General features: G+C 41.1%; 104 protein-coding genes, 3 tRNA genes and 5 pseudogenes (1 of these 112 running past the window's edge). 75 read left to right on the forward strand and 37 right to left on the reverse strand.

All coding sequences use genetic code 11. The features are described from left to right. The 4 genes from AC5JL8_RS18975 to AC5JL8_RS18990 all read right to left on the reverse strand — a co-directional run. Positions 1 to 252 (reverse strand): hypothetical protein (locus AC5JL8_RS18975; RefSeq protein ID WP_495881241.1); only part of this gene is annotated, 252 nt, incomplete at its 3' end. A 137-nt stretch (positions 253 to 389) separates the two neighbouring features. Further along, positions 390 to 1,448: an RNA 3'-terminal phosphate cyclase gene (gene rtcA, locus AC5JL8_RS18980; RefSeq protein WP_495881242.1), complete on the reverse strand. Its 1,059-nt coding sequence runs from the start codon at positions 1,446 to 1,448 to the stop codon at positions 390 to 392. Positions 1,449 to 1,579: 131 nt separating this feature from the next. Beyond that, the gene (locus AC5JL8_RS18985; protein WP_495881243.1) at positions 1,580 to 2,929 is read right to left on the reverse strand and encodes an FAD-binding oxidoreductase; all 1,350 of its coding nucleotides are present in this window, start codon (positions 2,927 to 2,929) and stop codon (positions 1,580 to 1,582) included. Positions 2,930 to 3,179: 250 nt separating this feature from the next. Continuing rightward, the gene (locus AC5JL8_RS18990) at positions 3,180 to 3,398 is read right to left on the reverse strand and encodes a bromodomain-containing protein (RefSeq protein ID WP_495881244.1); all 219 of its coding nucleotides are present in this window, start codon (positions 3,396 to 3,398) and stop codon (positions 3,180 to 3,182) included. A 466-nt stretch (positions 3,399 to 3,864) separates the two neighbouring features. Here AC5JL8_RS18990 and AC5JL8_RS18995 point away from each other — a divergent pair, with 466 nt between their 5' ends. The 17 genes from AC5JL8_RS18995 (at position 3,865) to AC5JL8_RS19075 (ending at position 18,151) form a co-directional block, all read left to right on the forward strand. Further along, entirely contained in the window at positions 3,865 to 4,137 is a 273-nt protein-coding gene (locus tag AC5JL8_RS18995; protein WP_495881245.1) for a GlsB/YeaQ/YmgE family stress response membrane protein, read from the forward strand. Positions 4,138 to 4,279: 142 nt separating this feature from the next. Beyond that, the gene (locus AC5JL8_RS19000; protein WP_495881246.1) at positions 4,280 to 4,459 is read left to right on the forward strand and encodes a hypothetical protein; all 180 of its coding nucleotides are present in this window, start codon (positions 4,280 to 4,282) and stop codon (positions 4,457 to 4,459) included. Between the two features lie 468 nt (positions 4,460 to 4,927). Next, complete coding sequence (locus tag AC5JL8_RS19005) at positions 4,928 to 5,803, forward strand: polysaccharide deacetylase family protein (RefSeq protein WP_495881247.1); 876 nt, start codon at positions 4,928 to 4,930, stop codon at positions 5,801 to 5,803. A gap of 61 nt (positions 5,804 to 5,864) precedes the next feature. Then, complete coding sequence (locus AC5JL8_RS19010; RefSeq protein WP_495881248.1) at positions 5,865 to 6,437, forward strand: ureidoglycolate lyase; 573 nt, start codon at positions 5,865 to 5,867, stop codon at positions 6,435 to 6,437. Positions 6,438 to 6,461: 24 nt separating this feature from the next. After that, positions 6,462 to 7,280, forward strand: coding sequence for an FAD binding domain-containing protein (locus AC5JL8_RS19015; RefSeq protein ID WP_495881249.1), 819 nt, complete (start codon positions 6,462 to 6,464; stop codon positions 7,278 to 7,280). Next, positions 7,259 to 9,895 (forward strand): molybdopterin-dependent oxidoreductase, encoded by a 2,637-nt coding sequence (locus AC5JL8_RS19020; RefSeq protein WP_495881250.1) that lies wholly within the window; start codon positions 7,259 to 7,261, stop codon positions 9,893 to 9,895. Before AC5JL8_RS19015 ends, AC5JL8_RS19020 begins: the two co-directional genes overlap by 22 nt. Positions 9,896 to 10,060: 165 nt before the next feature. Continuing rightward, positions 10,061 to 10,528 (forward strand): type I restriction-modification system subunit M N-terminal domain-containing protein, encoded by a 468-nt coding sequence (locus tag AC5JL8_RS19025; protein ID WP_495881251.1) that lies wholly within the window; start codon positions 10,061 to 10,063, stop codon positions 10,526 to 10,528. 3 nt (positions 10,529 to 10,531) lie between these two features. After that, a complete protein-coding gene (locus tag AC5JL8_RS19030; RefSeq protein ID WP_495881252.1) occupies positions 10,532 to 11,671 on the forward strand; it encodes a type I restriction-modification system subunit M in 1,140 nt (379 codons plus the stop codon). A 24-nt stretch (positions 11,672 to 11,695) separates the two neighbouring features. Then, positions 11,696 to 12,862 carry a restriction endonuclease subunit S gene (locus AC5JL8_RS19035; protein ID WP_495881253.1) on the forward strand — a complete coding sequence of 389 codons (1,167 nt, stop codon included), beginning with the start codon at positions 11,696 to 11,698 and terminating at the stop codon, positions 12,860 to 12,862. 68 nt (positions 12,863 to 12,930) lie between these two features. Continuing rightward, positions 12,931 to 13,191, forward strand: a complete 261-nt coding sequence (locus AC5JL8_RS19040; protein ID WP_495881254.1) for a hypothetical protein — start codon at positions 12,931 to 12,933, stop codon at positions 13,189 to 13,191. Beyond that, positions 13,169 to 13,450, forward strand: coding sequence for a PIN domain-containing protein (locus AC5JL8_RS19045; protein ID WP_495881255.1), 282 nt, complete (start codon positions 13,169 to 13,171; stop codon positions 13,448 to 13,450). The genes AC5JL8_RS19040 and AC5JL8_RS19045 overlap by 23 nt, the downstream gene beginning before the upstream one ends. Positions 13,451 to 13,593: 143 nt before the next feature. Continuing rightward, complete coding sequence (locus tag AC5JL8_RS19050; protein ID WP_495881256.1) at positions 13,594 to 14,193, forward strand: Uma2 family endonuclease; 600 nt, start codon at positions 13,594 to 13,596, stop codon at positions 14,191 to 14,193. A 68-nt stretch (positions 14,194 to 14,261) separates the two neighbouring features. Beyond that, positions 14,262 to 14,522: a hypothetical protein gene (locus tag AC5JL8_RS19055; RefSeq protein ID WP_495881257.1), complete on the forward strand. Its 261-nt coding sequence runs from the start codon at positions 14,262 to 14,264 to the stop codon at positions 14,520 to 14,522. Next, positions 14,519 to 14,704 (forward strand): PIN domain nuclease, encoded by a 186-nt coding sequence (locus AC5JL8_RS19060; protein ID WP_495881258.1) that lies wholly within the window; start codon positions 14,519 to 14,521, stop codon positions 14,702 to 14,704. The genes AC5JL8_RS19055 and AC5JL8_RS19060 overlap by 4 nt, the downstream gene beginning before the upstream one ends. A gap of 71 nt (positions 14,705 to 14,775) precedes the next feature. Beyond that, entirely contained in the window at positions 14,776 to 14,940 is a 165-nt protein-coding gene (locus AC5JL8_RS19065) for a hypothetical protein (RefSeq protein WP_495881259.1), read from the forward strand. A 3-nt stretch (positions 14,941 to 14,943) separates the two neighbouring features. After that, positions 14,944 to 17,835 (forward strand): type I restriction endonuclease subunit R, encoded by a 2,892-nt coding sequence (locus AC5JL8_RS19070; protein ID WP_495881260.1) that lies wholly within the window; start codon positions 14,944 to 14,946, stop codon positions 17,833 to 17,835. 88 nt (positions 17,836 to 17,923) lie between these two features. Next, positions 17,924 to 18,151 (forward strand): hypothetical protein, encoded by a 228-nt coding sequence (locus AC5JL8_RS19075; protein ID WP_495881261.1) that lies wholly within the window; start codon positions 17,924 to 17,926, stop codon positions 18,149 to 18,151. A gap of 109 nt (positions 18,152 to 18,260) precedes the next feature. On the opposite strand, the gene AC5JL8_RS19080 is transcribed toward AC5JL8_RS19075, so the two are convergent. Then, positions 18,261 to 18,333 (reverse strand) — tRNA-Val (locus AC5JL8_RS19080). 110 nt (positions 18,334 to 18,443) lie between these two features. On the opposite strand from AC5JL8_RS19080, the gene AC5JL8_RS19085 reads away from it, so the two are divergent. Further along, the gene (locus tag AC5JL8_RS19085; protein WP_495881262.1) at positions 18,444 to 19,103 is read left to right on the forward strand and encodes a metal-binding protein; all 660 of its coding nucleotides are present in this window, start codon (positions 18,444 to 18,446) and stop codon (positions 19,101 to 19,103) included. A gap of 17 nt (positions 19,104 to 19,120) precedes the next feature. Beyond that, on the forward strand, positions 19,121 to 19,927 hold the full coding sequence (gene mazG, locus AC5JL8_RS19090) for a nucleoside triphosphate pyrophosphohydrolase (RefSeq protein ID WP_495881263.1): 807 nt from the start codon (positions 19,121 to 19,123) through the stop codon (positions 19,925 to 19,927). Between the two features lie 64 nt (positions 19,928 to 19,991). On the opposite strand, the gene AC5JL8_RS19095 is transcribed toward mazG, so the two are convergent. The 3 genes from AC5JL8_RS19095 to AC5JL8_RS19105 form a co-directional block, all read right to left on the reverse strand. Beyond that, a complete protein-coding gene (locus AC5JL8_RS19095; RefSeq protein WP_495881264.1) occupies positions 19,992 to 21,323 on the reverse strand; it encodes an ATP-binding protein in 1,332 nt (443 codons plus the stop codon). Positions 21,324 to 21,444: 121 nt separating this feature from the next. Further along, positions 21,445 to 22,767: a tellurite resistance TerB C-terminal domain-containing protein gene (locus tag AC5JL8_RS19100; RefSeq protein WP_495881265.1), complete on the reverse strand. Its 1,323-nt coding sequence runs from the start codon at positions 22,765 to 22,767 to the stop codon at positions 21,445 to 21,447. Positions 22,768 to 22,865: 98 nt separating this feature from the next. Then, positions 22,866 to 24,242, reverse strand: coding sequence for an ATP-binding protein (locus AC5JL8_RS19105; RefSeq protein ID WP_495881266.1), 1,377 nt, complete (start codon positions 24,240 to 24,242; stop codon positions 22,866 to 22,868). A gap of 96 nt (positions 24,243 to 24,338) precedes the next feature. Between AC5JL8_RS19105 and AC5JL8_RS19110 the strand changes: the two genes are divergently transcribed. Then, a complete protein-coding gene (locus AC5JL8_RS19110; protein ID WP_495881267.1) occupies positions 24,339 to 24,659 on the forward strand; it encodes a TMEM14 family protein in 321 nt (106 codons plus the stop codon). A 28-nt stretch (positions 24,660 to 24,687) separates the two neighbouring features. Here AC5JL8_RS19110 and AC5JL8_RS19115 read toward each other — a convergent pair whose 3' ends face one another. Further along, a complete protein-coding gene (locus tag AC5JL8_RS19115) occupies positions 24,688 to 24,828 on the reverse strand; it encodes a hypothetical protein (RefSeq protein WP_495881268.1) in 141 nt (46 codons plus the stop codon). Positions 24,829 to 25,903: 1,075 nt separating this feature from the next. On the opposite strand from AC5JL8_RS19115, the gene AC5JL8_RS19120 reads away from it, so the two are divergent. From AC5JL8_RS19120 to AC5JL8_RS19130, 3 genes are all read left to right on the forward strand, one after another. Further along, on the forward strand, positions 25,904 to 27,139 hold the full coding sequence (locus tag AC5JL8_RS19120) for an aminoglycoside phosphotransferase family protein (RefSeq protein WP_495881269.1): 1,236 nt from the start codon (positions 25,904 to 25,906) through the stop codon (positions 27,137 to 27,139). 188 nt (positions 27,140 to 27,327) lie between these two features. Beyond that, positions 27,328 to 28,416 carry a T3SS effector HopA1 family protein gene (locus tag AC5JL8_RS19125; RefSeq protein WP_495881270.1) on the forward strand — a complete coding sequence of 363 codons (1,089 nt, stop codon included), beginning with the start codon at positions 27,328 to 27,330 and terminating at the stop codon, positions 28,414 to 28,416. An 81-nt stretch (positions 28,417 to 28,497) separates the two neighbouring features. Then, positions 28,498 to 28,947 carry an acyl-CoA thioesterase gene (locus AC5JL8_RS19130; protein ID WP_495881271.1) on the forward strand — a complete coding sequence of 150 codons (450 nt, stop codon included), beginning with the start codon at positions 28,498 to 28,500 and terminating at the stop codon, positions 28,945 to 28,947. Here the strand turns inward: AC5JL8_RS19130 and AC5JL8_RS19135 are convergent. From AC5JL8_RS19135 to menA, 3 genes are all read right to left on the reverse strand, one after another. After that, positions 28,937 to 30,367, reverse strand: a complete 1,431-nt coding sequence (locus tag AC5JL8_RS19135; protein WP_495881674.1) for a 2-succinylbenzoate--CoA ligase — start codon at positions 30,365 to 30,367, stop codon at positions 28,937 to 28,939. The two genes, AC5JL8_RS19130 and AC5JL8_RS19135, sit on opposite strands and share 11 nt — an antisense overlap. Beyond that, a complete protein-coding gene (locus tag AC5JL8_RS19140; protein WP_495881272.1) occupies positions 30,352 to 31,344 on the reverse strand; it encodes an o-succinylbenzoate synthase in 993 nt (330 codons plus the stop codon). Before AC5JL8_RS19140 ends, AC5JL8_RS19135 begins: the two co-directional genes overlap by 16 nt. A gap of 97 nt (positions 31,345 to 31,441) precedes the next feature. Beyond that, on the reverse strand, positions 31,442 to 32,344 hold the full coding sequence (gene menA / locus AC5JL8_RS19145) for a 2-carboxy-1,4-naphthoquinone phytyltransferase (RefSeq protein WP_495881273.1): 903 nt from the start codon (positions 32,342 to 32,344) through the stop codon (positions 31,442 to 31,444). A gap of 288 nt (positions 32,345 to 32,632) precedes the next feature. On the opposite strand from menA, the gene AC5JL8_RS19150 reads away from it, so the two are divergent. After that, a complete protein-coding gene (locus AC5JL8_RS19150) occupies positions 32,633 to 34,048 on the forward strand; it encodes an isochorismate synthase (protein WP_495881274.1) in 1,416 nt (471 codons plus the stop codon). A 168-nt stretch (positions 34,049 to 34,216) separates the two neighbouring features. On the opposite strand, the gene AC5JL8_RS19155 is transcribed toward AC5JL8_RS19150, so the two are convergent. Beyond that, positions 34,217 to 34,519, reverse strand: a complete 303-nt coding sequence (locus tag AC5JL8_RS19155; protein WP_495881275.1) for a type II toxin-antitoxin system Phd/YefM family antitoxin — start codon at positions 34,517 to 34,519, stop codon at positions 34,217 to 34,219. Between the two features lie 141 nt (positions 34,520 to 34,660). Then, on the reverse strand, positions 34,661 to 35,968 hold the full coding sequence (locus AC5JL8_RS19160) for a glutamate-5-semialdehyde dehydrogenase (RefSeq protein ID WP_495881276.1): 1,308 nt from the start codon (positions 35,966 to 35,968) through the stop codon (positions 34,661 to 34,663). Positions 35,969 to 36,330: 362 nt separating this feature from the next. Here AC5JL8_RS19160 and AC5JL8_RS19165 point away from each other — a divergent pair, with 362 nt between their 5' ends. The 4 genes from AC5JL8_RS19165 to AC5JL8_RS19180 all read left to right on the forward strand — a co-directional run bounded on the left by AC5JL8_RS19165 (position 36,331) and on the right by AC5JL8_RS19180 (position 43,841). After that, positions 36,331 to 38,328: a M48 family metalloprotease gene (locus AC5JL8_RS19165; protein WP_495881277.1), complete on the forward strand. Its 1,998-nt coding sequence runs from the start codon at positions 36,331 to 36,333 to the stop codon at positions 38,326 to 38,328. Positions 38,329 to 38,526: 198 nt separating this feature from the next. Then, the gene (locus tag AC5JL8_RS19170) at positions 38,527 to 39,996 is read left to right on the forward strand and encodes an aldehyde dehydrogenase family protein (RefSeq protein ID WP_495881278.1); all 1,470 of its coding nucleotides are present in this window, start codon (positions 38,527 to 38,529) and stop codon (positions 39,994 to 39,996) included. Positions 39,997 to 40,176: 180 nt separating this feature from the next. Continuing rightward, the gene (locus tag AC5JL8_RS19175; RefSeq protein ID WP_495881279.1) at positions 40,177 to 42,345 is read left to right on the forward strand and encodes a DEAD/DEAH box helicase; all 2,169 of its coding nucleotides are present in this window, start codon (positions 40,177 to 40,179) and stop codon (positions 42,343 to 42,345) included. A 305-nt stretch (positions 42,346 to 42,650) separates the two neighbouring features. Further along, positions 42,651 to 43,841, forward strand: coding sequence for an MFS transporter (locus AC5JL8_RS19180; protein WP_495881280.1), 1,191 nt, complete (start codon positions 42,651 to 42,653; stop codon positions 43,839 to 43,841). A 109-nt stretch (positions 43,842 to 43,950) separates the two neighbouring features. Here the strand turns inward: AC5JL8_RS19180 and AC5JL8_RS19185 are convergent, their stop codons facing one another. After that, positions 43,951 to 45,018 (reverse strand): MAE_28990/MAE_18760 family HEPN-like nuclease, encoded by a 1,068-nt coding sequence (locus AC5JL8_RS19185; RefSeq protein ID WP_495881281.1) that lies wholly within the window; start codon positions 45,016 to 45,018, stop codon positions 43,951 to 43,953. A gap of 6 nt (positions 45,019 to 45,024) precedes the next feature. After that, positions 45,025 to 46,194 (reverse strand): GmrSD restriction endonuclease domain-containing protein, encoded by a 1,170-nt coding sequence (locus tag AC5JL8_RS19190; protein WP_495881282.1) that lies wholly within the window; start codon positions 46,192 to 46,194, stop codon positions 45,025 to 45,027. 321 nt (positions 46,195 to 46,515) lie between these two features. Here AC5JL8_RS19190 and AC5JL8_RS19195 point away from each other — a divergent pair. Then, positions 46,516 to 47,345 (forward strand): annotated as a pseudogene (locus tag AC5JL8_RS19195) (metallophosphoesterase). A 134-nt stretch (positions 47,346 to 47,479) separates the two neighbouring features. Then, a complete protein-coding gene (locus AC5JL8_RS19200; protein ID WP_495881283.1) occupies positions 47,480 to 48,313 on the forward strand; it encodes a metallophosphoesterase in 834 nt (277 codons plus the stop codon). A 180-nt stretch (positions 48,314 to 48,493) separates the two neighbouring features. Here AC5JL8_RS19200 and AC5JL8_RS19205 read toward each other — a convergent pair whose 3' ends face one another. Then, positions 48,494 to 48,640: a hypothetical protein gene (locus AC5JL8_RS19205; protein WP_495881284.1), complete on the reverse strand. Its 147-nt coding sequence runs from the start codon at positions 48,638 to 48,640 to the stop codon at positions 48,494 to 48,496. A gap of 367 nt (positions 48,641 to 49,007) precedes the next feature. Continuing rightward, on the reverse strand, positions 49,008 to 49,724 hold the full coding sequence (locus AC5JL8_RS19210; protein WP_495881285.1) for a hypothetical protein: 717 nt from the start codon (positions 49,722 to 49,724) through the stop codon (positions 49,008 to 49,010). Positions 49,725 to 50,305: 581 nt separating this feature from the next. On the opposite strand from AC5JL8_RS19210, the gene AC5JL8_RS19215 reads away from it, so the two are divergent. Further along, entirely contained in the window at positions 50,306 to 50,476 is a 171-nt protein-coding gene (locus tag AC5JL8_RS19215; protein ID WP_495881286.1) for a hypothetical protein, read from the forward strand. 18 nt (positions 50,477 to 50,494) lie between these two features. Here the strand turns inward: AC5JL8_RS19215 and AC5JL8_RS19220 are convergent, their stop codons facing one another. From AC5JL8_RS19220 to AC5JL8_RS19235, 4 genes are all read right to left on the reverse strand, one after another. Continuing rightward, complete coding sequence (locus AC5JL8_RS19220; protein WP_495881287.1) at positions 50,495 to 51,025, reverse strand: YdcF family protein; 531 nt, start codon at positions 51,023 to 51,025, stop codon at positions 50,495 to 50,497. 456 nt (positions 51,026 to 51,481) lie between these two features. Further along, complete coding sequence (locus tag AC5JL8_RS19225) at positions 51,482 to 51,655, reverse strand: hypothetical protein (RefSeq protein ID WP_495881288.1); 174 nt, start codon at positions 51,653 to 51,655, stop codon at positions 51,482 to 51,484. Between the two features lie 50 nt (positions 51,656 to 51,705). Further along, positions 51,706 to 51,779, reverse strand: a tRNA-Arg gene (locus AC5JL8_RS19230). A 33-nt stretch (positions 51,780 to 51,812) separates the two neighbouring features. After that, the gene (locus AC5JL8_RS19235; RefSeq protein WP_495881289.1) at positions 51,813 to 52,910 is read right to left on the reverse strand and encodes a tocopherol cyclase family protein; all 1,098 of its coding nucleotides are present in this window, start codon (positions 52,908 to 52,910) and stop codon (positions 51,813 to 51,815) included. Between the two features lie 145 nt (positions 52,911 to 53,055). Here AC5JL8_RS19235 and AC5JL8_RS19240 point away from each other — a divergent pair, with 145 nt between their 5' ends. Beyond that, positions 53,056 to 53,967, forward strand: coding sequence for a WD40 repeat domain-containing protein (locus tag AC5JL8_RS19240; protein WP_495881290.1), 912 nt, complete (start codon positions 53,056 to 53,058; stop codon positions 53,965 to 53,967). A gap of 103 nt (positions 53,968 to 54,070) precedes the next feature. Here AC5JL8_RS19240 and AC5JL8_RS19245 read toward each other — a convergent pair whose 3' ends face one another. Continuing rightward, positions 54,071 to 54,691 carry a Uma2 family endonuclease gene (locus tag AC5JL8_RS19245; protein ID WP_495881291.1) on the reverse strand — a complete coding sequence of 207 codons (621 nt, stop codon included), beginning with the start codon at positions 54,689 to 54,691 and terminating at the stop codon, positions 54,071 to 54,073. Between the two features lie 172 nt (positions 54,692 to 54,863). Between AC5JL8_RS19245 and AC5JL8_RS19250 the strand changes: the two genes are divergently transcribed. Further along, a complete protein-coding gene (locus AC5JL8_RS19250) occupies positions 54,864 to 55,502 on the forward strand; it encodes a J domain-containing protein (RefSeq protein ID WP_495881292.1) in 639 nt (212 codons plus the stop codon). 48 nt (positions 55,503 to 55,550) lie between these two features. On the opposite strand, the gene AC5JL8_RS19255 is transcribed toward AC5JL8_RS19250, so the two are convergent. Both AC5JL8_RS19255 and AC5JL8_RS19260 read right to left on the reverse strand, forming a co-directional pair. Further along, on the reverse strand, positions 55,551 to 56,045 hold the full coding sequence (locus AC5JL8_RS19255; RefSeq protein WP_495881293.1) for an ureidoglycolate lyase: 495 nt from the start codon (positions 56,043 to 56,045) through the stop codon (positions 55,551 to 55,553). A 15-nt stretch (positions 56,046 to 56,060) separates the two neighbouring features. Then, positions 56,061 to 56,498, reverse strand: a complete 438-nt coding sequence (locus AC5JL8_RS19260; RefSeq protein WP_495881294.1) for a DoxX family protein — start codon at positions 56,496 to 56,498, stop codon at positions 56,061 to 56,063. A gap of 162 nt (positions 56,499 to 56,660) precedes the next feature. Here AC5JL8_RS19260 and AC5JL8_RS19265 point away from each other — a divergent pair, with 162 nt between their 5' ends. Beyond that, a complete protein-coding gene (locus AC5JL8_RS19265; protein WP_495881295.1) occupies positions 56,661 to 57,668 on the forward strand; it encodes a BMP family protein in 1,008 nt (335 codons plus the stop codon). A 166-nt stretch (positions 57,669 to 57,834) separates the two neighbouring features. Continuing rightward, positions 57,835 to 59,301, forward strand: a complete 1,467-nt coding sequence (locus AC5JL8_RS19270; RefSeq protein ID WP_495881296.1) for an ABC transporter ATP-binding protein — start codon at positions 57,835 to 57,837, stop codon at positions 59,299 to 59,301. Positions 59,302 to 59,338: 37 nt separating this feature from the next. Here the strand turns inward: AC5JL8_RS19270 and AC5JL8_RS19275 are convergent, their stop codons facing one another. Next, positions 59,339 to 61,609 carry a RelA/SpoT family protein gene (locus tag AC5JL8_RS19275; protein WP_495881297.1) on the reverse strand — a complete coding sequence of 757 codons (2,271 nt, stop codon included), beginning with the start codon at positions 61,607 to 61,609 and terminating at the stop codon, positions 59,339 to 59,341. A 298-nt stretch (positions 61,610 to 61,907) separates the two neighbouring features. Here AC5JL8_RS19275 and patD point away from each other — a divergent pair, with 298 nt between their 5' ends. The 6 genes from patD (at position 61,908) to AC5JL8_RS19305 (ending at position 65,811) form a co-directional block, all read left to right on the forward strand. Then, positions 61,908 to 62,261, forward strand: coding sequence for a heterocyst frequency control protein PatD (gene patD, locus AC5JL8_RS19280; RefSeq protein WP_495881298.1), 354 nt, complete (start codon positions 61,908 to 61,910; stop codon positions 62,259 to 62,261). A gap of 225 nt (positions 62,262 to 62,486) precedes the next feature. Further along, positions 62,487 to 62,783 (forward strand): DEAD/DEAH box helicase family protein, encoded by a 297-nt coding sequence (locus AC5JL8_RS19285; protein ID WP_495881299.1) that lies wholly within the window; start codon positions 62,487 to 62,489, stop codon positions 62,781 to 62,783. Next, positions 62,753 to 63,241 (forward strand): HNH endonuclease signature motif containing protein, encoded by a 489-nt coding sequence (locus tag AC5JL8_RS19290; RefSeq protein WP_495881300.1) that lies wholly within the window; start codon positions 62,753 to 62,755, stop codon positions 63,239 to 63,241. Before AC5JL8_RS19285 ends, AC5JL8_RS19290 begins: the two co-directional genes overlap by 31 nt. Positions 63,242 to 63,430: 189 nt before the next feature. Beyond that, entirely contained in the window at positions 63,431 to 63,658 is a 228-nt protein-coding gene (locus tag AC5JL8_RS19295) for a hypothetical protein (protein WP_495881301.1), read from the forward strand. After that, positions 63,648 to 63,965, forward strand: coding sequence for a type II toxin-antitoxin system VapC family toxin (locus AC5JL8_RS19300; RefSeq protein WP_495881302.1), 318 nt, complete (start codon positions 63,648 to 63,650; stop codon positions 63,963 to 63,965). The genes AC5JL8_RS19295 and AC5JL8_RS19300 overlap by 11 nt, the downstream gene beginning before the upstream one ends. 187 nt (positions 63,966 to 64,152) lie before the next feature. After that, positions 64,153 to 65,811 carry a dipeptide ABC transporter ATP-binding protein gene (locus tag AC5JL8_RS19305; protein WP_495881303.1) on the forward strand — a complete coding sequence of 553 codons (1,659 nt, stop codon included), beginning with the start codon at positions 64,153 to 64,155 and terminating at the stop codon, positions 65,809 to 65,811. A gap of 109 nt (positions 65,812 to 65,920) precedes the next feature. On the opposite strand, the pseudogene AC5JL8_RS19310 reads toward AC5JL8_RS19305, so the two are convergent. Next, positions 65,921 to 66,301: pseudogene (locus tag AC5JL8_RS19310) on the reverse strand (efflux RND transporter permease subunit); the annotation flags it as partial. 194 nt (positions 66,302 to 66,495) lie between these two features. Then, positions 66,496 to 67,437 (reverse strand): hypothetical protein, encoded by a 942-nt coding sequence (locus AC5JL8_RS19315; protein ID WP_495881304.1) that lies wholly within the window; start codon positions 67,435 to 67,437, stop codon positions 66,496 to 66,498. 576 nt (positions 67,438 to 68,013) lie between these two features. Here AC5JL8_RS19315 and AC5JL8_RS19320 point away from each other — a divergent pair. The 3 genes from AC5JL8_RS19320 (at position 68,014) to AC5JL8_RS19330 (ending at position 70,066) form a co-directional block, all read left to right on the forward strand. After that, positions 68,014 to 68,508, forward strand: a complete 495-nt coding sequence (locus AC5JL8_RS19320; RefSeq protein ID WP_495881675.1) for a GNAT family N-acetyltransferase — start codon at positions 68,014 to 68,016, stop codon at positions 68,506 to 68,508. A gap of 119 nt (positions 68,509 to 68,627) precedes the next feature. Then, positions 68,628 to 69,605, forward strand: a complete 978-nt coding sequence (locus tag AC5JL8_RS19325) for a 50S ribosomal protein L11 methyltransferase (protein WP_495881676.1) — start codon at positions 68,628 to 68,630, stop codon at positions 69,603 to 69,605. A gap of 119 nt (positions 69,606 to 69,724) precedes the next feature. Further along, positions 69,725 to 70,066 carry a hypothetical protein gene (locus tag AC5JL8_RS19330; protein WP_495881305.1) on the forward strand — a complete coding sequence of 114 codons (342 nt, stop codon included), beginning with the start codon at positions 69,725 to 69,727 and terminating at the stop codon, positions 70,064 to 70,066. An 81-nt stretch (positions 70,067 to 70,147) separates the two neighbouring features. Here the strand turns inward: AC5JL8_RS19330 and AC5JL8_RS19335 are convergent, their stop codons facing one another. Continuing rightward, the gene (locus AC5JL8_RS19335) at positions 70,148 to 71,038 is read right to left on the reverse strand and encodes a LysR substrate-binding domain-containing protein (RefSeq protein ID WP_495881306.1); all 891 of its coding nucleotides are present in this window, start codon (positions 71,036 to 71,038) and stop codon (positions 70,148 to 70,150) included. Between the two features lie 118 nt (positions 71,039 to 71,156). Here AC5JL8_RS19335 and AC5JL8_RS19340 point away from each other — a divergent pair, with 118 nt between their 5' ends. The 6 genes and pseudogenes from AC5JL8_RS19340 to AC5JL8_RS19365 form a co-directional block, all read left to right on the forward strand. Then, complete coding sequence (locus AC5JL8_RS19340; protein WP_495881307.1) at positions 71,157 to 71,675, forward strand: SDR family NAD(P)-dependent oxidoreductase; 519 nt, start codon at positions 71,157 to 71,159, stop codon at positions 71,673 to 71,675. Positions 71,676 to 71,802: 127 nt separating this feature from the next. Then, the gene (locus tag AC5JL8_RS19345) at positions 71,803 to 72,660 is read left to right on the forward strand and encodes an SDR family NAD(P)-dependent oxidoreductase (protein WP_495881308.1); all 858 of its coding nucleotides are present in this window, start codon (positions 71,803 to 71,805) and stop codon (positions 72,658 to 72,660) included. 127 nt (positions 72,661 to 72,787) lie between these two features. Then, positions 72,788 to 72,967: pseudogene (locus tag AC5JL8_RS19350) on the forward strand (TetR/AcrR family transcriptional regulator); the annotation flags it as partial. Between the two features lie 126 nt (positions 72,968 to 73,093). After that, positions 73,094 to 73,324 (forward strand): transposase, encoded by a 231-nt coding sequence (locus AC5JL8_RS19355; RefSeq protein WP_495881309.1) that lies wholly within the window; start codon positions 73,094 to 73,096, stop codon positions 73,322 to 73,324. A 9-nt stretch (positions 73,325 to 73,333) separates the two neighbouring features. Next, positions 73,334 to 73,528 (forward strand): annotated as a pseudogene (locus AC5JL8_RS19360) (ISKra4 family transposase); the annotation flags it as partial. A gap of 282 nt (positions 73,529 to 73,810) precedes the next feature. Further along, positions 73,811 to 73,999 (forward strand): annotated as a pseudogene (locus AC5JL8_RS19365) (ISKra4 family transposase); the annotation flags it as partial. On the opposite strand, the gene ilvA reads toward AC5JL8_RS19365, so the two are convergent. Next, a complete protein-coding gene (gene ilvA, locus AC5JL8_RS19370) occupies positions 73,997 to 75,508 on the reverse strand; it encodes a threonine ammonia-lyase, biosynthetic (RefSeq protein WP_495881310.1) in 1,512 nt (503 codons plus the stop codon). The pseudogene AC5JL8_RS19365 and the gene ilvA sit on opposite strands and share 3 nt — an antisense overlap. Positions 75,509 to 75,624: 116 nt before the next feature. On the opposite strand from ilvA, the gene AC5JL8_RS19375 reads away from it, so the two are divergent. From AC5JL8_RS19375 to sbcD, 3 genes are all read left to right on the forward strand, one after another. Beyond that, on the forward strand, positions 75,625 to 76,449 hold the full coding sequence (locus AC5JL8_RS19375) for a M90 family metallopeptidase (protein ID WP_495881311.1): 825 nt from the start codon (positions 75,625 to 75,627) through the stop codon (positions 76,447 to 76,449). A gap of 869 nt (positions 76,450 to 77,318) precedes the next feature. Beyond that, positions 77,319 to 78,044: a phosphoadenosine phosphosulfate reductase gene (cysH, locus tag AC5JL8_RS19380; RefSeq protein ID WP_495881312.1), complete on the forward strand. Its 726-nt coding sequence runs from the start codon at positions 77,319 to 77,321 to the stop codon at positions 78,042 to 78,044. A gap of 62 nt (positions 78,045 to 78,106) precedes the next feature. Beyond that, a complete protein-coding gene (gene sbcD / locus AC5JL8_RS19385) occupies positions 78,107 to 79,360 on the forward strand; it encodes an exonuclease subunit SbcD (RefSeq protein ID WP_495881677.1) in 1,254 nt (417 codons plus the stop codon). Positions 79,361 to 80,127: 767 nt separating this feature from the next. On the opposite strand, the gene AC5JL8_RS19390 is transcribed toward sbcD, so the two are convergent. Then, positions 80,128 to 82,875 (reverse strand): DUF3536 domain-containing protein, encoded by a 2,748-nt coding sequence (locus tag AC5JL8_RS19390; RefSeq protein ID WP_495881313.1) that lies wholly within the window; start codon positions 82,873 to 82,875, stop codon positions 80,128 to 80,130. A 966-nt stretch (positions 82,876 to 83,841) separates the two neighbouring features. Here AC5JL8_RS19390 and cax point away from each other — a divergent pair. From cax to AC5JL8_RS19410, 4 genes are all read left to right on the forward strand, one after another. Beyond that, complete coding sequence (gene cax, locus AC5JL8_RS19395) at positions 83,842 to 84,933, forward strand: calcium/proton exchanger (protein WP_495881314.1); 1,092 nt, start codon at positions 83,842 to 83,844, stop codon at positions 84,931 to 84,933. After that, on the forward strand, positions 84,920 to 85,066 hold the full coding sequence (locus AC5JL8_RS19400; protein ID WP_495881315.1) for a hypothetical protein: 147 nt from the start codon (positions 84,920 to 84,922) through the stop codon (positions 85,064 to 85,066). Before cax ends, AC5JL8_RS19400 begins: the two co-directional genes overlap by 14 nt. A 109-nt stretch (positions 85,067 to 85,175) precedes the next feature. Further along, positions 85,176 to 85,433, forward strand: a complete 258-nt coding sequence (locus tag AC5JL8_RS19405) for a peptidoglycan-binding domain-containing protein (protein WP_495881316.1) — start codon at positions 85,176 to 85,178, stop codon at positions 85,431 to 85,433. A 252-nt stretch (positions 85,434 to 85,685) separates the two neighbouring features. Next, positions 85,686 to 86,243 (forward strand): peptidoglycan-binding domain-containing protein, encoded by a 558-nt coding sequence (locus AC5JL8_RS19410; protein ID WP_495881317.1) that lies wholly within the window; start codon positions 85,686 to 85,688, stop codon positions 86,241 to 86,243. A gap of 432 nt (positions 86,244 to 86,675) precedes the next feature. Here AC5JL8_RS19410 and AC5JL8_RS19415 read toward each other — a convergent pair whose 3' ends face one another. Both AC5JL8_RS19415 and AC5JL8_RS19420 read right to left on the reverse strand, forming a co-directional pair. Then, positions 86,676 to 89,096: a sucrose synthase gene (locus AC5JL8_RS19415; RefSeq protein ID WP_495881318.1), complete on the reverse strand. Its 2,421-nt coding sequence runs from the start codon at positions 89,094 to 89,096 to the stop codon at positions 86,676 to 86,678. 1,226 nt (positions 89,097 to 90,322) lie between these two features. Then, positions 90,323 to 90,395: transfer RNA gene (locus tag AC5JL8_RS19420), tRNA-His, on the reverse strand. A gap of 117 nt (positions 90,396 to 90,512) precedes the next feature. Between AC5JL8_RS19420 and AC5JL8_RS19425 the strand changes: the two genes are divergently transcribed. The 4 genes from AC5JL8_RS19425 to cobA all read left to right on the forward strand — a co-directional run bounded on the left by AC5JL8_RS19425 (position 90,513) and on the right by cobA (position 93,903). Then, on the forward strand, positions 90,513 to 90,893 hold the full coding sequence (locus AC5JL8_RS19425; protein ID WP_495881678.1) for a DUF4359 domain-containing protein: 381 nt from the start codon (positions 90,513 to 90,515) through the stop codon (positions 90,891 to 90,893). A 75-nt stretch (positions 90,894 to 90,968) separates the two neighbouring features. After that, positions 90,969 to 92,351 (forward strand): protein kinase domain-containing protein, encoded by a 1,383-nt coding sequence (locus AC5JL8_RS19430; protein ID WP_495881319.1) that lies wholly within the window; start codon positions 90,969 to 90,971, stop codon positions 92,349 to 92,351. A gap of 53 nt (positions 92,352 to 92,404) precedes the next feature. After that, positions 92,405 to 93,127, forward strand: a complete 723-nt coding sequence (locus AC5JL8_RS19435) for a sirohydrochlorin chelatase (RefSeq protein ID WP_495881320.1) — start codon at positions 92,405 to 92,407, stop codon at positions 93,125 to 93,127. Then, on the forward strand, positions 93,124 to 93,903 hold the full coding sequence (gene cobA, locus AC5JL8_RS19440) for a uroporphyrinogen-III C-methyltransferase (RefSeq protein ID WP_495881321.1): 780 nt from the start codon (positions 93,124 to 93,126) through the stop codon (positions 93,901 to 93,903). The genes AC5JL8_RS19435 and cobA overlap by 4 nt, the downstream gene beginning before the upstream one ends. A 33-nt stretch (positions 93,904 to 93,936) precedes the next feature. Here cobA and AC5JL8_RS19445 read toward each other — a convergent pair whose 3' ends face one another. Beyond that, on the reverse strand, positions 93,937 to 95,064 hold the full coding sequence (locus AC5JL8_RS19445; RefSeq protein ID WP_495881322.1) for a response regulator: 1,128 nt from the start codon (positions 95,062 to 95,064) through the stop codon (positions 93,937 to 93,939). A 1,464-nt stretch (positions 95,065 to 96,528) separates the two neighbouring features. Between AC5JL8_RS19445 and AC5JL8_RS19450 the strand changes: the two genes are divergently transcribed. The 11 genes from AC5JL8_RS19450 (at position 96,529) to cpcG4 (ending at position 105,861) form a co-directional block, all read left to right on the forward strand. Beyond that, positions 96,529 to 97,224, forward strand: a complete 696-nt coding sequence (locus AC5JL8_RS19450) for a Uma2 family endonuclease (RefSeq protein WP_495881323.1) — start codon at positions 96,529 to 96,531, stop codon at positions 97,222 to 97,224. Positions 97,225 to 97,231: 7 nt separating this feature from the next. Beyond that, positions 97,232 to 98,170 (forward strand): RluA family pseudouridine synthase, encoded by a 939-nt coding sequence (locus AC5JL8_RS19455; protein WP_495881324.1) that lies wholly within the window; start codon positions 97,232 to 97,234, stop codon positions 98,168 to 98,170. Between the two features lie 1,129 nt (positions 98,171 to 99,299). Next, complete coding sequence (cpcB, locus tag AC5JL8_RS19460) at positions 99,300 to 99,821, forward strand: C-phycocyanin subunit beta (RefSeq protein WP_495881325.1); 522 nt, start codon at positions 99,300 to 99,302, stop codon at positions 99,819 to 99,821. Between the two features lie 78 nt (positions 99,822 to 99,899). Further along, the gene (gene cpcA, locus AC5JL8_RS19465; protein WP_495881326.1) at positions 99,900 to 100,388 is read left to right on the forward strand and encodes a C-phycocyanin subunit alpha; all 489 of its coding nucleotides are present in this window, start codon (positions 99,900 to 99,902) and stop codon (positions 100,386 to 100,388) included. Positions 100,389 to 100,545: 157 nt separating this feature from the next. Next, positions 100,546 to 101,406 carry a phycobilisome rod-core linker polypeptide gene (locus tag AC5JL8_RS19470; RefSeq protein ID WP_495881327.1) on the forward strand — a complete coding sequence of 287 codons (861 nt, stop codon included), beginning with the start codon at positions 100,546 to 100,548 and terminating at the stop codon, positions 101,404 to 101,406. Between the two features lie 99 nt (positions 101,407 to 101,505). Further along, positions 101,506 to 101,751 carry a rod-capping linker protein CpcD gene (cpcD, locus tag AC5JL8_RS19475; protein ID WP_495881328.1) on the forward strand — a complete coding sequence of 82 codons (246 nt, stop codon included), beginning with the start codon at positions 101,506 to 101,508 and terminating at the stop codon, positions 101,749 to 101,751. Positions 101,752 to 101,761: 10 nt separating this feature from the next. After that, positions 101,762 to 102,592, forward strand: coding sequence for a C-phycocyanin alpha-cysteine-84 phycocyanobilin lyase subunit CpcE (gene cpcE / locus AC5JL8_RS19480; RefSeq protein WP_495881329.1), 831 nt, complete (start codon positions 101,762 to 101,764; stop codon positions 102,590 to 102,592). Between the two features lie 80 nt (positions 102,593 to 102,672). Then, positions 102,673 to 103,272: a C-phycocyanin alpha-cysteine-84 phycocyanobilin lyase subunit CpcF gene (gene cpcF / locus AC5JL8_RS19485; protein WP_495881330.1), complete on the forward strand. Its 600-nt coding sequence runs from the start codon at positions 102,673 to 102,675 to the stop codon at positions 103,270 to 103,272. Between the two features lie 40 nt (positions 103,273 to 103,312). After that, on the forward strand, positions 103,313 to 104,152 hold the full coding sequence (gene cpcG1, locus AC5JL8_RS19490; RefSeq protein ID WP_495881331.1) for a phycobilisome rod-core linker protein CpcG1: 840 nt from the start codon (positions 103,313 to 103,315) through the stop codon (positions 104,150 to 104,152). Between the two features lie 82 nt (positions 104,153 to 104,234). Next, entirely contained in the window at positions 104,235 to 104,978 is a 744-nt protein-coding gene (gene cpcG2 / locus AC5JL8_RS19495) for a phycobilisome rod-core linker protein CpcG2 (RefSeq protein ID WP_495881332.1), read from the forward strand. Between the two features lie 115 nt (positions 104,979 to 105,093). Next, complete coding sequence (gene cpcG4 / locus AC5JL8_RS19500; RefSeq protein WP_495881333.1) at positions 105,094 to 105,861, forward strand: phycobilisome rod-core linker protein CpcG4; 768 nt, start codon at positions 105,094 to 105,096, stop codon at positions 105,859 to 105,861. Positions 105,862 to 105,990: 129 nt separating this feature from the next. Here cpcG4 and AC5JL8_RS19505 read toward each other — a convergent pair whose 3' ends face one another. Further along, entirely contained in the window at positions 105,991 to 106,803 is an 813-nt protein-coding gene (locus AC5JL8_RS19505; protein ID WP_495881334.1) for a class I SAM-dependent methyltransferase, read from the reverse strand. 7 nt (positions 106,804 to 106,810) lie between these two features. Beyond that, entirely contained in the window at positions 106,811 to 107,440 is a 630-nt protein-coding gene (locus tag AC5JL8_RS19510) for an HD domain-containing protein (RefSeq protein ID WP_495881335.1), read from the reverse strand. A 441-nt stretch (positions 107,441 to 107,881) separates the two neighbouring features. On the opposite strand from AC5JL8_RS19510, the gene pruA reads away from it, so the two are divergent. Both pruA and AC5JL8_RS19520 read left to right on the forward strand, forming a co-directional pair. Continuing rightward, a complete protein-coding gene (gene pruA / locus AC5JL8_RS19515; RefSeq protein WP_495881336.1) occupies positions 107,882 to 110,914 on the forward strand; it encodes an L-glutamate gamma-semialdehyde dehydrogenase in 3,033 nt (1,010 codons plus the stop codon). A gap of 74 nt (positions 110,915 to 110,988) precedes the next feature. After that, the gene (locus tag AC5JL8_RS19520; RefSeq protein ID WP_495881679.1) at positions 110,989 to 111,423 is read left to right on the forward strand and encodes a GNAT family N-acetyltransferase; all 435 of its coding nucleotides are present in this window, start codon (positions 110,989 to 110,991) and stop codon (positions 111,421 to 111,423) included. Positions 111,424 to 111,537: 114 nt separating this feature from the next. Here AC5JL8_RS19520 and AC5JL8_RS19525 read toward each other — a convergent pair whose 3' ends face one another. Further along, positions 111,538 to 114,135, reverse strand: a complete 2,598-nt coding sequence (locus tag AC5JL8_RS19525) for a PAS domain S-box protein (RefSeq protein WP_495881337.1) — start codon at positions 114,133 to 114,135, stop codon at positions 111,538 to 111,540. A gap of 402 nt (positions 114,136 to 114,537) precedes the next feature. Here AC5JL8_RS19525 and AC5JL8_RS19530 point away from each other — a divergent pair, with 402 nt between their 5' ends. Then, positions 114,538 to 115,343, forward strand: the 5' portion of a protein-coding gene (locus AC5JL8_RS19530; RefSeq protein WP_495881338.1) for a cobalamin-binding protein. The gene runs 154 nt beyond the window's last position; 806 of the gene's 960 nt are visible here — the first part of the coding sequence; it begins with the start codon at positions 114,538 to 114,540; its stop codon lies beyond the right edge, outside the window.

The following is a 115,343-nucleotide window of genomic DNA, read 5'->3' on the forward strand; positions in this document are numbered from 1 at the left end:
AACGAGTCTTTGAACTGGATGAACGAGTATCAGAACTCCGTTAACGAGTCTTTGAGCTAGATGAATGAGTCTTTGAACTGGATGAATGAGTCTTTGAGCTAGATGAACGAGTCTTTGAGCTAGATGAACGAGTCTTTGAGCCTCATCAACGAGTATCAGAACTCCGTTAATGAGTCTTTGATTCTCCTTTCTAGGTATGATACAGGTAAATATTAGACCTGTTGCACGAATAGGTTCACGCAGAGACGCCATGAACACGGTGAGCGCAAAGCGCACGCTACGCGAGCACAACGAAGGAATAAAAATATTTCTTCCCCAGCCCCCAGTCGCCAATCCCCAGTCCCTATTTTCAAGGCAGGTCTATTGAATAAGCGACAGAATTGGTTAATTTAAGGAGTATTTTCGCCGACACGAGGCATTACCATCACCATATTTTCAGATTCATCTACAGTTACCCGTGCTAGCCCAAACTGCTCAATGATTGCAGCATTTGTTGTTAAATGCCTAGTAATCTCAGCTGTCCGATACCGACTTTCTTGTGAAGCTAAAGCCGCTGGCAATAATAATTGATCTGCCAAATGTTCATCTATCGGTGCGCCTGTATGATGAAACTCTATCAGTTGTCGGCAAGCAATGTCTGCAACTTTCTCAGCTGGTAATCGCAAACGCCCAAACCCACCAAATCCAGTCAAGCTGTGCTGATACTCAGCAGTTAAAAAAATACCCGCCCCTGGTGCTACACCTTTTTCTCGTAATGCCTGTACATTAGCTTTCAATCCCGCTTCGCGCAATAAATTCTCGGCACGATTAGCCATCCGTTGGGGAATATGCGAAGCCAATTCCGTCACAACTGCTAGTCCCCGTACCTGCTGCAACTTACCCCGTTCCAGCAAGGTGATCCCATTAATTTTGTCACCACCACTTACCTGTATCTGCATCTCTCCCCCACCTTGGGGATACCATCCCCAAGCGCGTAACTTTGCTGTTGTCTCTACCCCCATACGTCGTAGCATTGGCAAATAAACTTGCTCAATGTATGTCATGGTTGGGCTAAAGGGAACATGAGTTCCGCCTTTTAAAGTCAGTTGGGAGCCAGCACAGGCCATTGCCAGAGGCAAAAGAATAGTCTGTAAAACGAGTGTCATTGCACCAGCCGATCCACCTTGCTGTGCTTCTGTAACATCAAAAGTATAATGTCCTGGCTGTACAGAAGTACCGGGAATGAATTCCAACATCATAGAACCCAAGGCATCACCCCGCAGTTTGGCTTGACAAATTTTTGCCGCCGCGCGAACTGCTGTTAAGTGTTGTGCTGCTAGTCCTGGCCTTTTGCGCCCGGCGCGAATACCTGCAATGGTGATAGGTTGACCAGTGATAGCAGCTAAACTCAATGAGGTGCGGAGAACTTGTCCGCCTCCTTCTCCGTAGGAACCGTCAATTTCAATCATGCTTGAGTGACTTTAGATTTTAAATGTTGAATTCTTTCCACGGTTCTTAAAATCAAACCACAGATTGTAGATACTCAGCATCTAACTTCCCAAAAGTTACACAGATATACACACAAGCAAATTATCTGTGTTTATCTGTCAGTTTTGAATTCTAATACTTTGCTTTTACCAGGATTCATCAACCCATGAGGATCAACCATTTCCTTAAACTTTAACTGCTCAGGATCAATTACTTTTCTGCCACCGTCTTCAATAATATATGTATGGGGATTGGCAATCATCACACCTTGCGCCTCGTGGTAGCGGATAATTTCGTTGAGTCGTTCCTCGGTGGTGTAGCGTACTAGTTGCAAAGCGCCGGGAATGACCGCCCCCTTCACCCGAAAAAATTCTAAATGCATCATCACCTCATCACCAAAGTAATGATACAAATGTTCGACTAATTGCAAGTTAGGATCAGCAGGAAAAATACTTTGCAAATAAGTAATTGAGGTATCTACAGTCCGGGCGTGTAAGGTGGTATGGTTCCAGGTAAATTCTGCTAAATGTGTGCCTTTACCTGTATCCTGTGCAGATTTTTGATAGGTAATTTGTCCGCCAAATTGTTGTACTAATCCAGGTAATAATTCTAAGCTGGGTTCGGCAATCATTAAAAATGCTGGGTGAGTACCTGCGGGGATGTACTCTTGCAAGGCGTGAAAGTATTGGGGAATTGGTGATGCAAAGACACTTATTAACTTCTTAATCATGCCATCGGCATTGCCAAGGGTATTACCAAACTTGGCGGCTGTCATGAAGTCGTTAAAGGTGACAATAACTTCTGCCCAAGGATAAGCTGGCCCCAAGGGAATTTCTAGTTCAGTGATGATGCCGTTAATCCCCCAAGCATGGTTAACTTTTTGCACATCATCGCCGCGTAACTCGATAACACGGGGTTCATCTTCTAAAGTTACCACTCGCAGTCCTAAAAGATTGCCGCGATCGCCTAATAAGCCATATTGTATCGACCCAATACCTCCACTCCCACCAGCAATAAATCCGCCAATTGTCGCTGTGCGGTAGGTTGAGGGGGCCATTCGCATTTCCCAGCCGATTTCTCTAGCTTGTTTATCTAAGGCTGCTAATTTTACCCCAGCTTCTACCCGCGCTACTCCTGGTTTTACCCAAAGAATTTCGTGCATTTTGGTCATGTCGAGAATTACGCCACCATGTAGGGGTACGCATTGTCCATAATTTCCTGTTCCTGCACCTCGGACGGTTATAGGTATGCGGTGTTTTGCACAAGTTGCGGCTACTTTGATTACTTCTGCTTCGTTGGCGGGACGGACTACGATATCTCCAACTTTTTCTGCTAATTTGGGTACGAGAATGGGGCTAAAGGTGTGATAGTCCTGGGATAATTTGGCTACTTGGGTGGGGTCGGTGATGGTTTCTATGCCTTCTAAGGAAGCGATGAGGGTCTCTAAGTTGGTAGCTTTCATTAGTATTTGCGCCAAGCTAGTAAATTTCTTTTTATTTTCACGCAAAGGCGCATTCGCCGGAGGCGTTCCCGCAGGGTAGGCGCAAAGGAAGGCGCACAAGAATTTCAAAGCTAGTACAGTGCAACGGAAATAACTATGCAGTTAAAAATAATGCAAAGGCTTCTATCTTCTCAGCTTTCTTACCTTCTGCCTCCTACCATCTGCCTTCTGACCCCAATCCCCAGTCCCCAATCCCTATTACCTTCTACAGCTACTTCTGTTGCTGATCGGGTGGTGCAGCTTTCGGCAGTATAGAACGTTCTTCATCTAAGGTTGGAGCAGGTACGCCTAGTTGTTTCCGGGCCATTTCTTCTGCTAGTGTCCGATCTTGCTCATTATTGAACTGGCTTTCATCCAATAAATGCTGATTCCGTGCTGCTTCATCTCGACTTGGCGGTGCGCCATTTTTCCATCTGTACTTGAAGTCCATAACTTAAAAAGCAATAAACTGCTGTTCTGTTTTTACGGTCTTCATGGTAGGTATGAATAAACAATTGTACCTCTACCAATAAGTTGATAAAACTCTCGCAATGCTGCTTGCGGCGTAGTCAATAGTTACAGCAATTGCCGATTAAATCTCGCATCAGCGGTTATCTGGTAATTAGTTTACATTTCTTTAGAGACAGCCTTAAACACCTTAGCTTAATTCTTCTAGTAGAAGAGGTAGGTCATGATAAATGCCTATACTGCAATTACCAAGCAATAGTTTAATAAGCTTCTAGCTAAATAACTGCTAGGAGCTTTTTCTTAATCTATATAGATGAATATCAAATAATGTGGTAGTAATTTAAGTATTCCTTAAGGCTGCCAATAATTATTTCTGTTGGCAGATCGGTCAACAATATTGCGACTGTTACTATTACTTTCATCAAAAAACGTTTAATAAATTCAGAACAATGAACATTATTGCTTGGCTTGTTTTAGGTCTAATTGCTGGTGCTATTGCTAAGGCTATCTACCCTGGTCATCAAGGTGGCGGCATTCTGGGAACCATTTTATTAGGAATTATCGGTGCTTTTATCGGCGGTAGTTTGGGTGTGTTCTTCACCACAGGAAACTTTGCGCTAGCCGCTCCTAGTTTGAGTATTCCTGGTATTTTATTAGCAGTTCTTGGTGCAATTATTGCTGTCTTTTTGTGGAACTTGCTGAACCATCGCAGCACTGTATAAACAATTCAATTTTGTCCCAGTTATTAGTAATCATCAAAGAATGGATTTAAGCATTTTTTAGTGTCGGGCTAAACTAAAACAATAGCGCTTACCTAACTATATAGGTAGGCGCTATTATTTTTTGATTAACAACAAAATTAAGATGGGCATCAAATCTAACACAGTGCGATCGCCGTTGGTAGTTTCTGGTAATCTGAAAACTTATGCTGGGATAGAAAGCGATCGCATCATCAAGTACAAGTGTGCGAAGTCCCTGGTTTTATTGGACTACGCCCCAGCATTTCTCCAGGTTAGGGCCATACTGCCATTATCGCCGCCTTGATTGGTCGGTTAAACCCACTGGGCATAATTTTATCTCTTTTGCTGATGGTACTTTTGTGCGTAGGCAGCGAATTATTACAAATTAAACTGGGGTTACCCTTAGCCAAGGCTAGTATATTTCAAGGTATTTTATTCTTTTGTCTTCTAGCCGCGGATATATTAATCTACAAGCAAGCGCAAATTAAGTAACTGGTCTGCGATTTCCGTCTTAATCATTAAGATGTAATTAGAGATACTATAGGACTCATATTTGATTTTTGAACAAAATTCAGTACACCTTTATTCCTTCTTCCCAGTCCCCAGTCCCCAATCCCCAGTCCCTTACCTCTACGAGCGATTCAGAAATCAAATCGGATTGCTATATACCCTTAAATGAAGTTGTGTAGAATACAACCAACTAAGAATGCTCCAAGGTTTTGCATTAATAATTAAAATAATTGAAAAATTTTGAAATTTTGAATTATTAATAATGCTGCCTCCATCTTTTCAACCGATTACTCAACGTCCGGCATTAAAATTACCGAATAACGCTAGAGTTGCCGTCTGGGTGGTGATGAATGTCGAACACTTCACCTTTGGCAAACCGGGAACGGCAATTCAACCTCATTTAAATAGTTATCCAGAAATTGCAAACTATGGTTGGCGGGACTACGGTAATCGTGTGGGAATTTGGCGATTATTTGAACTATTTGCTGAGTTAGAAATTCCGGTTACAGCAGCAGTTAACGGTGAAATTTGTACACTTTATCCTGAAATTATGGCAGCCATGCAGCAATATGGTTGGGAAATCATGGCGCATGGGATTAATAATTCCACTGGGCATAGTGGTATGAATCGGGAAACTGAAATTGAGATAATTAATCAAACCATAGATTTACTCCGACAAGCTACTGGCAAAACTCCTAAAGGCTGGTTAACTCCAGGATTTTCAATTACAGAATCAACCTTTGAACTATTACATAATGCCAGAATTGTTTATACTGCGGACTGGGTAAATGATGACCAACCTTATTGGTATCCCATACCTAATGGTCGCTTGTTAGCAATTCCTTATACTATAGAAGCAAATGATATTAGCTTATGTTTAAGTAATCGCTTTTCGGGTGTAGAATTCGCCCAAGCTATTGAAGACCAATTTGATCAACTGTGGCAGGATGGGGAATCACAAGGGCGAATCATGGCAATTGGTTTACATCCATTTATTGTCGGGCAACCCCTACGCTTAAAATATTTAAAACAATGTTTGTTACACATTAAAAATAAGTCTGATACCTGGATAACGACAGGTGAAGGTATTTATGAATGGATGAATAAATCACATAATAACGCCGAGAAACCGAGATAATTATCAAAATTTCTCGGTGGTTCAAAACTCTTAATAAATTTAAATGCAAAAGTGTTAATTTATGAATCTTTCCTCAACCAAAGTTTTAAAAATACCTGTAATTGATGTCGATGCAGAAAACATCAAACTCTATGGGCATTTATTAGGTGATGATGTCAGCAAACCCGGCTTAGGAATTCCCTTTTATCAAGAACGGGTACTAGAAGGCGAAAATATTGACTTTAGCTATCGCGGAACAGCAACTTTTAGAACTGCAAAAATTCTACCAGGGTATCCACCAATTATTTGGCTAGAACGTCATATACACATGACCCAAATGTTTATTGGTTTGGGACAAGCACCATTTATTATGGTGATGGCACCACCAAATCATGCACAAGATGAAAGCTTACCTGATTTAAATCAAGTGAAAGCGCTAAGATTTCCCCCTGGTTTCGGACTATTGCTGCATCTTGGCACTTGGCATGATTTTCCCATAGCCTGCGATCGCCCGGTTGTGATCCTGACAGCAAATTCTGATGAAGTTGTCACCGCCTTAAGCCAAATGAAATCACCAGATGAGATGAACCAAGGCGATGTTTATAAAATTTCACTACCAAAACGTTTGGGGTATGAAATACAATTAGATATTTAATATAAATCTACGTTTCAATAAAAAATGGATTTACCAAACGTAGAAGGTTATTTAAGTCCTGATGACGTTCAAAGTATTACCAACTGGGGTAATGGTTGGGCTTGGTTAGCTGGGGGAACTTGGCTTTTTTCTGAACCACAACCATATCTGAAAGTGTTAGTAGATACACAGCATTTGGGATGGTCAGAAATTGAAATTCAAAAAAATTATTTAATTATTGGGGCAACTTGTCCATTAATTAAATTATTGGAATATTCCTGGTCATCAGAATGGATAGCAGTTGAGGGATTAAAAAGTGCTGTTTCTGCGCTAGCAGCATCATTAAAAGTAATTAATGTAGCAACTGTAGGAGGCAATATTTGTCTAGCTTTATCGGTAGGAACCTTAGCACCGATAATGGTGGCTTTAGATGCAAGTTACGAGATTTGGAACTTAAAAGGAGAGTCGCGTCAAGTTGCAGCAAAAGACTTTCAAATTGGTTCTCGCCAGACAATTTTGCACCCAGGAGAAATATTGAGGCGGGTTATAATTCCGTTGTCTAATTTAACTTGGCAAATCAATTATCAACGCTTTAGTATTGCAGTAACTGATCCCGCTTTAGCAATTGTGGTTAGTGCCAGAAATAATCAAAAATTACGGTGTGTAATTGCTGCTAGTGTCGCTGCACCCCGCCTGCTGGAATTTGACAAGATAGAACTTAGCGAAACGCAATTTACTGCATTATTAACCAACGAGAATTTTATTGAAGATGCTAGGGCAAGTGCAAATTATCGTAGAGAAATAATTATAGTTCTTTTCAGGCGATGTCTGCAACAATTAAAATGTCAAAATTACAATTTTTAGTCAATAACCAACCTTATACAGAAAAATTTGCCCCTGGAACTAGCCTGTTAACTTTATTACGCAAATTAGGCTATTTTGGTGTCCATCGTGTTTGCGATTCTGGTGATTGTGGTGCTTGCACTGTTTGGGTAAATGATAAACCAATTCATAGTTGCATTTACCCGGCAATGCGAATTGCTAATGATTCAGTAACGACAATTGAAGGACTTTTTCAGAATGGGGAACTTGCACCAATACAGCAAGCATTTTTGGCTGCACAAGGTTTTCAATGTGGTTTCTGCACTCCTGGGATGATTATGAGTGCGGCAAAGTTACCGGAGTTATCAGAAGATGAATTACGTTTAGCTTTAAAAGGTAATCTTTGTCGATGTACAGGTTATCAAGCAATTATTGAAAGTATTCTGCAATATCATCAACCGCAGATAAACACTGATAAACACAGATGTAATATCGGTACGGCGGTTCCAAATTCTTTAGAGTCTGTAGGAAAAAGCATTCCCAAACAAGACGGCACAGCAATTGTTACGGGGAAAGCATCCTACACAGCAGATATTGCACCACCAGGATTACTACATCTTAAGGTACTGCGATCGCCTCATCCTCATGCCCGTATCCGCAACATCGATACCGCAAAGGCGAAAGCACTCCCTGGTGTAGTTGCCATTTTCACCCACGAAGATGTCCCCAGAATACCCTATACCACAGCCGGTCACGCTGAACCAGTACCCGATCCGCTAGATCATTACTTATTAGATAATAAAGTAAGATTTGTAGGCGATCGCGTGGCAGCTGTAGTTGCAGAATCACCCAGTATTGCCGAACAAGCCTGTGAATTAATTAGCGTTGATTACGAAATTTTACCCTATGTTCTCGACCCTCACCAAGCAATGAACGATTGTGGTGTTGTAATTCACGATGAGCCAGAATCAACCCAAATACCTGATAAAAATCGCAACATTTCTGGCAAAATATTTCTCGAATCTGGTGATGTAGAACAGGGATTTAAAGAAGCAGATTTAATTGTCGAAAATACTTATAATTTACCAGCAGTTCAACACGTCCACCTGGAACCTCATGTAACTGTTAGTTGGCTAGAAGCAGATGGTAATTTAGTTGTCCGTTCGAGTACCCAAGTACCATTTCATTGTCAAAGGTTAGTTTCACAAATCTTCAATTTACCTAAAGATAAAGTTCGAGTTTATAAAGCACAGCTTGGTGGTGGCTTTGGTAATAAACAAGAGATTTTATCAGAAGATTTATGTGTTTTAGCAACGTTGCGGATAGGCAAACCCGTGCAGTGGGAATTTACTAGAAAAGAAGAATTTACTGCCACAAATAGCCGCCATGCAATGAAAATTAAAATTAAAACTGGCGTGAAAGCAAATGGTACAATTGTTGCCCAAGATATGGAAGTTATTGGCAATACAGGAGCCTATGGCAATCATGGACAGACAGTGGTATTTTTATCAGGTTATATACCTTTAGGTTTGTATCGTTGCCCAAATAAAAGATTTCAAGGTTTCGCCGTTTATACAAATACAATGCCTGCGGGTGCATTTCGCGGTTATGGTGCAACTCAAGGCACTTTTGTAATGGAAATTCAAATCGATGAAATTGCTCAAAAATTAAATATTGACCCTGTAGAAATGCGTTGTAAAAACTTAATTTGTGCGGGAGATGTAATTAATTTAGGCAACGCTGATAGCCACTTTAACTTAATTGGTAGCTACGCCGTTCAAGAATGCTGGGAAAAAGTTATCCAGTCTCTAAATTATGTTCCTAATACAGCACCAATTATAGAAGGTTCTTGCCGTCGTGGTGTCGGGTTTGCCGTTTCCATGCAAGGAAGTGGTTTATGTAAAATCCACGTTGCTAGCGTCAAATTATCTTTGTTACCTGATGGCAAATATGAATTAAGAACAGGTTCAGTAGATGTTGGCACAGGTTCAGATACAACACTGCGACAAATAGCAGCAGAAGTTTTAAATGTCAGCGTTGCGGATATTAATATCATTTCCGGCGATACCCAAAAGACACCTTTTGATGCAGGTTCTTATGCTTCTGCAACAGTTTATATTTCTGGACAAGCTGTGAAACTAGCAGCCGAAAAACTACTTTCTACAGGTGAAACTAGCGTCGAAGTCACCTATACAGCAGATGAATCAACTTTAACTTTCGCCGTGCAAGGAGTAGAAGTAGAAGTTGATACAGAAACAGGTAAAGTTCAAGTTTTACGATGCGTACAAGCAATTGATTTAGGTAAAGCAATAAATCCGCGTATGTGCCACGGACAAGCAACCGGTGGAATTGCAATGGGAATTGGCTATGCTTTAACCGAAGAATTATTATTTGATGAACAAGGACAAATTCTTAACCCCACATTGCGCCAGTATCGCATCCCCACAGCCGCAGATATGCCACCAATGGAAGTAATTTTAGTAGAAGCAGCCGATCCTTACGGCCCATTCGGTGCTAAAGGCGTAGGAGAAATTACAACCAATTGTACAGCCCCTGCCATCGCCAATGCGATCGCCCAAGCCACAGGATGTAGACTCCGCCAACTCCCCATGACACCTGAAAGAGTTTGGCAACAACTCAACAACTCTCAAACCTAACTTCTTTCCCTGCGTCCTCCGCGCCTCTGCGGTTATGGAGCGATCGGGTATCACATCGAAATAAGCTATAGCCATCCTCATTTTTGCCAGCCTTGCCGCCAGTGGCATAGAAGGATTTTTCCAGAGCATTAATATAGGACTTACGCACTGTACAAACGAATCACCTTGTGTGTTAGTCTATGCTTTAAGAAAAAGCTAGAAACCCAGCTTTGGAATATTGCCGATTCGCTGCGGGGCAAAATGAATGCTGATGAGTTTCGGGATTATTGCTTAGGGTTTATTTTCTATAAGTACCTCTCTGAGCGTCAGCATCTTTACGCCAATGAGATTTTGGCTGAGGATCGGATTGATTTTCTAGAGCTTGATGAATCTTCGCAGGAAGGGCAGGAATATTTAGAGGCAATTAAGGAGGAGTCCATTGCCTCGCTAGGGTATTTCCTCAAGCCGTCGGAGTTGTTCAGTTCTTTAGCGGAACGGGCGTTAGGGGCGAAAAAAGCCCATGAGGAAAATCTGGCAGACGAGGATTTTGAGTCGTCTAATTTTATCTTGGATGATCTCGCCCAGGTGCTTAACAGTATTGAACGCTCGACAATGGGCAAGGACAGCGAAGAGGATTTTGATCACTTGTTTTAGGATTTGGATCTGACTTCGACGAAGTTGGGGCGGACTCCCAAGGCAAAGAATGCGCTGATTGCCAAGATTTTGGTGCATTTGAACAAGATCGATTTTCGGCTAGAGGAAACCGAGAGCGATGTTCTGGGGGATGCCTATGAATATTTGATTGGGCAGTTTGCCAGTGGTGCGGGGAAAAAGGCGGGAGAGTTTTACACGCCGCAGCAGGTGTCTAAGGTGTTGGCGAAGATTGTGACGACGGGGAAGAGCCGTCTGAAGTCGGTGTATGACCCCACTTGTGGATCGGGTTCGTTGCTGTTGCGGGTGGCGCGGGAGGTGGAGTCAGTCGGAGATTTCTACGGGCAGGAGATGAACCGCACGACCTACAACCTGGCGCGAATGAACATGATTTTGCATGGGGTGCATTATCGCAATTTTGATCTGCGGCAAGAGGATACGCTAGAGCATCCACAGCATGAGGGAATGCGGTTTGAGGCGGTGGTGGCGAATCCGCCATTTTCAGCCAATTGGAGCGCCAATAAGCTGTTTGAGTCAGATGATCGCTTTAGTCAGTATGGGGCATTAGCTCCCAGTTCTAAGGCAGATTTTGCCTTTGTGCAGCATATGCTGCATCACCTGGATGAGAACGGCATTATGGCGGTGGTGTTGCCCCACGGGGTTTTGTTTCGCGGCGCGGCAGAGGGGCGAATTCGCCAATATGTGATCAAGGAACGCAATTGGTTGGATGCGGTGATTGGGTTGCCTGCGAATATTTTTTATGGGACGAGTATCCCGACTTGTATTTTGGTGTTTAAGAAGTGTCGGGAAAATCCTGAAGATATTTTGTTTATTGATGCGAGTGCCTATTTTGAAAAGGCAAAGAACCAGAATTATTTGCGGGATGAGGATGTTAACAAAATTGTCTCTACCTATCGCCAACGGTTGCAGGAGGAGAAGTACAGTTATCGCGCCCCGCTAACGGAAATTGAAGAGAATGATTTTAATTTAAATATTCCGCGTTATGTGGATACGTTTGAGGAAGAGGAGGAGATTGATTTAGATGCGGTGGCGCAGGAGATCCGAAAGGTTGATCAGGATATGGTGGAGACGGATCGGCTGATTCGGGGGTTTTGTGAGGAGTTGGGGATTGAGGCACCGTTTTAGGGAATGGGGAATGGGGAATAGGTAATGGGTAAGAAGTTAAAGAAAAATGTGCCTGTGTTGCGCTTTCCTGAGTTTGAGGGAGATTGGGAGACGACAACTTTAGAGAAAGTTAGTGTTTTTCATGATAAGAAAAGGATACCTTTAAGCTCTGAAGAAAGACAGATAAGGCAGGGTGAGTATCCTTACTATGGTGCATCGGGAATAATAGATTATATTGACAATTATATTTTTGATGGAACTTACGTTTTATTGGCTGAAGATGGTGCAAATATTATTAACAGAAGCACGCCTATAGCTTTTATTGCCGAAGGAAAATTCTGGGTAAATAATCATGCCCATATTCTCAAGGCAAAAGGTTCTAATCATTTCTTAGTAGCATACTTAGAAAACTTGAGCTACGACAGATATAACACGGGTACAGCACAACCCAAGCTAAATGCGGATGTTTGCAAAAAAATCATTATTAAAATTCCCTCGATCGCAGAACAAGAGAAGATCGCTAGTTTTTTGGGGGCAGTGGATACGCGCCTAAACCAACTCCGCCGCAAACGGGAACTGCTGCAAACCTACAAACGCGGCGTAATGCAGAAAATATTTTCTCAGAAAATTCGGTTTAAAGATGCGATCGGCTCAGAGTTTGCTGATTGGGAAGAGAGGAAGTTAGGAGATTTTTTAATAGAACATCAGGAACGAGTCAATGCCAATACTCATTTACCTATTTACAGCTCTTCTCGTGAAGGTCTAAAACCGCAAAAAGAATATTTTTCAGATAGGGAACTTAAAAATGAAGGTGAATACGGAGTTGTTCCCAAGAACTTTTTTGTTTATCGTCACATGAGTGATGATCTTACATTTAAATTTAATATTAACGATACAGGTGAGGATATAGCCGTTAGTAAAGAGTATCCAATATTTACCACTAAAAATATCAACTCAAAGTTTATACTCTTAAAATTGAATTACAGTGATGAATTTAAAATATTTGCTGTAATGCAAAAACGTGGAGGTACTAGAACCAGACTTTACTATAAAAATTTAGCTTCATGGAAAACTTTTCTTCCAGAAATTCGAGAGCAAGAAAAAATAGCCAACTTCATAACCGCAATTGATCGCAAACTCGAAATCCTGTCCCGCCAAATCGACCAAACCGAAAAATTCAAAAAAGGCTTACTGCAAAAACTGTTTATTTGAAAAAAGGGAACAAGAAATAAAATAAAAGTATTACCAATTACCTAATAGAAAATATGGAGATTTAAGCAATGCTGAACTTGAAAATTACAAAGGAACAAGTATTTAGTTTACTTGAACAATTATCTTGGACAGAACAACAGGAGATTTTGCAATATCTGAGTCAAAAACTCCATAGTCAACCAGTTGATAGTCAATCTAATCCTGATTATGCTTCAGAGCATCCCATTAACCAACTCTCAGGGAAAATTACAGCTTTTCAAGGGGTTAATGCTTTAGCTTGGCAAGAGAAAATTCGGAGTGAGTGGGATGAAACTGGATTATCTCATTGATACTAATATTTTGATCTCATTGTTCAATCAAGAATTAACCCAACCAATACCCAATGGTAACATAGGTTATTCTGTCATCACAAGTATTGAGATTTTATCTTTTAAGGGTTTATCTTCGCAAGAAGATAATTTAATTCGCTCAACTCTAAAAACTCTTATCGAAGTATCTCTAGATACGACTATTGCCGAAAAAACAATTCAATTAAGGCGAAAATATAGCTTAAAGATGCCTGATGCTGTTATTCTTGCGAGTGCTTAGGAGTGTGCAGCAGTGTTGATTACCAATGATAAGCAGTTGTCCAAAATCAGCGAAGTACAGGTTCTTTCTTTGCCAACGAAAAGTTAGGGGATAGCGAATAAAATCAAAGTATTACCAATTACCAATCACCCATTACCAAAAAAATGCTCGCAGCCAAAGACAAACCTACAAACTTCACCCCTGAAGAATACTTTGCTTGGGAAGAACAGCAACTAGAAAAACACGAACTGATCAACGGTCAAGTTTATCCTATGGGTATCTATGCCATGACCGATGGTAGCAAAAACCATAGCTTACTTGCTGCCAGATTGATCACATTGTTTAGTAATCATTTAGAAGGGAGTGGCTGCGAAACTGCAACTTCAGACCTACGAATTAATATTGTCGGCACAAATAACTACACCTACCCAGATGTCAGCGTCACCTGCGATGATCGCGATAAAACCACAACCCAATATATTACCTACCCCTGCTTAATTGTTGAGGTTTTGTCAAGCAGCACTGAAGCCTACGATCGCGGTGGCAAATTCAGAATGTATCGCAACAATCCCGCCTTACAAGATTACCTATTAGTCAGTTCCACCAGCATCGAAATCGACTTATATCATAAAAACGAAGCAGGCGACTGGTTGATTATTAACTACAAAGAAGGCGACACAATTGAACTCAAAAGCATTAACCTCAATTTCCCAATTGAGCAAGTCTATCGCGGTTTAACCCTTGAACCAGGGAATGGAGAGTAAAACAAAAGCATTACCCATTACCCATTCCCTAAAAAGCATTACCCATTCCCCATTCCCCATTCCCCAATATGCTAACCCTCGAAATGGCAATCCAAAAAATCCAACAACTCCCCCCCGAACAACAAAAAAAAGTGATCGAATTTGTAGAATTCCTAGAATTTCAAGCCGATCGCCAACAACAAGATAAACAACCCGAAACACCTGCTGTGCTAGAAACCGCCGAAACATCATTCACCGCAGCGACTAAAGAATTTATCGGTTGCCTCGATAGCAATCTCGAAGACCTCTCCCATAATCCTAGATATCTAGAAGAATTTGGTAGATCATGACTAGAACCACCATCCTAGATACAGGAGTCTTAATTGCCTACCTCATGCCCAAAGATAAATTTCACGCTTGGGCAGTGTCCCAACTCTCTCAAATCAGCACCCCTGTCTTAACTAATGAAGCTGTAATTACAGAAGCCGCTTCCTCGCCCAAAGGATTCACAACGGACAAGAAACGATTCTAAACCTGATTAAGCAAGGTCATATTATTATCCCTTTCATCCTCAGCCAAAACATTGAAGCCATAGAAAAGCTGATGCAACGCTATGCTTCAGTTCCAATGTCTCTCGCCGATGCTTGTTTAGTCAGAATGAGCGAAGTGTACGAAAATAGCCAAATTATAACCCTGGATAGCGACTTTACAATTTATCGAAAGCAGCGCAACCAAACGATTCCCGTCATTATGCCTAACGAGAATTAAGCTATGCCCCAAACTGAAGCCGAACTCGAACAAAAGCTGATTGATCGCCTAACGGGGCTAGGCTACGAACCTGTCACCCTTCGCAATGCCGAAGACCTCAAAGCCAACCTCAAAACCCAACTAGAAAAACATAACGGTATCACTCTCAGCAACACCGAGTTTAAAAGCATCCTCAACCACCTCGACAAAGGCAACGTCTTCGATCGCGCCAAACGCCTCCGCGATAAAATGGAACTCAGCCGCGACGACGGCACCACCTTTTACCTAGAATTCCTCAACACCGAACATTGGTGTCAAAACCAATACCAAGTCACAAACCAGATCGCCCAGCAAGGCAACTACAAAAACCGCTACGACGTAACCCTGCTGATCAACGGCTTGCCCCTCGTCCAAATTGAACTCAAACGCCGAGGACTGGAACTTAAAGAGGCATTCAACCAAATCAACCGCTACCAACGCCATTCCTACGGCGCAGACAATGGGCTATTTCAATACGTCCAAATTTTCGTCATCTCCAACGGTGTCAATACCCGCTACTACGCCAACAACCGCAAACAAGAATACAAACAAACTTTCTACTGGGCAGACCAAGATAATAACCTAATTACCCAACTCGAAGACTTCGCGGATAGCTTTCTGGAGAAATGCCACGTCTCCAAAATGATCTGTAAATACATCGTCCTGCACGAATCCGATAAAGTGCTGATGGTGCTGCGTCCCTATCAATACTACGCAGTAGAAGCCATCATCGAGCGAGTGAAGGATACTGATAAAAACGGCTATATCTGGCATACTACTGGCTCAGGCAAAACCCTCACCAGCTTCAAAGCCGCCCAAATTCTCACCCAATTTCCCAAGGTGCATAAAGTGCTGTTCGTTGTCGATCGCGCTGACCTCGACTACCAAACCAGCAAGGAATTTAATTATTTCAGCCCTAATTGTGTAGACACTACTGACAACACTCGGCAACTGGTAGAGCAAATGGCTGGTGATAACCCCCTCATTGTCACCACTATCCAAAAACTCAACACCGCCATCAAAAAGCCTCGCCATGAAGCCGCTATGGAGAGTTTGAGAGATAAGCGCATTGTATTCATCTTTGATGAATGCCATCGTTCCCAGTTTGGCGAAACTCACAAAAATATCGTCAAATTCTTTACCCAAGCGCAAATGTTTGGCTTTACGGGGACTCCCATCTTTGCCGATAACGCTGCCAGTAATCAACACGGTAAACGCACCACTAGAGACTTATTCGAGGAATGTCTGCATAAATATGTAATCACCAATGCGATCGCTGATGAAAACGTTCTTAAATTTTCCGTCGAGTATTGGGGCGCTGTCAAAGATTCGGGCAAACGCAAAGATGACACCCTGATTACAGAGCCAAAGGGCGATCGCCACTTCTTTGAAAATCCCGACCGAATTTCTCTAATTGTTGATTGGATTATTGCCAACCATAACCGTAAAACCCACGGCAGAAAGTTCTCCGCGATGCTCTGCGTCAGTAACGTAGATACCCTAATCACTTATTACGAAACATTCAAAAATAAACAGAAACAGGGATTACATGACCTACGAGTGATCGCAATTTTTACCCCCAGCGATAACGAAGAAGACGAAGACGCAAACGGCTTAATTGGAGAACCTGATTTCAATATCAGCACAGATACGAGCAGCCGCAGCCATAGCCGCGACAAATTGAATGAATTTATCGCGGACTATAACCAGATGTACCAAACCCAACATTCAGCTAAAGATAGTCAGGCTTTTTATGCTTACTACAAAGATATTTCCAAACGAATGAAGGATAGGGATCGGGAAAACTTTCAGGAGCATGAACGTGCTGATATTCTGTTAGTCATTAATATGTTTCTTACGGGTTTCGATGTTAAGAAACTCAATACGCTCTATGTTGATAAAAATCTGAAGTACCACGGGTTAATTCAAGCATACTCCCGTACTAATCGCATATTGGGCGAACTTAAATCTCAGGGAAATATTGTTTGCTTTCGCAATCTTAAGGAGAATACCGATCAAGCCGTTGCCCTCTTTTCCGATCCCAACGCTAATGAAGAAATTTTCATTGAACCCTACGAATACTACACTGAGCAATTTAATGAAGGTGTGCAAGAATTGAGAGCGATCGCCACTATTCCCAACGATGTTAATAAACTTATTATTGAAGACGACCAAGTTGAGTTTGTTAAAGCCTTTCGTAATCTCATCCGCTTATTGAATGTTAGTAAATCATTTACTGAGTTTAGTTTTTCCGACTTAAATCTGGATGAACAAACCTTTGAAGATTACAAAAGCAAATATCTGGACATCTATGACAGAACGCGATCAAAACCCGATGAAGAGAAAGAATCTTTGGTCGAGGAAGTCGATTTTGAACTAGAACTGATCCAGCGAGACGAAATCAATGTCACCTATATTCTCAAGCTTTTGGGCAACCTCCAGCGCGATCGGCAAGTAGATGTCACCTCAGAAGAGTACCAGAGCCAAAAAGCCTCTATCCTTGAACTCATTGGTAAAGAAGCCCAATTACGAAGTAAACGGGATCTGCTGGAGAAATTTATCGAAGAGCGGCTACCCACCCTTGAACCCGAAGAAAAAGTCGAAACCGTCTTTCAAGACTTCTGGACTCAAGAACGTATTGAAGCAATTGGGCAACTCTGTATAGAGGAAAATCTCAAGGTCGAAGCTGTTAATCAAATGATAGCCGACTATAAATTTTCTGGGAAAGAGCCATTAAGAGAAACTGTGCTGAGTGCTTGTAACGAAAAACCCAAATTATTAGATCGTAAAAAAATCTTTGCGCGAGTTGTATCAAAATTACTCGACATCATCAACAAATTTGATGACGCTCTTGGTGAGCTTGGAGAGGAAGAATAAAACAGTTCTCAAAGCAGGCGATCGTTAAATCACTGTTGCAAAGCATTTAGGTCATCACAACAGAACTATTTCTAGACACTTTCCAGATTTGTGTAGTGCTATTTCTGCTAAATGTCGTGATTACAATAAAGCTTGTCGTCTCAAAAGCATAGAAAAATTGTGCAATGACGTTAGAGAGATTGTCCTTAGCCTTAATGCTCAGGATGTCTATCCAACAGAAGTTCGCGTTTGTGAATTAATTACAAATCCAGGGTGTTTTAGATATAAACAAGTCCGCGATGCTTTTAATGATGCACGACGTGAGTTTGGTTTGTAAGCTGTTATAGTTTTACCTATGAGCTTCAAAAGCTGGAACCATAACCTTATCGTTGAGGCAAAGTTATGGGTAAAGTCACATTTCTGCCCTTTATCTTCTGTCTTTAGTATGGGTAGTACTGGACTCGAACCAGTGACATCCTGCTTGTAAGGCAGGCGCTCTACCAACTGAGCTAACCACCCGTTTGACCCACAATTAAATAATATAGCGAACTATCTCGCATCGCGCAAGTGTTTTTGGAAAAATATTTTTTATCTTATAATCACTCAGTATTCAGCACTAAGGACTCAGGATGCCCTCTGGTCGAACGCACGATCGCATTACATTATGGGCTTTGCCGTTCGTGGCGGGTGTCACTTTTTGGCAGACTCGCAATAGCAATATAACTTTATTGGTTGCAGGCGGGTTTATGTTTGGCGGACTGATGTTTGGCCCGGATTTAGATATTTACTCTCGCCAATATCAACGCTGGGGTTTCTTGCGCTGGATTTGGCTACCTTATCAAAAAAGCCTGCGCCATCGTTCTTTTTTATCCCACGGCCCAATTATTGGCACAACGTTACGGGTGCTTTATCTGAGTTGCTTGCTAGCTATCTTGGCAATTTTTGCTTTAGCAGTTGCCGAAAAGCTGTGGAATATTGCTTTAAGTTGGCAAGATATGGGTGGAACAGTCGGGCGATCGCTAACTAGTTACAGCACTGAATTCCTCGCCTTACTCTTGGGCTTAGAACTGGGCGCTATGAGCCATTCTTTAAGCGATTGGGGTGGTTCAGCATATAAGCGTGTGAAAAAGCAAGGTGTTCGTGCTTTGCTTCCTAGTGGCAAAATTAAGAAACGTAAATCATCAAAGACCGCTCGTCGAATTACAGGGGCGAAGACGCGGAAGGGGACAAGGGGAGTTAAAGGGCAGAGGGGCAGAGGGGCAGGGGAGCAGGGGAGAAAGGCAGAATAACTTAATGAATAATAACTATGAATAATACTTTGGCGGCGTTGCAGGAATTAATTGAGGTGGTGGCAAAATTGCGATCGCCTGATGGTGGTTGTCCGTGGGATTTGGCGCAAACTCCACAGACTTTGACACCTTATGTAATTGAAGAAGCGTATGAAGTAGTGGACGCGATCAAGAGTGGCGATCAAAAGGCGATCGCAGAAGAATTAGGAGATTTACTATTACAAGTAGTGCTACAAGCTCAAATTGCTAGCGAATCAGGACAATTTTCTCTCAAAGAAATTGCTGAAGGTATTTCCCAAAAGTTGATTCGCCGTCATCCCCATGTATTTGGTGATGTTTCGGTAGCTAGTGTAGATGAAGTCCGCCAAAATTGGGAGCAAATCAAAGCCGAGGAAAAAGGAGAAGCATCCCAAGAGGCGCAAAAACTCAGTGATAAACTCAGTCGTTATGGGCGTACCCTTCCCCCTCTAATGGCGGCGATGAAAATTTCCCAAAAGGCTGCTGCTGTAGGCTTTGAGTGGGAAAATATTGATGGAGTGTGGGCAAAGTTTCATGAAGAGTTGGGAGAGTTTCAACAGGCTTTAGCCGAAGAAACACCAGAAGCACAAGAAGCAGAATTAGGTGATTTACTGTTTTCAGTGTTGCAACTTGCCCGTTGGCATAACCTCGACCCTAGCGCCGCTTTACAAGGCACAAATCAGCGATTTATTCAACGTCTACAAAAAATGGAAACGTTTGCTAACCGCCCCCTATCTGATTACAGCTTGGAGGAGTTAGAAACACTTTGGCAACAGGCAAAAGCGCAAATTGCTCAAGAAGGTTAGTCGTGAAAGGCAGAGGGCAAAAGCGAAGAAATAACACCAAGTCTAATTAATCAGCTTATATGGCTTACAAACTAAATTCTGCTGCATTATCTTCTGCTTCTGCATCTTGGGCTTTACCTGCCGCAGTGGGTTTAAATTTAGAACCATGAATTAATTCAGCAAAAGAGATTTTGGGATTTTGGTAAAGAATATTCAACACGCTAATAAAATCTCGCACAATTTCCCCTGGTGTTAGCAATGCTTCTGCACCCAAGCGATTGACAATTTCTTGTACAAATTCCAACAGTTCCCGATTTGTTAAAGTTTTTTCATAACCGAAGTTAACAGCATGAATTTCCGTTAAGCGTTGCAAAAGTGTCAAAATTTCTTCTTGACTCAACGGATTTAATCGAATTACTGGCCCTGAATATTCTTGAACACCTGCTTGGGTAACAAAACGGCTTTCTTTGGTACGTCTTCGCCAAGCCTGATCTGCAAATAACCCACGATTTGGATCTTCTAAAAATTTTGTAGTACCGCCAATAACAATACCGAGATGTTCAGCTTTGCATTGCATGGTATCGTTAAACATTGCCAGCAGTCGATTATAGTTTTTTTCCCGGCTAACTGTAGTAGATATTTGGTATAAATGTACAGATTCATCAAGTAGAATTAACAGCCCTTTATAACCAATCTCAGCTATAAACTTGGCGAATAGTTTAATGTAGTCATACCAACTATCATCATCAATGATGACACGCACTCCCAAGGCGGCTTTTGCCTCAATCTTTGTACTAAATTCTCCGCGCAACCAGCGCATAGCGGCATTTTTTAATTTATCATCATCCAAGCGGTAACCGCGCCAATAAGCAATAATTACGCTGCCAAAATCAAACCCGTGGACTAAATCTTCAATATACTGAACGACTTCCCTAATTTTCGCTTCAACTTGGTCATCAAAACCATCATCATTAGGGCGTAATCCTGCTTCTTTTACTACTTCTTGTTGGATTTTATTAATCCATCCTTCTAAAATTGAGACTAAAGCGCCACCATCAGGACGAGTTTTTGTAGCTAGGCGACTTATCAATTCTCTATAGGTGGCTAAACCTTCATTGTTTGTTCCTGCTAGCCGGCGTTCAGAAGATAAATCAGCATCAGCGACAACAAAACCTTGCTCCATAGCATGGTTGCGAATCAGTTGCAGCATGAAGCTTTTTCCCGATCCATAGTTGCCAATAATAAATCGAAATGCGGCGACCCCTTCTGCAATATCATCGAGATTTTGTAAAAGGCTTTTTAGTTCTTGTTCTCGACCAACTGCTATATGTTCAATTCCTAGCCTTGGTACTACTCCTGCACCAAGGGAATTAATCAAAGCAGTAGATATTTTTTTCGAGATTTTGAGCTTTGCCATGTATGTAATCTCACTTGATTTTGAACGCAGAGGCTCGCAGCCAGTAAGTTAAGTAAAGTATATGCCATACTAACCTAATGATTTTACAACGGCATGAATGATTTAATTAATTTTATGAAAATTAATTAGATATATGATTTTCATGTATTTCAATCATTTTTTTGACGTTGCTTGTATGCTCATGGTAAATTTCTGGAGTTTCCGCGTCAGGATTAATTATTAGTTCTCCCAGAATAGAATGTGCGCGTTCATTTATAGAATCAATTAATAAATTTGGCATTGTAATATTTGCTTCAGCAATCTTTTTAATAGCAGAATTTGGATTTTCTTGCTCAAGGATAGATTTTAATACCTGAATTTCATAGCTTGGTAGCTGCTCCATAAAATTACTCCATTCTTGGGGTAATTTTTCAGTTGCATCGGCTTTTGTATCTATTATTTCTAAAGGTTCAAGTAATTCAGAGAAAGGAAACAGTTCCAGAACATCTTCCTGTTCTTCAGGTAAAGAATCTGGGCTAAGTGTTTCCATTTGTTGGAGTAAATCCCAAACTTGGTTTTGCAACAGGTCGCGTTCTTCTTGTAATAATACGACTTGCTCTTGTATTTGGTGTAATTCTGTTTGTTTTTCGAGTATTTGGGTTTGGAAAAAATTCAGGCTATATTCTATATTTTCTCTTTGATTTATGGTATCTACAAGTAATTTATTTTTCTGAGCAACTTCAATTTCTAACTCTTGAAGTTGAATTCGCAACTCATATAGCTTTTCCTCTATTTGAGGTTTAAGTCTGCCTAAGAGGGTTAAATTACTTTCGATATCTTGCTTTTCTTGCTGGAGGTCACGAATTTGGGCTTGCAACTGATTGCTTTCAGAACGCGATATATTGTAATTTAATTCTAGACGGCGTTTTTCTGCTGTCAGATTAGACAAGGCATTATTTAGTTCTACTTTATTTTTATCTAGGTTATCAATTTCAATTTTAAGGGTAGTTATTTCAGTTTCTAGCTGTTTTTTTTGTCCTGCAAAACTACTTAACTCTCTATGAAGATTATCTCTTTGATTGCGACATTCTGATACCTGATTTTGCAGTTGTTTTGACTCTGCATATAATAAACTATGATGCTCTTCTATTTTGTTGATTTCTCTAAATAACCGTAACTTCAGTCCTTCAAGTTCTCTAATTCGCTTTTGCTGCGAAATTAAAACCAGCATTTCATGATTTTTACGCCGCTTATCTACACAAAATGCTGCTGCATAGCTTGATATTACAGTAATTGAACCTGTGAGAAAGGCTTTAGTAAAATCCCAATTGGGAACGAGGCTAAGACCAAAGCTCACACTAAAAGCAACTATTCCTAAAAAAAATCGATTGCTTACTACTGTTGAGTGCGTATTGCTTGTCTTTAGCCGATTCGAGTTGTCAGAAGAAGTATTTCTTAAGACCATTACCCCTCACATTTTTGCTCGAAATTCCCCGGTTCTAAATATTTGTGCATAAGTTTATTCTGTAATTAAAAAATTGCAATAAGTAAGTAATTCCGCCACTAATTGTCAGATATAGTTTTACTGGCGCTAAGAAGTGCCAAATCTGCTTTTAGGAAATCAACAAATTGCCGTGCTGTACGTCCAGAACGACCATTATGGCGTGTTGCCCATTGTAATGCTTGAAATTCTAAATCTTCTTGGCTAAGATTAATTTCAGCTTGTGCTGCTAGATGCCGAACAATTTTTAAGTAAGTTTTCTGATCTGCCCCCTCAAAGGTCAAAGTTAACCCGAAGCGATCGCTAAACGAAAGCTTCTCTTGCATCGTATCCCACGCATGGATTTCTTCGTTATCCTTGGGCGTTGGTCTATCTGTAAAAAACTCTCGAATCAAGTGACGGCGGTTGGACGTAGCATAGACTACTACGTTCTGCGATCGCGCCGTTAAATTCCCTTCTAAAACCACTTTTAATGCTTTAAAGGCATCGTCATCTTCTTCAAAGGACAAGTCATCGACAAAGATAATAAATTTCTGTGGCACCCCCCGCAATTGTTCCACGATTTTTGGTAAGTCTTGTAATTCAGATTTTGCCACCTCCACCAAGCGTAGGTTGCGATGACCATACTCATTCAACAAAGCTTTCACTAAAGAAGATTTGCCCGAACCACGGCTACCATAAAGTAATACATGCAGTGCTGCCTCACCTGACAATAAAAACTCTGTATTTTTTAACAAAGCGTCCCGTTGAGACTCGTAACCTACTAATACATTCATTTGAACTGGATCAGGATGCTGGATACCAACAAACTGTCCACCTTGCCAGCGTAAAGCGCGATACTCTGCAAATAAACCTGTGCCAAATTGCTGATAATAAGCCGCTAAATCTTCTACCGCATCAGGCCAATTTTCCCAACTTTGTAGACAGGCCATAGCAGTTACTTGACGGTGCTGCTGCATCAATTCTGTCTCCAGATTTATCTTATCTGGCTCTCTATACCACACAATTGGTGAAACAGGTAGATGAGCTACTGTTTGTACCCACTCGCTCAAACAAGCGCTGCTACATTCAGATAAACTCTGCAACACTTGTAAATCATGCTGAACTGCTGCTACTAATGCAAGGGGCATATTCTCCAATTCTTCCTGTTGAGCAAGCCTTGTAAAGGGATTTTCACAAATCAGAATTTGAGTAATTAGGTAATCTTCCCAATTTTGATTTTTAGCAGCTAAGGCGTGAAAGTAACTGCCGTAGGCTTGGAGGCAACCCCGCGCATCGGCATCAGTGTAGCGTATAGCTTGCAACAGATCAAGAAATGCGATCGCTACTTCGTTCTGGAGAACAGATTGGTAAAGTAAGAGTGATGCTGCTTGGCGCTGGAGGAATTGAATCTTTGCATAGAATGAAGTGGTTCCTGTAGACATCGCTTGATTATCCATCAATCAACTCAATCAATTTAGTGATGTAGCTAGACAGCTATCGTAAATTGTCTGCCGACCCTTGCCGTAAAATCAAAATCTACATAGGTTTTAACAATGGAATTAAGTATAATTGCCACCTTTGCCTACGGAATTTTGTCGATAATTGGCGGCATAATAGGCTCTATTCAGGCTAATAGTAAGATTTCTCTATTAAGTGGTAGTATTAGCGGTTTATTACTAATTTTTGCCGCTTTTTGGCAATTACAAGGACAAACTTGGGGTTTGTTGATGGCAACTTTTATTACTGCCGTTTTAATAGTCTTCTTTGCTATGAGGCTAGCTAAAACGCGGAAGTTTATGCCCGCAGGATTAATGTTTATTTTGGGTATGCTGGCATTAGTGCTGATGTTGAATCAATTAGTTGCCGGAAGGTAGCGCCAGCCTGCTGCTAAGATTATCTGCTTTATTTGGCATAGATGACTATCCCTGCGTAAGTAATTATATATAGTACATTTATATTACTATGAAGTTGATTTTGCGACATCACATAAAAAAGCGGCAAAGAGTAGGCGATCGCCGTTGTTACTCTTAGATGAATAGTCACTATATAAAATACCTTAGATTATTGTTGGTTACATAACAAAATAAAAGACACAAATCAGCTATTGCGATCGCACCTGCCTCTAAACCTTAAAAAAATTTTAATCAAAAATTTTAATTTGGACGTTTATAAATTACTTGGGTGCTTGGTTACAAAAACCACTGACTACCGTGCATTCAAGCATTAATGATTAAAAATTAACTAAAAAAAATAATTTTTACTTACCTAAAATATCCGGTTTTCCTGGCTTTGGGATGATAAATAAAAATAAGAATGCTGAATGTTATGTTTCATCAGTCAATAGCAAATTAAGATTTTGGGCTGTATCAAAGATGAACAAAATGTTATTACTACTACATTTTTCCCATTATCTCCATAACAGCAAACATTCTCATTTATAAGTTAACGCTTAACATCAAGCAGCATTAGCTAATAATTGTTTTCTTGTGCGTTACTCAGTTGCTCAAAAATGATTTTTTAGTCTAAAAGACAGCAAAAACCTTGATTTCTGCCGTAACTTTTGCCAGGAAATTAAAAATGTTGCACAAACTACGAAGAACTGATTTTAATGACAAGCACAATTTTCCTTGGCTAGAGAGCAAAAAAGAGCTTGAGGCTCAGAATATCAGCTATTACCTCAAGGAAGGTGAAAAAACTATAAATACATCCTTCTCCTTCCCCATCCCCCCTACCACTTGTCCTCTTCTGCTCAGTCCTATACGTACTTGGTTACAGCAGGGTTGCAGTATGAATAAGCTCATTAATTCTTTTTGAAGCTGCCAAAACCTGGAAACTGGGCTAGCTCAAAAGACACAACTAAAAAAATTGATGTGTACCTACGTAAATATCTTCATAAGAGTAAAGATTAGGCCTGTAATCGATTAGAATTTAAAGGAATAGTGAAGAGCAAATTGGCATTTTGGCAGGTTTTTATCAAATAGATGGGGTATTAATAGATTGTACCAATCGTTATTGATATTTACGCATTAGTTGCTATCTACCGAAAACTGCTATAGCTCAGTCATTCCTGACATAGGCGATTCTCTAAGCAATTTTACGTACTAGGAAATAATAATACATGGTATTCTCACTGTCTTCTCACAACGTTATCCAGTATCTGCAAGATGCAGGTCTGTGTAGCTCAGAAGATGGAGCATCAGACGAATCTGAGCCGCCAAACAGTAGTAAAAATTTAAATTTACTGGTGAAGCTGATAGATAATCGCAAACTCCTGGTTAAACAAGAACGTAGCAATCACAATCATGAAACTCCCCATGAATTTTTCAATGAGTGGCTGTTTCACCAATTGCTCCAGCAGTTTCCGGTTATAGGCAACATTTCTGCGATCGCATCATTAGTACTGCATTATGATGAGGAAAATTCTATCCTCGTTCGTAATTACTTAAGTGAATATCTAGAACTGGGAAGTTTTTACCAAAATAACGATATTTTTCCACAGGAAATTGCCACTGCTATTGGCACTACGTTGGCGGGGCTACACCGTGCCACGTTCAACCGCAAAGAATATCGTAATTTTATGGCAACTGCTCCTGAAGGACAGTTTCGTTATAACTTTTATAATCCAGCCCAAGGGATAGAATCGATTCAACCAGAAATTTTTGGTATGATTTCCACCGAGGCGCTGCAATTTTATATTTTCTCCCAGCGTTATGAGAGTTTAGAATCAGCAATTGCAGACTTGGCATATGAATGGAATCCTTGCTGCTTAACTCATAACGACCTGAAGTTAAACAATATTTTGGTTCATTCTCGGTGGGAGCAGCTAGACAATTGCTTGGTAAGAGTGATTGACTGGGAAGCTTGCGCTTGGGGCGATCCAGCTTTCGATTTAGGAACTTTAATCGCAAGCTATTTAGAAATTTGGCTTTCGAGCCTGGTAGTAGATCCTACTCTCGATTTAGAAGAATCTCTGCGTCTGGCGGCAACACCGCTAGAGGTTCTGCAACCTTCGATACTTGCTTTAATTCGAGCTTATCTTAATGCTTTCCCAATAATTTTGGAGTACCGTAGTGACTTTCTGTTGCGGGTTATCCAATTCGCTGGATTGGCGCTAATTCATGAAGTTCAGGAAATGATTAAGTGTCGCAAACATTTTGATAATGCCAATATCTGTATGTTGCAAGTGGCTAAAAACTTATTGACTATGCCTGAGCAAGCTGTACTAACAGTTTTCGGCATCTCACAGTCAGAAATTTTAAAACCTATGGCAAAAGTCCATCAACTTCCTCAGCCAGAAAAGGAAAAGCAGTTGGTTCCTCTTTATTACGAAAAAACCCGCCTCCGTGGTTGTTAAGACGAGTAAGCCAACGATTAAAATGCAAAATAGCAAATTTTGTATTTTGAGTTTTTAACCATCTCTCTATAACTAATTCTCGATAAATCGTTATATCGGTTATATCGATGAATTTGCCATGACGAGACAAAATTACTGCTACGTAGTAGTTGCCTAATTCCAAATTCTAAAATTTGAGATTTAATTAAATGCTAAATTCTGCTGTTCAACAACCCCTAACCTCTTTATTTGATATCGCTAGCAACATCCAGATCGAGCCTAACTTCTGTATTCATCATCCCAATTATCAACCCTTTGCTCTGCCGACTAAAATAGCAGACAGATTTCAACAAAATTCCGCAGATTTGCAGCGTAAGTATCTTAATTTACTACTGCGTAATTTCCTTTACGGAATCTATTACAATGGCTCTCTGCAAAACGTTTTGGCAGTAAATGCTAAAAACGCTAATCATCTACCCCACCAAAATATAGAAAACAACTCCACTTTGGGAATTGATGGGGAATTTTACGAACGACTGCACAATTGCAATCACGGCACAGGTTATTTTGACCCTAGTTGGGAAGTGTTACGGCGAGAACCTGATGGTACGATGGCAGTCACCAAAGGTGGTTTGACATTGTATATTGAGCCAGAATGCCATCTCAAACCCAAGTCTCAAACTGCCAAGGCTGGTGAGTTGGTTGCAATCTGGATGCCCAAAAATCGACTGCAAAACGGCTGTTACTTGGCAGTTAGTAATTTTGGACAAGAACGCCAAGGTAACCCAGACGCTGATTTGGGTATAGGACGAATCTTCTTTAATATCACACCATTTGGTGCGATCGCCCTCATGGATAGTCTTACATTAGAACTAAACGCAGCAGCGATTCCCTTTAGCTTTCAGGTACTTTACAATCCCTCTGCCTACGGACGCTATGACTCAGGGGTACTTTATTTTGAACGTAGCGATTATCCAGCAATTCGTAAAATCCTTCAAGCTGCGTATGCAGACCATGAATCGCATTTTAACTCTGAAATACCATTGTTCACCAAGTTTTTAGCACCAGGGCTGAGTTTAGCTGAAGAACCAATCAAAAAATTTGCGGCACAAGAAAGTTTTGGCATGAATCGTTGCCAAATTGTTGCTAATGCTTTACTAGAAGCTTGGCAGAAAGGTAGAAATGCCCTCGATGAACGGATGAAGACAATTGATCGGCACTTTGCACGGCACTTAATTGATGTGCAACGTCCTTATCTCAATCCTAATTCTGAGGATATCTACTATCCCTTAAACTAATCACTGCGATCGTTGCGGTAAAATTACTTTGTAGAGCAGGCTTCTAACCTGCTCTTTTTTTTGAATTGGGAATTTGAAAAAATGCCATTCACTTATAACCGTAGCGTTCGCTTTCAAGATACAGATGCTGCTGGTGTAGTTTACTTTGCCAATGTTTTGGCTATTTGTCATGAAGCCTACGAAGAATCTCTAGCGGCATCAGGTATTAATCTCAAAGTATTTTTTAGCAATCCAACAGTAGCTTTTCCGATTGTTCATGCAAATGTAGATTTTTTACGCCCAATATTCTGTGGAGATAAGTTAATAGTTAGCTTAATGCCTCAAAAATTAGGTCTAGATAAGTTTGAAATTGCTTACGAAATTACAGTTTCTGATGTGTTGGTTGCTAAGGCAATTACTAGGCACGTTTGTATTGATGCGATTAGTAGAAGTAAGCAGGAATTTCCGAGTGAGATCAACCAGTGGTTGGAAACGAACCGCAGAGACACGGAGGAAGCAGAAAGAAGAAAGTCTAGAGAGATTACGGTATAGAATTTTGCAGTAATTCTGTAGCTATTTGATGTAGCTGTTGGCGGTTAATTTTACCTTGAGAATTGCGGGGTAAGCTATTCTGTGAAATCCAATGTTTAGGAATTTTGAATTTGCTGAGTTTATCTTGGAGTGCAACTTTCACATCTAAGCTAGTTATCTTAAAGTTTTGAGGAATATAAATCGCTGTTAATGCTTGCCCCCATTGTTTATCTGGTATACCAATTACACAAACATCAGCAACTATTTTAGTTGATAAAATAGCTGATTCAATTTCTGCTGGATAGATATTTTCTCCCCCAGTAATTATTTTGTCACTACTACGACCAACAATACTTAGATAGCCTTGGGCATCTATAAAACCTAAATCATCAACTTGAAAGTAATCTTGAGTTTGCCAGATATTTGGATAGTAACCAAGGGCTAAAGATTCAGCTTTGATAGTTATATTTCCTATTTCATTTATATTTAATATCTCGCCTTGCTGGTTGCAAATTGTGACTTGGGCATGAGGTAAAATCTGGCCGGAGCTAACTTTACCATTCAGAAAATCATTAGGTTTGAGGGTAGCAATTTGAGAGGCGGTTTCTGTCATTCCATAGGTAGGCGCTAATTGAATGCGGTGAAATCTAGCTTGTTCTAGCAGTTCATTCCACGCAGGCGCACCTCCCAAAAGCACAGTTTTAAATTGCGACAGCCAATCGGTTAATGCTGGGTTTTGGAGAAGACGCTGTAACTGAGTTGGTACTAAAGATATAAAAAACTTTGAGATTTCAATATTATCTAATAGTCTAGATTCTAGTGTTTTAAAGTGAAGAATAGCTAGTTGACCGCCAGTGGTGAAAGAACGCATAAATTGCATCAAACCACTTACATGATAAAACGGCAAGACGCAAAAAGAATTAACACTATTTAACTCGAAATATGCTGTAAAACCTTGCACCGATGCCATCAGAGTTTCCCAAGTATGGATGGCAAACTTAATTTCTCCCGATGACCCCCCAGTGGGAATCATAATCAGTGATGAGTGCTGAGTGATAAGTTCTGAGTGATAAGTTCTGAGTGATAAGTTCTGAGTAACAATTTGTCCCCGCGTCCCCGCGTCCCCGTGTCCCCATGTCTCCCCATATCTCCAAACTATATCTGGCTGCACTAAATCAAAAACTTGCTGCCATTCTTGTGTCCCCCAATCGGGGTTACATAGAAATACTGGACAGTTAGCTGCACAAGCTGCAATAAAGCCTGCTAAAAACTTCTCTGGTTGGCGTTCAGCTAAGATGATTTTCGGTGAGATTCCTGATGCAGTTAACTGGATGAGTTCTAAATATAATTCTTCTGCTATTTGTTGAAATTGACGAATATTACAACCGATTAGCCAATCGCGATCGCCTAAATTTCTCAGATAAGCTAAGGGTTTTTCCATAGACTTTGAGGACATATATCTTCTTCAAAAAAATGACTAATACCAAAACCAACTGCCCGATTGTGTCGAGATAATTCTGCTGCTAGTTGGAGTGCTGCTTGTCTTGCGATCGCAGTCTCAAAGACTGATGAAAACACGGCATCAATTTGATGTTGTTGGCAAAACTGCCGCAGACGTGATGGCGATCCCGCTATCCCCGGTTTAATCACAAAAATTTCTCGCCACCCTTGTTCATAGGCTGCGGTAAGTTGCTGGAGTGTGGCGACAGACTCATCTAGGGCGATCGCTGTTGTATAACGCTTAGTTAGTTGCAACATCACTTCTAACTGCCCAACGGGTAGCGGTTGTTCGATAAATTCGATATTTGCCGAAAGATTATCGCAAGTTTCCAGCCATAAGTTCGCTTCTTCATAGCTGAGTCCACCGTTTGCATCTAACCGCAGTTTTGTCGAGGCGGGTAAGCTGTGAATTAGTAAGTTAAAAATTTCCAATTCTTTGGCGATCGCATCGACACCAATTTTCCATTTAAACGTGCGATATCCTTGCTGCCATAGAGTTTGCCATTGATTTAATGCCGCCTCTCCTGTGGGTAATAAGCCGCTGTAGCTAAGGGATTGGGGATTGGATGAACAGGACAAGGAGCAAGAGTTATTCATAGTTCTTTCCCCTTGTCCCCCAGTTCTTAGCCCCTCTAGTGCTGATTCAAAACCAAATTGACAGGCGGGTAAATTATCTGGAATGGAGAAAATTGTCTTGTCTGTAATTTCCGGCGGTAGTTGGCGACAAAAATCTAAAGCTTGTTCGAGGGTTTCAGAACCAAACCAGCTGATCGGGGCAATTTCTCCCCAACTAAATCTACCTGCTTCATCAATCAGACGAATAATAATGCTTTCGCGGATATCCCAATTGCCATGACTAGTAACAAGCGATCGCACAAATTTCCGCGCTATCGAACGAAATTCAAATCTATAAGCCACGCTGTGAAAATCAAGCTAACTAATTTGAAAGATTACTGAGTTGTGAACAATAAGAATTTTTCTCCTTATCGCCAACCCTCAGTCCCCAGTCCCCTTCTCAAAGCATGAATCCCACACCCAACATTAAGCAACACCAAAAATGTACAGCTACGGCAATAAATTTACAATTTTTAACTTTATCTGGCTGGTTGTGATTGTCCTGGACATGACGGCATAATTTAAAAGCAAAAGGTAAACTTACCCAACTTAACAACGTCCAAATGGGGAAAATGCCCCACAGTACAAACCCTAAGGTGAGAGGATAAATACTGGCAGTAAACCAATTGAGGACTTGGGAACCTTTTCGAGTTCCTAGACGGACAATAGGCGATCGCTTGCCTGCGGCTATGTCATCTTTAACTTGGTGAAAGTGGGAGCAAAATAAAATTAAACTTGTAACAATGCCGACTATTACTGAAGCGAGTAAACTTGTCATTGACCAAGTTTGGGTTTGGCTGTAATATGCTGCCGCCACTGCCAACGGGCCAAAAGCAAAAAAGCAAATAATCTCCCCTAAACCCTGGTATCCTAAACGAAAAGGAGGCCCTTGGTACATATAGCCCAAAGCACAACAAAGCAGAATTATTGCTACTATAGTTAGGTCTTTTTGCAAAGTTGCGATCGCTATTATTCCTAGCAAACCCGAACCCAAGCAAAAATTTCCTAACCAAAATATTAATAATTTTTTGCCCGTGAGGTTTACCAAAGAATGATGTTTATTTTGATCAATCCCCGTTTCTGAATCAAAGACATCATTACTGATATTTTCCCACGCCAAAATTAAAATTGCAGCAGCTATAAAAATTAAAAATACTACTCCATTAAAAATTTTGGTTTCTGCAAATGCTACCGCTGTTCCTACCCAAATAGGCATAATGGCAACGCTGTACATGGGCGGTTTAATCGCTGCCATCCATAACTTAAACTTAGTCTTAGGATATAAAATCTGCTTTGTAGTCATCAGTCGTGATTAACTAAATTGCCAGAAACTTACTCATCTTTAGATTTTATAGTTTTGAGAGACACCTCATGTTGGCGCTATACAAAAAACTACTACTTTTGTTGTAGCTAGTTGAGCTTAAATTGCAGCACAAATCTGAGTATGGCTTGTAATGGTATTGCAACACCAAAAACAAGGCAAACCATACTCTGGTGAAATGGCGACTGAATATGTTACCTGTAGAAATACGACCACGTTTAATTGCACTTTAGGAAGTTAACTTAAAAAAAATTTACTATTACTAGATCCATGACAGTTTCACCATGTCGCAACAACTTCTTGGTAGAGCACAAAGACTTATACCAATTTCTTTCGACAGTTCAGGAAAATTGCCTCAAAAATAATTGCAGGCAAATAGTGAGCATTTCGCTAGAAATTGACTTAGTTGATCCCTTAGTTGTGTTAGATAAACTGGCCCAACCAAATGAGATAAATTTTTATTTTGAGAATAAGGGCAAAGGTGAAGCGATCGCTGCCATTGATGCTGTATCAAAATTACATATTGATGGTATGGAGCGATTTAGTAAAGCTGAATATTTTATCAAAAATTCTCTGAAAAATATAATTAGTTTTGATAAGAAAAACCAACCTTTTGCTGGGCCCCACTTTTTTTGTTACTTCAGCTTTTTTCATCAAAATTCTCAAGCAGATTATCCATTTCCATCGGCTACAATTTTTCTTCCGCGTTGGCAAATAGCTGTAAAAAATCAGCGCTGCATATTAGTAATGAACACAATTATTAATTCTAGCGCCAATATTTCAAGAGTATGGCAAACATTGTGGGGCAAAATCGAAACGATTAATTCGTTAAAATATGATTCTCCACATATTGATTATTTCCCTGCAAAAATCAGCAAAAACTCTGTTACAAATTCTAACAAATTTAAAAGTTCAGTTTTGTCAGTTTTAGAAAAAATCCACTCTAGTCATTTAAGTAAAATTGTTCTAGCAGATGCCTTAGATGTTATTTCAACAAATCATTTTAATTTATTTAAATCTTTAAACAATCTCCGCAGAATACATCCTAATTGCTATATATTCTCTACAAGTAATGGCAAAGGACAAAATTTTATTGGGGCTAGTCCAGAACGCTTAATTAGTATTCACCAGCAACAGTTAATTACTGATGCTTTAGCAGGTTCTGCACCACGAGGTAGAACACCTTCTGAAGATGCTGTCCATGCCAATCGTTTACTCAGTAGTGTAAAAGAAAGGCACGAACATTTGCTGGTAATTGATTTCATTACCCAACGTTTATCTCAGATCGGTTTGTTACCCCAAGTATTACCACCACGCTTGCGGCAATTATCTAATATCCAACATTTATGGACACCCATTAGCGCGTTAGTTCCTGCTAACGTCCATCCTTTAAAGATTGTCGCTCAACTGCATCCTACGCCAGCGGTTGCTGGTGCAGCTAGAGATGTTGCTTGTGCCGAAATTCGTCGTTACGAAAATTTTGAGAGGGGTTTATATGCTGCGCCACTGGGTTGGGTAGACTCTGAAGGTAACTGCGAGTTTATTGTCGGCATTCGTTCAGCATTGATAGATGGCGATCGCGCTAGACTTTATGCAGGTGCTGGTATTGTCGCTGGTTCCGATCCTGAAAAAGAGTTTGCAGAGGTGCAGTTAAAACTTCAAGCTTTATTGAAAGCTTTAGTGTGAAATTATAAATAAGACTTTGCTGAATTGAGGTATGAATGGCGAAAGTTTCATCTTTCAAGCTCTTACTCTCTGCGTCTCTGCGCCTCTGCGTGAGATAAATTCATATTTTTACTCAGCAACACCCTAAATACAGTTCAGAGATAACATTGGTATCAAGTAAAAACCGACTCAAAAGTTTACCTCACGTCCAGTAAACTCGTTGCGTACATCCTTCCAAACCTCATCAGGGTCAATTTCGATTCCTTCTTCTATAATTTCTTGACGGAATTGCTCTAAAGATTCTCGAAAACTTGTTTTTCCATGTGTTAGCCGCGCATATTCCGCCATAGGCAAAATAACAGCAACTTGTTGTCCATGCCGCGTAATTTTTACCGATTCTCGTTGTTCCACTTCCTGAAAAATTTTGTCCAGGTTCGTGGGAAGCTGTTCAATGGAATACTGCTGAGACACTGCGCTTTTACCTTCGTCCATTATTACAGGTTAAAACCTAACGCGCTTACAACTATTTTCAGGTAAATCAGCCATGTTTTTTGCCCTATGCATAGACGCAAAGAAGAAAATAAGAGTTTACCACTGTGCGTTTTTGCATAAGACAAAATAATGGTAATTTTTTTATATCAAATCCTGATGAGTAAATGATTTAGCATTTGCCCCTGTATAATTGGCAACAATATGTCCATCACCAGTCATTTGATATTTATATGTTACTAATCCTTCTAAACCAACAGGGCCTCTAGGTGGCATTTGTTGAGTACTAATTCCTACTTCAGCACCAAAACCATAACGAAAACCATCAGCAAAACGAGTAGAACAGTTGTGGTAAACACCAGCTGCATTCACTAATCCTAAGAAAGTTTCAGCCGCCGCTAAATCTTCAGTGACTATTGCTTCTGTATGGCGAGAACCATAATTATTAATATGTGCGATCGCCTCTTCTAGCGAATCTACAATTTTAATCGCCAAAATCAAATCGCTGTATTCGGTTTGCCAATCTTTTTCTGTGGCACTGATGATATTAGGCAAAATTTTAGCAGTGCGTTCATCGCCTCGGATCTCTACATGATTTGCTTGTAAAGCTGCGGCAACTTTGGGGAGAAATTCTGAAGCTATGCTTGCATGAACTAGTAAAGTTTCAATCGCATTACAAGCAGCAGGATATTGAACTTTAGCATCAACGGTAATGGTTACTGCTTTGGCAATATCAGCGGCTTGATCTACATAAAGATGACAAATGCCATCAGCATGGCCAAGTACAGGAATGCGGGTATTTTCTTGCACGAACCGCACAAAAGAATTAGAACCTCTGGGAATAATTAAATCTACATATTTATCTAACTGCAAAAGTTCTAATATTTCTTCTCTAGTTGTTAGCAACTGCACCGCATCAGGGTTAACAGTAGTTTGCGATAAGCCTTGCTTAATTGCCTTAACAATAGCTTCGCAAGAACGTATCGCTTCTTTGCCACCTTTGAGAATCACGCCATTACCCGACTTGATAGCTAAAGAGACAATTTGAATTGCCGCCTCTGGACGGGCTTCAAAAATAATGCCCAAAACCCCTAAAGGGCAAGTAATTCGCTTGAGAATTAAACCAGTATCAATTTCGCGGTGAATTTGCACTTGACCGACTGGATCAGCTAGTTTACCTACATCTCTGACTCCAGCGATCGCATCTTTTAACTTATATTCATCCAACTGCAAACGCTTATACAGTGGTTTGGCAATGCCATCAGCAGCAGCCGCTTGACAATCAGCAATATTTGCCTGCAAGATTTCATCTTTTGCCGATTCTAAAGCTTGAGCGATCGCTTCAATAGCTTGATTTCTCGCATCAGTGGAAAGAAGTGCCAGCGAACTCGCAGCTTGGCGGGTTTTTTGGGCGATCGCAATCAGGGGAGAAGTACTTTGGGCAATAGTCATAGCACAAAAAAACTTTCAAATATGGCACAAATCTTTGGCTTTTCCCCATCCTATCAACCTTAGTTAGTCAGTTATCAGTTGTTTACTGTTTCCTTTTTTCAGATAAAAAGTTAACTAGATTTATTGCTTAAAATTTAGTTATTTGTTAAATAAAAACTACTTTTATCACAGTGTTAATACTGAAACAAAATACTTACTTTATGAGTAAAACCCTATCAGGCAGTGATTAAAACCTCTATCTCATCTGCTATTAACAATACAATTTATACCTTTTTATTTAAAGATTTGCGAAATGACGATGACGAGGGCTGGATCTATTGAGTATTGATGGATCAATTACTACTCCTTTTCAAGGAGATTTTATGTCATTGCAATCTGGATTAGATGCCTTTCAACAAGGACGTTATCAAGAAGCAGTTCAATTACTAGAACAATTCTGCCGGAATGCTGTAGATTATGATTCCCCGGATTATCTTACAGCAAATATGTGGCTGATGAAATCCTATCAAGGCGCAGGTGAAATCGAAAAAGCCACAATCCTGTGTCAAAAGCTAATGGTGAGTGAAAACCCCCAGGTGCGGAGTTGGGCAGAAAAAGCCCGCCAATCCCTACCGCAAACCCCAGCAAACCATGCTAGCGCCATGGAAAAAGCTGGACGTGCTGCTAGTGCTGGTGTCAAATTAGCAATGAAAGGCGTGGGCGGAAGTCTAGCATTAGCTTCTGGTGTCACCATGACCTTGTTGTTTGGGATGGTGTTCGCTTTAGGTTTGAGCTTAGTATTTATTTTAGGTAGCGATAATCCACTCCAAGGATTAGCGATCGCCATTAGTATCAGTTTAGTTTTTAATCTTGCTGCCTTTTTCCTGTCTCCCTTCCTCATGGACTTAACCCAACGCTGGCTTTACCAGACGCGGTGGGTAGAGTTGGCAGATGTTGAAATTCTCAGTCCAGAGACAGCAAGAGTTATTCAGCAAGTCTGTCAACAGAAGAAACTTAAAACTCCTCGACTGGGCATTATTAACGACCAAAACCCCACAGCTTTTACTTATGGCTCATTGCCTAATAGCGCCCGGTTAATCGTCAGTCAGGGACTTTTTACTTACCTAGATGATGATGAAATTGCCACTGTGTATGCTCACGAACTAGGGCACATCGTCCATTGGGACTTTGCTGTAATGACAGTGGCTTCTACCTTAGTGCAAATTTGCTACTTAATTTACAGCACAGCTAACAGGTTGGGTCGTCGTGGCGGCGATAGCAAAATTAAAGACGCCATGCAAACTGCGTCCCTCATTGCCTATATTTTCTATATTGTCGGTACTTACTTATTACTTTATCTTTCCCGCACACGAGAATACTTTGCTGACCACTTTGCAGCGGAAACTACGGGGAATCCTAACGCCCTATCCCGCGCTTTAGTGAAAATTGCCTACGGTATTTTAGAAGAAGGTTCCCGGACACAAGAACCTAGCCGTTTGATTGAAGGTACTCGCGCCTTGGGTATTTATGACCCGAAAGCCGCAGCTTCTACTGGTACTGCTTACCGCATTGCTTCCGATCCGCAAAAAATTGGTCGCGTCTTTTTGTGGGATATGTTTAATCCGTGGGGCTGGTGGATGGAGTTAAATTCTACCCACCCTCTAACTGGCAAACGAGTTCGTGCCCTCAGTACATACGCTGAACAGTTGGGTTTACCCACTGAGTTCGACATGGGACGAGTGATGGGTGAAGGCAAAAATCTCAATAAGAGTAAGCTATACGGTAATTTCTTTTTAGATGTAGTGCTTTACGGCGCTGAAACTATCGGTTTCTTCGCTGGTTTGGCAATTGGCTTGATTTTGTGGTCTAGTTCTCCAAATTCTGGGTTGATATTGGGCGCACCATTCATTGGCTTAGGTATCGGAATTTTAATCAAAGCCTTTGTGATGTTCCCCGACTACAAGCAAGCACCAGCTACCGACATTCTTACCCTGATGTCAGACCCCTATGCCAGCCCGTTACGCGGACAACCTGCAAAATTAGAAGGGCAACTTATTGGTCGTGGCGACGCAGGCTATAAATTTGGTTCTGACTTAAAAATCCAAGACAGCAGTGGAATGCTTTATTTACACTACGCCTCACGCTTTGGCCCTATCGGTAACTTCTTGTTTGGCATGAAACGAGTCAACAGCTTAATTGGTGAACAGGTAGGGGCTGTCGGTTGGTTCCGTCGCGGTGTTGCTCCTTGGATGGATCTGATCCAATTCGTAAGTGAAAATGGCACAGTTGTTAATAGTTATCATCGCTTCTGGTCATTTATCCTTGGTGGTGGAGCAATTATCTTGGGATTGGCCTTGACGATACTTACAAGTGGCAGTTAACTTGTTGCCAGAGCATTTCTAATTTATCCAAGCTGTAATTTATAAGGGGGCGGTTTGTAACTGCCTCCATTTTTTTGGATATGTGTATTTTATGTAAAGCAAAGCCTAAAAATATATAAAGAAATTAGCAACAGTGCGGTATACGAGAAAACATAATTAATAGATTTAAGCAAATTTTTCATCGCTTAAGGAGGCCTGATGGTTACAGCAACAGTACCAGAACAACAGGTCAAAATCGGCCCCAACCAACTGCTGATTAATAACGAGTGGGTAGAAAGTGTCAGCGGTCGCCGATTTGAAACAATTAACCCAGCGACAGGCGAAACAATCTGCGAAGTAGCAGAAGCAGATGCCCCAGATGTAGATAAAGCTGTACAAGCAGCTCGCAAGGCTTTCATTAGTGGGGAATGGCCTAAGATGTCTGCCACCCAGCGCGGTGAGCTACTCTACAAGTTAGCCGACTTAATTGAACAGAATATTGATGAGTTGGCGCGGTTAGAAACCCTCGATAATGGTAAGCCCCTGAACGATTCTTTGGGTGACTTGGGGCTAGTTATTGCTTGCTACCGCTACTATGCAGGCTGGGCTGACAAGGTGCAAGGTAAAACAATCCCGATTAATGGGCCTTACTTCTGCTATACCCGTCATGAGCCTGTGGGTGTGGTTGGTCAAATTATCCCTTGGAACTTCCCACTGTTGATGCAGGCGTGGAAGCTAGCACCAGCTTTGGCTACAGGTAATACTGTAGTCATGAAAACAGCCGAGCAAACACCTTTATCTGCACTGCGGGTGGGTGAGTTGATTGTTGAGGCTGGCTTCCCTCCTGGTGTGGTGAATCTCTTATCAGGGTATGGGCCAACAGCCGGAGCAGCAATTTCTCGCCACATGGATATTGACAAAGTGGCATTTACTGGTTCCACTGAAGTCGGGCATCTGATTATGGAAGCAGCTGCCAAGAGTAACCTCAAGCGTGTGACTTTGGAGTTAGGTGGTAAGAGTCCCAATATTGTCTTTGCCGATGCTGACATGAGCAAAGCACTTGAAGGCGCTCATCAAGCTTTATTCTTCAACCAAGGTCAGTGCTGCTGTGCTGGTTCACGGTTGTTCGTTGAAGAAAAATGCTACGACGATTTTGTGGCAATGGCTGTCGAAAGAGCTAAACAGCGAGTTGTCGGTAATCCCTTCGACACCAACACAGAACAAGGCCCCCAAGTAGACAAAGAGCAATTTGACAAAGTGATGGGTTACATCGAAGCGGGAATGCGCGAAGGGGCCCAAATGCTTTGTGGTGGTAATCGCGTAGGAGAACAAGGTTTCTTCATCGCACCGACAGTGTTTACTGATGTCCGTGATGATATGAAGATTGCCCAAGAGGAAATCTTTGGCCCAGTGATGAGCATCATCAAGTTTAAAGACATTGATGAGGTAATTAAACGGGCAAATAATACAATGTACGGACTTGCCGCCGCAGTTTGGACTCAGGATATCACTAAAGCCCATGCGATCGCTAACAATGTTCGTGCTGGTACAGTCTGGGTAAATTGCTACGATGTATTCGACGCTGCTGCACCCTTTGGCGGATTCAAGCAATCTGGTATTGGTCGTGAACTGGGCGAATATGGCTTGCAGCAATATACGGAAGTGAAAACCGTTACCATCAAATTGTAAACTTGATAAATTAATGCTCTTGGGCAATTTGGGCTTTTACCTGTTGCCAAATATTTTCTAACTCCTCCAAGCTCTAATTAGATAGGAGGCGGTTTTGAACCGCCTCCATTTTTTTAGTTTCTTTCACCACCCTTACTTCCTTGTCGGTATAAAATTACTTATCTTCTTCCTAAGCAAGAAATGAGCGATATCTTCAGTCGGCTTGCACCCTTTATCCAAGAGTACATTTATGAAAACAACTGGACTGAATTACGTCCAGCTCAGATTGCGGCTTGTCAGGTGATATTTGAGACTGATGCTCACCTACTAATTGCCGCTGCAACTGCTGCGGGCAAAACAGAAGCAGCATTTTTACCAATAGTGACTCGATTATTTGAAAACCCCCCTACTACCATAGGCGCATTATATATAGGCCCTATTAAAGCTTTAATTAATGACCAATTTGAGCGACTCAACGGCTTGCTAAAAGCAGCAGATATCCCAGTGTGGCACTGGCACGGTGATGTTTCTCAAAGCCATAAACACAAGCTTTTAAAAAACCCCAGAGGTATTCTACAAATCACACCAGAATCTTTAGAAAGCTTGTTAGTTAACAAACATAATGACTTAATTCGCTTATTTGGTGATTTACGTTTTGTCGTAATTGATGAAATTCACGCCTTTATGGGTTCAGAACGTGGTTGCCAAATTATTTGTCAATTGCAGCGTTTGGCGAATTTAACACAAACCCAACCCCGTCGCATTGGTTTGTCAGCAACTCTTGGTGATTACTTAATGGCAGAAGAATGGTTACGTTCTGGAACTAAACAGCCAGTAATTACTCCCAAAATTGAGGCAGGAAAACGCCAAATTAAACTTGCTGTAGAACATTTTTATCTGAAAGATGAGGTTGACGAATTAGAAACAACTGTATATGACAAATATATTTTCACTCTGAGCAAATCTCGTAAATGCTTAATTTTTGCTAATAATCGCACGCAAACAGAATCTGTAATTAGTTCTTTGCGAAGAATTGCCGCAGAAGAAGCATTACCAGACATATATCATGTACATCATGGCAGTATCTCTGCTAGCTTGCGACAAGCAGCCGAAAATGCTATGCGCGAACCAAATAATCCGGCGGTTACTGCTGCTACCCTAACTCTAGAGTTAGGTATAGATATCGGTCATTTAGAAAGAATAATTCAGCTAGAATCACCCCTCTCTGTAGCCAGCTTTTTACAGCGTTTAGGACGCACTGGTAGAAGAGGTGAAGCTGCTGATATGCGTTTTGTTTGCGCTGAAAATGAACCATCGCCAGAAGCATCACTACCAGAACAAATTCCCTGGCAACTTTTGCAGTGTATTGCCATTATTCAACTTTATTTAGAGGAGCGTTGGATTGAGCCAATCAAGCCGATTCAATATCCTTTAAGTTTGCTATATCACCAGACAATGAGCATTTTAGTAGCAGAAGGTGAACTGTCTCCTTCTGCCTTGGCTAAAAAAGTTTTAAGCCTGCCACCCTTTGCAGCTATTACTCAAGAAGATTTTCGATTATTGTTACGCTATTTAATTGATATCGACCACGTCCAGCTAACTGAAAAAGGCAAATTAATATTGGGTTTAACTGGAGAAAAAGTGGTGCGGAAATTTCAATTTTATGCTGTATTTGCCGATAATCAAGAATATGTTGTAAAGCATGGTGCAACAGAAATTGGTAGTATCCTGATGCCCCATCCCGTTGGAAATCAATTTGCTTTGGCAGGTAAAACTTGGGAGGTGGTAGAAATTGACTTTAAAAAGAGAGCTATTTCTGTTAAGCAGGTAGAGGGCAAAGCTACTATTTATTGGCGTGGTGGCAGTGGAATAATCCATACGAAAGTTTTACAAAGAATGCGGCGAGTTTTGCTAGAAAATATAGAATATAGCTATTTACAAAGTAATGCTTTTCAAAATTTGCAAATAGCTCGACGAACTATTCAAGATGCTGGTTTAGATAAACAAAATATATTGCGTCTAGAAAAAGGTAAATGCTGCATTTTTCCTTGGATGGGTACTTTGGCCTATCGTACTTTAGAAAGATTGCTTAATTCTTGCTGTAGAGAAATTTTAGAAATTAAAAGTATTAGTGGGATAAATCCTTATTATTTGACATTAAAATTAGGCAAAGATAAATTTAAACACCTGAAAAATGAAATAGTTTCATTATGTGAACAAAAAATTACGCCAGAATATTTAGTAAGCGAAGCAGAAGCACCGGAACTCCAAAAATATGATGAATTTATTCCTCACCCACTTTTACGGAAAGCTTTTGTCAGCGATTATTTAGATATTGATGAACTAAAGCAGCAAGTGATACAGTGGTAGTCTAAAATTGCGGGTTTTGATTAAACAGCACAAATGGCAAAGTCGGGTTTTAACCAACAGGCAGCTTAAATATAAGTATAAAATATTACATTAAATAAATAGTATTCTGTTCTGGTAGCTGTTTGTAACTTATGAGCAGACACTGAGAAGTTTTTGATCTAGTCAGGGAACATTTACTTAGAGAAAAATTTCAATATGAAGTAACTTACTTTTTTGCGGCATAAGATTATGCAATTTATAATGCCATTTTTCCTATCGAACTTGTCCTAGAATCGCACCACCGACGAAGAGAACAAGGCAAAATCATGGTTAAATCTTTTGATTCCCGCCCTGAGATTTTATGGCGACAAGTTTGGGGATTAGCTGCTTTACTGGGAGCAATCGTCTTCAGTTGGATGGCATACGGTTTTTATCAGCCAAAAATTCTACAAAAACTGCAATTTGTAGAATTAGCAGGTTGGTTGGGGATAATGCAAGGCTTACTCGCTACAGTTATAGAACCTTTTGCGGGCAGATTCTCCGATCGCATCCAGTACCGCTTGGGCAATCGCTTACCGATAATTAGTGTGGGAGTAACACTAGCAAGCATGATTTTTGTGGCTGTCTCGCTGTTAGTAGAACAAAATCTGCAAGGAGGTATACGTTGGCTAGTACCTTTGCTGATGAGTGTTTGGGTAATAGCTATAATTTGTCTTCGGAGTTCGGCGATCGCACTGTTAACTCAGTTTGCACCTATGACCGAATTACCTCAAGCTAATGCAGTTCTAGTGTTAATATTTGGCTTATTAGCAGCCATTGAGCCACTATTGTATGCCTTTCTCAACACAACAGGCGCATCGATTACTTTTTTGTTAGGCGCGATCGCTTTAGTTATGGGAGCATACGTTTTGCGATCGCTAACTCCCACAAATATTTTGAATAATTATTCCTATAAAGAAGACGTAGCATCTACTCCAACTGCATTATTAATTTTGATGTTTGTGATTGGTTTGGGCGTAGGATTGGAAGTAAATCTGCTCATGTTGATATTTCCTCAAGAATTACAAAATCAACTGCCCAGCATCAAGAGAGAATTTATTACCTCTGGCATACTTTTAATATCTGCGATCGCCTCAGTTCCTTTGGGAGAATGGACGTCTCAATTAGGCGCTAATAAAGCAATTTTATTGGGTTTAGGAGCCATGACAGGTTTAATGGGACTGGCACTGTTAAATGATAGCGACATCTTAGTAGTAGCATTCATAGTTGCTTTTGGTGTTAGTTTCGGACTAATTTTTGTCAGTATGATTCCCTTTTGCTTAAGTAAATTTCCTCTTCTTCAGTCCGGTTTAGCCATTGGTTTATACTTTAGTGGTAACGCTGGAGCTACTGCTTTAGTATTAATTTTGAGCAAACTTGGAATGCTCACATCCTTAGCAGCATTTTTGTTGGCTGAACTTGCTTTTTTCGTAGTAGCTGGATGTATTGTAATCACCAAGAGAATACAACTTGGTTAAACCCCTGTTACTTATGAATTTATTCCTAGCGTCAGTTAAATTACAACCAAGCGAGCGGCTTTAGTTTGGGCTACTGGCTCTGGTATAATTACCAGATTTTAGCCACCCTTTAAGCTTTTAATTGATATAGGCGTAACTCTTTTCTCGCGTCAACATCAAACTTTAATCCAACCTCACTTTCACTAATTATTTCCACCTGTTCTTTATCAACTTCTTTTGCGTCCTCGATCATCCTAATACTCTCAATTTTGGCTAACTGGCAGCAAGAACGTGCCTCGTTAACAAGAAAAAGGCTTCCTCCGACTGATAGGGTAGTTTTCTCAACCTTTGCTACTCCAGCTTTAGGCCCCTTAAACCATTCTGTAATCCGGCCTATTTCTCTAGCGTCACCTATTGATTTCTTCCGCTCAATAACCTGATAAGTTACCAACTCAGCAAGGGCTTGACACAAAGTCTCAATAAAGTCACACAATTCTAACAAAGCATTGGAACCTAGGAAGTTGTCTATGGGTGCTCCATGTGCAGCTTCATTACGATAGCTAATCAGTTCATTGAGTTCTCCTTCCGCAGTATTTTCACTTGCTCTAATTTCTTGGACGAAATACTGGATATCTCTATGCTTTTCCACCCAGTTCCATGCGTCCGCTATACCAGCATCTGCCAACAATTTTACTAATGTTTCCTTGCGTAAGTTTTGTTCATGTAAGAGAAATGCATCTGGCAATAGCTCATATTCTGCTTCACCAGTAGTTCCATGAAATAATCCACGAATTACTTCCTCAATAGATAAGTGTTCATATCTATTTTTCTTCAGTTCAAGTAACAATCTTCCCACCCCTGTTTGGTGAGTATTTCGGATTTTTTCTTCTAAAGTTAGATAACGTGGAAATAATCTTGGCAGAAGTACTAACCAATCACTAACTAAATCTTCCACAAAACGCTCATAAATGGCGTATAAACGCGTGACAGCAGCACAGTGATCATAAACTCGCCACTCTCTTGCTCTAGGGATATCCTGCATTAGCGTGTCGAGGATTAATTCCGTTTCTTCATACGATTCTTTCTGTATTAGAGTATTTGCTCCAAACGAAATTTGTCTCAGTCGTTCATTGGTCTTGATGATCGAACGTACAGTAGAAATATTTACTCTTACTGTCGTTAGGATATTCTGAAACATCGCTCTTTACTCTGCGATGATTTGGGAAAGCATATCATCGAACAATCTGATTCTTTCCTGGATATCAGTCTTGGTTCTTCCACCACCTGTAAAAAGTTTTGATTTGTCTTTTATAAACAGCCTTTTTGTTTCTTCAATTACTCTTAGCTTCCGCTCAATTAAAATATCTGCTTCTTTCAAATGTCTGCTAAATCCAACCATAACGGCATCGTAATAGGCTTTGTAAGCGCTATCTTTCCAGTTGTCAATCTTAGGATCAAAGGGCTTGAATAAATTCTCTGCGTAGATTTGGTGCGCTAAATCTATAGTTTTGATAAAAATATTTTTGAGAATCTCGATATCCTCATCAGAAAATTTCAAACTCTTAATCATGTAAAGGTCAAGAAATCCCTCCATTCCTCTACGGAAGTCGTTTACATGGCGTAAAGCAAAAAAACGAAGAACTAATTCAGCATCTTCCATTTTTTTGTATAGATTATTTTGAACGAGTTCTTCACGGCTGTTTAGGGGAATTCCCCAAGCCTCTGCAAAGATAGAATGAGCTGCTAGTTCAAGTAATAGTTGATTGAACTTGCCATAATACAAACAGTTACGTACCTCTTGCTGACTGAGTGCGATCCCACCAGTATTCAAACGCTCAAAAGCAAGCTGTTTTAAAAGCATTGCTTCTTCAGGATTAGATGCTGACTCTGTAATTAGAACTATAGATGATATGGAGCGACGATCAATCCCTGCTCTAATTTTTGTAGGAAGAGTGGCATAAGTACGTTTATTAAGTTCTGGCCAAAGTTCTAGTCCAGTCAATATGAGGCGGTTTTCATAAAAATCCCGAAGAGCTGTAATTCTTTGTTGACCATCCATTACCTCATAAAAGTTAAACTCTTTCTCATAAAGAACAATTGGAGGAACAGGAATGTTGATCAAAAACGACTCGATCAACCGTGATTGCATTTTTTCATCCCATCGATCCCTTCTTTGATAAAAAGGTCGCACATCCATATAACCAGGCTTTTTTAGTGCTTCGACAAAACTCGGAAGTTTTTCACGGTTCATTTCGGTGAGTATTCTTTGTTCACCAGACTCATACTTATCGTTAATTTGACTATCAGACATTTGGATGCGGCTATGGGAGGCTGATGCTTCCCACATCTGTTCTTCAGTTGGTGCAAGTTGCATTGATTACATCCTTCCCTAGAGCGGTATAGTGAATCGTTAAATATGCTGAATATAGCCTAGCGCTTCCTAATCCGGTAAAGTCGTCTGATGTTACGTGTTCGTAACACTGTGTTAATAACCAGCTTCAGAAGTGCTATATCTAGAAAATTTACTCCACTTTGACAGCAAATAGCCTAGCCACAGTTGAATTGCTTAAGTATAAATACAGTAGCAAGTTACATACTTGATGAATTTTTCAAGAAGTTGTTTGGGTTGCCACAGGCAATCAAATGATTTTTGGTTAAGCTGTAAGCGCTATTATCGAGAATAATTGAGCGCCTTATGCACTGGTTGTTATCTGGGCCGTTGAGTGTACAGAAATTGACGGTTAAGATTGCAGATTTGCCTGCATCGTTACAAGGTAAAAAGCTGGTGCAGTTGTCAGATTTTCATTATGATGGCTTGCGGCTGTCGGAAGCAATGCTAGAAAAGGCGATCGCAGTTAGCAACCAAGCTGAACCAGATTTAGTTTTATTGACAGGTGACTATGTAACTGCAAGCCCAGAACCGATTCACACGCTGCGCAACGGCTTAAAAACCTCCAAAGTCGTGCTGGTATTTATGCTGTACTCGGTAACCATGACATCTGTTACAGACACTCAAAAGTAGAAATTACCGTCGCCCTCAATAATATTGGGGTTCACGTCCTGTGGAATGAAATCGCCTATCCACTTGGGAAAGAATTACCACTAGTAGGATTAGCGGATCGTTACTCACGAGAATTTGATCCTGGATTAGTGATGAACCAACTAGACCCTACTTCGCCCAGAATTGTTTTATCCCACAATCCTGATACTGCGGAGATATTGCAAGCATGAAGAGTAGATTTGTAATTATCTGGCCATACTCACGGTGGTCAAATCGTGATTCCTGGGTTAGGCGCTGTAATACTTTATTACAAAAGAATTGTGCGAAAAATACCGCTAAAACTCCGACGTCAGATTCCATGTTTGCAACAAGATTACGTTGTAATGCGCCATTGGGAATGGGCACAGGGTTTACATCGGGTCGGAAAAAATCAAATATATGTCAATCGCGGGTTAGGAACCTATCTCCCAAGACGTTTATTTTGTCCACCTGAAGTTACTATAATTACGCTACAAAATGAGTAGTTTAACAATAAAAATGAAATTGATTTTCTAATTACTTGAGAAATTTATAACATAACTTATTGTAGTTACTCAAGATACATTTTGTTTTTTGGTAAGCTGTAATCGCTGCTGCTATGAGGAGTGTCTGTTGCTCTATGCATTGGTTATTAACAGGACATTTAAGAGTAGATAAACTAACGGTTAAGATTGCAAATTTACCTGCATCTTTACAAGGTACAACACTAGTACAGCTATCAGATTTTCATTATGATGGCTTGCGGCTATCGGAAGAAATGTTGGAGGAGGCGATCGCACTTAGCAATGAAGCTGAACCCGATTTAGTTCTATTAACTGGTGATTATGTAACCGATGATCCCAGCCCAATTCATAAATTAGCGCACCGACTCAAACATTTGGAAAGTCGCTGTGGTATTTATGCAATTCTCGGAAACCATGATATACATTACAGCTACTCCAAAGCAGAAGTGACAGACGCCTTTACTAGCATAGGAGTTCATGTCTTGTGGAATGAGATTGCTTACCCACTGGGAAAAGAGTTGCCATTAGTAGGATTAGCTGATTATTGGTCACCAGAGTTTAAACCTGTACCAATAATGAATCAATTAGACTCCACCATACCGCGCATAGTTTTATCTCACAACCCAGACACTGCCAAGATATTACAGCAATGGCGAGTAGATTTGCAGTTATCTGGTCATACTCATGGAGGTCACATTGTATTACCAGGCATTGGCCCTCTAGTCTTTTATTATAAAAAGTTCTTGAAAAAATTACCCAAAAAATTGCGGCGTTGGATACTTTTATTATTAGGAGACTCTTTTAAAGTAGTGCGATATTGGGAGTGGGCCCAGGGTTTCCATCAAGTGGGAAACAATCAGTTATACGTCAATCGTGGCTTAGGAACTTATCGACCAGGACGCCTATTTTGTCCACCAGAAGTTACTGTAATTACCTTAGTTAGCCAATAAAGATTAGTTCAGAAAAACTCGCTTACTCTAGTACTCTAGAGTTTTGAGCATAGACTTTTAACTTACACAAAACTTAAACCGCCTCAAGCTACGAAGGATAAATATCAGCAGCTTAGGGCGGTTAACGCAACATGCAATTGTTTGAGAAAACTTTTAAAATTTTGAGACAATCTAACTAAACTAACGTGGATAAACTTCGCAACCTTTCTCTATAACTACTTGTACATCTTCGATTCCAATTAGGCAGGCATTTCTGGCTGTGCGTTCAATCACCTCCACAACATTTATTGAGGAACTTAAGGCGAAAACACGTTCAACAGATGCCACAAGTGAGTAGTGATTGCGAGGGTATTAGAGCAGGAGGCACAGGCTCTAATTTCAAGATTTAGGTTAACTTTTAACCTTTTTGTACCTTGTTCTTAATTTAGCATTATCCTTTGAGGATTAATAGTATATTTACTAAACTTGATCACCATTAATTTCTCGCAATAATACGGAAACATTTCTTAAAAACTTTGCCGCTTGACTTCTGTGGCTGTAAGTGTAGTCAATACCAAACTGCTTGAGAGCAAAACAGTTGAGTTAGCAGCTAGCTAAAAAGATTCAACTATCTAAAATTAGTTACACAAATGTAGTAGCCCCTTCCGAAGATGGAAAGGTCTACCAAAGAAATCACACAAAGATACAGTAATTATTACTGGACAGAAGCACCTGTATCAGCATCTTCAGGGGCTGTAGAACCGTTACTAGTCGTACTGTTTGGCTGGTCTAACCCTTGAATGGGACTGTTTACAGAAGTGTCGCCTTTATTTTGTTGAGTAGGAGTGTTACTAGTTGAATTTTGTGGGCTGGGGTTTGCCTGCGATGGAGACGAGGTTTTTTCAGATGTAGGTCGCTGAGGCGGAAGAGTAATATTAATATTCGGTTGGGAAGGTGCAGACACTGATGGAACCTGCTGTGGAATCGGAATAGGTATCTCCTTAGTTCTTTCAATGATCGTAGTTTGTGGTTGCGGAGATTGAGTAGGTGTGGGAGAGGGACTAGCATTAGTTGGTACAGGAACCACTAGTGGTACAGCATTGTCAACGGCTTCGTTGTTGCCTTGATTGAAGTACCAGAGTGCTCCTACGAGCAAACTAACTAGGGAAGTAAGGATAACGCCTAACAGTAAACCATTAGCAGTATTACTGTTATCACGCTCTGCTAAATTAGCTTGCTGATAACTACGCTCAGTATTTCGACCTTGTACATAGCCGCTACCGTAAGAATTAGAATTACTTGTGCTGCTATTTACTGTTTCAGTAGTTCGCTTTATGTGGGTATCGCCGTTAGCATCTGTGTAAGATTCTTGCCTATTTTCACTGTGATAGATTTCGCGATCGCTTGGACTAGTCATAGCTGTTGATTTCACTCCTCAATTTGAAAATGTTGACAAATTAAACTTTGCAATCACCAAAGATTTTAAGAATATTGAAATCTTTTTATGTGAGTGTTGTTTTATTTATTACCCAACCTTAGATATGATTCAGAATAACCTTTGTAATTATGTAGTTGGCTCTATCTCAAGTAGGGAGTTTTTCCTCAATCTCAAGGAGGAATATTGTCCAGTTTTTGTGACTTATTAGCTTATTAATAGGTTAATAAGCTAATAGTCAACTTTGGCGTCATAAAATTTGAGTAAGAAGAATTATCCACAAGGTTGCTGTAAATATTAGGCGATAGCCCTAACAAACAAATAATCTTTTACTGTAGAGAAATCAAAAAAAGGACATAGCCCAAAATGCTTACCTCTGACTTCAATAATCGTCAAAAAAAGGTTAGAAAAGCCACGTAAAAATTGTTGTTTAACAATAGGTTTGTCAGTCCGTTTACAGCTGCCAACCAACAACAACCTGTGTAGCAGAACAACATCGTCGATTCGCTTGTTCGATTATTTTTTGAGGTAAATAAGCCATTTTTCGCACTTACCAACAAATTTTTTCGTGGGATTTGATGACTAAAAGCGATCGCCCATATGAAGACACGCCTGTTTTTACAGAACAGGCTCCCTCAAAGCTCTGCTTTCAGGCAACCGCACGGAGTGCCGTTGGGCAACAGGGCGCGCTACGCGATCGCCTGTTTTTACTAAATTCAGTCAATCTTCTCTTCTCACGATTAAAGTAACGGTAGAACCAAAACTACTTACTGCTTCTTTTTTTGCTCTTCTGCACCCGTGTAACCAGTTGCCAGCCAAAGTATAGCTCTAGCTCCATCGCGGATTGATTTTTCAATCGGTTCAGGTGGTTTCTCCGAAGGAACTGGTACTGCTTTAAACACAATATTGCGACTACCTAAAACAATTTCGCCAATGACACAAGCACGGCGCATATGGAAGTCAGAAGTAATCAAATAAACGCTCTTAATACCTTGAGCTTGCAACTCATCTACTAACGTAGTAAAATTAGTAACTGTATCTACAGCTTCGTAATCCAAGCGCAAACGGTCGGGAGCAATGCCAGCTTTGGCAAACACCTTTTGAGTGTATCTAGGTGGACTACCTCCACTAATCCAAATTGGTAAATTTGGATGCTTACGGACAAAATCTGCTGTAAACTTCTCTCGCTCTAAATTTTTCGTTGAACCGCCTAACACTACAACCGCTTGTGGTTCCACGAATTGGCTTTTCACTTCCTTATATCCCCACCACATTAATAGTGGTAGAGCAAAAGTCATAAATCGAAAAGAGTTACCTGCAAACACTAGCTTATTCAAGGCTCGATTACTTCGTCTACTAAATCAAAAATTTTCTCTAACTATAAGAAAAACAATAATTATGTAGGGTAGCAGAGTTCCAAAAAGTTTATCCAAATAAAAATTTGGGGATTTGCCTGTTAGAACTCAATGAAAAGCGTTTTCACACTTTCATCTCTAGTTGATGGACTATCCTACCTTGTATCGGCATATCAATCAAAGACTGCCGATAACTATATACACTATATTTTTGTAAGCGACAGGACTGGACAGATATAAATCGCCAACTTAGCGCCTAGAGGTCATTTATAAAGAAAATCTAAACTTACGTCAAGTAAGTCGTGATAAAACTACTCGTAAGTGTAATTTTTGAACAATTCAGTAGTTTTTGCGCCGTAACCTACCACTAATCGCGGTTCTACACACCAGATTAACGCATCATACAGCTATTGCCCAGCAGAAATTATGCTTGAGATCATAGTTTTTTACTAGCTCACGAGTTATTTCTGCACCAAACCCCCAAGTGAGGAGATTTGATGAATCTAACTCGTTCAAACCAAGCAAACAGAGGAATATAATTGCGATCGCCTGTCCGCTATTGAGCCAAAACATAAAATTCCTCAAATTTTTGCTGTAAAGGGATTCTTGGAATTTTATAATTACGGGACTGGCGCGATTCGAACGCGCGACCTAGCGCTTAGGAGGCGCTCGCTCTATCCAGCTGAGCTACAGCCCCAAGTATGAAGCATGTACAATGATAGCAGTATTTTTAACGAGACTGCCAAGAATTATCCCAAGAACCACCCCCAACTTCTAAGCCACAAAGCGAACTTTGTGCTTTGAGAATAATTTGAGGTTTTCCCCCAGTAATATCTCGTAACTGCAAATCTAGCTTTCCTTGCATGGTATCTTGACAACAATAGATTAAACCGTTGGCTGTCGGTGCGCGTAGAGGTGTACCGGGTAGATTTGTGGTTCCTGTTAACTCTACTTCATAATTTGAATTTCGTGCCTGCATTTGCCATCTGCCCCAAGGCTGTATATCCCAATGAACTTGTGAGTTCCACGGCACAAACTCATAAAACTTGCCCTGATAGTGCAAGCCAATCATCGCTACCGATTCCATCCACCACAGCACACCACGCCGCCCGCCACCTGCGGTTAACGCTAAGTCTGGTTCGCCATCAAAGCTATTACAGTTTAGCCAAAACCATTTTTGGGGAAAAGCACCGCCCCAATTTTTCTCACCGTAGGCTGGGGCGTTCTTGAATTCATATATTTTGCCATTCCAGTCAATCCAACCGCTAGCCAACCCGTGAGCCATTAAAATTTGCCATCCAGGTTCAAAAATCTGCAAAAACGACAGCCAACCAGCGGTTGACTGCTGAATACTACCTTGATTACCCCAACCGTATACAGGCTGAATTTCATATTGCCAACGGCAATAATTACCAGTAGCAGGATCGCGAATCACTCCTTGATTTAAAGTGGCTGTAGCTTGATATCCTTCCTGAATATGGCGTTCAAATTCTGTGCTTAGGAGGTAGAAAGGCTGCGTAGGTAAATTTGTTTTGCCCCAATGACCTAAAGCTAAGGCATCTCGACTAGCCCAAAATTTTTTTACATCAGGAAAAGTACGGCACAGATATTCATCCTGCGGCCCAAGGATTTGGGCTGCACCACCACTATGGGGTTTACCGCCAATCGGGTCTTCAATAGAGTACATGAATGCAAAGGTTTCACCACAATCCGGTAAAGTAACGCGGTAATACCAACCTTCAAAAAAGCGGCGGCTACTACCGTCCCAGTGATAGCCGCTATGAGGTGTTTGGGTTGAGTCTAGGAAATTTCTGGGAATACTAACCATAGTTTCAATGTGTTGCCTATTCTCAGTATGCACAATAATGTCTAATGACAAGTCGGCACATCTACGTCTCGATATCGGTTGCTGTGCAATATAGTCATACGGTTTATCACTAATTAGTTACGACAGATCATATACATACCCAACCATGCAAGATTTAATATTTGTACGCACTCTGAAAGGACATTCAGATAAGGTGATGTCTGTTGTCTTCAGCCCTAATGGGCAGAAGTTAGCCAGTGGTAGCGATGACAAAACCATAAAAATTTGGCATTTAGCTAATAAAGAACCCTGCACCCTCAAGGGACACGGAGAATCTTCTTGGTCTGGAGGTATTAACTCAGTAGCTTTCAGTCCTGATGGGCAGACCTTGGCTAGTGGTAGTGATGACAAAACTATTAAGTTGTGGAACGTACATACAGGACAGGAAATCCGTACTTTTACAGGACATGAAGAAAAGGTTTACTGTGTTGCTTTTAGCCCAGATGGAAAGAATTTAGCTAGCAGCAGTAAAGACAAGACTATCAAACTTTGGTCATTAGAGACTGGAAAAGAAATACTCTCACTCAAGGGGCATTCAGATGAAGTTTTATGTGTTACTTTCAGCCCAGACCGAAAGATTTTAGCCAGTGGGGGCGCTGGGAATGATAAAACCATCAAGATTTGGTATCTGGCTAAACAGAAAGTTTTAACTCTCAGTGGTCATTCTGGCTGGTTTGGAGGAATTAATTCTCTTGCTTTCAGCCCAGATGGTAAGAAATTAGCTAGCGGCAGTTGGGACAAGACGATTAAGTTATGGCAGGTGGAGAACGGCAAAGAATTATGCACTCTCGCAGGGCATTCTGAACACGTTTTTTCTGTCAGTTTTCATCCAGATGGCAAAACTCTAGCTAGTGGGAGTAAAGACAAGACTATAAAATTATGGCAGGTAGATACTGCCAATGAAATCTGCACTTTTACATCCTCTGAGGATGTTGTGTATTCCGTTGCCTTTAGCCCAGATGGTAAGACTCTAGCTAGTGGCAGTGGGGATAAAACTATTACGCTATTCCCTTGTTAGCGAAACTGTAATGCTTTTTTAGTTGAGTTTAGGACATTTCTAGAAATCGTTATTACAAATTACCCTGCGGGTATCTCCTTTGGAGACGCTACGAATTTAAACCTTACACCACAGCAGCTTGAAAAATCTGGTTTGGGGTAAGATTCAATTCGGGAAAAGTTTGGGAGATAATGCGATCGCCATCTCGAAACTTACTTATCTGATATTCTTCATCAACCAAACTACAGACGGAGATTGTCGGTTGTTTGGGGTTGCCAATAAAATTACGTCCACCCAAGGCAGCATAATCGACAATCCAATATTCGGGGATACCCATCTCTTCATAATCAGCGTATTTCAAGTGGTAATCATCCCGCCAGTTGGTTGATACAACCTTAATTACCAAAGGTATGGATGCACCCAAGCTCACAGTAGATTCTTTTTTCCACAAAGGTTCATTTGCTAGATTTGCACGATTTAGCACCAACACGTCTGGAAAATAACCCGAATCTTTTCCAGAAGGTCTAACTATGGCTTGGTTGGGGATAACATAAGGAAGATTTAATCGGTCAATTGAAGCACTAAGCTTTATTGTTAAAAACCCTTTAACTTCTTCGTGTTCTCCTACTGGTTGTGCCATTTCAACAATATTTCCATTATGCAGTTCATAGCGCACCCCTGAATTTTCAGGCAGCCAATCGACGAACTCCTCAAAGGTTACTAGCTTGGGTATAGCTTGAGTCATAGCTTTTGAGAATTACTGCTTTGGAAATATTATCTCTAATCTATAAGACTGCGGACAGTTTTGAGCTTTGTATGCAGAAAAAATTTGTATATTGCCTGAAAAGGGTGATTAGGCAGGAAATTTCTAGAAATCGTTAGCATAGATTTATATAGTTAACTATTTAGTATGCGCGATGTCTAACGACAAGCCACGAGAGCGTCTACACCTCGATATCAATTATCTTTATGAAATTCTAGGGCTGAAACCAGGTGCATCGCAAGCACAGGTGAAGCGAGCATATCGTAAGTTGGTTAAAACTTGGCATCCCGATCGCTTTTTTGATCAGAAGCAAAAACAGGAAGCTGAGGAAAAAATTAAAGAAATCAACGTAGCTTACAACCAAATTAAGTCTGAACAGCTAGCTACTACTGTTGAGTATCCATCTTCACCGACAAACCCAACTAATATATCTGTCAATCGCTGGGATGCAGAAACTTTCTATAATTTGGGAGTGGAGAATGCTACTCATGGGAGGTATCAGGAAGCGATCGCAGATTTTACACGAGCAATTCACCTCAATCCTCGCTACATTGACGCATATAAATATCGTGGGCTAGTTTGTTCTCAACTAGGATATGAATATCGAGCTACCTCAGATTTAAATAAGGCTGCACAAATAGAACAGGATTTGGATATTTCAAAAACTCCTGTTACATCGCCACGTTCAAGATGGTCAAAGCCATCAAGAACTGCATCCAAGTCTAGGCCTTTAGCAAAAAGATGGTGCCAGAAAATCAAAAGTTTTTTGAAATTAAATTGGCTTTGGAGATGAAATATAAATATTTGAATTGAAAGAATTGCCCCCGTTATATTGTAACTTCTAGTCCAATTCAAACTCTAACTGATGACTACTGAGTAAATCATGGGTGAAATGATCAACCACATTTGTATCAGCGAGTTCTAAATTATAAAAATCTACAACTTCATGCTCAAAATAAGGGCCGGCGTGCCAAGTGCCCTCATTTAACTTAATAAAACAATTCCCTGGAATGCGAAAAGCAGCAATCTCCTCTAAAACTGGTTCATCCAATTCATTATGAGGAGGACAAACCGCAATTAACCAATCTTTTCCTTCCAAGGAACCTAAACATTGAGTACATTGGACATGACGGGTAATTTTATGAAACTTTCGCCCTCGCCCATGCAGGCGCATAATATAAAAGCGCGGAGTGCCATTTTGCAGATTTAATTGTGCATCTTCTGTATCAAAAGGCTTGCCATCTGAACTAGGAAAAATCACCTGTCCATAACGGCGGAAATTTTCTGGTGTTATCCATTCTGCCTGCAATTGCTGTACTGTTTGCGATGTACTCATAAAATTATAAAATTACTATTTCAACTCTTTAGGAATGAGTGATTTGGGAATTATTGAAGCTTGTTTTTCTTGGTCTGAAGGTTTTGTATACCACCAAGCCCAAGCAATGAAAACTGCTTGTAAGGGAAGCCTAATTGCTTGAACCCAAGGTGAATCTGAGTAGGGTATGCTTTCAATCTTAATATGATTAACCGCCATATTAATATTGGCAGGGAAAACCGCAATAAATAACAAAATTAATCCCCAGGCAGCTGCTTGACTCACAGGCGGGACTAATAATCCTATCCCACCCAAAATTTCATAAAAGCCACTGAGATAAACTAATCCTAAAGGATATGGCAGTTGTGGCGGCATAATTTTGACGTATGGTTGTGGAACAACAAAGTGCGTCACTCCAACTATAATTATCGATACTGCCAGGATGACACGCCAAAGTTCCTTATTTTTGTACATGGGATTCGCCTTATTCTCGATTTGCTCACATTTATTCAGTTTTGTTGACTAATACTATTTTGTCTTCAGTCAACAGTGAGAAAAATTGAGAAACTGCTTCCAAAATCTCACTTACGACTTTAGAGTGTTGAAATAAGTAAAATAGCTATCTTAAGGCGAGGTATGACAATAAACTTTAGTCGGCGTCAATTTATCTTGTTTGGTTCAGCGGCGTTTGGTACTAGCTTACTGCTGAAAGCTTGCAGTAGTAATCAAACGATGACACCAACAGCCACAACAACGGGTGGTGCTGAAGGGTTTAAAATAGCGATCGCTCTCCCTGGAATTATTACTGACAAAGCCTGGAATCAATCTGGCTATGAAGGCATAAATCTAGCCAAACAAAAGCTAGGCGCAGAAATTGCCTATGTAGAAAAAGTAGCACAAGCTGATCAAACAGAAATATTAACAGATTTCGCTCGTAAAGGCTACAATCTCATCTTCGCGCATGGCGGGCAATTTGATGCCGCAATTGAACAAGTCGCCCCACAGTTTCCCAATACATTTTTTGTTGGTGTTAATGGTAATCTCAACAAAGAAAACATTGCTTCTTTACGCATAGATCACCTTCAAGCTAGCTATTTGTGTGGCATTATTGGCGCTTCTGTAACTAAATCCAACAAATTAGCTTATATTGCCGGAGAGAAATTCCCAGCCACTGAAGGAGAACTGCGGGGATTTGAATTAGGGGCAAAGTCTGTTAAACCCAATATTCAAATTACTTCTACTTTTACAGGCGATTGGAATGATGTTGCCAAAGCAAGAGAAGCTACATTAGCTTTAATTTCTTCTGGTGCTGATGTCATCTATCAATGGTTAGATAATGCCTCAGCCGCAGTTTTACAAACAGCAGGTGAAAAAGCAGTATATGCTTTTGGTAATACAAATGATCAATTGGACGTTGCGCCAAAAGCTGTTTTAACTAGCGCTGTCAAACGCTTGGATTTAGCCATAGCTTATATAGCAGAACTAGCTAAACAAAAACAATTAAAAGGAGAAATATATACAATTGGTTTAGAAAGACCAGATATATTATTTTTAGGAAAATTTGGGGCGATGGTGCCGGAAGCAGTTAAGCAAAAGGTATTGAATGCAAAGCAAGAAATTGTTGATAAAAAAATTAATTTTTAAAATATCAATTATACACGTTGTATCAAAAAAACAACAGCATATTTAGCATGATATATTGGAAAATTACCCAGTTTTCTAACCTATAATTTTAAGACTTTATAAACAAATATTGCCTACCCTTCGGTAACGTAAAAGCCGAATGCAGGCTACATATATTAATAGTATTATGAGTTATTTACGGTTAGAAAAAATTGCCAAACGTTTTGATTGCTTGATTGCCAACGATGATATCAGCCTGAATGTAGCATCTGGAACTATTCATGCAATTCTAGGTGAAAATGGTGCAGGGAAGAGTACTTTAATGAATATCATTAGTGGACTCTATCAACCTGATGCTGGCCAAATTTACCTCCAAGAGCAACCGATAAAAATTCGCTCACCCAATGAGGCAATAAAATTAGGTATTGGCATGATTCACCAACACTTCATGCTTGTGCCCCAGTTGACTGTCACAGAAAATATCATCTTAGGCACAGAGAAAAGTTGGCGACTGAACCTCCGCCAAAAACATCAAGAAATCGCCGGTTTATCCCAAAATTACGGATTAGAAATTGACCCCACAGCTAAAGTTGAAAATTTACCTGTTGGGGCACAACAACGGGTAGAAATTCTCAAAGTTCTCTACCGCCAAGCAAAATTATTAATTCTCGATGAACCAACAGCAGTATTGACACCGCCGGAAGTAGAAACATTAATTGCTATCTTGCGCCAATTGGCAGCCGCAGGCAAGACAATTATTTTTATCAGCCACAAGTTGGAAGAGGTAATGAATCTCTGCGATACGGTAACAGTTTTACGGCAAGGAAAAGTAGTAGCCACAACATCAACTGAAGCAGCGACACCTCAGCAGTTAGCAGCATTGATGGTGGGACGTGAGATGGTTTTACAGTTAAATAAAAGTCATAGATTACCACGAGAAATCATCCTGTCGGTGCAAAATTTACAAATTGCTGATGACAGGGGTATTACTACTGTAAATAATGTATCTTTTGAGTTGCGGGCAGGAGAAATTTTAGGAGTTGCTGGTGTAGATGGCAATGGACAGCGAGAAGTAGCTGATGCGATCGCTCTTTTACGAACTATCAAGCAGGGTAAAATAGAGTTTACGCACAATCCTTGCTTAGTGGGCTACATCCCAGAAGATAGGCAAACAATGGGATTGGTATTGCAATTTAGCATTGCCCAAAACTTGATTTTAAAAGCTTTTAAATATCTACCATTTTGTCGCCGTTTTCTGTTACAACAAGAAGCGATCGCTGCTCATGCCCAAACTGCAATCCAAGAGTTTGATATTCGGGCGACAGGGAAAGATGTCAAGGTAAGTCAGCTTTCGGGAGGAAATCAACAAAAGGTAGTGTTAGCGCGAGAACTGGCGCGAGAACCAGCTGTAATTGTCGCCATGCAACCAACACGGGGGTTAGATGTCGGGGCGACAGCAGCCGTTCATTCTCGATTATTAGCAGAACGCGATCGCGGTGCTGCAATTTTGTATATTTCTACTGAGTTAGAAGAAGTGATGGCAATGAGCGATCGCATTGCCGTAATTTACAGAGGCGAGTTTGTCGCTATTTTGGATGCACAGACAGCGACGGTAGAAGAGATTGGTTTATTGATGGCTAGGGGGATGGTTTGATATTTGACTGCATATAAAAAGGACATCAGCGTCTTTACTACTCGTCCATCTGACTAACGCGACGTATATTGAGAATGTCGCTCATTTTCTTAATTTGGGTAAATACTTGTTCTAATTGCGGGCGATCGCGTATATCTATACCCAAGTCCATCAAGGCTGGTTGTCCAATAGCAGTTTTCACTTGAGCATAGCGGACATTGATCCCCTGGTCGCTCAAACGAGACAAGATATCTTTTAAAACCCCCACACGATCAAGTGCTTCAATTTGAACGTTCACAGGGTAAGTATGAGGACGAGCGCTATTTTCTACTGCTGCGTTCCACCCGACTGGTACTAGCCGCTCATATTCCACACTATCGACATTATGACAGCCTTGGCGATGAATGGAAATTCCCCTGCCGCGTGTCACCACACCGATAATTGCTTCTCCCGGAATTGGGGTACAACACCCAGCCAGATGATACACCAAACCTTCTACCCCAACAATTGGCGAATCAGTAGAGCGTGAAGTAGTTGGCCCATCCCGCAAAGCTTTGGCTGCTGCTGCTGACTCTTTTGGCAAAAACTGGGGTACAACGGCAATAGGTTGTTGCGCCTTCACCACTTCTCGCCAACGATTAAGTACTAGATTCAGCGTGATTTCACCGTAACCTAAACCTGCAAGTAAATCTTCGACACTGTGGTAGTTACATTTTTCTGCTACACTTTGCATCGCATCCGATTTCAGCAGACTGTCAAAACCAGTTTTACCAAGTTCTTTTTCTAAAAATTCTCGACCACGAGCAACATTTTCTTCACGGCGCGATCGCTTGTACCATTGTTTAATCCGATACTTTGCCGCCGAAGTTCTGACGAAGTTCAACCAATCCAAACTGGGATGGCAATTCTTTTGGGTCATAATCTCCACAATATCGCCATTTTGCAGTCGCGTTGACAGTGGAACCATTCGCCCATTAACCTTGGCCCCTGCACAGTGGTTCCCCACTTCTGTATGAATGCGGTAAGCAAAATCAATACTAGTAGAACCAGGACTTAAAGGAACAACATCTCCTTTAGGAGTAAAGACATAAACATCATCTTCAAATAAATTGTCTTTGACACTATCTAGATACTCTTGAGCGTCTTTCAGATCACTTTGCCATTCTAATAACTGCCGCAACCAAGTAAACTTTTCGTCTGATGTAGTTAAATGACTGTTGTTAGAACTGCCTGTTTCCTTATACTTCCAATGAGCTGCAATTCCATATTCAGCGATATGGTGCATTGCCATTGTCCGAATTTGCACCTCTAAAGGACGACCAGTTAAGCCAATTACCCCAGTATGCAACGATTGATAACGATTAGGTTTTGGTAGTCCAATATAGTCTTTAAATCTACCAGGAATGGGGCGAAAGGCATCATGCACTACCGCCAAAGCACGATAGCATTCTTCATTGGTTTCAACAATAATTCGCAGCGCTGCCAAATCGTAAATTTCATTAAATTCTTTTTGCTGCCGCTGCATCTTTTGGTAAATGCTATAAAGGTGCTTAGGACGCCCATTGATATCGAGACACTTGATTCCTGATTGCTGTAACCGATCCCGCAAAATTGCCGTAGCCTTAGCCAATTTCTCTTCCCGCGATGTCCGTTTTTCAGAAACGTGCTGTTGAATTTGGCGGAAAGCTTCTGGTTCTAAATACTTAAAAGATAAATCTTCTAGTTCCCACTTTAAATGCCAGATCCCCAAGCGATTGGCTAAGGGTGCAAAGATATCTCGCGTTTCTTGAGCAATCCGGCGGCGTTTTTCGTCTGGCATAAATTGTAAAGTTCGCATATTATGCAACCGGTCTGCCAACTTCACCACAATTACCCGGATATCTTGCGCCATTGCCAAAAACATCCGCCGGAAGTTTTCCGCTTGGCTTTCAGTTTTGCTTTTGAAATTGATTTTAGAAAGCTTAGTGACACCTTCTACCAATTGCCGCACTTCTGGGCCAAAGCGCTCATCAATCTCTTCAATTGTGACAGATGTATCTTCCACTACATCATGAAGAAATCCAGCTGCTATCATAGCAGCACTGCCTCCCAAGTCACGTAGCAACCCAGCCACAGCGACAGGATGACAAATGTATGGTTCTCCCGATTTCCGATATTGACCCTCATGTAGTCGATAAGCAAATTCAAATGCTCGACAAATTAAAGTTGCATCACCATGCCTTCGGTCATCTGCTGCTGCGCCGTTACTTCCTGATGACTCGTTTAAACAAGTCTGTAGCCATTCTGGAAGAGGAACATCAATTGTGGAATTGATAACTATGCTGCTCATACAAAGGGAATTAGTGGGGATCGGTAGATAAGTTAGAGATGGACAAAATTGACGGCATCGCTAAGAGAAGATGCTGTTGATTGTCCATATAGGGGTAAAAAAATTAGTTAAAGAATGACTCCCTATTTGCCTATGGTAATCATCTAGTAAAAATTGCAAATTTCATCATCCCGACATATATTGCTGGCAAATGAAGCCTCAAAGCATGATTTGAGGCTTCTAGTTCTGAAAAGAGCTTAAGAAAGTTTATTGTAGAAGATAAATTACTTGACATTAATACTATCTTAACTAGCACTGGATGTCTCTAAATCAAGAGAAGTATCAAGCATTGGCAAACTTGCTAGAGCAATTACGCTCTGATGCCACCAATACTCAACTAGATGCAACTGAACTGCGACAGCGTTTAGCCTCCTTACACCAATTCTTTCAACGGCAGATTGTGCCTTTAGCTGATGTAGACTCACGAGAGCAGTCTTATCGGACAGAGATTAGCAAGCAGCTGCGCCTATTGGAAATTGACGTCATGTTTTTCCAAGGAGCTAGGCAGGCGTCTACTGTACAAGCGAGGTTGCAAACAATTTGCGATCGCCTAACAACTCTCATGCAATACTGTGATGCTATCCTGCAACTACAAGAGCCAAAGGACAAATAATTATTATTTCCCTTTGTCTGTAGTTACTTCATCATCGCATCTATACCCTATAGTTAACAGCTAGTTTGGCAACAAGTTTTCAAATCTGTAGAACTGGGACCTGGGGATCGGGGATTGGGGATTGGGAATACTGACAATTAGGGTGATGGATTGCAGTAATCCATTGAGGAAGAGCTATTTCCTGCCTCTCACCTAAAGCTTAGTCTTTCCAGGATTTTACTATTTATGAAAACCGTTCAAGTTGAATACGCAGGCACTATTGCAGTTGAAACAGGTGAAACTCCCAAAGAGCTATACTCCCATCAGAATGAAGCAATTAAGGCGCTGAATGAAAAGAATCAACTTCCTTTTGAAGGCTTGCTAGTTCTTCCCACAGGCGGCGGCAAAACATTGACAGTAGTTCACTGGCTACTACGTAATTTTATTAATAAAGGTAAAAAAGTTCTGTATTTATACCCTTCACTGAGAGAAGTAAATGTGATTTGTCCATTGTGGCAAGACATATCTACGATAATTCATTAGGTGGTAAAGCCAAGGCTGACTATATCGACTCACTTTGGAATGATGAAAATTCTTTTTGGCAAGTTTTATTCAACTACAAAAAGCTATATTTCATGAAGCAACTGGCAATTGAAATTATTAAACTTGAAGCCCCAGAAATATATGATAACGTAGCTCCATCAGCACCAAATATCACTCCTGAAACTATATCCATAGAAAAGTTATCTCTGTATGGGATTAACGAGATAGATAAAATTGAATACAAGAGAATTAGGGATGCTGTATTTGCAAAGCATACAGACGCAGATGGTTTTATAACTTGTCCAAAGAGTGGCTTCAAAAGTAAAATACGAGGATATTTCCAAATTGATCACATTAAACCTATGTTTGAGGGCGGTTTAACTATGATAGATAATCTCCAAGTACTGTCACGCAAAGCTCATGCAGAGAAGACCAGTTTAGAGAATAGAAAGCGTTAGTATTTTAGGAATATCAGTATAGCCATATAGCAATTCTATTTGATTTGTAAGAATTGATAGTCCCAGAATACCGATATCTCCAAAATATCGGTATTCTCGTTTTTCACTATTGCTAATCTGCTAGCTTAATTTTTTAGTTAAACCTTAGTACAACTAGAATAATTGTAGGGCACTGGATAGTAAACAAAGATGGATACATCTATTTTGGACAAGGTAATTGAGGAACTCAAACTTATGCCTCAAGACTTGCAATTGCGGGTACTTGAGTTTACAAGGGATTTAGCTAGTTCAACAATTAAAGGTGTTCCAGGACAAAAACTGCTACGTTTTGCAGGTGCAATACCATCCGATGACATAGAGTTAATGCGTGAAGCGATTGAACAAGATTGTCAGCAGGTTGACACCGATGAGTGGTAAATACTTGCTGGACACAAATATCATCATTGCTATATTTGCGGATGAGGTAGAAATCAAAAACAGTCTTGCACAAGCAAATGAAGTTTTGATCCCAAATATTGCAGTTGGTGAGTTGTGTTATGGTGCGCGAAAATCAGGACGCTCAAAACAGAATTTAGAACGTATTGATGAATTTATAGCTAACTGTACTGTACTTGGATGTGACGCAGAAACCGCTCGTCGTTATGGTGAGGTGAAAAATGAGTTACGGTTGAAAGGCCGTCCATTACCTGAAAATGATATTTGGATTGCAGCGATCGCACTCTAGTATAATCTAACTTTAGTTACACGCGATGCTCACTTTCAGGTGATTGGAAACCTAGAAGCAGTCGCTTGGTAAACATTCACCTATGTCGCCCTCTCTTTGAGAACAGCTACTTTTGCCGATCTGATACACTATCTTCAATTTGAAATATAAAAGCTGGTAGCTGATAACTCAGGGCTGATAAATAACTATGAGTGAAGACTTATTTTGTATAAAAAATTTACGAGTTGCTTATCCTCAACCGAGTGGGGAGGAACTCAATTGGGCGGTTGATGATGTGTCTTTTACTCTCCAACGCGGTGAAAGAATGGGATTGGTGGGAGAGTCGGGTTGTGGTAAATCAACGTTGGGACGGGCTGTGATGCGCTTGCTACCTTCATCTAGTCGCATTGAGGGACAGGCGACATTTCAAGGTAAATCAATATTTGATTTAACACCCCAAGAAGTACGGAAATTTCGAGGGGAAGCGGTAGCATTAATTTTTCAAGATCCAATGACGCGCCTCGATCCGTTGATGACGATTGGTAAACATTGTGTTGAAACTCTGCAAGCGCACTCACCAGAATTATCAGCACGACAAGCGAAAGAAAAAGCGATCGCCACTTTAGAAAAGGTAAAAATTCCTGCTAGTCGGTGGAATCAGTACCCCCATGAGTTTAGCGGTGGGATGCGGCAAAGAGTAGCGATCGCCCTAGCTTTATTACTCAATCCTAAATTAATTGTTGCCGACGAACCAACTACCAGCTTAGATGTCACTGTCTCTGCTCAGATTTTACAAGAGTTAACTCGTCTGTGCAGTGAAGAAAACATGGGGCTGCTGTTGATTTCTCACGATTTGGCAATGGTTGCAGAGTATTGCGATCGCATTGGTGTGATGTATCAAGGCAAGATGGTAGAAATGGGCCGTACAGAGTCTGTATTTCGCCAACCCCAACATGAATACACGCGATCGCTACTAAAAGCAGCTTTACATATACAAACTGTCGATGAAATAGAAACTGATGACTGGGGACTGGGAACTGAGGAGAATTCCTCCGAATCTCCAATATTGCGTATCACTGAACTCAAGCAGCATTACACTATAGAACCTAACTTTATTGAACGAATTTTTAAGGCGCAAAGTCAGACAATTAAAGCCGTAGATGGCATAAACTTGGATCTGTATCCAGGAGAAATTCTCGGATTAGTTGGTGAATCAGGTTGCGGTAAAAGTACCCTTTCACGGACAATTTTGCAACTAATTCGTCCCACTGGTGGCAAAGTCGAATTTTTGGGGCAGGAATTAACTACTTTGTCGCGCCAAGAAATTCGCTCCTCACGGCGACAAATGCAGATGGTTTTTCAAGACCCCCATGCTTGTCTCAATCCTGCTATGACTGTGGGACAAAGTATAGGCGATCCTTTATTAATTCATAATCTTGCGGATGCAGCTAAAGCCAAGGAACAAGTTTTATGGATGCTGCAAAAAGTAGGGCTAACACCGCCAGAAGTTTATTATCAGCGTTATCCTTCAGATTTGTCTGGCGGACAACAACAACGAGTTGCGATCGCCCGTGCTTTAATTACCCGTCCCAAACTGCTGATTTGTGATGAACCTGTGAGTATGTTAGATGCTAGCGTGCAGTCGCAAGTACTGGATTTGATGTTGCAATTAAAAGAGGAATTTGAGTTAACGTATTTATTTATTACTCATGACCTCTGGTTAGCGAGATTTTTGTGCGATCGTATTGCGGTAATGAACGGAGGTAAAATTGTCGAACTTGGCCCAACAAAACGAATTTTTGCCAACCCCCAACATCCCTACACTAAAACTTTATTATCCGCTGCTCCCTTACTAGCACGAGCTTAACTGACGAATTCTTGATGGGTTATAGCGATTTGCCATGAAATCACAGATAAACACCGATAAATATCGGTGTTTATCTGTGTCCATCTGAGGATTTTTTAATCTTATACCATCAAATTCCATCTTCTGAGGAATTTGCTGGCAATTGTTGATAGCGATTTTGTTTATTAAAGCGTTCGCTAGTTGTTTTAATCACGATATACAAAATCGGTACTACAAACAAACTTAAAAAGGTAGCAATTAGCATTCCACCAAATACTGCTATTCCTAAAGATTGGCGGCTTCCTGCGCCGGCTCCTGTAGCCGTAGCTAAGGGAAAAATTCCTAAGAGAGTAGAAAAAGCAGTCATCAAGATTGGTCGCTACCGCTCTTGTAACCCTTCAATTGCTGCTTTTGTAATTGGTAGCCCTTGTTCTCGTAATTGGTTAGCAAATTCGACAATCAAAATAGCATTTTTACTAGCTAAAGCAATTAACATTACTAAACCAATTTGGGAAAGCAGGGGAAGAAAGAAATTTTAGTTTTTCCAAAAAGCCTGAATCATATTTCAATTCAGCAACACCCTAAAAATTAAGAGTTTGGATAAGGGGTTTAGGGGCATAGAGGTGTAAATATTCAAAACTTTTATACCTTTATACGCTTATACCCTTACACCCAGGCTCAACAGAAAACTTTTGTGCGTAAGCCTTAATTACAATCACTTCCTTCAAGTAATTTAGGTGCTTTTGTGTGTGAACCATATAGCTCAACAAATCTTTTAAACAGCAACATGGTTTTGTGATTTGAAGCTAAATTCAAGTTAAATAAACGCTCTATATTTTTCTCGCCTAGATTACGTAAATAAGGCAAATCCTCAAACAGAGTTAAGCAAGAAGCAAAATGCAGTAGTATTTGTAGTAATGGTTTAGGCCAGTCCAGGTCGCTGTAGATTTCTATAAATAAACGATGCTCGCTATGATTTAAGGGTATTGCATAAAACATTACAGTTATTCTCTTATTATTGTAAACCGGAATACTAAGTTCCACTGTGTAGGGAGTATGCAATATTAAATCGACCTCAACAATCGGTTGTCTCCAAATTCTTAAAGCATTAACTGGAGACTCTAAAATTGTTTGAAACTGGATGATACCACCAATGGCTGTAGGCTGGAAAGAACTAATATTAATCACCCTCAAGTTGTTCAAGCTAAACTTATGGACTGTTTCTAAATGTTTTAAATTCAGCAGGTGATAGATTTGGCAGAGATACGAAAAAGGTAAAATATATTCCTGGCTAATCATATGTCGCTTCTTCAACTCAAATTTGTTGTCTTGAGTCCGACATAGATATCCTTGATATTGCGTAGTGTCTATATCATTGCTATTTAAGTCCGTTTCAGGTCTTAGATACAGCCAACTGAAGAAAAAGAATGAGGCTGTAAATAGCTGAAATACTTCAATAGCAGATAAATAGCCATCAGCAAAGGCAGCTAGGCTCCTATCGGTTATTCCGAAAAGCCAAGACGGAATCCCAAAAAGCCAAATACCATTCCTGAGCTTGAGTATAAAAATCGCAAAATCTAATTCTAGAGATTGCTTGTTAGCTTGAGTAGAGCTATCACTATCTTTATTGGTGAGATTAATAGACATAGTAGTTCAAACGTATATAAATTTTTAACTCTAAGACTTAATGTCTGCAATTACGTTGATCCTAGCCGTAACATAATTTAATCAACCTCTATCTTTGGCTGTATATACAGGTGATAAATCTTTTTGTAATTGATCAAAAATTTTCTAATTCTGGCAACAAAACAAAAACTATTAGCATATACATTTTAAATTTATTAAAAAGTAGTTTTTAATACTTACTTTCCAAAAGTTTTATATTTTATACATACAAATAAAAATAGCTAATAACAGCCTAATATTTATTTGATTAAACCTAAATTTCCTAGTCTAACAAAAGATATATATAGACAATTAGAGAAAAAATATGTTTTTCTCTAACAAGGTACATAATTTACATCTAGAGGATGAGTGCAGAGCAGGTAGTAAGTGAGTAATCCTAACTTCAAGAGACGATGGCATAGCGATCGCAACTATTTTCTCAAGAGTAACAATGCGAATATTCAAAACATCGCCTTGAAAGCAATTACCACCTCAACCTATAGAATAACTACCACTAAGGTTGTATTATTTTTAAATATTTTCTGCGAGACGGCAGCAATGACTATTCGCCATGCGACTGAAGTTGACTTACCTGCTATTGTGGCAATTTACAATGCTGCAATTCCTAGCCGCATGGCCACCGCTGATTTAGAGCCAGTGTCTGTAGAAAGTCGCCTGAATTGGTTTCGGGGGCGATCGCTTTCACAAAGACCGCTTTGGGTGGTAGAAGTAAAAGGTGTACTCGCTGGGTGGCTTAGTTTCCAATCGTTTTATGGGCGACCAGCCTATAGTAAGACTGCCGAAATTAGTATTTATATTGCCCCAACTTTCCAACGGTGTGGTTTAGGACGACAACTCTTAGCGCAAGCAATTAACGAAAGTCCTAATTTGGGTTTAAAAACCTTAATCGGCTTCATCTTTGCCCATAACCAGCCCAGTTTAAAGCTATTTGAAACATTTGAGTTTAAATCTTGGGGACATTTGCCCAACGTTGCAGAACTTGACGGTGTTGAACGTGACTTAGTAATTATGGGGCTGCGGATTGAAGATTAGGGGCTGGGGACTGGGGATTGGGGATTGGGGATTGGGGACTGGGGATTGGGGACTGGGGATTGGGGATCAGGGACAAGGAAGAAAATGCACTTATGCGGTTATGTCCGAAGGAAGTAAATATGTCGTGGATGGAGTTGAGTATAGACACAACAAATGAGGCTGTTGATTGGGTCTGTACGCTACTGGCAAAAAACAACTATATTAATGACGTTCATATTAGAAAATATATTGAACCAGACTTAGGCGAAGCGGCAGAGCAAGGTAATGTAAAACCCTATTGGACATTTAGTATCTGCTTATACTTACCTGATGATGTCTATGCAAATACTCGTGGGTCAGAAATCGCCAATTTGCTCTCGCCATTGGAAAGAACCGGACTTTCTTCTACTCTTCAAATAGCTATAGTTGAGGAAAAACCAACAGATGCAGAACTAGCAAGTTCCCTTATACGCCGGATTGGGCAAAAGTTTGTTGTCCTCTCTGCCGATATGCCATATAGTTCGCAAGCAGAGGAAATCATCTTAAGGCTTAAACCCAGCCTGGCTTTTGGTAGTGGTTTGCATCCAGCGACTATACTCAGCCTGAAATTGCTTGAGCGTTATATTACTCCCGCAATGAATGTCCTTGATTTGGGGTCAGGTTCTGGTATTTTGAGTGTGGCGATCGCAAAGCTGGGAGCAAATGTTTTAGCCTTAGATAATGACAGTATTGCTGTGCAAGCAACTCAAGACGCTGTACATATTAATGGGGTAGAGCAGCAAGTAACAGTCATGGAAGGCAGTCTAGAATGTGGTAGCGAACTAGGGCATTGGATGGGTGGAGACTCCATCAATAATGTGTCTACAGTTGAGGCAAAAAATCAATTTGATTTGATTGTTGCAAATATCCCAGGTAGAGTACATATTGCCTTAGCTGCTGATTACCAAAAAGCGCTACGTCAAAGTAATATTCATGCAAGCTTGCTAATTTTAGCTGGGTTTACTGTAGATTATGAAGCAGATTTGGCTACAGCATTCACAGAAGCAGGTTTTGATTTAGTCGATTGTGAACGACAAGACGAGTGGCTTGCACTTGCCTATCGGTTGAAAGCAAAGTAATTTGCAAAGTGATAAAGTGCGATCGCTAATTTCTAGTATTTTACTTATGGCTATAATCGTAAACTTTGCTACTTTATGGGCAACCTAATCTATAGTCATACTTTGGTTTTGATAAATTGATGGATTTATTTACCGATGCAGTTGCACAGATAGAAGATGCTTATGTTGCGCTAAATCATCAACTGGGTTGGCGCTTCTTATACTCTCCATCTCACACACTTTCAAGTACTGTTCCAATCTTTTTTGCAGGGATTCATCCTGGTGGTCATTTTTACGAAACGCCAAAAGCAAGTGTAGAAGAAGGCAATGCCTACCGTGTGGAAGGCTGGGAAGATGGCCATCATAATCAATTACAGCAGCAGGTTTGTTTGCTCTATGAAAAAGTTGCTAAAAAACTTGAGAAAGTCAACACTGCTAAAAATTCCTCAATTTCATCATCTTCAACCCAACCCCGTGCTTGAATCATTCGTTGCGTAAAACGGCGTAGTGCTTGTAATTTTGGATCTGCGAGTGGGATACCATCACCTAACGCTTGAATATCTTCACTCTCCCCATTGTGTCGTCTTCCGTGCCAAGCCCAGAAATGCTCTTATTACTGGTGAGGAATCATGCTGCCGCCAAGTAAGATAAAGTCCGGTTTTAGGTATCTGCTCTTGTAAGGGTCTATAAATGACTCTGCTTCTGTGGAAGTTTTGCAAGGAGGCGGGAACGAAAGCAATGCCCAGTCCTGCTGCAACCAAGCCGATGATAGTTTGCATCTGAACTGCCTCTTGAGCAACTTTCGGACGAAATCCAGCTTGTTGACAAATGTTAATAATCTGCTCGTAAAAGATGGGTCCCATTTTGGCAGGAAATAGGATAAATAATTCATCTGCCAAAGCGGAGAGAGACACTTTAGTCTGAGCAGAGAACGGATGGGTTTCTGGCAACGCCAATACCAATGATTCTTGCAAAATGCATTCCACACTCAAACCTGGCTCAATGATGGCAGAACGAACAATGCCGACATCAACCTGTTTGTGATGCAGGGCTTGAATTTGCTCTTGCGTCGTCAGTTCATGCAATCGCAGTTGTACAGCAGGAAACTGTTCTCGAAAGACACTTACAATATCTGGCAGTACACTATACGTTGCAGAGCCGACAAAGCCGATCGCCAACCGTCCAACCTCACCCCGCCCTATCTGTTGTGTCACTTCGATTGCCTGTTCGAGTTGCGCTAACACTCCATAGGAGCGATCTAAAAACATTTTGCCTGCTTCAGTCAGATGCACTTGCCGCTTCGTTCGTTCAAACAACTTGACTCCTAGTTCATCTTCCAAACCACGAATCTGCTGACTGAGCGGAGGTTGGGAAATGTGCAACCGCTCTGCTGCTCGACTAAAGTGTAGTTCCTCAGCCACCGCGATGAAGTAGTGCAGGTGCCGTAATTCCATCTTACTTATATGTCTAACCTATTAATCTTAGTCAAATATATATTGGACAGTCGCATGGCTGTCTCCTACCGTAAGAGATATGAGGCGCGTCTCATCGTTTTTGGTTTGGAGAAAACAAATGAACTTAGACAAAAATTGTGTCGCTCCTAAAGTTTGGTTAATTACAGGATGCTCAACAGGATTCGGACGTGCCCTAGCAGAAGCTGTGTTGAAGAAGGGCGACCACCTGCTGGCGACTGCTCGCGAACCAGAGCAACTTCGCGCTTTAATTGACGATTATCCAAAAACTGCATTCGGCGAGCGTCTAGATGTAACCATATCCCAAGAGATACAAGCAGCCGTTGATGCAGCAATCAAAACATTTGGTCGAATTGATGTACTCGTCAACAATGCTGGCTATGGACTGATTGGCGCACTCGAAGAAGTCAGTGATGCTGATATTCGCCAACAGTTTGAAACCAACTTCTTTGGGGCAGTTCATCTAATCCGAACTGTTTTGCCTCTGATGCGTCAGCAAGGCAGCGGTCACATTGTGAATATGTCATCTACGGCAGGATTAGTGGGGTTTGGTGGTAGCAGTATCTACTGTGGCACTAAATTTGCCCTTGAAGGTATAAATGAGTGGTACGCCGCCTAACAATTCATTTAAGCCGAAGCCGCTTGGCGGTTCAGCTTAATTAGAGTCTGGTAGTTAAGCTCTGAGCTAGTCATTAAACAGTGCATACACCTACTAAAAAGCAGAATTTAAGTCAGGAGAAAGTGAAGTGATTCGGCTCGACGATCAAGTAGCGATTATTACTGGAAGCGGGCGAGGTTTGGGGGCAGCCTATGCCCGCCTGCTTGCACAAAGAGGAGCGCGTGTCGTTATACATGACGCAGGCGTTAACAAAGATGGAACCGGATTCGATGCGAACGTGGCGGCTGATGCTGCACGGAAAATTCAAGAAGCAGGTGGAGTTGCATTCCCAATCAACGCAATCCTTGATAGTAGAGATAACTGCCAAAGTCTAGTGGAAACTACGCTCTTGAAGTTTGGTCGCCTCGACATCTTGATCCACAATGCCGGATGGGTTGCCTATCAGTCAGTGCAAGAACTAACGCCTGATTTTCTACAGCGCGCCATCAGCATTAATTTAGAGGCACCAACATGGCTGGCTCAAGCCGCCTTTCCGACGATGAAACAGCAAAACTACGGACGGATTGTGCTGACGACTTCGGATAGAGCGATTTATCAGCAATATGCACTCAGTGGTCTCGCCCCCTATGCGATGGGAAAAATGGCACAGATAGGTCTGATGAATGTGCTCGCGGTTGAAGGCAAAGAGCATGGAATTCTCGTTAATGCGATTTCGCCGGTAGCCAAAACGCGTATGTGGAACGTACAAGATCAGCCAGAGGAGTTGCGACCCGATCAAGTAGCCCCCGGATTGTTATATCTCGCTTCTGGTGAATGCCAAGAGTCTGGATTTATATTAAGGGCAAGCAATGGTCAATTCACAGCAGTGCGCTGGATCGAGCGAGACAATGTGGACTATCCATTAAACCTTGCCGCTGTTGAGGTTTCTACTGCGGAGGATTTGGCTACTCGCTGGCAGGAGATTGCTGCGGATGTTGCGTTTTAAGGACTGGGCTTGTACTTCGAGATGGTCTGTAGGGAAACAATCGAGATTATTAGCGGGAGAGTAGTTGAAAGGATGTTGTGGGTAAGGGGCGATCGCCTCTCTCCCCAATGCCTCCTGTGAATGAGGAGAGCAAGGCATTACACCCAAAGAACGCTTACTAGCAACGATTGATGTTTTACGTGAGTGGTACTCAAGCCCCAATTTTCCCGGTTGTCCGTTCATCAATGCTGTTTTGGAGCTTGCCGATGCTTCTCATAAAGCACATCAGGTTTCGGTAGACCTACGTGAGTCGATTCGACAAATTATACCAATTCTCTAAAATCCGGCTACAGATAAAGCCACCAAAATATATCGCCTTCGGGCAATAGATGCAATAATACCAATTCTCTGAAAACTCGATAACGGCGCATTTGATAAAGCCAAACGTCTTCTGTTGCCAGATAACATCATTTTATTATTTCAGCCGCCACATTCTCCACAGTTAAATCCAATTGAGCAGGTTTGGCAATATACTAAGCGCCGACTTCGTTGGTTATTACCCAAAAATCTTGATGATTTACGTGCTGCTCTCTACGCTGAAATTGGGAAATTAACCAAATCAATTATTGCATCTATTGCCCGAAGGCAATATATTTTAGAGGCGCTATCTGTAGCCAGTTTTTAGAGAATTGGTATTAGTGTAGATGGCGGTAAGGTGAGGCTTCGGACTGAAAAAAAAGGAGACCCATGTATCTGGAAAGACTATAAAGCCATCTGCATCAACCAAGAAATAAAAGTAGCTAGATTAGGTGAAAATGAAGCTTTAATTGATTACGTAAATCAACAGCAGTTGGCAGACCCATTAATATCATGTCCGGCAAATCACCCTTAATATCATTGCGAGTGGAACGAAGTGAAACGACGCAATCGCAATGTTTTTGGGATTGCTTCCCTACGGTCGCAATGACGGTTATTTGAATGGACATGATATAACTTGCTTCTGACTTTTCCCGTTAAGTCGTGAAACAACGAAATAGCAAGGGTTTCAGGCTCTATGTTGCTTCTCAATAAATTAAGATTAATGACAATGAATTACGAGAGAATAGAGCTTTTGGCTAGGGGCATGGTAAGCGATCGCTCAATCAAGGAGATAACGGGAAAAGTCAGAACTTGCTTAGGTGATGGACATCCTGGGATTTGGAAAATAATTCGACAATTTAATTGTCCTGGAGAAAGACGCGAGATTTTAGATTGGTTTCATCTCGTTGAAAATCTACATAAAGTCGGTGGTTCTCTCAAACGACTCAAAGCTGCTGAAACTTTTCTTTGGCAAGGAAAAGTTGATGAAACACTCGCTCTATCCTAAAAATAGCTTGTAGGCTGGATTTTTGTTTTCATCCCAATAGCGATAGCCGAGTGTATCAAGAAATGCCTGCCACTCTTCCATCTCCTGCGGCGGTACTTGTATACCTACGACAATTCGCCCGTAATCTGCCCCATTGTTGCGGTAGTGGAACATACTAATATTCCAGTTGGGACTCATAGAACCAACAAACTTCATCAACGCGCCAGGACGTTCAGGAAACTCAAAACGGTAGAGCAATTCATTATGTGCTAGGGGAGAATGTCCACCAACCATGTGCCGCAGATGCAATTTTGTCAGTTCGTCGTCGGTTAAGTCGATAGTTTTGAAACCGCAGCCTTCAAAAGTTTCCAGCATCTTGGTAGCATCGGCACGGTTTTGAATTTGTACACCAACGAAAATATGTGCTTCTTTTTCATCGGCAATGCGATAGTTAAACTCAGTTAAGTTACGCTTGCCAATACATTCACAAAATTTACGCAGACTTCCCCGTTCTTCGGGAATAGCTACAGCAAAGATGGCTTCGCGGCGTTCACCAAACTCTGCCCGTTCTGCCACAAAGCGGAGTCGGTCAAAGTTCATATTAGCACCGCAGGCAACAGCAATTAATGTTTGTTCCTGGATTTGCTCCCTTTCTGCATAGGCTTTAGCAGCTGCGATCGCCAATGCCCCAGCTGGTTCTAAAATTGATCGTGTATCTTCAAATACGTCTTTAATGGCAGCACAGGTGGCATCGGTATCCACCAAAATGATTTCATCTACATACTGCTGACACAAGTGAAAAGTTTCCTCTCCCACTTCGCGCACTGCTACCCCATCAGCAAATAACCCTACTTGAGATAATCGCACCCGATGTCCGGCTTTGAGTGATTGATTCATCGCATCAGCATCCACCGGTTCCACACCAATAATCTTGATTTCTGGACGCAACCGTTTGACATACGCTGCAATCCCAGCAATCAATCCACCGCCGCCAATTGCTACAAAAATTGCATGGATGGGTTGTTGATATTGCCGGAGAATTTCCATCCCAATTGTTCCCTGTCCAGCAATCACATCTGGGTCGTCAAAAGGATGAATAAAGGTGAGTCCCTTTTCTGCCTCTAATTCACGGGCATAAGCATAGGCATCATCGTAGGTATTACCATGTAATACCACTTCTCCCCCACGCGCTTTGACTGCATCCACCTTAACCTGGGGTGTAGTTACTGGCATTACAATAATCGCTCGTGTTCCCAATCGGCTAGCGCTCAAGGCGACCCCTTGGGCATGGTTACCCGCAGATGCCGCAATTACACCCTGTGCCAATAAATCCGGTGGCAGGTTCACCATCTTATTATAAGCACCACGTAATTTAAAAGAAAATACTGACTGCATATCTTCTCGTTTCAGCAGGAGCCTATTATTCAGCCTCTTGGAAAGATTTGGGGCGTACTCTAGTGGTGTTTCCTGGGCAACTTCATACACACGAGCAGTTAGGATTTGAACCAGGTAATCGCAATACATGGACGTCAATGGGGTAGCAGATGCCGGATGGACTATAATTTTACGGCACTTGTGTACTTATTTTATTGACACATGAGGAACTATCTAAAAGGTGACATCTACAAGTAACGCTAGCAATGGTTACAACAATTATTGTTTTTCTGATTATTGGGCTGATTGTGACTGGTATCTTAATCAATCCTGTCCTCATTAAACAGCGAAGAAAACGTCTGAAGCATCACTCTTTTCCTCCTCTGTGGAATGCGATTCTTGAAAATAATCTTCCTATTTACCTGTGTCTTTTTCCTCCTGAACGCAGACGGCTTCAGGGACATATTCAAGTATTTTTGGCGGAAAAACAATTTATTGGCTGTAGAGGATTGCAGGTGACAGAAGAAATGAAACTAACAATTGCTGCTGTCGCCTGTTTGCTTCTGCTTAATGAACGAGGAGAGTACTTTCCCAAACTACGTTCTATTTTGATTTATCCTGGCGCTTATTTTGTAAATGAAATTGTCGCCACTGGAAATTATGTTGTCGAAGAAAGGCGCGTAGCCAGACTGGGAGAATCATGGACTCGTGACCAACTAGTACTATCGTGGGAACAAGTGCAACAAGATATTCGCAACTGGAAGGATGGACATAACGTTGTGCTGCATGAATTTGCCCATCAGTTGGATCAAGAAGATGGTAAAGCAGAGGGCGTTCCTATTTTGCAACGAAATTCAGACTATCCTATTTGGGCGCAGGTAATGACAGCAGAATATCAACAACTCTGCAATGATGTTCAACAAGGTATCAAAACTGTCATAGATAGCTATGGTACAACTAATCCTGCAGAGTTTTTTGCCGTAGCGACTGAGACATTCTTTGAGCAACCAGAGGAATTACAGCAGCGGCATCCAAGACTTTATCAACTACTGCAAGGCTACTATCAAGTAGATCCTATCCTATGGAATTAGATTTTAAAAGTTATACCAATTTGAAAAAAGAATGCAACAGATGGGTAGGGGAGCCACTCCGTTCGGTCGCCAGACTTGTAGACGCGAAGCGGTGAGGCAGTGCGTTGGTGAGGCAGCGACGGGTACGCAGGGGGTTTCCCCCATGAGCGACTGCCGAAAGGGTTAAGCGACTTGAAGCAACTGCCGCTCGCGCAGCGTATCCGTAGGATTCACCCGAAGGGCTTCCCGCAGGGTAGGAAGTGGCGTCGCACGGCACTGCTGTGCCCCTACGAAGAATTTATGTGTCGCAAACATTATTTGAATTGGTATTAAATGTCTAATTTATTAATATGTTGAGCTATTTGAATAAACAAATGTAAAACCCCTCTCAGTTAAGAAAGGGGTTATGTAAAGTTTTTTTGCTAAAAATTTGCTGTTGTTGTATTAAAATACACTCATGATGGTGATTATGCTTACGCTAGTCAACATTATGAGGGCACCCATAACTATAGATTCACCCAATGAACCTGGAGTCTTTAAATTGTTCATGTTAGTAGAATCCTTTGATTTCTGATGATTCTATTAACAATATCAACATCTGTATTGTATATCCATATATATACGTAAAAAATTAAAATTTCGTAAAGTTTCTTAGTAAAGGCTGTAGTATTTACTTATCAAAAGCTTTGTAAACTTCCTGAGCTAGATAAATCCAAGAATGGATTCAACTTTTTCTAGCTGTTACTGGTAGTAAAAGCAACTAAGCAATTCATTAAAAATGCATCTTACGAATACCTAATTTCCGAGCGGCTTATGTGCCTTTATGTGTGCCTATATGGGGTAAAATAATGTTTGTTGAAAATAAAGAACTATTTAGCTAGAAAATTATCATGACAGTTTCCACGGACTCTAAAAACCAAACAGGCAATTTTGACTTAGAGCAATTAAACCAAAAATTTGAAACTGCTACTCCAAAAGAGATACTGGCATGGTCTATAGAAAATATCCCCACGGGACTGGTGCAAACCAGTGCCTTTAATGTGGATGACATGATAATTACCCATATTCTTTACAGTGAACTGAAGCATCCAGTTCCCGTTATATTTCTCGATACTCTATACCACTTTCCTCAAACCCTAGAACTAGTTGCCAAAGCTAAACAAATCTACAACCTGGATCTGAAAACCTACAAGACTCCAGACGTAGATAGCCGCGAAGCCTTTACCGCTAAATACGGCGAAGCTTTATGGGATAAAGATATTACCAAATTCCACCACATTACAAAAATTGAACCTTTGCAAAGAGGTCTAGACGAACTAAATACAATTTCTTGGATAACTGGACGTCGCCGCGACCAAGCTGTTACCCGTGCAAATATGCCCATCTTTGAATTGGATGGTCAAGGGCGCTTGAAACTCAATCCTTTAGCTAACTGGACACGTCAACAAAGCTGGGTTTATGTAGCTGAACACGGAGTAATCTACAACCCCTTACATGATCAAGGCTATCCCAGTATTGGCGACGAACCGATCACCACCAAAGTAGGCGAAGGTGAAGACGAACGTGCTGGACGCTGGCGGGGAACCGGTAAAACAGAATGTGGAATACATATTTAGTTATTGGTTATTAGTCATTAGTATTTAAACAAATGACTAGTGACTAAGGACAAATGACTAAAATGATTAAAATCCTCCATCTTTCAGATATTCACATGGGGAGTGGCTTCTCTCATGGACGCATCAATCCGGCAACAGGATTAAATACACGATTGGAGGATTTCGTCAATACACTATCTTTATGTATTGACCGAGCATTAACAGATGAGGTGGATTTGGTGATATTTGGTGGAGATGCCTTTCCAGATGCCACCCCACCACCTTACGTGCAAGAAGCTTTTGCTAGCCAATTCCGTCGTCTTGTAGATGCCAGTATTCCGACAGTGTTGTTGGTGGGAAATCATGACCAACATTCCCAAGGGCTGGGCGGAGCGAGTTTATGTATATACCGCACTTTAGGAGTACGGGGATTTGTTGTGGGAGATACAGTAACTACCCACCGCATTCAAACTCGCAATGGCAAAGTACAAGTTATTACTCTTCCTTGGCTGACTCGTTCGACGTTGATGACGCGCCAAGAAACCGAAAGTTTATCGCTAGCAGAAGTCAACCAACTGTTAACTGAACGTTTACAAGTAGTATTGGAAGGGGAAATTCGCCGTCTTGACCCCGATGTGCCAACTGTGCTTTTAGCTCATTTAATGGCTGACAATGCGGCTTTAGGAGCCGAACGTTTTTTGGCAGTAGGCAAAGGCTTTACTCTACCCTTATCTTTACTAACGCGTCCCTGTTTTGATTATGTAGCGCTGGGACACGTCCACCGCCACCAGAACCTGAATAAATCTAATGACCCTCCAGTGATTTATCCAGGAAGTATTGAGCGGGTGGATTTTAGTGAAGAGAAGGAAGACAAAGGTTATGTGATGATAGAACTGGAGCGGGGTAGAGCTAATTGGGAATTTTGCCCTTTGCCTGTTCGGACTTTTCGCACCATTGAGGTGGATGTATCTAAGGCAGATGATCCACAAGCAGCAATAATCAAGGCGATCGCTAAGTATGATATTCAAAATGCTGTAGTGCGGTTAATTTACAAACTCCGCTCCGAACAGTTAGATTTAATTGATAATACGTCGCTGCATAGTGCTTTAGGTTCTGCTCACACCTATACCATTCAGCCAGAATTACTCAGTCAGTTAGCTAGACCCCGCATTCCAGAATTGAGTGCGAGTAGTAGCATTGACCCAATGGAAGCATTGAAAACTTACTTAAGTAATCGAGAAGACCTCAAAGACATAGCAGCGTCAATGCTAGAAGCAGCACAGATGTTACTAGGAGATGAGGTAGAAGTCTGGCTGGAAGGAGCAACTCATAAGTAAACTTTCTAGTAGTTAATAACAAAGGCTAAAGCCTGCTTTTGCTCTCTATAAGTGTTGTTATACCAATTCGTAATACCCTGCGAAAAGCTTTACCCTTTTCCTGTTGGAGAGGCCGGTAAGCAAAGCTATGCCCGTTCGCGTAGTGTCTCCGTTAGGAGAAGGGCTTTACGAGAACGGCTAGCCTACCTTGCGGGAACACTTTGTCGAATCGCAACGCCCGCCGTAGGATGCCCGAAGGGCTATAGGGAGAACGCCGGACGGGTGACAATTACACACAAGCAACCTTTTGTTGTCAATGCCTGTTGACAACTTGTAATACAATCGTTATATTTATATATATAAGTTAACAATAAAAATCAAACCAAGGATACACATAACATATTAATAATCATTGTTATAGTTTTGCTAGTTTTATATTTTAATTAAAATCTATTTTTCAATCGCTGTATCTAATCGTCATTAGGACTTCTCCCATCAGCCTCGGTGAATAGCCGGGGTTTTTTGTTGCTGTTAAATGTATAGATACAAAACTTAGTGGTGAGTGCTGAGTGCTGAGTGGTAAGTGAACGTAAATTCGACAAACCTCACCCACCCAACCTCTCTCTCCTCGCAGGAGAGGGGCTGGGGGTGAGGTCAAAATCCTGTGCATCAAACTCACGTTAAGTGATGAGTGGTGATGTACTTGAAAAAAGCCCCGCCTGTGGTGGGCAGTCTTTAAACTCAGCACTTTTAACTCAGCACTCACCACTTCTATAACTCAGCACTGTTTATCGCAACTGATTCTCGATCGCACTCACATCAACGGCTAACTTTTGTCCTAGCTTCAGCAAACGAAGGCACTGAGTAGTGTCTTGCCCATTATTAACAGTGGCAAAACACTGGGGCATTATTTGATTGTGCAAACAGCTGAAGTAAAGTTCCTGGGATCGATGCAGAGAGATACCAAGATTTAGTTGATATCCGACATCAATCAACCGTTCTAAGCGTTGGATATCTGCATCCAAACTGCCGTTGGGATCATGCAGCAATTGCCAAAGCAGTCGCACAATCAACTGTTCTAATATCTGCTTGCCTTCATGAATATCCAGTCGGCAACGCAGATGCTTTGCTTCGGTGGCGATCGCCTCCAATTCTACTATGTGATTCCAACTCATTTGCGAGTCAGTTATATCTTGCTCAAGCGATCGCAATGTCATCAGACAGCGATACCCTAAAGCAATCTCCGCTGCTACCTGCAACTCTTGTGGCACTGTTAGTTCATCCCGGTGAAACGCCATAATCACACCATAATTATCACGGTATGCTTGGGTATAAAGCTGGTCTAAACGTGTCAGTGTTTCTTGACTTAACAGCCGCATAATCCGGTGGCGTTCCTCAGCAAACAGATTTTGCAAGCTAAAGGTTTCTTCTCCAAATAGCTGCGTCATCATCAAGATAGTTTGAGCCGCACTAGCCTGTTGCAGCGAGCCAAATAGTTTTTCTTTCAATTGGCTGTAATCACGCTGTCCCGCAAATGGCTGAATGCAGCAGTGGAAATCCCAACCGCCCAAATGGAGAACTGCAAACACCAAATTTTCGCTTTCCCAAGTAATTTCTGACATTAGTTTTAATTGACCCACTGCCAGAGTTAATGATCCCATGCGTTGCATTTGGTAATCTATCTCATTGGCAGCGTAACAATAAACTCGCTTTTGGTAAGCGGAAGAATTTTTGCTAGCCGTATCTTGTACAGATATGGAACTGCGCGTTTCTGTTTGTTTGTGATTGGCAAATAAAGAAGTAATAGCGTAATGGGCTGCTACTTGCTTGAAACCAATATGGGCAGTCAGCACCAACTGGCGATATACTTCCCCACCATGTTTAAAGTGGTCAACATTACTAGGAGCCAAACCCAGACGCTTGAGGAAGCCTTTTTCTAATTGTACGCCCGCCACATCTCCCGCTAGTTCCAAAGCACGGGCGGCGTAACGCAGAATCTGCGTTCCTTCAGGGCGAGAAAGTTCTTCAAAAAACCATCCACAACTAGTAAACATCAATAATGCATGACGCTGCATTTCCAACAAGCGTAAAGCGTCTACTTGCTCAGATGCTGTGAGTTTGTGAGTTTGATGGCGGGAAAGAAAGCGGCTCACATTGGCAGGAGAGCGATCGCGCAGCACTTGAATATATTCATCTCGTGCTTGCCAGGGATCGCGGAATAGTTGCTTACCATGTTGTTCATACACCTCAATTAATTGATCCCGCAGCCAATTGAGAGCATTCCGCAGAGGACGACGCCATTTCTGATGCCAAACACCGCCTTCACCACCACAACCACAGTCATCTTGCCATCTATCTACACCGTGGGCACAACTCCAGGCAGTTATGGGCTTCAATTCCACTTCCCAAGCGGGAGGATTTAAGCTTAGGTAATGAGCATAGTTCGTTACTGTCCAACCGTGGTAAGGAAACTCTCTGGTAAAAGCGTAGGCTAAAGTTTTCTCAGTTCCTTTCTTGTGATGTCCAAAGGTTTCCCCATCTGTCCCCACAGAAATTAATTGTGCTGGACGATGATCCCCACGCACTGCCGAACCGATGCGTCCTGCAAAATGACTGGAACTATAAACAACATCACTAAAACCCATGTCCCGCGATATCGGCCCATCGTAAAAGAAGATATCGATGTAGCGTAATCCTTCTAAGGATTCTGCTGTGGTATCTGCGGTGGATGCATCCTTACCATTATTTGTAGAAGTCGTGTTGAGCGGTGAAGATGCAACGCTGAGTGATGGTTTCAAATAACAACGATATGGCCGGGTGGGATCAATCTGACTACCACCAACCTCATGCCATTCACTATGGGGATCATTTTGATTGGGTAAAGGACGGCAACGCTGGGCTTGAGATGGTGCCAACACAATAAACCGAATACCTTCATCCACTAAAGCTTCTAGAGTGGCGTAGTCTACGGCAGTTTCTGCTAGCCAAATACCTTCGGGATCGCGCCCAAAGCGAGAACGGAAGTCTTCTTTGCCCCAGCGAATTTGGGTGTATTTATCGCGTTCATTGGCCAGGGGCATGATAATGTGATTGTATACTTGCGCGATCGCATTGCCGTGACCATGCAGACGTTGAGAACTTTTAGCATCCGCCTCTAGAATCCGCTGATAAACCTCCACATCATAACGTTCTAGCCACGACATCAATGTAGGGCCAATGTTAAAGCTCATGTACTCGTAATTATTCACGATCCCGATCACTTCGCCTCGGTCATTTAAGATTCTGGCAAAGGCATTCGGACGATAGCATTCCCAGTGAATCCGCTCATTCCAATCATGGAAAGGTGCAGCACTCGGTTGGCGTTCAATCGCGTCTAGATAAGGATTTTCTCTTGGTGGTTGGTAAAAATGTCCATGCACAGTTACATAAACACCCATCGCCGTTTTCAGGGGATCGCTCTCCAGAGTATGCCTGGGATCTTCATGAGACGTGAATGTTGAGCCAGAGCTAGCTGGCAGTTCAGCAGCAGAAGTCATGTATATTTATCCAAAATCAAAAAACTTGCAGTTGTGCCAAAAAATTGGTCTGTTAACCTTTCTACAGGGGCTTGAACACAAAATCCGTGATCGACAACAACTATGAAATACAACCAAATTTCCGAGAAGGCGGTTTTAGTATAACGGGAAATCTGCGTTATCGCACAGACCTTTCCCTGAAGACATTAAATTATTAGCTATTGAATAACCTCTGATTGCGGAGGTTTTGTCGTGGGTAGTGCTAAAAAATTTAATTGTCTTTTAATACATTAAACCGCATTATTGGAGTAAAATTTTGCTTCTAAAGCATAGTTTTGCAACAAAACATTGCAATAACTATTTAAAACGCAATCTTATATTACATATCTAGCTCAAGAAAGAGAACCGTAAATTCGCGTAACTACTTCTGGAGGAAGTTGAAAGTATCTGAGAGCAAGTTCAAAAACCCTTTTTTGCAAGTATTTTCCCTTGTCTTTATACCACCCGACTTTAAGGTTGCCCATATTTAATAACCTGGGAAGGCTGGGAAAGTTATTGTTATCAAAAATTTTGCGAAATAATATCACCTTTGCAAAATACCTCTAATGAAACAGTACTAGTGCAATCAGGACAAGTCTGGGCACAATAAAAGGGCTAACTAAGGTGACGCAGGCTAGCTCTATAGCAAAAGGAAATATTTTTTAATTTCCGCCTGTAGCTTTAGTCAATGATTTGCCAAGATATAAAACCTGCATTTCGGTAAGTTTGCCATAAACGCAGGTTTTGGCAGCTAAATCGTGATAAGTGCTACGGCAATGTTAACCTTTTTGTTCAAGGTAGTATTCTTACTTGGGAAAGAGCTTCAGCCCGAAACTAGGGTTGAACAGCTGAGGGTAAATTACCTCGGCTTAATGATGTAACAGTCAATATTCCACATGACTATTGACTATGCAGGTGTCTGTAACTAATACCAATTCAAAGTGACCCATGTCAGGCAAAAACATTCTTTTTCTTATTCTGTTAGTGTTTATCCCGGTTTCCTTAACAGCCCACTTTTTGGGCTGGGGAGACTTGATAGTTTTTATCACAGCGGCATTAGCAATTCTGCCCTTAGCTGCTTGGATGGGTACGGCCACTGAAGAAATAGCTGTAGTAGTAGGCCCGTCGTTGGGTGGGTTGTTGAATGCCACCTTTGGCAATGCTACAGAACTAATTATTGCTATAGTTGCCTTGAGAGCTGGGCTAATTAATGTGGTTAAGGCCAGTATTACCGGATCGATTATTGGCAACTTACTACTAGTGATGGGTTTGTCTATGCTTTTGGGCGGACTACGCCATAAGGAACAAACATTTCAGCCAATTGTAGCGCGGGTGAATGCTGCTTCCATGAATTTGGCGGTAATTGCTATTCTGCTCCCCACAGCTATGAACTTTTCCTCTCAAGGAATTAGTGAAAAAATCCTGCAACATCTTTCTATTGCTGTTGCGATAGTATTAATTCTGGTCTACGCTCTGACGCTGCTATTTTCTATGAAAACCCACGCCTATTTATATGAAGTGGGTATGGTAGACGCAGAAATAGAAGAAATCCCTCATACTAAACCAAATCTTTGGCTGTGGAGTGGCGTGCTGCTAGTCTGTACTTTGTTAGTAGCGCTAGAGTCGGAAATGCTGGTCGATTCTTTGGAAGTAGCCACATCTCAACTAGGGTTGACAGCACTATTTACTGGGGTGATCATTGTCCCAATTGTTGGCAATGCTGCGGAACACGCCACAGCAGTTACCGTAGCTATGAAAGATAAGATGGATCTTTCTCTTTCTGTAGCTGTGGGATCAAGTATGCAGATTGCTCTATTTGTTGCCCCTGTTTTAGTGATAGCAGGGTGGATATTTGGTCAACCAATGGATTTAAATTTTCAACCTTTTGAATTAGTAGCCGTCGCGGTGTCAGTCTTTATTGCCAATAGCATTAGTTCTGATGGCAAGTCTAATTGGCTAGAAGGCACCTTATTATTAGCTGCTTATACAGTATTAGGCATAGCTTTCTACTTCCACCCAGCTATTGATGGCATCGGGTAGTTACAAGCAAACATTAACTTCATCAGCGATCGCCTACACTCTAATTGAAGGCGATCGCGAAGCGCGCCCTGTTGTCCAACCCAACTCTGTTGGGTTGGACAACATACGGGCGATCGCTTTTTGCTATGGCTAAGAGGTAGTGTTAGTTGTTTTTTTAACTAATCATCAAAGTTAATTGCCTATTGAAATATCTGCCCAAGCAAGTACAGCAATAGTTAGTTTTTCACAATTACTCAACAACTATGGAAACACCTACAAATCAATCACAGTCTTTAAACGCACGAGCAAAATCCAACCCCAGTCTGCCTAATCTGCGTTTTGGCGATTCCGGTGATGCCGTTAGAGTGTTACAGAAATTACTACTAAATAATCGCTATCCTGTTAAAGTTGATGGGGTTTTTGGTGCGTTAACAGAAACTGCCGTTAAAGCTTTTCAGAGCCAGCGAAATTTAGTTGCAGATGGAGTAGTGGGAACTCGGACTTGGCGCGAGTTAGCATAACAGAAAATCGAACTTTTTGCCACCCACTTAGGCAGGTTTTAGCTGTATAGTTGCAATTTCTTAACGCTGAGTTGGCGTTAACTTGATACCAATAAATAATGTTGTATTATTACCACATTTTGTATCCAAACAGTGACTTTTTTACTGTTGCAAATTGTTCTATATTTTTTTTCATTTATTGGTATGTATTATTCCGGAGTAGCCTGAATTTGGGATGTCAAAAGAAATAGTGGTGTTAGTAAATAAACCATAATGAGTGAAATTGGCCTGCTGATGACGGGCATGTTAACAACAGGGCAAGCATCTGTACCCAATTTGCCAAAACAGCAACAGCTTCATTTGGCAAATGGTGTGCAAGAGTCGATACAAAGTCATTTACCTCAGGTAGTTTCAACTGCTCAAATCACACCTCCAGAATTTATGCAGGCAGATGGGACTTCCCCAGACACTGCGTCAAGCGTCTTAAAGAAAGACAAACTACTTAAACAAATCCACAAAAAGCTTTCCTCTCCAAGCTCCTCTAGCTTAGACCAAAACAACCATTCTCAGTTCTTAATGGCAGACGGTGTTAGGGTTGCAACACGATCACAAAAGTTCAACAGTCAACCAATGCCACTTCTGCGTTTTGGTAGCTCAGGTATTGCTGTGAGAGTTTTGCAACGGCTGTTGGTATCTAACGGCTATAGGATGCGGGTTGATGGAGTTTTTGGCCCACTGACAGAGACTGCTGTTAAAGCATTTCAATATCGGCAGAGTTTAGCAGTGGATGGAATTGTTGGTCAAAAAACTTGGTATCAGTTGTCAATTTAATTAAGCACTTGGTCAGAAATAATTACACAAAGGGGAAGGTTTTAGAAACGTCAAGATAGAAGTTGCTACAGACTGCGCGAAACACGGAAACGTCAAGGCAGAAGCTCTTACAGGGAAGACGGAAGTTGCTACAGACTGCGCGAAACACGGAAACGTCGAGGCGGAAGCTCTTACAGGGAAGACGGAAGTTGCTACAGCCTGCGCGAAACACGGAAACGTCAAGGCAGAAGCTCTTACAGGGAAGACGGAAGTTGCTACAGACTGCGCGGAACACGGAAACGTCGAGGCGGAAGTTGCTACAGCGAAGACAGAAACAGTGTCGCCCCAGTAGCGCAACGCACCATCCTGGATTTTTGATGCGTTATGGCGTTCCGTGCATAACGCACCCTAACGAATGCAAACCTATGTGAGTCGAACTTAGATGGTTGGCTCTTAGCGATACTTATGTTGCTCCAATAATTGTTGTGCCCTCGGCTTATAAATTAAATAGAACAAAGCCTCTATGTAGCGCAACAAATCTTCTCGATTTTCCTGTGAAGTGAAGTTCCAAAAGCCATAAATTTTCGCTAAAGATAGAAGCTTGGTAGTGTGAATTTTCCAAGTATAGGTGCTGTAAACGCGCTCAATTCCTTTTTGCGAAATTTCGTTCCAGTAGTTAGGATTTTGTTCGCATTTGGTTACAAAATCCACAATTTTAGTTGCTACCTCGTCTAAAACTGTTGGGTTAATATAAAAACCATTCACCTGATCTTGAATAATTTCTAGAGGCCCACCAAATTGTGTAGCGAAAGTTGGTAATCCTGAAATCATTGCTTCCAAAATAGTCAAACCAAAAGCTTCAAATAAGGCTGGTTGTACGAATATTCCTTGGCGGTCGGCAATGACTCGGTAGATTTCACCTGAATCACTTTTTGATAAACGTACACCTAGCCAGCGAAACTTACCATGAAGATTGTACTCGTCAATTATGTGGTAAAGTTTGACAATTTCATCCCGCTCTTCGTTGTCGTCTGATTCTTCGACACGCAACTTACCTGCTACTAAAATTAAGTTGCAATGCTCTTGTAAGTCTTTACTTCTACCAAAACATTCAGCTAAACCAGTGAGGTTTTTAATCCGATCAAGACGTGCCATTGAGAAGAGAGGACGCTTGTTGGGATCGTCGAGTTTACCTAAGATGTGGGCAGGGTCATCTAGAGTGAAAAGCATTTCTGCAATTCGATGGCGATCGCTCTCCACTCTGTCTTGTTCACGGGTGTAGGGGAAATAGTAATTCTCGTTCACCCCAGGTGGCACCACATTAAATTTAGGACTAAATAATTCTACCCCATTAACTACATGGTACAAATCGGGCATGGTGAAGCACTTGTAAGATTCATACTGCCCTACACTATCCGGTGTTCCTACAATTTCTTGGTATGTGCTGCTAACGATGAAATTGGCAGCATTCATTGCAATTAAATCAGCAGTAAATTGTAAGGAGAAATGATATTTCTCTTCCAAATCATTCCAGTACAAGTTACTGAACAAATATTTAGATTTTTCCAAAGCATGGGCAATGTTGCACTGGGTAACTTTCATGCGCCGTGCTAGCAAAAATGCTACTAAGTTACCATCAGAATAGTTACCAACAATCAAGTCAGGTCTGCCTTGAAATTCTGCCAGTAACTCTTTTTCTGCGTCAATCGCATAAGATTCTAAGTAAGGCCAAAACTCAAACCGCGAAATCCAGTTTTGAGTCATGTTGGGATTGAATTCCCGCAAAGCTACTCGCAAAATCCAAGCATTTTCTGTGCCGTGGACTTTTTCTAACCGTTGGTTACAAAGTGTACCATCACTATTGGGGATCAGCCGACTGAGAATAATTACCTTTGGCTGAACGTTGAGATTCTCTAACCCAGCTAAGATGACATCTTCTTGTAGCTGCTTTTCTAGAGACCTCGCCTGATCTAAAACATAAACCACCTGTCCACCAGTATCAGGACGCCCTAACACTCCCTCTTGCCCAAACCAACCGTGGGCAGATACTAGGACGATTCTAAAAATCATCGGGACGCGAGAGATAAAAGCTTCTAGAGCCTGGGGATCAGGAGAATCAATCAATTCATCAAGAATATTCAAGGTTTCTTGGACGCGCCCGGCTGTGTTACCCCAACCCGGTTCAAAACCCATTGATTGCAAAGAAAATCGGAATTGTTCATAGGGTTCATCGCTGGGGCGATCGCTCACAAAGGCTAGAGCTTTCTTAACTTGCGCGGAAAGTTGCTGCTGTGATTGAATGCGATCGTTGATCAGCAGTTGAACACCGTTATATTGATGCAGGCGTAAGAAAACAAATAAGCTTTCTAACCACTGTTTGGAGTCTTGTAATAATTTGCTCGATAGATAACGGTTAAGAAACTGGACTCCCTTGCCAATATTTTTCGGGTCACGAATTGTTGGAGAGTAGTCATAGAAGGGGCCAAAATCAAGTTCTAGCAAATCACCCTCAGAAGGATGAAATCTGTTGACTAGGCGATCGCGCACATCCAACAGTTCTTGCACAGTCATCTGTTCTACACTTAAGTCCGCTGTCAGTCGATAAACTTCTTGACTAGCAATCTTAGGACGAATAATAAAACAGAGATTTGATTCTTCTTGAATAATTTCCTGAGTATAGTAAATTAGTTTGCCTAAATGAGAAGCATCGGAAAACTTTTCAGATTTCTGGTATTTAGAACAATATTCCTTATATAAATTAACTATATCGTTACGCAATAAGTATTTCTTATCTTGCTGGCGCAACTCGCTTATAAAAGAACGCAAATCACTTTTTTCTTCACTCTCTAGAACTGTTTGGATCAATTCAGACATAGCAACTCCAAAAGCTGATTTTATATTTTTGACTTCCAGGGCAAAGTTAGATGCTACCCTGTTGTTGAATCGTTTAGAAACACGACTTTTGACTATACAGCCAGTCTTCTCCAGACTACTAACCAAATCGTCTTCACTTTACTTAAAGTATCTGTAACTCAGTATTTTTGACTCTAACTAAAGGAATAGAATTTTGCATACTTTTTGTAGATGTCGTGTCTGTAAGCTATTCTGCGTCAAGCTTTAGGACTCTTTTTAATTTTCCTAATAAATTAGTTTCAAGCTAACGAGTGTGTAATCGAGAGTAGTTTTAGAGTTAGCTTCTATCTCTGAAGTTTAATTTATTGTTTCATAACTCAATGTATGTTGTATATCCGCTATCAACTCAGTAAAGTTTTATCAGATAAGATTGGTAAGGTTGATTTTGCTATTAAGGTAAATATCAGCTATTTTTACGACTGATTAGACTGGAAACATTGAGAAATGTATAAAAGCAAGGTTAACTTGAAATTAACAGTTCAATCAACAAAAGTTAATTTCATAGTTTTAAGATATGGTAATTAATTTAAAATTAAATAAACTAAAATTAACTTTTAATTTGGAAAGGGACAATATCAATCTAATCTAGCTATAATTGCATCAAAACTAATTTGCACAGGGTCGATTACTATGGCTGATAATACACAAAAGCTAGCGAGTTCAGACCACAGCGTAGGCAATATTCTAATTATCTCTTTGCTGACCTTCTGTGGACTAACTTTCATATTTCTTCTAGGCCTTTTCTAAAATTTGACCGTGAATTTAAAACTTCATGTGGAAGTAGATTAACTATCCAGCTATATCTGCTTCCACTATTGTTTGATGGCTTTTGAATAATTGGGAAAGTTAGCCTAGTTTATTGGGGCTTTGCTAACGTTTTATATTTATTTGTTAAATTTATAAATATTCATAAAAAATGCTACCTTGGTAATAAAAATACCAATTACCAACCTTATTAGTTATAAATGTAAGGCTAGAAAATCTTGATTCCCATCTATGAAGTAATTTTACTTACATACAACAAATTATCTATAAGATAAACTAATAAAATAGGAATCTTGTTTTATTCACTCAGCCAATCGAATTCTGAGTGATAGATTCTTGCTAGGTAAAAGATATTAGTATTCGTAATAAAAATACAGTGTCTCACCGAATGAGTCAGAATGTATTACTCTATATTAAAAAAGGGCGAACGATGGGACTCGAACCCACGAATGGTGGTACCACAAACCACTGCCTTAACCACTTGGCTACGCTCGCCATTGACTATTTGATTATAACACTTCTCTGCTGATTTGAACCAGAGATTTTTTGTTCCAGGAACGGACTCAATTAATTAACAGTCTAATGACTAAAACAAATCATCAGCCGATCGACATGAGACCACTAACGATTATCACATATTTAGGAGCAGTAGGGCTAGCTGCATTGGGGCTAACAATGGCGAATACAAACCCTACTCAGGCTGAATATGAAGATTATGCAGTGCAACAGCTAACAGCATATTTAAGCACCGATGTTTGTAAGAAAACTAAGGGTATTATAGAAAATTTGCTACATATAAACTGCGAAAAAGTGCTGAAGTCGGCTAACCCGCATATGCGAGAAATTATTGCCGGGACGACGGAAAGACAAAATTTTATGATTTTTAGTGTTTACCGTACAGATTTAACACTAAATTCTTTGATACCTGCTTACAAATTTGAGACAGTAGGAGCATTTAATAACTTTTATACTTATTCTGCTGAACAGCAATAGAGCAAGGTACTAGGGGAGATTGGTAAATAAATTGGGAATACTTATAGGTAAACCCAGGTAAAGCTCTACCTTTTGATGAAACTCTGCCCAAACATTAGCTGTTTGTATCCACACAACTCAGACACAGCTCGATTTTGTATTAGATGTGGTAAACAATTATTGCTCAAAGACCGCTATCACTTGCTGCATATCATTGGACGTGGTGGCTTTGGCATGACTTTTTTGGCTGTGGATGAACACCTTCCCTCCAAAACTAGGTGCGTCATCAAACAATTCTGTTTTTCAGAAAAAAATGGAGAAAGTTCTCAAAAGGCAGTGGAATTATTTCGCCAGGAAGCAGTCCGCCTCAGAGACTTGCAGCATCCCCAAATACCCCAACTGCTGGGGTACTTTGAACAAGAAAATCAGTTGTATTTAGTACAAGAATTAATTGCGGGACAGACGCTAGCGGAGGAATTGCAACAGCAAGGAGTTTTTCAGGAAACGCAAATTTGGGAACTCCTAAAAGATTTATTACCAGCGCTGCAATTTATCCATGTCCGACAAGTTATCCACCGAGACATTAAGCCAGCCAATATTATGCGTAGATCCTCTGTGACCGGAACTGGGACGGATCTAGTTTTGATTGACTTTGGAGTTGCTAAACACATCACTGCGACAGCTTTGCTACGCACGGGTACTACAGTTGGAAGTCCAGAATATATGGCTCCTGAACAAATGCGGGGTAAAGCCTTACCAGCTAGCGATCTCTACAGTTTAGGAGTGTGTTGTATTCACTTATTAACGGGGATTTCTCCGTTTGATTTATTTGATGTGACTAGCGATCGCTGGGTGTGGCATGATTATTTGCCAAGTAAGGATAAAGTCAGCGATCGCCTTCATGCTATTCTCGACAAACTCCTACAAAATGCCCTTTCTCAACGTTACAAATCTGCCGCCGAAGCTCTACAAGCGTTAAACTCTGCGTTAAAACTTAATTATTCCCAGCCTATTCAGCAAAAACCACTTCATACCTTAATTTCTGCGACGGGAGTTGATTACCATCATTTGCGCGATTTACTCGCCGCCAGACAATGGCAATCAGCAGATCAAGAAACTTGGGCATTGATGTGTCAAGCACTTTCAAAACCCAGCGGTAGCTATCTTTTTACTACTGATATTGAGAAGTTGCCTTGTGAGGATTTGAACACAATTGATCAATTATGGGTCAAATACAGTAAAGGGCGTTTTGGGTTCAGCGTGCAGAAGCAAATTTACGAAAGCGTTGACGAGGACTATGGCAAATTCTGCGCTGTCATTGACTGGAATACCTACAATTTCGGTTCTTCTAATAATAGATATGATTTTAGTTGTTCAGCTCCTGTGGGACACCTACCCACGCGTAGTTGGGCCGGTGGTACTCAGTGGTGGCGACACGCCAGAGCTTTAGCCTCAAAGCTGGCAGTCTGTTACCATTAACTTAATATTCAGTAATATTCTCAATATAGCCACTAAGAGTTAAATCGTTATTCATGCCATCTGCGTATCTGCTGGTATCCCACGGAAGTCGTGATCCCCGCCCAGAAATTGCTATGCAGCAGCTAGCAGGGTTGATATCTGACAAACTACAAAGCAAAAACAAGCCAGAAAAGCTGGTAAGCATAGGCTATTTGGAACTGAGTCCTGAACCGTTGCATGAGCAGATCAAAAAATTTGCTGAAAGTGCTTTTGCTTGTGGATGCAATTGCCTCAAGGTGATACCGCTATTTCTGCTACCGGGAGTCCATGTGATGAAAGACATTCCTGATGAAGTAGCTCTGGCTCAACAGGCTCTTGGTCAGGATATTATAATTGACCTACAACCATACTTAGGCAGCGATCCCAGTTTAAGAGGCTTACTCGCAAAGCAAATAACTGGACAAAATAAACAAGCATGGATTTTGTTAGCTCATGGTAGCCGTCGCCCTGGTTCTCAACAGCCAGTAGAAGCTATGGCAGCAAGTATAGGAGCAGTGGCAGCTTATTGGTCTATAGCTCCTAGTTTAGAATCACAAGTTAAAGAGTTAATTGCTATCGGCAAGCGTGAAATTGCAATTTTGCCATATTTTTTATTCGCTGGGGGCATAACCGATGCGATCGCTCAGTCAGTAGAAACGCTAAAATTACAGTTTCCTCTCGTGCGTTTTTATTTGGCTGAACCTTTGGGAGCAAGTGCAGAATTAGCCGAGCTGATTTGGGATTTGATAGACACATGAACCGCACAGAAACACAGGAGAGCAAGTTTTTGGGAAAGGTTTATTTAATAGGTGCGGGGCCAGGAGATCCAGGATTAATGACCCTCAAGGGGAAGGGTTTGCTGGGCTGTGCCGATGTGGTCATCTACGATGCTTTGGTGAGTCCGGCAATTCTGGATATGATTAATCCGCAAGCAGAGCAAATAAATGCAGGTAAGCGGATGGGGCGACATTCCCTGCTGCAAGAAGCCACAACCCAACTGCTAATTGAGAAGGCGCAAGAACACACAATAGTAGTACGTCTCAAAGGTGGTGACCCGTTCATCTTTGGTCGTGGTGGCGAAGAAATGGAAGAATTGGTAAAAGCGGGAATTGCAGTGGAAGTTGTGCCAGGTATTACATCAGGGATTGCAGCAGCAGCCTATGCAGGCATTCCGTTAACGCATCGCTTATATAGTTCGTCAGTGACTTTTGTGACTGGACATGAGGCGGCTGGTAAGTACAAACCGAAAGTAAATTGGGGTGCGATCGCCCACGGTTCCGAAACAATTGTAATTTACATGGGAATTCACAATTTACCTTATATTGTGGAGCAGTTAAGTGCGGCTGGCTTGAGTCTAGAAACACCAATTGCTTTAGTGCGTTGGGGTACAAGACCAGACCAGGAAGAATTAATTGGAAAATTGGAGACAATTGTCGCGCAAGTAGAAGAAACTGGGTTTGATGCACCAGCGATCGCGGTAATTGGTTCTGTAGTAAATATGCATAGTATTTTATCTGGCTGCCGTCCAGTTTAAGGCTTCGGGCACAACTAAATAGGTATTAGAAAATTAAACTATGTGTTGAAAGATAATCTTCAATAAATCTCCTTGCGTAAAAGGCTTAGTCAAATAACCCGATGCTTTGACCATCTTGGCTTTTGCTTTATCTATCAACCCAGTTTTTCCTGACACCATAATCACTGGTGTATTTTTAAAATATGAATGCTTACGCAATAAAGAACATAGTTCATACCCATCTAAATTTGGCATTGAAATGTCCAATAAAATTAAGTCGGGTTTAGTGCGGAGAATTTCCATTAAAGCTTTTAAGGAATCTGTAACACCTGCTACAGAAAATATTTGCTCATCTAAATAACTTTTGATAGCATTCAACACGCTTGGACTATCATCAATGCAAAAGATAGTGTATGTTTTTCTGCCAGCTGATGCTGAGGAAACTTGCTGACGAATATTTTCAGCATTTCTACTATGGTTAGGTCGGTTATTAGAGTATTCTACAACCTGATTACTCTTATTAGTACCGGGTTTGGGCGATGGTGGAATTGTTATTGGAGGTAGTGATGGACTTTTACGTGCATGTGACTCTTGGCTTTGAGAAGCTGGCGACTGGGCATTATTTTTAGGTTGCGATGTCTCACAATAAGCAGCTTTACCTTGATACTTTTGGCACTTTTCAACTAGTAAGCGCAGATTCAGATAACAGAACTTGGGCATGTCATCAAGAAAGCTTTCTCGAATAAATTCATAACTTCCTTCTTCCAAGCTCAAAAATGATTCTAGGGCTTCTAGTGCCAACTGTTCTATCAGTATCCCTGCTTGCGAGGAACTAATATATTTTTGATTAACTAACCAGCAAATTGCTAGATAATCTGGATTGGGTATTGCCTGATGATCGATACCAGTTTCAAATATTGCCCGCAGTTGTTCATGAATCCCTGTAGGGATGGTAGAGATTTGCTGACTCAAGCGCTGCAAGTTTCTGTAAAGCGGCTCAAACATTTTTTCTGAGTAGCAGGCATAAATCAATCTACCTTCTTCTATATATATTGACCAAGAACCTGAAGTACTAAATACTTGCAAACAACCAGTAACAGATTTATTAGTGATTTTTTTTAAAAGTGATAGGGGTTGTAGTTTCTGAAAAAATCTGTATCTACTAATCGGAAGTGTCTTCATTGGCACGGCTGTAATGTAAAAGCAATATTTGCAATTGAAATTTGTAGAAGCCCCTTCCTAGCATCATAGGGATAAAGTTGGAAGTGCTTTCAAATAAACATAGCGCTTCATACGTAAATGAGGATAGTAACTCTCAACCCTCAACCCCTTAAACCCTGACACACTGTAGTGAATTTAACTGCAACTAGCGCTTAGTAGAAAAGCCATGCTATTACCAAATAGCAGAATGGCTAAACTTGCTGCCAGGAAACAGTATTCCAAAAATCAGATTTACTTTCTGTATCTTTGGCTAATCTAGCTAATCTCACAATAACGCAAGTGCTACAAATAGACTATGACCTCAAACCCCTAGAGGGTGAAAGCTCTACTTACTAGTCAGCTAGCATTTTGCATAGCATAAGATTGTCGCCAGTAAACCTTGACGACTCCAATAAGTTTATGTCTATTTATTGGAACTAAATAAATGTCAAACTTATGATTTTACCCAAGTTAGAGATTGTGGAGCTTCTGTCTACAAACTTGAACAAAATATCACTTATACAACAAGAATGACAAATTGCTAACAAGGGTGAAACAGCTAATCATTTACGCTGTAATAATGTGTGTTTTGCTACAAAAGTAACGATTTTAGCAGAATGTAAGCTTTGATTAGTGCTAGAAGCGAATTATATTGTTATGTAGGGGAATTAGCCTCTATGCACAATGTGAAGTGCTAAATTCTAGAATTTTCAGTAAAATCCAAGAAATATATAGCACTACTAAGCTAGTTCCGAACTCTCCGTTAGCTTTGTCTGTGCGTACCATTAAAGTTTTGATTTTCAAAGCTCATAGGGTCTTTGATGGTGGAAGCAACGACTGGTTTTTCTTCATTTTCTCTAATTTTGGTTTAAACATAGTCCTCTTTTACAAATTGAACGGGATTGCTATAGGATATACCTGAAAATAACAATTTTCATTTAAATGGTACATTTGAAGCAACTTACTAAAATTTAGGTTACTCCAAAAATTACAAAAAGTGAAATAAAATATGTGATTTTTATAATAAATCAATCAAGAAAATATGAAAGCAATTAATTTCAGCTTATAAGAATTTCTCTAAAATATTTGTCTGATTATCCGGATCAACAAAAAATGTACAGTATATTAACTTTGTTTCATTTAAACATACTTATTCCTGAATCAAATATGAAAGATTTTATCATTTTGCATTGCTGGGAAGATTGAAGAACTTAGCTCAACTTTGTTCAAACGAAAGAAGACAACCGACTAGCAAAATTTGTGGCATGGTGGAGATTGAGCAAGCACAGCGCGCTACGCGATCGCATTCTCAACAATACTGTAGCGATCGCAGGCATATATATAGTATAATTACTTACTTTTTGTGCTAAATAGTTCTATTACTTATTCTCTATGTCAGCTATTCGTTAGAATTAGCAATGCTACCGTCGAATTATTATTACTGCAATGGTTACACAGTTAGAATCTTCCAGCCAAAAACGCATCATCTACCCCGAAAGCGACGGACAGCCAATGGCAGACAACACAAAACAGTTTGAGTTGATTGTACTGATTAAAAAAAACTTGGATTTGTTGTTTGCTAATGACCCTAATGTATTTGTTGCTGGCGATTTACTTTGGTATCCGGTTGAAGGAGACAATTTTTTACGCAGAGCGCCGGATGTAATGGTAGCCTTTGGCAGACCAAAAGGAGATCGAGGTTCTTATCTACAATGGCAAGAAAATAATATTCCTCCGCAAGTAGTATTTGAAATTCTTTCTCCTAGCAATACTGCCAAAGAGATGATTGCGAAATACAAGTTTTATGAACGCTACGGGGTAGAAGAATATTATCTATATGATCCAGAAACAGGTGAGTTAAGCGGTTGGCTACGTTCTGGTAATGAACTAGTAGAAATTCCGCAAATGCTTGGTTGGGTAAGCCCTCGACTTGGTATACGCTTTGAACTATCAAGTGGCGAACTTCAGATTTATCGTCCTGACGGACAGCGGTTTTTGACATATCTAGAACAAGCGCAACAACGGGAACAAGCACAAGCTCAAGCAGAACAAGAACGCCAACGAGCAGAACAAGCACAAAATCAACTAGAAGCACTCCGCGCTTTACTTCAAGAAAAGGGAATTAATCCAGAGGAACTGTAAATCCCTGATGCTGACCGACATTAATTTAGAAGTCCACGAAAAAAGCGATCGCCTTGATCGCTACCTTTCCCAAGAATTACCAGATTTATCTCGTTCTCGTATTCAACAGTTAATTGAACAGGGTAAAGTTCAAATTAATGGTGAAGTCTGCACATCTAAAAAAATTAATCTTAAAGCAGGCGATCGCATCACTCTAGAAATACCAGAAGCGCAACCTTTAGAACTGCAAGCAGAAAATATTCCTTTAGATATTCTCTATGAAGATGACCAGTTACTCATTCTCAACAAACCCGCAGGTTTAGTTGTTCATCCTGCACCTGGCCACCCAGATGGCACATTAGTTAATGCTTTGTTAGCGCACTGTCCCAACTTACCAGGAATTGGGGGAGTTCAACGTCCAGGGATTGTCCATCGACTAGATAAGGATACAACCGGGGCGATCGCTATTGCCAAAACAGATATTGCCTATCAGCACCTACAAGCACAACTCCAAGCGAAAACTGCACGGCGAGAATATTTAGGTGTAGTTTACGGTGCGCCAAAAGCTGAAAGTGGCATCATAGACTTGCCCATTGGTCGCCATCCACAAGACCGCAAGAAAATGGCAGTTGTCCCCATAGAAAAAGGTGGACGTTCTGCTATTACTCATTGGCAAGTACTAGAACGTTTGGGTAATTACACATTAATTCACTTTCAACTAGAAACTGGACGCACCCATCAAATTCGTGTCCACAGCGCCAAAATTGGACATCCTATTGTCGGCGATCCTGTTTATGGTTCTGGTCGTTCTATAGGGGTAAATTTGCCTGGTCAAGCACTACACGCTTGGCGGCTAAAGTTACAGCATCCTCTATCAGGAAATTTAATTGAGGTGGTAGCTCCCCCTCCTCAAACGTTTCTCACTTTGCTAGAAGTTCTACGACGACGTTCTGTTATTTCTCATTAGATAAATTAAAAATATTGAACAATATTGACTATTTTATTGCTACTTAAACACCATGGATGATTATATTTAATCGCAGTGTTTATCTATTACCAAAAACCCAAATTTATTTACAAATAAAATTGGAAACAGAGCGTTTGTAGAGATGAGTAGTTTAGTCGCAGAACGGCTAGCAATTTAGAGATGAAGTCGGCAGAAAAGTTGAGTTGCGTCCGAATTGAAGCGAAGATAATTCACCAGGTGTGATCTGAACTGCCTACGAGCGCTTTGCCCAAGAAAAGCTAGTTTGGAGAGCATTGCATACTGCTGTGGTATCTCTACAGAAAATCGCTACACCAGAGGCTCAGGTAGCCTTACAACGAGCGAGCGCCCACGAAGCAGATAAAGTGTCCGCTCTCAGATTGGTTGTGCCTTAGAGGTTTTAATGAAATAACACTCAGTTAACAGCTAAGGTAGCTGTGGAGAAGTTTTCAACCAATATTGCCCCGCGTCGGACTTTTAGCTACTGGCTTTGCATAAAGTAAAGTAATTGTCAACAAACTTTCGCTTCTTCATCTACCCCCCTATTTAGAAAAGAATTACAGCTACTCACAACAATGTTAAGAAAGTTAAAGTTTATGTTTCTTAACAAATTTGCTCTCAAGAGCAAATGCTAAATCAAACTGCAATAACTTGTATTTTCAGGGTTTTCGGAAAAATTAAAAAAATATAAAACTAGAATATTTTTCTAGTTTATGGGCAAATTATAAAGTTATGTAACGAAAATATTTAACTTTTCTCAGGCACAGCCCTTATATGTAAAGGATTTGAGGCTTATCTTATTCATGCATCTTATTTATTCATAATTTGTAACAAATAAAGGATCTATAGCGTTGTATAAACATAAGCTGGAGGGGTTAAATAACAGACAAAAGTTAAACAAGGTAATCAATTCACAAGGTTTGCCAGCTTCTCATAAAATCACCCCAGATTCTCATAATTTCTCGTTCATGTAGTAGCAAGTAAATGTGAGACCAATTTGAGAAACAGTTTGCTCTTAAGTCTGTTGTGAACCATTCCACTGATTGAGCGATAAGACATTACCCGTTTTAATCAAAACATCTCTCGACTAAGTAATTAGGAGATTAAGTCCATGACATTAGACGTATTCGCCAAGGTGGTTTCTCAAGCTGATGCCAGAGGAGAATTCCTGAGCAACGAACAGCTAGATGCTTTAACCGAAGTAGTCAAAGCAGGCAACAAGCGCTTGGATGTTGTCAACCGCATCACCAGCAATGCTTCTGCTATTGTCACCAACGCTGCTCGTAGCTTGTTTGAAGAGCAGCCCCAACTGATTGCTCCTGGCGGTAACGCTTACACCAACCGTCGTATGGCTGCTTGTCTCCGCGATATGGAAATCATCTTGCGCTACGTTACCTATGCTGCATTGGCTGGTGATGCAAGCGTCCTTGATGACCGTTGCTTGAACGGCTTACGTGAAACCTACCAAGCTTTGGGTACTCCCGGTTCTTCTGTTGCAGTTGGCGTTCAGAAGATGAAAGATGCAGCAATCTCTATTGTTAACGATCCCAACGGTATCAGCAAGGGTGATTGCAGTTCACTAGTTTCTGAATTGGCTAGCTACTTTGATCGTGCTGCTGCTGCTGTTGCTTAATAAGCAATAAACAACCCAGAGTCAACAAATAAAGCTCTCCCAGCGAGAAATTAAGAAACAACAAGGAGATATTAAACGATGAAGACACCTATTACCGAAGCAATCGCAGCTGCTGATACCCAAGGACGTTTCCTGAGCAACACCGAACTGCAAGCCGTTAACGGTCGTTTTGTACGTGCTGTTGCCAGCATGGAAGCAGCTCGTGCTTTGACCTCCAACGCTCAAAGATTGATTGACGGCGCAACCCAAGCCGTTTACCAAAAATACCCCTACACCACCCAAACACAAGGTAATCAATTCGCTGCTGACAGCCGTGGTAAGTCCAAGTGTTCTCGTGACGTTGGTCACTACCTACGGATCATCACCTACAGCTTAATTGCTGGTGGTACAGGTCCTTTGGATGAATACTTAATTGCTGGCTTGGCTGAAATCAACAGTGCTTTTGATTTGTCTCCCAGCTGGTACGTAGAAGCTCTGAAGAACATCAAAGCCAACCATGGTTTGAGTGGTCAAGCTGCTAACGAAGCTAACACCTACATTGACTACGCAATCAACGCTCTCAGCTAGATAGCGTTATGCCCGGAGAGGGGTGCAGTTGCTAGATGGAATCACCTAGCAGTTGGATCTCGCCCCGGGCATCGTTTTATGTAGAGATAGATAAAAAGCTTTAGCAAAGCAAGCATTCGGCAAGAGCCGGAATGCCAATAAATAGGGGGAAATTTAAATGGCTATTACAGCAGCAGCATCCAGACTAGGAACGGAAGCTTTTAGTCAAGCAAGTCGAATCGAGCTTCGCCCCAGTGCTAGCAGAGAAGAAGTAGAATTAGTTATCCGTGCCGTTTATCGGCAAGTTTTGGGTAATGACTATTTAATGGCATCGGAACGCCTTGTAAGTGCAGAATCACTCTTGCGAGATGGCAACCTGACAGTACGGGAGTTTGTACGTAGAGTCGCCAAGTCAGAACTTTACAAACAGAAGTTTTTTTACAACAGTTTTCAAACCCGGTTGATTGAACTCAACTACAAGCATTTGTTAGGTCGCGCTCCCTATGATGAGTCGGAAGTGGTTTATCACTTAGACTTGTACCAAAACAAAGGGTATGATGCCGAAATCGACTCCTACATTGATTCTGTAGAGTATCAAAACAACTTCGGCGACAATGTTGTGCCTTATTATCGTGGTTTTGAAATCCAGCCAGGGCAAAAAACTGTAGGCTTTACCAGAATGTTCCGCTTGTACCGTGGTTATGCTAACAGCGACAGCGCTCAGGTAGAAGGAAACAAATCTCGTCTAGCGCGTGAACTAGCAAGCAATAAGGCATCTTCCATTGTCGGCCCATCCGGTAGCAACAATAACTGGAGTTTCCGCGCCTCAGCCGATGTAGCGCCGAAAAAGAACATGGGTAATGCAGTAGGTGCAAGCGATCGCGTATACCGCCTTGAAGTCACAGGAATTCGCGGAGCTGGATATCCTAGCGTTCGCCGCAGCAGCACGGTATTTATTGTACCTTATGAACGGCTTTCGGAAAAGATACAGCAAATTCATCGGCAGGGCGGAAAAATCGCTAGCGTTTCGCCGGCGTAATCGGTAATCGGCTAGTAATTAAAACTTAATGCCCAATTACCAATTACCTCTTAACCTATCCGCATTTATTACCCGACACTAATAGGAGACAGAGAATTAATGTACGGTCAAACTACAGTTGGTACTGGTGGAATTTCTTCAGCTGATAGCCGGATGTTTCGTTACGAAGTTGTAGGCTTACGGCAAAATTCAGAAACCGATAAGAATAAGTACAATATCCGTCGCAGTGGCAGCGTGTTTATCACAGTGCCATATAATCGCATGAACGAGGAAATGCAGCGGATTAACCGCTTGGGCGGTAGAATCGTTGGCATTCATCCGTTGGAGCTTGCTGAACAGAACTAACGCTCTGCTAATGATCGAACCCAGTGAGGAACAAGATTCTGTAGAGAACGCGCCACCGCTGACGCCAGAGCAAGCGCTCGCTAACCTGCAATCATCAGATTTAGGTCTCCGCTATTATGCAGCTTGGTGGCTGGGCAAGTTTCAAGTTAACCAGCCAGCTGCCGTAGATGCTTTAATTGCAGCTTTAGAAGACGAAGCCGACAGAACCGAACTGGGAGGTTATCCTCTACGACGCAATGCGGCAAGAGCATTAGGGAAATTAGGTGATCCGAAAGCTGTACCGGGTTTAATTAAGTGCTTAGAATGCTCCGACTTCTACGTGCGAGAAGCAGCAGCTCAGTCCTTGGAAATGCTGCGCGCTACAACTGCGGCACCAGCACTGATGCAATTGCTAGATGGGGGTGTAGCAGAGGCCGTGCAAATAGTGGGACGTCCCCACTTAACTCAGCCCTATGAAGCGGTGCTAGAAGCCTTAGGAACTATTGGTGCTACTGAAGCTATTTCCTTAATAGAGCCGTTCTTAGAGCATTCAATACCAAGAGTACAGTGCGCCGCTGCTAGAGCAATGTACCAATTGACACAAAATTCAGTCTATGGTGAACGTTTGGTAAAAATTTTGGACGGTACCGATCTGAAATTGCGCCGCGTTGCCTTAGGAGATTTAGGTGCCATAGGTTACATAGCAGCAGCAGATGCGATCGCTCATGCCAAAGTAGAGAATAGCTTTAAACTCATTGCCCTCAAAGGATTGTTAGAGCATCAGCTAGTTGAGGAATTAAAAATACTTTCCTTGTCTGATGAGGCAATTCGGGTAATGAACCTGATGGATTCACTGTTGTAGTCATTGGTTATTGGTCGTTTGTTCTTTGTAAAAAGCAAATGGCTAATGACCGATGACTAATGGCTATTAACTAATGACTGATGACTGATGAACTAATTCGCGCCGTCGCCCTTGCAGACACACCAGCGCGAATGGTGATGGCAGTGCAAAACTTGGCAGCGGCAAAAGATGTAGCGGCGATTCCTACCTTAATTGCCGTTTTTGGTTATAACAACCCAACGGCAGCAGCAGTAGCCGTGGCTGCACTGACGGAGTTAGGAGAAGTAGCTGTGCCGCAGTTATTAACACAAATCGATGATTATAACTATGGCGCACGGGCTTACTCGATTCGCACCTTAGCAGCGATCGCCGACCCCCGCGCCTTAGATGTGTTAATTGATGCTGCTGCCACCGACTTTGCCCCCAGCGTCCGCCGCGCCGCCGCCAAAGGGCTAGGAAGCTTGCATTGGCATAAGCTAGGTTTTCCTGAAAGCCAAACTGCATCACAAAGAGCGCTGGAAACACTACTATTCATTTCCCAAGATCCAGATTGGTCGATTCGTTATGCCGCTGTTGTTGGTTTGCAAGCCCTAGTGAAAATACCTGATTTGCAGCAGCTCATCCGGGCTAGACTCGAAGAGATGCTGGCAACTGATGCTGAGAAAGCTGTTCGTGCCCGTGTACAGCTAGCTCAAGGCTAATAAGTTGTTTTATTTACCATAAAAAAAGGTAAAAGTAAAGATGTCGTTACCACTTCTTGAATATACACCAACTACGCAAAATCAGCGTGTAGAAGGCTACGAAGTTCCTAATGAAGACACGCCGACTATTTATCGATTATCTGATGCAACTTCAGATAAAGATATTGATGCCATTATCTGGGCAGGATATCGGCAAATTTTCAGCGAACACTTAATTATCAAAAGTAATCGCCAGCCTTTCTTAGAATCGCAACTGCGAAATCGAGCAATTAACGTTCGTGATTTTATCCGGGGCTTGGGTAAGTCTGAAGTTTATCGCACACAGGTAGCAGACACAAACTCCAACTACCGTTTAGTTGACATTACTTTAAAACGGTTTTTGGGTCGCGCTGCTTACAACAAAGACGAAGAAATTGCCTGGTCAATTGTGATTGCAACCAAGGGATTGCATGGTTTCATCGATAACTTATTAGACAGTGATGAATACCGTGAGAATTTTGGCGATGATATTGTACCTTTTCAACGCCGTCGCTTCAAAGACCGACCCTTTAACTTAGTTAACCCCCGCTACGGTAGAGACTGGCGCGATCGCTTGAACCTGCAATATCTGGGAGGTCGTTCCTTCTATAAGATTCGCCAATCAGGAAATGTCAGCAAAGAAGAAATTCGTCAGGCAATTCCCAGCAATTTCTTGGCAATGGCAGGGAAAATGCTCACCACCGAACGTAACTACCAACGCACCATCGATTCTGTAACAGCCCAGGTAAGAAATCTCCAAATACCAGACACATCCCGTGAATCTGTTACCACCCAACCAAAGGTGAAACCTACAGCAGTAGCTTTACCTTATCGTTACATACCTAGCAACCCAACAAATTGAGGCATGGCTGATGGGGAATAGGAAATTTCTTTTTCCCAATTAGCAATGACTAATTACCTTTTTACCCGTTGATTAACTAACCATGTCAATCCCCTTACTAGAATACAAACCGAGTTCTCAAAACCAGCGCGTCCCTGGTTACGAAGTGCCTAGTGAAGATACCCCTAGACCTTACCGGATAGAAGACTGCGCTTTTGATAGCGACCTCCAAGAATTAATTTGGGCTGCTTATCGGCAGGTTTTCAGCGAACATGAAATCCTCAAATTTTATCGCCAGACTGATTTAGAATCGCAGTTGAAAAACCGTGCCATCACTGTGCGTGACTTCATCCGGGGCATAGCGAAATCTGATTCGTTCCGGCGTTTGGTAGTAGAGACAAATTCTAACTACCGCATCGTAGAACTTGCCCTCAAAAGACTTTTAGGCCGCGCGCCTTACAACAAAGACGAAGAAATTGCTTGGTCGATTAAAATAGCAACTCAAGGTTGGGGTGGTTTTGTTGATGCTTTAGTTGACTCTGATGAGTACCAAACTAACTTTGGTGAAAATACAGTTCCTTACCAGCGTCGTCGCTTCAAAGATAGACCATTTAATTTGGTAACGCCTCGCTACGGCGACTACTGGCGCGATAAGTTAGAAAGTGGACGTTATAAATGGGGTGATATTAATAACTTCTTGGAAATGGCGAGTTCAATCCCTATCCAGACAGTTAGCTATACACCAGTTAGCACAGCAAACATCACAATTCCCGACACCACAAGAGATACTAGCTCGCAGGGTATTCCCCTTTCCATAAATACCAGCGCTAATTTCCCTATACGGTGAACCGAATGCGGGACAATAAAGAAAGCATGAGTGAAAAGTTTGAGGAATCAAGCCTCTTTAAGTTTCACTAGCTAACTCTTTGTTTAATTTATTTAATTAAGAGGAACAACGCAGCATGGCATTGCCATTACTTCAATACAAACCAAGCAGCCAAAACCATCGAGTTAATAGCTTTGGCACCGCTGACCTGAATGAAGATACACCATATATCTATCGCTTAGAAGATGTCAGCTCTTACACTGATATTGAAAACATAATTTGGGCAAGCTATCGCCAAGTATTCAGCGAACATGAGATTCTAAAATTTAACCGTCAAAAGAATTTTGAATCTCAACTGAAAAATGGCTCACTATCAGTACGGGACTTCATCCGAGGTTTAGCCAAATCTGAGGCTTTCTATCGTTTAGTTGTTTCAGTAAACAACAACTACCGTCTAGTAGACATTACTCTCAAGCGCTTATTAGGCCGTTCTGCTTACAACAAAGAAGAAGAAATTGCTTGGTCAATTGTGATTGGGACTAAGGGTTTTAGCGGCTTTGTTGATGCGATCGTAGATAGCGAAGAGTATACCCAAGCCTTCGGCGACAATACTGTACCCTACCAACGCAAGCGTTTAGAAAGTCGCCCTCACAACTTGGTAACTCCTCGCTACGGCGAAGACTTCCAAGAAAAAGTTGGCACCGTTACCACAGACTGGCGCTTCACCTTGGAGAAATTCTACAGCCGCAAGTTCCAAGAAAAACGCCTTGCAGAAGGCGACCCACGGAAATTCGCGGATGTGGCAGCAGCAATTGGCGCTCAAGGCAACTACGCACAAAGAGTTTCTGCATTTAACATCGATTATCTCAATGCAGTGCCCTACCGTGGTGGTAGCAGACGCTAAAATTTAAAATCTGATTGTTTAAAATTTAATACTGGGTCTAGTTTCCGCGTTGATGTGACCGCTAGTTTGCAGTTTATCTGTTAACTGGATGTGATATTAAGTGGAGATTAGACCCAGTAGTTTTTGATGCTATTTTTTGCGCCCAGTGACAAAAAAAGTCATATTTTCATACCAAACGCCTTGTTCTGTTACCAGCGACTCAATTTGTTGGCGGTATTCTGCTTTCAAGCCTGCCATGTGTTCTGATGACAATTTTGATAAAGTATTTTCTCTAGGATGAAACCATCCTCCATTCCATTCTCTAGCTTGAGCAAGGCTACGGTAGAAACCTAATTGCTGAGTTTTTACTTCAATATCTTGAAAACCAGCTTCTGCCAACAAATTATGGCACTTTTCGATACTACCTGTTGGTTCATTAATATTAGAGAGCAAAATTCCATGTTTAGCACAAACTGTAATAATGAGGGGTGCTTCACATGAATTTTCAGAACAACAAGAAAATCCTACAACTCCCCCTGGTTTCAGCCAACTATGCCATTTACGTATAGCAGATGGAATATCTTTGAAATAAACGATCGCAGTGGAACACAGAATAACATCAAAACTCTCATCAGGGAAATCTATATAGTCTACATCTGCTTCAATCAATTCAATATTTTGTAAGTTTAATGCCTCCATTTTTTGCTGTGCTTGAGCAAGCATTCCTGAAGAAAAATCTACAGCAATTACCTTGCCAGAATAACCAATAATTTGGGCAGCAGCAATGGCAATGATACCTGTACCAGTTGCTAGATCTAATATAGTTTGTCCTTCTTGTAATTGAATGAGCTTTAGTAACGGGATAGCACGACGAATTGTGTAATCGTTATCGTAGCTAGTTCTGCTGTTAAAGAAACCAATTACTTCTTTCTTGTATTGTTGTTCGTATTCATTATTATCCATAATATTTTCATCGATTAAGAATTTTAATTTCCGCTTTAAGATTAGAACGGGCAGATTGTTCAGCAATCTCAAACATTAAAGGCGTAAAATAGATGCGATCGCGCTGCAAAAATCGCTCTAAAACCTGCCTACGGCCTGTAATATAATCTGCTTCTGTCACCCATGCATATTCTTGGCGAATCGCATTGGCGTATTCCTGATACTGAATTGGGTCAGCAGCTAAAATAGCTAAATCTGCATCAAGTAGGACTTGACTATCAAAATCATCCGCAGCGGCTTGATGATGTTTTGTATTCAAGATTAAACGGGTAACTGTGGCGATATTGTCAAGTGGAATGCCTAAATTACTCAACAAATTAAAAGCATAATCAGCACTTTTTTCTTCGTTATCTTGAGAGCGAGTGTCATAAACTATATCGTGAAACCAAGCAGCAAGTTGTACAGCATTTATTTCTTTAATGTAGGCTTGTAAAGTATCAATTGTGCTGAGAATATGCAGAATGTGTTTTAGTGTGTGGTAGTAACGACCAGGACTAGAATAAGCTGCAACTAGGTCATTAAAAGCGTTATTTGCAACTACTTGGTCAAGTTTAAAAAATTGGAGTGTTTGTTGCCAGCGGCATAACAAGATATCCATGAGGTTATCTTTTTATAAGGTACTACTGCCTAGTTGAGAATTTTATCAATTTGAGGCAGTCCTGCGCTCCGATCCCATGTTTTGTATATCGAACCACTGATAAAGACTGATGGATACATAAAAATAGAACTTACGCAAAATTATGAAAAAACGAACCGCTAAGGACGCAAAGTACACAAAGTTATAAGAGTTTCGGAGAGTTCTTGCGTAAGTCCTGCGCTAATAAGTATTGGTGTTTATCTGTGGTTTTTTTGGTCTATTCGGATTTTTGCAATAAGTCTACTGATTCAGCAATACCCTCTACCATGTCTGTAAGTGGCTTCCTCTAGGGGATTGTGAATTTTAAATTACTAATATATGGTGGCAGCAAAATGAAAGAGTCAGAATAGAACATATAGGCAAATACAAAAAGCCTTATCTGGAATTAGGAGTTTACTATCAGTGGTATTACAAGTAAAAACAAGCACCTACGAAGCTAAAACTCAAGAAATTGCTAAACAAATTCTAGAAGTAACGCAAGAAAATCGTTCATTTTTTGCTTCGCTGCGCGATCAGATGCGCTGGGATGATAAATTGCTAGCTTGGGCGATGAGTAATCCTGGTTTACGGGTGCAACTATTTCGCTTTATCGATACACTACCTGCATTACGCAGTAACTCAGAAATTGCTGCACATTTACAAGAATATCTAGGAGATGAATCTGTAGAATTACCTGCGGCTTTGAAGGGGATGCTAAACTTTGCTAACCCAGATTCAATGCCAGGGCAAGTTGCAGCTAAAACTGTGGCGACAGCAGTTGAGACTCTTGCTCATAAATATATTGCTGGGGAAAATATTCAACAAGTCATTAAAACAGTAGAAAGGCTGCGTAAAGAAAAAATGGCTTTCACCATTGACTTACTTGGTGAGGCAGTAATTACAGAAGCAGAAGCACAATCTTATCTAGAACGCTATCTAGAATTAATGCAACAGTTGGTGGCAGCATCTAAGAATTGGACAACAATTCCGGCTATTGATACAGCAGATGGCGAACAGCTACCAAAAGTCCAGGTTTCTGTGAAATTAACGGCGTTTTATTCGCAATTTGACCCCTTAGATGCTAAGGGTAGTGAAGAGCGAGTTAGCGATCGCATTCGCACTCTTCTACGTCATGCTCAAACAGTAGGGGCAGCTGTACATTTTGATATGGAACAGTATGCCTATAAAGATATAACCTTAAATATCTTAAAAAAACTATTGACCGAAGAAGAATTTAGGCAACGTACAGATATCGGGATCACAATTCAAGCATATCTGCGTGATAGCGAGCAAGATACCAAGGACATAATTTCTTGGTTGAAACAGCGTGGTTATCCTTTAACAATTCGCTTAGTCAAAGGCGCATATTGGGATCAGGAAACAATCAAAGCAGCACAGAAACATTGGCCGCAACCTGTTTACAACGATAAAGCAGCCACCGATGCCAACTTTGAAGCCATAACTCAGTTATTGCTAGAAAATCATCAATATGTATATGCTGCCATTGGTAGCCATAACGTGCGATCGCAAGCACTGGCTATTGCTATAGCTGAAAGCTTAAATGTCCCCCGCCGTCGTTTTGAAATGCAAGTTCTCTACGGTATGGGCGATAAACTAGCGAAGGCGTTGGTGGATAGGGGTTACCGGGTGCGAGTTTACTGTCCCTACGGTGAACTATTGCCGGGAATGGCTTATCTAATTCGTCGTTTGTTAGAAAATACGGCTAATAGTTCTTTTCTAAGGCAAAATTTGGAGAATAGACCGATTGAGGAATTGTTAGCGCCGCCAGTGGTGGATTTTTCTCACGCAGAGGAGGACACTGCGTTGGGCGGGTTCCCCGGCTTTAAGCAAGTGTCCGTCGCGCAGAGACGCACAGAAGAAGGTGGAGGTTTTGTTGGGGCGGCGGATACGGATTATGCGGAGGAGGAAGCAAGACGAAAATCTAATCAAGCTTTTCAAGCTATCCACCAACAATTGGGGAGAACTTATTTACCGCTGATTAATGGTGAGTATGTGAATACCCAGGAAGTGATTGATTCTCTCAATCCTTCTAATTTCAGCCAGGTAATTGGTAAAGTCGGATTGATCAGTGTTGAACAAGCCGAACAAGCAATGCAAGCCGCCAAAGCTGCTTTTCCTGGTTGGCGCAAAACGCCGGTAAGACAACGTGCTGGGGTTTTGCGGAAAGCTGCTGATTTGATGGAACAACGCCGTGCTGAACTTTCAGCTTGGATAGTTTTGGAAGTCGGGAAGCCAGTTAAGGAAGCCGATGCAGAAGTTTCGGAAGCGATAGATTTTTGTCGCTACTATGCTGATGAAATGGAACGGCTAGAACAAGGTGTAAATTACGACGTAGCTGGCGAGACAAATCGTTATATTTACAAGCCGAGGGGAATTGCTGTGGTGATTTCTCCCTGGAATTTTCCTTTAGCGATCGCTTGCGGAATGACTGTTGCTGCCTTAGTTGCGGGAAATTGTACTTTCCTCAAACCTGCGGAAACATCCTCTGTCATTACGGCGAAACTCACGGAAATTTTAGTAGAAGCTGGCATCCCTAAAGGTGTATTTCAATACGTACCGGGTAAGGGTTCCCAAGTTGGTGCTTACTTGGTAAATCATCCTGATACCCATGTGATAGCCTTTACTGGTTCCCAAGAAGTAGGCTGTAGAATTTACGCCGAAGCTTCAACCCTAAAACCCGGTCAAAAGCACATGAAGCGCGTAATTGCCGAAATGGGTGGTAAAAACGCAATCATTGTAGATGAGAGTGCTGACTTAGACCAAGCAGTAATTGGCGTGGTGCAATCAGCATTTGGTTATAGTGGACAAAAATGTTCTGCCGCCTCAAGGGTAATTGTACTGCAACCGATTTATGATACCTTTGTGCAGCGGTTGGTGGAAGCCACAAAATCTCTCAACATTGGAGAGGCAGAGTTACCTAGCACTCAAGTCGGGCCTGTAATTGATGCCAATGCCCGCGATCGCATTCGTGAGTATATTGATAAAGGAAAGGCAGAAGCAAAATTAGCATTGGAGTTACCAGCGCCTGAACAAGGTTATTTTATTGGGCCAGTCATCTTTAGCGAAGTGCCACCAAATGCAATAATTGCCCAACAAGAAATTTTTGGCCCTGTACTGGCGGTAGTTAGAGTAAAAGACTTTCAAGAAGCATTAGCAGTAGCCAACGGTACTAATTACGCTTTAACAGGGGGAATTTACTCTAGGACACCATCCCATATTCAGCAAGCACAAGAAGAATTTGAAGTTGGGAATTTGTACATTAACCGTACAATTACAGGTGCGATCGTTGCCCGTCAACCCTTTGGTGGCTTCAATCTTTCTGGCGTTGGCTCTAAAGCAGGAGGCCCTGATTACCTGCTACAATTCCTAGAACCGCGCACAGTGACAGAAAATATTCAGCGCCAAGGTTTTGCACCAATTGAAGGCGTAGATTAAAGTATACAAGTAGGGTGGGCAATGCCCACCTTAACTGATAACCGCAAAAGCACAAAGAACACAGAGAAATTGTGATTAACAATGTCATCATTAAAATCGTTGACTTTCCTGAAGACTTTGCTGCAATTAAAGCAATTAGAATAACCGTTTTTCAGGAAGAACAAGGCGTCGATCCAGCTTTAGAGTTTGATGGCAAAGATGAAATATCTCAACATCTCATCGCTTATTTAAATCAGCAAGCTGTCGGGACTGCTAGAATTAGGTATTTAGATAATAAAACTGCAAAGCTAGAAAGACTTGCAGTTTTGTCTACCGCTAGGGGAAAGGGGATTGGTCAGCAAATCATGGAAAAAGCACTAGAAATTATAGCCTGCAAAAATATTCAAGAAGTGGTAATTCATTCCCAAGAATATATCAAAGATTTGTATGAAAAATTAGGTTTTGTACAAGAAGGAGAAATATTTATAGAAGCTGATATTTCCCATGTAAGAATGAAGAAAAAATTATAATTTAATATGTTTATAGACAAAAGTTAATTTGTTCATTTTTCCAATGTTTCAAATCATATTAATTATTAATCTTATATAACCATAAAATTTATTAATTTCTACAAAACTGCAAGCCTAATTATCTGTCTCCTCCTCTACCAAATAAGGTTGATCCGGGAGAAACAGAGTAAACCGACTGCCTACTCCTACAGTTGATACCACCGTCACATCGCCACCATGCAAACGTGCTAACTTGCGCGTTAACGCTAAACCTAAACCGGTTCCTTCGTACTGACGATTTAAGCGACTATCAAGTTGTTTAAAAGGTTCAAACAGAAATTGAAAATGATTAGGGTCAATACCAATGCCAGTATCTGCAACTGTAAATGTAATGCCATTGGTTACTTTATTAACTTCTAAAGAGACCTGGCCTGTTGGAGTAAATTTAATTGCATTGGTGAGCAGATTCAGTAGCATTTGCTTGAGCCGTCGCTCATCAGCAATGCAAATATCAGCTTTTGGATCAATTTCGCTGGTGAGTTGCAAGCCCTTTTCTAGAGCTTGATCAGACATCGTTGATATCACATAATTGCATAACTCTGATACCAATAAAGGCAACAGTAACAGTTCTTCTTTACCTGCCTCTACCTTAGACAAATCTAAGATATCGTTGATTAATGCTAGTAGATGTTCGCCACTACTATATACACAACTGATATATTCCTTTTGTTTTTCATTGAGAGAGCCAACCATTTCTTGTTGCAGCAACTGAGATAAACCCATAATCGCATTGAGGGGTGTTCGCAATTCATGGCTCATAGTCGCTAAAAACTCGCTCTTTGCACGACTACCAGCTTCTGCTGCTGCCTGAGATGCGCGCAGTTTCAACTCTGTTTGCTTGCGTTCAGTAATGTCCTCGACAATTGCTAGGAAAAACTCAGGCCTACCGTTACTGTCTGGTATCAATGAAATTGAAAGGTGGGCCCACACTAATCGGCCCTCTTTATGCAGGAACAACTTTTCTGTCTCAATGCGATGTCTATCAGCATGGCGCTTTGCATCTACGCTCGTTTCTGACACAAGTTGTCTGTAAAGCTCTAAATCTCCTGTTGGTTGAGAAATATAATCTGTAAAGTGCTTGCCGCACAGATCTTCGCGGCTGTACCCTAGCATCTGACACAGCGCCGGATTAGCATCCACTATTTGTGCTTTCATGTCTATCAGCCCAATACTGATAGAAGAACATTTAAAAATTGCCCGGAATTGTGCCTCGCTCTTTCTTAGCGCTTCTTCTGCGGCGTTACGTTCGCTTGCTTCTATGGCAAGTGTGACGAAATCTGCTATTGAGCCTGCAAAATTCTCTTCTTCTAATGCCCACTGGCGAATCTCACCAATGTGTTCGTGGGATACTACCCCCAGTAAACGACCCCCGAGCCAAATCGGTGCATTCAACAATGACGTAATGCCTAATACTGAAAGATAAGAATCGGATAATTCTTGGGTTCTTTTGTCATTGATGGCATCATGTGCCGCAATGCTACGTTCTTCTTCCAATGCTTGGAAATAAGCAGGATAATTTGCTTTTAGCAGTGATAAACCGCAGGTATGCTCTTTTGTCTTGGCATTGTATAAATTAATGCATTCAATGGTTGAGCAGTCTTCGTTGTATAACCACACACCTACTCGCTGCACTGATAGTGTTTGAGCAGCAGCTTCTGTGATTTCACGAAATGCTGCATGAAGATTGCCTTGTTGGAATGTTTTACTTCTTGCTAATTGCACCAACGTTTGGCTTTGTTTTCGGCGCGTATGTTCTCTAATTTGCAAAGCCTCTTGGGCCTGCTTGCGTTCTGTAATATCTCTAGCTGCTACCACCTGCATTGTTTGACCCGCATAAGAAATAACTTTACCTTGCAGTTCTACAGGAAAAGTAGAACCATCTTTCCTAACTACAATTACTTCGCAAGCTTTTTCAGACCCGGAAATTATATTTTGTATTATCAAATTTTGCGATTCTAATGTGGTGAAATCAAGACTATTTTTGCCAATTAGTTCTGCAATTTCATAACCAGTCATTTCTGCCAGAATATTATTTGCATCTAATATTATTCCATTATCATGTAGCATGATTCCTTCAAAAGTTGCCTCAGCAAAGCAACGCCAATGGGTTTCGCCCTCAGACAGTTTAGATAAATCTGGAAACTGCCTCTTTTCAACTTTTTTCTGTCTGGCAACAGTGATTTCTTGTTCCCTGCATTGACGTCGTTGTTGTTCAATTACACTGAGCAACCTCCGGCGTAAAAGCTGAGGGATAATCTCACTTCTAATTAAATAGTCCTGTGCGCCGATATTCAGAGCTTGCAAACTGTGAACTTCATCTTCCGCATCAGTGATTACTACAATTGCCACGTTAGGAGTAAGCGATGTCTGACGACAAGCTACTACACGTCTACGCACATGAGAGATAACTTTTAAATGTTTAGCATCCTTCATTAATAAATTCAAGATAAATATATCTATAGATTGAGTTTGTAAAATGTATATAGTCTCTAGAAAATCTTGTGCTTGAATCAGTTCAAACTGGGGCTGGACGTTAGAGTCTTGCATCTCTAAATCAGAGAGTATAGAAGACACAAAGCCAGCATTGTTCCCGAAGCTGGCAACTGCTGTTGTCGTTCCAACTTCTGTGTGATTGTCACAAAACAGCAGAATTTTGATTTGGTCACAAGTCATGCTGGTCACCAATGGGACAGCTTGCTCAAAAGGGCGACAGAAAAAAGCTCCTTGAAATACACCTTCAGCTAAAAAGTATATTCGCTCATCAATGTAAATTAGTATTATATGCAGACTTATAAATTAACTATAAAGACCAGCTTGATAATAACCTCATACTTCAAAAACTGTGGATGAAGCCAACCCTTAAGCTTAAAGCCTTCGGCAGGTGAAAAAAGAAGATTGATTTTATTTTATTTCCTTCCTCTGTGCCCTATATTTTTGTCTCGACTTCTGCAAGCAGCGTAATTTACCGCTTAGTACTGACTGCAAAAACACTTGTGTATTCCCTTAGATAGAGATACTCCTCCTCACAACTTTTGCGACAATTAAACTAAGAGCAGCTGTTGCATAGGTGGAGCCATGGTAGATAGCAGTGTAAGAATTGTATCTCTAATTCCCAGTGGAACGGAGATTTTAGCAGTACTGGGTTTGACTAATGCAATTGTTGGGCGATCGCACGAATGCGACTACCCCCCAGAAATTCAAGATCGTCCTGTTTGTACCGCAGCACGCTTAAACAGCAATGCCTCTAGCAGCGAGATTCACAATGAGGTTAACAAGTTATTGCAATCTGCTCTTAGTATCTATGAAATTAAAACTGATACTTTAGAGCAATTGCAGCCCACCCACATTGTGACGCAAGACCAGTGTGATGTCTGTGCAGTCAGCTTGCAAGAAGTAGAAAAAGCAGTTGCCAATCTTATCCACAGTTCGCCCCAAATTATTTCTTTACAACCCAATATTCTCCAAGATGTTTGGACTGATATCGAGCGAGTGGGCAACATCTTTGGAGTAGACTCAGCAAAAGTTCTAGAAAACTTAGAAGCTCGTGTCAAAATCTGTCAGCAAAAAATTCAAGGGCTTTCTTTAACAGAACTACCAACTGTTGCCTGTATTGAGTGGACTGATCCTTTGATGGGAGCCGGTAATTGGATTCCTGAATTAGTCAACTTAGCAGGTGGACAAACACTGTTTAGCACCGCAGGGGAGCCATCTGCTTCTTTGCCGTGGGAAACACTAGTAGCGAGCGATCCCGATATTATGATTTTGATGCCTTGCGGTTGGGATTTACATCGTACTCGCCAAGAAGCACAGTTATTAACTCAACGTTCAGAGTGGACAAAACTCAATGCTGCCAAAAGTGGTAAAGTCTACATTACTGATGG

Source organism: Mojavia sp., assembly GCF_059505145.1.

Coding starts and splice junctions, on each gene's coding strand:
- rtcA (WP_495881242.1), bottom strand. CDS start 1,448: ATGATTGAAATTGACGGTTCCTACGGAGAAGGAGGCGGACAAGTTCTC.
- AC5JL8_RS18985 (WP_495881243.1), bottom strand. CDS start 2,929: ATGAAAGCTACCAACTTAGAGACCCTCATCGCTTCCTTAGAAGGCATA.
- AC5JL8_RS18990 (WP_495881244.1), bottom strand. CDS start 3,398: ATGGACTTCAAGTACAGATGGAAAAATGGCGCACCGCCAAGTCGAGAT.
- AC5JL8_RS18995 (WP_495881245.1), top strand. CDS start 3,865: ATGAACATTATTGCTTGGCTTGTTTTAGGTCTAATTGCTGGTGCTATT.
- AC5JL8_RS19000 (WP_495881246.1), top strand. CDS start 4,280: ATGGGCATCAAATCTAACACAGTGCGATCGCCGTTGGTAGTTTCTGGT.
- AC5JL8_RS19005 (WP_495881247.1), top strand. CDS start 4,928: ATGCTGCCTCCATCTTTTCAACCGATTACTCAACGTCCGGCATTAAAA.
- AC5JL8_RS19010 (WP_495881248.1), top strand. CDS start 5,865: ATGAATCTTTCCTCAACCAAAGTTTTAAAAATACCTGTAATTGATGTC.
- AC5JL8_RS19015 (WP_495881249.1), top strand. CDS start 6,462: ATGGATTTACCAAACGTAGAAGGTTATTTAAGTCCTGATGACGTTCAA.
- AC5JL8_RS19020 (WP_495881250.1), top strand. CDS start 7,259: ATGTCAAAATTACAATTTTTAGTCAATAACCAACCTTATACAGAAAAA.
- AC5JL8_RS19035 (WP_495881253.1), top strand. CDS start 11,696: ATGGGTAAGAAGTTAAAGAAAAATGTGCCTGTGTTGCGCTTTCCTGAG.
- AC5JL8_RS19040 (WP_495881254.1), top strand. CDS start 12,931: ATGCTGAACTTGAAAATTACAAAGGAACAAGTATTTAGTTTACTTGAA.
- AC5JL8_RS19045 (WP_495881255.1), top strand. CDS start 13,169: ATGAAACTGGATTATCTCATTGATACTAATATTTTGATCTCATTGTTC.
- AC5JL8_RS19050 (WP_495881256.1), top strand. CDS start 13,594: ATGCTCGCAGCCAAAGACAAACCTACAAACTTCACCCCTGAAGAATAC.
- AC5JL8_RS19055 (WP_495881257.1), top strand. CDS start 14,262: ATGCTAACCCTCGAAATGGCAATCCAAAAAATCCAACAACTCCCCCCC.
- AC5JL8_RS19060 (WP_495881258.1), top strand. CDS start 14,519: ATGACTAGAACCACCATCCTAGATACAGGAGTCTTAATTGCCTACCTC.
- AC5JL8_RS19065 (WP_495881259.1), top strand. CDS start 14,776: ATGCAACGCTATGCTTCAGTTCCAATGTCTCTCGCCGATGCTTGTTTA.
- AC5JL8_RS19070 (WP_495881260.1), top strand. CDS start 14,944: ATGCCCCAAACTGAAGCCGAACTCGAACAAAAGCTGATTGATCGCCTA.
- AC5JL8_RS19085 (WP_495881262.1), top strand. CDS start 18,444: ATGCCCTCTGGTCGAACGCACGATCGCATTACATTATGGGCTTTGCCG.
- mazG (WP_495881263.1), top strand. CDS start 19,121: ATGAATAATACTTTGGCGGCGTTGCAGGAATTAATTGAGGTGGTGGCA.
- AC5JL8_RS19095 (WP_495881264.1), bottom strand. CDS start 21,323: ATGGCAAAGCTCAAAATCTCGAAAAAAATATCTACTGCTTTGATTAAT.
- AC5JL8_RS19100 (WP_495881265.1), bottom strand. CDS start 22,767: ATGGTCTTAAGAAATACTTCTTCTGACAACTCGAATCGGCTAAAGACA.
- AC5JL8_RS19105 (WP_495881266.1), bottom strand. CDS start 24,242: ATGGATAATCAAGCGATGTCTACAGGAACCACTTCATTCTATGCAAAG.
- AC5JL8_RS19110 (WP_495881267.1), top strand. CDS start 24,339: ATGGAATTAAGTATAATTGCCACCTTTGCCTACGGAATTTTGTCGATA.
- AC5JL8_RS19120 (WP_495881269.1), top strand. CDS start 25,904: ATGGTATTCTCACTGTCTTCTCACAACGTTATCCAGTATCTGCAAGAT.
- AC5JL8_RS19125 (WP_495881270.1), top strand. CDS start 27,328: ATGCTAAATTCTGCTGTTCAACAACCCCTAACCTCTTTATTTGATATC.
- AC5JL8_RS19130 (WP_495881271.1), top strand. CDS start 28,498: ATGCCATTCACTTATAACCGTAGCGTTCGCTTTCAAGATACAGATGCT.
- AC5JL8_RS19135 (WP_495881674.1), bottom strand. CDS start 30,367: ATGGAAAAACCCTTAGCTTATCTGAGAAATTTAGGCGATCGCGATTGG.
- menA (WP_495881273.1), bottom strand. CDS start 32,344: ATGACTACAAAGCAGATTTTATATCCTAAGACTAAGTTTAAGTTATGG.
- AC5JL8_RS19150 (WP_495881274.1), top strand. CDS start 32,633: ATGACAGTTTCACCATGTCGCAACAACTTCTTGGTAGAGCACAAAGAC.
- AC5JL8_RS19155 (WP_495881275.1), bottom strand. CDS start 34,519: ATGGACGAAGGTAAAAGCGCAGTGTCTCAGCAGTATTCCATTGAACAG.
- AC5JL8_RS19160 (WP_495881276.1), bottom strand. CDS start 35,968: ATGACTATTGCCCAAAGTACTTCTCCCCTGATTGCGATCGCCCAAAAA.
- AC5JL8_RS19165 (WP_495881277.1), top strand. CDS start 36,331: ATGTCATTGCAATCTGGATTAGATGCCTTTCAACAAGGACGTTATCAA.
- AC5JL8_RS19170 (WP_495881278.1), top strand. CDS start 38,527: ATGGTTACAGCAACAGTACCAGAACAACAGGTCAAAATCGGCCCCAAC.
- AC5JL8_RS19175 (WP_495881279.1), top strand. CDS start 40,177: ATGAGCGATATCTTCAGTCGGCTTGCACCCTTTATCCAAGAGTACATT.
- AC5JL8_RS19180 (WP_495881280.1), top strand. CDS start 42,651: ATGGTTAAATCTTTTGATTCCCGCCCTGAGATTTTATGGCGACAAGTT.
- AC5JL8_RS19185 (WP_495881281.1), bottom strand. CDS start 45,018: ATGTTTCAGAATATCCTAACGACAGTAAGAGTAAATATTTCTACTGTA.
- AC5JL8_RS19190 (WP_495881282.1), bottom strand. CDS start 46,194: ATGCAACTTGCACCAACTGAAGAACAGATGTGGGAAGCATCAGCCTCC.
- AC5JL8_RS19200 (WP_495881283.1), top strand. CDS start 47,480: ATGCATTGGTTATTAACAGGACATTTAAGAGTAGATAAACTAACGGTT.
- AC5JL8_RS19215 (WP_495881286.1), top strand. CDS start 50,306: ATGACTAAAAGCGATCGCCCATATGAAGACACGCCTGTTTTTACAGAA.
- AC5JL8_RS19220 (WP_495881287.1), bottom strand. CDS start 51,025: ATGACTTTTGCTCTACCACTATTAATGTGGTGGGGATATAAGGAAGTG.
- AC5JL8_RS19225 (WP_495881288.1), bottom strand. CDS start 51,655: ATGTTTTGGCTCAATAGCGGACAGGCGATCGCAATTATATTCCTCTGT.
- AC5JL8_RS19235 (WP_495881289.1), bottom strand. CDS start 52,910: ATGGTTAGTATTCCCAGAAATTTCCTAGACTCAACCCAAACACCTCAT.
- AC5JL8_RS19240 (WP_495881290.1), top strand. CDS start 53,056: ATGCAAGATTTAATATTTGTACGCACTCTGAAAGGACATTCAGATAAG.
- AC5JL8_RS19245 (WP_495881291.1), bottom strand. CDS start 54,691: ATGACTCAAGCTATACCCAAGCTAGTAACCTTTGAGGAGTTCGTCGAT.
- AC5JL8_RS19250 (WP_495881292.1), top strand. CDS start 54,864: ATGTCTAACGACAAGCCACGAGAGCGTCTACACCTCGATATCAATTAT.
- AC5JL8_RS19255 (WP_495881293.1), bottom strand. CDS start 56,045: ATGAGTACATCGCAAACAGTACAGCAATTGCAGGCAGAATGGATAACA.
- AC5JL8_RS19260 (WP_495881294.1), bottom strand. CDS start 56,498: ATGTACAAAAATAAGGAACTTTGGCGTGTCATCCTGGCAGTATCGATA.
- AC5JL8_RS19265 (WP_495881295.1), top strand. CDS start 56,661: ATGACAATAAACTTTAGTCGGCGTCAATTTATCTTGTTTGGTTCAGCG.
- AC5JL8_RS19270 (WP_495881296.1), top strand. CDS start 57,835: ATGAGTTATTTACGGTTAGAAAAAATTGCCAAACGTTTTGATTGCTTG.
- AC5JL8_RS19275 (WP_495881297.1), bottom strand. CDS start 61,609: ATGAGCAGCATAGTTATCAATTCCACAATTGATGTTCCTCTTCCAGAA.
- patD (WP_495881298.1), top strand. CDS start 61,908: ATGTCTCTAAATCAAGAGAAGTATCAAGCATTGGCAAACTTGCTAGAG.
- AC5JL8_RS19285 (WP_495881299.1), top strand. CDS start 62,487: ATGAAAACCGTTCAAGTTGAATACGCAGGCACTATTGCAGTTGAAACA.
- AC5JL8_RS19295 (WP_495881301.1), top strand. CDS start 63,431: ATGGATACATCTATTTTGGACAAGGTAATTGAGGAACTCAAACTTATG.
- AC5JL8_RS19300 (WP_495881302.1), top strand. CDS start 63,648: ATGAGTGGTAAATACTTGCTGGACACAAATATCATCATTGCTATATTT.
- AC5JL8_RS19305 (WP_495881303.1), top strand. CDS start 64,153: ATGAGTGAAGACTTATTTTGTATAAAAAATTTACGAGTTGCTTATCCT.
- AC5JL8_RS19315 (WP_495881304.1), bottom strand. CDS start 67,437: ATGTCTATTAATCTCACCAATAAAGATAGTGATAGCTCTACTCAAGCT.
- AC5JL8_RS19320 (WP_495881675.1), top strand. CDS start 68,014: ATGACTATTCGCCATGCGACTGAAGTTGACTTACCTGCTATTGTGGCA.
- AC5JL8_RS19325 (WP_495881676.1), top strand. CDS start 68,628: ATGTCGTGGATGGAGTTGAGTATAGACACAACAAATGAGGCTGTTGAT.
- AC5JL8_RS19330 (WP_495881305.1), top strand. CDS start 69,725: ATGGATTTATTTACCGATGCAGTTGCACAGATAGAAGATGCTTATGTT.
- AC5JL8_RS19335 (WP_495881306.1), bottom strand. CDS start 71,038: ATGGAATTACGGCACCTGCACTACTTCATCGCGGTGGCTGAGGAACTA.
- AC5JL8_RS19340 (WP_495881307.1), top strand. CDS start 71,157: ATGAACTTAGACAAAAATTGTGTCGCTCCTAAAGTTTGGTTAATTACA.
- ilvA (WP_495881310.1), bottom strand. CDS start 75,508: ATGTATTGCGATTACCTGGTTCAAATCCTAACTGCTCGTGTGTATGAA.
- AC5JL8_RS19375 (WP_495881311.1), top strand. CDS start 75,625: ATGGTTACAACAATTATTGTTTTTCTGATTATTGGGCTGATTGTGACT.
- cysH (WP_495881312.1), top strand. CDS start 77,319: ATGACAGTTTCCACGGACTCTAAAAACCAAACAGGCAATTTTGACTTA.
- sbcD (WP_495881677.1), top strand. CDS start 78,107: ATGATTAAAATCCTCCATCTTTCAGATATTCACATGGGGAGTGGCTTC.
- AC5JL8_RS19390 (WP_495881313.1), bottom strand. CDS start 82,875: ATGACTTCTGCTGCTGAACTGCCAGCTAGCTCTGGCTCAACATTCACG.
- cax (WP_495881314.1), top strand. CDS start 83,842: ATGTCAGGCAAAAACATTCTTTTTCTTATTCTGTTAGTGTTTATCCCG.
- AC5JL8_RS19400 (WP_495881315.1), top strand. CDS start 84,920: ATGGCATCGGGTAGTTACAAGCAAACATTAACTTCATCAGCGATCGCC.
- AC5JL8_RS19405 (WP_495881316.1), top strand. CDS start 85,176: ATGGAAACACCTACAAATCAATCACAGTCTTTAAACGCACGAGCAAAA.
- AC5JL8_RS19410 (WP_495881317.1), top strand. CDS start 85,686: ATGAGTGAAATTGGCCTGCTGATGACGGGCATGTTAACAACAGGGCAA.
- AC5JL8_RS19415 (WP_495881318.1), bottom strand. CDS start 89,096: ATGTCTGAATTGATCCAAACAGTTCTAGAGAGTGAAGAAAAAAGTGAT.
- AC5JL8_RS19425 (WP_495881678.1), top strand. CDS start 90,513: ATGAGACCACTAACGATTATCACATATTTAGGAGCAGTAGGGCTAGCT.
- AC5JL8_RS19430 (WP_495881319.1), top strand. CDS start 90,969: ATGAAACTCTGCCCAAACATTAGCTGTTTGTATCCACACAACTCAGAC.
- AC5JL8_RS19435 (WP_495881320.1), top strand. CDS start 92,405: ATGCCATCTGCGTATCTGCTGGTATCCCACGGAAGTCGTGATCCCCGC.
- cobA (WP_495881321.1), top strand. CDS start 93,124: ATGAACCGCACAGAAACACAGGAGAGCAAGTTTTTGGGAAAGGTTTAT.
- AC5JL8_RS19445 (WP_495881322.1), bottom strand. CDS start 95,064: ATGAAGACACTTCCGATTAGTAGATACAGATTTTTTCAGAAACTACAA.
- AC5JL8_RS19450 (WP_495881323.1), top strand. CDS start 96,529: ATGGTTACACAGTTAGAATCTTCCAGCCAAAAACGCATCATCTACCCC.
- AC5JL8_RS19455 (WP_495881324.1), top strand. CDS start 97,232: ATGCTGACCGACATTAATTTAGAAGTCCACGAAAAAAGCGATCGCCTT.
- cpcB (WP_495881325.1), top strand. CDS start 99,300: ATGACATTAGACGTATTCGCCAAGGTGGTTTCTCAAGCTGATGCCAGA.
- cpcA (WP_495881326.1), top strand. CDS start 99,900: ATGAAGACACCTATTACCGAAGCAATCGCAGCTGCTGATACCCAAGGA.
- AC5JL8_RS19470 (WP_495881327.1), top strand. CDS start 100,546: ATGGCTATTACAGCAGCAGCATCCAGACTAGGAACGGAAGCTTTTAGT.
- cpcD (WP_495881328.1), top strand. CDS start 101,506: ATGTACGGTCAAACTACAGTTGGTACTGGTGGAATTTCTTCAGCTGAT.
- cpcE (WP_495881329.1), top strand. CDS start 101,762: ATGATCGAACCCAGTGAGGAACAAGATTCTGTAGAGAACGCGCCACCG.
- cpcF (WP_495881330.1), top strand. CDS start 102,673: ATGACTGATGAACTAATTCGCGCCGTCGCCCTTGCAGACACACCAGCG.
- cpcG1 (WP_495881331.1), top strand. CDS start 103,313: ATGTCGTTACCACTTCTTGAATATACACCAACTACGCAAAATCAGCGT.
- cpcG2 (WP_495881332.1), top strand. CDS start 104,235: ATGTCAATCCCCTTACTAGAATACAAACCGAGTTCTCAAAACCAGCGC.
- cpcG4 (WP_495881333.1), top strand. CDS start 105,094: ATGGCATTGCCATTACTTCAATACAAACCAAGCAGCCAAAACCATCGA.
- AC5JL8_RS19505 (WP_495881334.1), bottom strand. CDS start 106,803: ATGGATAATAATGAATACGAACAACAATACAAGAAAGAAGTAATTGGT.
- AC5JL8_RS19510 (WP_495881335.1), bottom strand. CDS start 107,440: ATGGATATCTTGTTATGCCGCTGGCAACAAACACTCCAATTTTTTAAA.
- AC5JL8_RS19525 (WP_495881337.1), bottom strand. CDS start 114,135: ATGACTTGTGACCAAATCAAAATTCTGCTGTTTTGTGACAATCACACA.